The organism is Anaerostipes sp. (assembly GCF_018381315.1).
Taxonomy (GTDB): domain Bacteria; phylum Bacillota; class Clostridia; order Lachnospirales; family Lachnospiraceae; genus Anaerostipes.
In genome coordinates, this window is sequence record NZ_JAGZSD010000011.1 from 1 (window position 1) to 101,761 (window position 101,761).

At 43.5% G+C, this 101,761-nt stretch carries 93 protein-coding genes and 1 pseudogene; 79 read left to right on the forward strand and 15 right to left on the reverse strand.

What is annotated here, in order from left to right; translation table 11 throughout:
• Positions 1–183: 183 nt before the first annotated feature.
• Complete coding sequence (locus tag KH180_RS09730) at positions 184–552, reverse strand: VOC family protein (protein ID WP_290759745.1); 369 nt, start codon at positions 550–552, stop codon at positions 184–186.
• Positions 553–674: 122 nt separating this feature from the next.
• On the opposite strand from KH180_RS09730, the gene KH180_RS09735 reads away from it, so the two are divergent.
• The 10 genes from KH180_RS09735 to KH180_RS09780 all read left to right on the forward strand — a co-directional run bounded on the left by KH180_RS09735 (position 675) and on the right by KH180_RS09780 (position 10,691).
• Positions 675–2,180: a L,D-transpeptidase family protein gene (locus KH180_RS09735; RefSeq protein ID WP_290759747.1), complete on the forward strand. Its 1,506-nt coding sequence runs from the start codon at positions 675–677 to the stop codon at positions 2,178–2,180.
• 187 nt (positions 2,181–2,367) lie between these two features.
• Entirely contained in the window at positions 2,368–4,779 is a 2,412-nt protein-coding gene (gene leuS, locus KH180_RS09740; RefSeq protein WP_290759749.1) for a leucine--tRNA ligase, read from the forward strand.
• 88 nt (positions 4,780–4,867) lie between these two features.
• Positions 4,868–5,638, forward strand: a complete 771-nt coding sequence (locus tag KH180_RS09745; protein ID WP_290759751.1) for a Cof-type HAD-IIB family hydrolase — start codon at positions 4,868–4,870, stop codon at positions 5,636–5,638.
• 189 nt (positions 5,639–5,827) lie between these two features.
• A complete protein-coding gene (locus KH180_RS09750) occupies positions 5,828–6,301 on the forward strand; it encodes a helix-turn-helix domain-containing protein (protein ID WP_290759754.1) in 474 nt (157 codons plus the stop codon).
• A gap of 76 nt (positions 6,302–6,377) precedes the next feature.
• The gene (locus KH180_RS09755; protein WP_290759756.1) at positions 6,378–6,935 is read left to right on the forward strand and encodes a TetR/AcrR family transcriptional regulator; all 558 of its coding nucleotides are present in this window, start codon (positions 6,378–6,380) and stop codon (positions 6,933–6,935) included.
• 99 nt (positions 6,936–7,034) lie between these two features.
• Positions 7,035–7,505 (forward strand): hypothetical protein, encoded by a 471-nt coding sequence (locus KH180_RS09760; protein ID WP_290759758.1) that lies wholly within the window; start codon positions 7,035–7,037, stop codon positions 7,503–7,505.
• Entirely contained in the window at positions 7,493–8,149 is a 657-nt protein-coding gene (locus KH180_RS09765; RefSeq protein ID WP_290759760.1) for a hypothetical protein, read from the forward strand. Before KH180_RS09760 ends, KH180_RS09765 begins: the two co-directional genes overlap by 13 nt.
• Before the next feature lie 61 nt (positions 8,150–8,210).
• Positions 8,211–8,921, forward strand: coding sequence for an acyl-[acyl-carrier-protein] thioesterase (locus KH180_RS09770; RefSeq protein ID WP_290759762.1), 711 nt, complete (start codon positions 8,211–8,213; stop codon positions 8,919–8,921).
• A 22-nt stretch (positions 8,922–8,943) separates the two neighbouring features.
• A complete protein-coding gene (locus KH180_RS09775) occupies positions 8,944–10,245 on the forward strand; it encodes an HD-GYP domain-containing protein (protein WP_290759765.1) in 1,302 nt (433 codons plus the stop codon).
• On the forward strand, positions 10,242–10,691 hold the full coding sequence (locus KH180_RS09780; RefSeq protein ID WP_290759767.1) for a YaiI/YqxD family protein: 450 nt from the start codon (positions 10,242–10,244) through the stop codon (positions 10,689–10,691). The genes KH180_RS09775 and KH180_RS09780 overlap by 4 nt, the downstream gene beginning before the upstream one ends.
• Positions 10,692–10,814: 123 nt before the next feature.
• Here KH180_RS09780 and KH180_RS09785 read toward each other — a convergent pair whose 3' ends face one another.
• A complete protein-coding gene (locus tag KH180_RS09785; protein WP_290759769.1) occupies positions 10,815–13,301 on the reverse strand; it encodes a hypothetical protein in 2,487 nt (828 codons plus the stop codon).
• A gap of 138 nt (positions 13,302–13,439) precedes the next feature.
• On the opposite strand from KH180_RS09785, the gene KH180_RS09790 reads away from it, so the two are divergent.
• The gene (locus KH180_RS09790) at positions 13,440–13,727 is read left to right on the forward strand and encodes an ArsR/SmtB family transcription factor (protein ID WP_290759771.1); all 288 of its coding nucleotides are present in this window, start codon (positions 13,440–13,442) and stop codon (positions 13,725–13,727) included.
• Positions 13,728–13,827: 100 nt separating this feature from the next.
• Positions 13,828–14,835 carry a permease gene (locus KH180_RS09795; protein WP_442859915.1) on the forward strand — a complete coding sequence of 336 codons (1,008 nt, stop codon included), beginning with the start codon at positions 13,828–13,830 and terminating at the stop codon, positions 14,833–14,835.
• 20 nt (positions 14,836–14,855) lie between these two features.
• On the opposite strand, the gene KH180_RS09800 is transcribed toward KH180_RS09795, so the two are convergent.
• Entirely contained in the window at positions 14,856–15,719 is an 864-nt protein-coding gene (locus KH180_RS09800; protein WP_290759775.1) for an AraC family transcriptional regulator, read from the reverse strand.
• 186 nt (positions 15,720–15,905) lie between these two features.
• Between KH180_RS09800 and KH180_RS09805 the strand changes: the two genes are divergently transcribed.
• From KH180_RS09805 to KH180_RS09825, 5 genes are all read left to right on the forward strand, one after another.
• Positions 15,906–18,149, forward strand: a complete 2,244-nt coding sequence (locus KH180_RS09805) for an excinuclease ABC subunit UvrA (protein ID WP_290759777.1) — start codon at positions 15,906–15,908, stop codon at positions 18,147–18,149.
• Between the two features lie 49 nt (positions 18,150–18,198).
• Complete coding sequence (locus tag KH180_RS09810; protein ID WP_290759779.1) at positions 18,199–18,450, forward strand: DUF3781 domain-containing protein; 252 nt, start codon at positions 18,199–18,201, stop codon at positions 18,448–18,450.
• 124 nt (positions 18,451–18,574) lie between these two features.
• Positions 18,575–19,441 carry an AraC family transcriptional regulator gene (locus tag KH180_RS09815; RefSeq protein WP_290759781.1) on the forward strand — a complete coding sequence of 289 codons (867 nt, stop codon included), beginning with the start codon at positions 18,575–18,577 and terminating at the stop codon, positions 19,439–19,441.
• Between the two features lie 19 nt (positions 19,442–19,460).
• Positions 19,461–19,967, forward strand: a complete 507-nt coding sequence (locus KH180_RS09820; RefSeq protein ID WP_290759783.1) for a GyrI-like domain-containing protein — start codon at positions 19,461–19,463, stop codon at positions 19,965–19,967.
• A gap of 18 nt (positions 19,968–19,985) precedes the next feature.
• A complete protein-coding gene (locus KH180_RS09825; RefSeq protein ID WP_290759785.1) occupies positions 19,986–20,471 on the forward strand; it encodes a hypothetical protein in 486 nt (161 codons plus the stop codon).
• A 22-nt stretch (positions 20,472–20,493) separates the two neighbouring features.
• Here the strand turns inward: KH180_RS09825 and KH180_RS09830 are convergent, their stop codons facing one another.
• Entirely contained in the window at positions 20,494–21,384 is an 891-nt protein-coding gene (locus KH180_RS09830; protein WP_290759786.1) for a LysR family transcriptional regulator, read from the reverse strand.
• A gap of 109 nt (positions 21,385–21,493) precedes the next feature.
• Between KH180_RS09830 and KH180_RS09835 the strand changes: the two genes are divergently transcribed.
• The 4 genes from KH180_RS09835 (at position 21,494) to KH180_RS09850 (ending at position 24,512) form a co-directional block, all read left to right on the forward strand.
• On the forward strand, positions 21,494–21,994 hold the full coding sequence (locus KH180_RS09835) for a flavodoxin (protein WP_290759788.1): 501 nt from the start codon (positions 21,494–21,496) through the stop codon (positions 21,992–21,994).
• Between the two features lie 18 nt (positions 21,995–22,012).
• On the forward strand, positions 22,013–22,765 hold the full coding sequence (locus KH180_RS09840) for a carboxymuconolactone decarboxylase family protein (RefSeq protein ID WP_290759790.1): 753 nt from the start codon (positions 22,013–22,015) through the stop codon (positions 22,763–22,765).
• A 16-nt stretch (positions 22,766–22,781) separates the two neighbouring features.
• Entirely contained in the window at positions 22,782–23,228 is a 447-nt protein-coding gene (locus KH180_RS09845; RefSeq protein WP_330624510.1) for a cupin domain-containing protein, read from the forward strand.
• A gap of 144 nt (positions 23,229–23,372) precedes the next feature.
• On the forward strand, positions 23,373–24,512 hold the full coding sequence (locus tag KH180_RS09850; RefSeq protein ID WP_290759792.1) for an aldo/keto reductase: 1,140 nt from the start codon (positions 23,373–23,375) through the stop codon (positions 24,510–24,512).
• A gap of 34 nt (positions 24,513–24,546) precedes the next feature.
• On the opposite strand, the gene KH180_RS09855 is transcribed toward KH180_RS09850, so the two are convergent.
• Positions 24,547–24,879 (reverse strand): DUF3784 domain-containing protein, encoded by a 333-nt coding sequence (locus KH180_RS09855; protein WP_290759794.1) that lies wholly within the window; start codon positions 24,877–24,879, stop codon positions 24,547–24,549.
• 220 nt (positions 24,880–25,099) lie between these two features.
• Between KH180_RS09855 and KH180_RS09860 the strand changes: the two genes are divergently transcribed.
• Together KH180_RS09860 and KH180_RS09865 are read left to right on the forward strand one after the other, a co-directional pair.
• Positions 25,100–25,642, forward strand: a complete 543-nt coding sequence (locus KH180_RS09860) for a flavodoxin family protein (RefSeq protein WP_290759796.1) — start codon at positions 25,100–25,102, stop codon at positions 25,640–25,642.
• Position 25,643: 1 nt separating this feature from the next.
• Positions 25,644–26,414, forward strand: coding sequence for an SDR family NAD(P)-dependent oxidoreductase (locus KH180_RS09865; protein ID WP_290759798.1), 771 nt, complete (start codon positions 25,644–25,646; stop codon positions 26,412–26,414).
• 7 nt (positions 26,415–26,421) lie between these two features.
• Here KH180_RS09865 and KH180_RS09870 read toward each other — a convergent pair whose 3' ends face one another.
• Positions 26,422–27,318 (reverse strand): LysR family transcriptional regulator, encoded by an 897-nt coding sequence (locus KH180_RS09870; RefSeq protein WP_290759800.1) that lies wholly within the window; start codon positions 27,316–27,318, stop codon positions 26,422–26,424.
• Positions 27,319–27,522: 204 nt separating this feature from the next.
• Here KH180_RS09870 and KH180_RS09875 point away from each other — a divergent pair, with 204 nt between their 5' ends.
• The 14 genes from KH180_RS09875 (at position 27,523) to KH180_RS09940 (ending at position 42,664) form a co-directional block, all read left to right on the forward strand.
• Positions 27,523–28,821, forward strand: coding sequence for a sensor histidine kinase (locus KH180_RS09875; protein WP_290759802.1), 1,299 nt, complete (start codon positions 27,523–27,525; stop codon positions 28,819–28,821).
• Between the two features lie 121 nt (positions 28,822–28,942).
• Positions 28,943–29,566, forward strand: coding sequence for a TetR/AcrR family transcriptional regulator (locus tag KH180_RS09880; protein WP_290759804.1), 624 nt, complete (start codon positions 28,943–28,945; stop codon positions 29,564–29,566).
• Positions 29,567–29,646: 80 nt separating this feature from the next.
• Positions 29,647–31,335 (forward strand): ABC transporter ATP-binding protein, encoded by a 1,689-nt coding sequence (locus tag KH180_RS09885; protein WP_290759806.1) that lies wholly within the window; start codon positions 29,647–29,649, stop codon positions 31,333–31,335.
• Positions 31,336–31,707: 372 nt separating this feature from the next.
• Positions 31,708–32,580: a DUF3737 family protein gene (locus tag KH180_RS09890; protein WP_290759808.1), complete on the forward strand. Its 873-nt coding sequence runs from the start codon at positions 31,708–31,710 to the stop codon at positions 32,578–32,580.
• A gap of 19 nt (positions 32,581–32,599) precedes the next feature.
• A complete protein-coding gene (locus KH180_RS09895) occupies positions 32,600–33,106 on the forward strand; it encodes a cyclophilin-like fold protein (protein ID WP_290759810.1) in 507 nt (168 codons plus the stop codon).
• 15 nt (positions 33,107–33,121) lie between these two features.
• Entirely contained in the window at positions 33,122–34,300 is a 1,179-nt protein-coding gene (locus tag KH180_RS09900) for a MalY/PatB family protein (protein WP_290759812.1), read from the forward strand.
• 364 nt (positions 34,301–34,664) lie between these two features.
• Positions 34,665–34,931, forward strand: a complete 267-nt coding sequence (locus tag KH180_RS09905; protein ID WP_290759814.1) for a DUF1294 domain-containing protein — start codon at positions 34,665–34,667, stop codon at positions 34,929–34,931.
• 129 nt (positions 34,932–35,060) lie between these two features.
• The gene (gene pnuC, locus KH180_RS09910; protein WP_290759816.1) at positions 35,061–35,795 is read left to right on the forward strand and encodes a nicotinamide riboside transporter PnuC; all 735 of its coding nucleotides are present in this window, start codon (positions 35,061–35,063) and stop codon (positions 35,793–35,795) included.
• Between the two features lie 329 nt (positions 35,796–36,124).
• A complete protein-coding gene (locus tag KH180_RS09915) occupies positions 36,125–36,844 on the forward strand; it encodes a phage baseplate protein (protein WP_290759924.1) in 720 nt (239 codons plus the stop codon).
• A 179-nt stretch (positions 36,845–37,023) separates the two neighbouring features.
• Positions 37,024–37,515 (forward strand): GNAT family N-acetyltransferase, encoded by a 492-nt coding sequence (locus KH180_RS09920; protein ID WP_290759818.1) that lies wholly within the window; start codon positions 37,024–37,026, stop codon positions 37,513–37,515.
• A gap of 28 nt (positions 37,516–37,543) precedes the next feature.
• Complete coding sequence (locus KH180_RS09925; protein ID WP_290759820.1) at positions 37,544–38,233, forward strand: response regulator transcription factor; 690 nt, start codon at positions 37,544–37,546, stop codon at positions 38,231–38,233.
• Positions 38,234–38,238: 5 nt separating this feature from the next.
• Positions 38,239–39,471: a sensor histidine kinase gene (locus KH180_RS09930; protein ID WP_290759926.1), complete on the forward strand. Its 1,233-nt coding sequence runs from the start codon at positions 38,239–38,241 to the stop codon at positions 39,469–39,471.
• Positions 39,472–39,550: 79 nt separating this feature from the next.
• Positions 39,551–40,225, forward strand: coding sequence for an ABC transporter ATP-binding protein (locus KH180_RS09935; RefSeq protein ID WP_290759822.1), 675 nt, complete (start codon positions 39,551–39,553; stop codon positions 40,223–40,225).
• On the forward strand, positions 40,226–42,664 hold the full coding sequence (locus KH180_RS09940; protein ID WP_290759824.1) for an ABC transporter permease: 2,439 nt from the start codon (positions 40,226–40,228) through the stop codon (positions 42,662–42,664). It abuts the gene before it with no gap.
• A gap of 92 nt (positions 42,665–42,756) precedes the next feature.
• Here KH180_RS09940 and KH180_RS09945 read toward each other — a convergent pair whose 3' ends face one another.
• Complete coding sequence (locus KH180_RS09945) at positions 42,757–43,020, reverse strand: hypothetical protein (RefSeq protein ID WP_290759826.1); 264 nt, start codon at positions 43,018–43,020, stop codon at positions 42,757–42,759.
• A 10-nt stretch (positions 43,021–43,030) separates the two neighbouring features.
• A complete protein-coding gene (locus KH180_RS09950; protein WP_290759828.1) occupies positions 43,031–43,525 on the reverse strand; it encodes a hypothetical protein in 495 nt (164 codons plus the stop codon).
• A 59-nt stretch (positions 43,526–43,584) separates the two neighbouring features.
• Between KH180_RS09950 and KH180_RS09955 the strand changes: the two genes are divergently transcribed.
• Positions 43,585–43,761, forward strand: coding sequence for a hypothetical protein (locus KH180_RS09955; RefSeq protein WP_290759830.1), 177 nt, complete (start codon positions 43,585–43,587; stop codon positions 43,759–43,761).
• Positions 43,762–43,875: 114 nt separating this feature from the next.
• Here the strand turns inward: KH180_RS09955 and KH180_RS09960 are convergent, their stop codons facing one another.
• The 3 genes from KH180_RS09960 to KH180_RS09970 form a co-directional block, all read right to left on the reverse strand.
• Entirely contained in the window at positions 43,876–44,283 is a 408-nt protein-coding gene (locus tag KH180_RS09960) for a VOC family protein (protein WP_290759832.1), read from the reverse strand.
• Between the two features lie 48 nt (positions 44,284–44,331).
• Complete coding sequence (locus tag KH180_RS09965) at positions 44,332–45,165, reverse strand: helix-turn-helix domain-containing protein (protein ID WP_290759834.1); 834 nt, start codon at positions 45,163–45,165, stop codon at positions 44,332–44,334.
• Between the two features lie 173 nt (positions 45,166–45,338).
• Entirely contained in the window at positions 45,339–45,572 is a 234-nt protein-coding gene (locus KH180_RS09970) for a chorion class high-cysteine HCB protein 13 (RefSeq protein ID WP_290759836.1), read from the reverse strand.
• A 245-nt stretch (positions 45,573–45,817) separates the two neighbouring features.
• Between KH180_RS09970 and KH180_RS09975 the strand changes: the two genes are divergently transcribed.
• The 10 genes and pseudogenes from KH180_RS09975 (at position 45,818) to rhaD (ending at position 58,542) form a co-directional block, all read left to right on the forward strand.
• Entirely contained in the window at positions 45,818–49,486 is a 3,669-nt protein-coding gene (locus KH180_RS09975; RefSeq protein WP_290759838.1) for a S8 family serine peptidase, read from the forward strand.
• Positions 49,487–49,580: 94 nt separating this feature from the next.
• Complete coding sequence (thiM, locus tag KH180_RS09980) at positions 49,581–50,396, forward strand: hydroxyethylthiazole kinase (protein WP_290759840.1); 816 nt, start codon at positions 49,581–49,583, stop codon at positions 50,394–50,396.
• A 4-nt stretch (positions 50,397–50,400) separates the two neighbouring features.
• The gene (gene thiE, locus KH180_RS09985; protein WP_290759928.1) at positions 50,401–51,021 is read left to right on the forward strand and encodes a thiamine phosphate synthase; all 621 of its coding nucleotides are present in this window, start codon (positions 50,401–50,403) and stop codon (positions 51,019–51,021) included.
• On the forward strand, positions 51,018–51,800 hold the full coding sequence (gene thiD / locus KH180_RS09990) for a bifunctional hydroxymethylpyrimidine kinase/phosphomethylpyrimidine kinase (RefSeq protein ID WP_290759842.1): 783 nt from the start codon (positions 51,018–51,020) through the stop codon (positions 51,798–51,800). The genes thiE and thiD overlap by 4 nt, the downstream gene beginning before the upstream one ends.
• A gap of 36 nt (positions 51,801–51,836) precedes the next feature.
• Positions 51,837–52,817: an AraC family transcriptional regulator gene (locus KH180_RS09995; RefSeq protein WP_290759844.1), complete on the forward strand. Its 981-nt coding sequence runs from the start codon at positions 51,837–51,839 to the stop codon at positions 52,815–52,817.
• Between the two features lie 163 nt (positions 52,818–52,980).
• Entirely contained in the window at positions 52,981–54,735 is a 1,755-nt protein-coding gene (locus tag KH180_RS10000) for a purine-cytosine permease family protein (protein ID WP_290759846.1), read from the forward strand.
• On the forward strand, positions 54,698–55,015 hold the full coding sequence (rhaM, locus tag KH180_RS10005; protein WP_290759848.1) for an L-rhamnose mutarotase: 318 nt from the start codon (positions 54,698–54,700) through the stop codon (positions 55,013–55,015). The genes KH180_RS10000 and rhaM overlap by 38 nt, the downstream gene beginning before the upstream one ends.
• Positions 55,016–55,031: 16 nt before the next feature.
• Positions 55,032–56,438: pseudogene (rhaB, locus tag KH180_RS16850) on the forward strand (rhamnulokinase); the annotation flags it as partial.
• 12 nt (positions 56,439–56,450) lie between these two features.
• Positions 56,451–57,698 (forward strand): L-rhamnose isomerase, encoded by a 1,248-nt coding sequence (locus KH180_RS16855; protein ID WP_290759930.1) that lies wholly within the window; start codon positions 56,451–56,453, stop codon positions 57,696–57,698.
• A 13-nt stretch (positions 57,699–57,711) separates the two neighbouring features.
• The gene (gene rhaD / locus KH180_RS10020; protein WP_290759850.1) at positions 57,712–58,542 is read left to right on the forward strand and encodes a rhamnulose-1-phosphate aldolase; all 831 of its coding nucleotides are present in this window, start codon (positions 57,712–57,714) and stop codon (positions 58,540–58,542) included.
• Positions 58,543–58,609: 67 nt separating this feature from the next.
• On the opposite strand, the gene KH180_RS10025 is transcribed toward rhaD, so the two are convergent.
• The gene (locus tag KH180_RS10025; protein WP_290759852.1) at positions 58,610–59,140 is read right to left on the reverse strand and encodes an ECF transporter S component; all 531 of its coding nucleotides are present in this window, start codon (positions 59,138–59,140) and stop codon (positions 58,610–58,612) included.
• Between the two features lie 170 nt (positions 59,141–59,310).
• Here KH180_RS10025 and KH180_RS10030 point away from each other — a divergent pair, with 170 nt between their 5' ends.
• From KH180_RS10030 to KH180_RS10120, 19 genes are all read left to right on the forward strand, one after another.
• Entirely contained in the window at positions 59,311–61,599 is a 2,289-nt protein-coding gene (locus KH180_RS10030) for a hydratase (protein WP_290759854.1), read from the forward strand.
• 12 nt (positions 61,600–61,611) lie between these two features.
• Entirely contained in the window at positions 61,612–63,096 is a 1,485-nt protein-coding gene (locus KH180_RS10035) for a Na+/H+ antiporter NhaC family protein (protein WP_290759856.1), read from the forward strand.
• Between the two features lie 10 nt (positions 63,097–63,106).
• Complete coding sequence (locus KH180_RS10040; protein ID WP_290759858.1) at positions 63,107–64,039, forward strand: AAA family ATPase; 933 nt, start codon at positions 63,107–63,109, stop codon at positions 64,037–64,039.
• 9 nt (positions 64,040–64,048) lie between these two features.
• Entirely contained in the window at positions 64,049–65,041 is a 993-nt protein-coding gene (locus KH180_RS10045; RefSeq protein ID WP_290759860.1) for a DUF58 domain-containing protein, read from the forward strand.
• Positions 65,042–65,095: 54 nt separating this feature from the next.
• Positions 65,096–67,138 (forward strand): transglutaminase-like domain-containing protein, encoded by a 2,043-nt coding sequence (locus KH180_RS10050; RefSeq protein WP_290759862.1) that lies wholly within the window; start codon positions 65,096–65,098, stop codon positions 67,136–67,138.
• A 119-nt stretch (positions 67,139–67,257) separates the two neighbouring features.
• On the forward strand, positions 67,258–67,719 hold the full coding sequence (locus KH180_RS10055) for a C40 family peptidase (protein ID WP_290759864.1): 462 nt from the start codon (positions 67,258–67,260) through the stop codon (positions 67,717–67,719).
• Between the two features lie 297 nt (positions 67,720–68,016).
• Positions 68,017–72,375 (forward strand): PAS domain-containing hybrid sensor histidine kinase/response regulator, encoded by a 4,359-nt coding sequence (locus KH180_RS10060; protein WP_290759866.1) that lies wholly within the window; start codon positions 68,017–68,019, stop codon positions 72,373–72,375.
• A 105-nt stretch (positions 72,376–72,480) separates the two neighbouring features.
• A complete protein-coding gene (gene fabV, locus KH180_RS10065) occupies positions 72,481–73,677 on the forward strand; it encodes an enoyl-ACP reductase FabV (protein ID WP_290759868.1) in 1,197 nt (398 codons plus the stop codon).
• A 5-nt stretch (positions 73,678–73,682) separates the two neighbouring features.
• Positions 73,683–74,816 carry a ribonuclease E/G gene (locus KH180_RS10070; RefSeq protein WP_290759869.1) on the forward strand — a complete coding sequence of 378 codons (1,134 nt, stop codon included), beginning with the start codon at positions 73,683–73,685 and terminating at the stop codon, positions 74,814–74,816.
• Positions 74,817–74,936: 120 nt separating this feature from the next.
• Complete coding sequence (gene rplU / locus KH180_RS10075; RefSeq protein WP_290759871.1) at positions 74,937–75,245, forward strand: 50S ribosomal protein L21; 309 nt, start codon at positions 74,937–74,939, stop codon at positions 75,243–75,245.
• A gap of 15 nt (positions 75,246–75,260) precedes the next feature.
• Positions 75,261–75,587, forward strand: coding sequence for a ribosomal-processing cysteine protease Prp (locus KH180_RS10080; protein WP_290759873.1), 327 nt, complete (start codon positions 75,261–75,263; stop codon positions 75,585–75,587).
• Positions 75,588–75,591: 4 nt separating this feature from the next.
• Positions 75,592–75,873, forward strand: coding sequence for a 50S ribosomal protein L27 (gene rpmA, locus KH180_RS10085; protein ID WP_290759874.1), 282 nt, complete (start codon positions 75,592–75,594; stop codon positions 75,871–75,873).
• A 100-nt stretch (positions 75,874–75,973) separates the two neighbouring features.
• A complete protein-coding gene (obgE, locus tag KH180_RS10090; RefSeq protein ID WP_290759876.1) occupies positions 75,974–77,257 on the forward strand; it encodes a GTPase ObgE in 1,284 nt (427 codons plus the stop codon).
• A 9-nt stretch (positions 77,258–77,266) separates the two neighbouring features.
• Positions 77,267–77,560 carry a ribosome assembly RNA-binding protein YhbY gene (gene yhbY, locus KH180_RS10095; protein ID WP_290759878.1) on the forward strand — a complete coding sequence of 98 codons (294 nt, stop codon included), beginning with the start codon at positions 77,267–77,269 and terminating at the stop codon, positions 77,558–77,560.
• A gap of 29 nt (positions 77,561–77,589) precedes the next feature.
• The gene (nadD, locus tag KH180_RS10100; RefSeq protein WP_290759880.1) at positions 77,590–78,195 is read left to right on the forward strand and encodes a nicotinate-nucleotide adenylyltransferase; all 606 of its coding nucleotides are present in this window, start codon (positions 77,590–77,592) and stop codon (positions 78,193–78,195) included.
• Entirely contained in the window at positions 78,182–78,754 is a 573-nt protein-coding gene (gene yqeK, locus KH180_RS10105; protein ID WP_290759882.1) for a bis(5'-nucleosyl)-tetraphosphatase (symmetrical) YqeK, read from the forward strand. The genes nadD and yqeK overlap by 14 nt, the downstream gene beginning before the upstream one ends.
• Positions 78,751–79,104: a ribosome silencing factor gene (rsfS, locus tag KH180_RS10110; RefSeq protein ID WP_290759884.1), complete on the forward strand. Its 354-nt coding sequence runs from the start codon at positions 78,751–78,753 to the stop codon at positions 79,102–79,104. Before yqeK ends, rsfS begins: the two co-directional genes overlap by 4 nt.
• A 244-nt stretch (positions 79,105–79,348) precedes the next feature.
• Entirely contained in the window at positions 79,349–82,690 is a 3,342-nt protein-coding gene (locus tag KH180_RS10115; RefSeq protein ID WP_290759886.1) for a leucine-rich repeat protein, read from the forward strand.
• 271 nt (positions 82,691–82,961) lie between these two features.
• Positions 82,962–83,714 carry a helix-turn-helix domain-containing protein gene (locus KH180_RS10120; protein WP_290759889.1) on the forward strand — a complete coding sequence of 251 codons (753 nt, stop codon included), beginning with the start codon at positions 82,962–82,964 and terminating at the stop codon, positions 83,712–83,714.
• Positions 83,715–84,021: 307 nt separating this feature from the next.
• Here KH180_RS10120 and lexA read toward each other — a convergent pair whose 3' ends face one another.
• The gene (gene lexA, locus KH180_RS10125; protein WP_290759891.1) at positions 84,022–84,639 is read right to left on the reverse strand and encodes a transcriptional repressor LexA; all 618 of its coding nucleotides are present in this window, start codon (positions 84,637–84,639) and stop codon (positions 84,022–84,024) included.
• 152 nt (positions 84,640–84,791) lie between these two features.
• Here lexA and KH180_RS10130 point away from each other — a divergent pair, with 152 nt between their 5' ends.
• Positions 84,792–85,091 (forward strand): LysM peptidoglycan-binding domain-containing protein, encoded by a 300-nt coding sequence (locus KH180_RS10130; protein ID WP_290759893.1) that lies wholly within the window; start codon positions 84,792–84,794, stop codon positions 85,089–85,091.
• A 227-nt stretch (positions 85,092–85,318) separates the two neighbouring features.
• Here KH180_RS10130 and KH180_RS10135 read toward each other — a convergent pair whose 3' ends face one another.
• Together KH180_RS10135 and KH180_RS10140 are read right to left on the reverse strand one after the other, a co-directional pair.
• Positions 85,319–86,797, reverse strand: coding sequence for an N-acetylmuramoyl-L-alanine amidase (locus KH180_RS10135; RefSeq protein ID WP_290759895.1), 1,479 nt, complete (start codon positions 86,795–86,797; stop codon positions 85,319–85,321).
• Positions 86,798–86,953: 156 nt separating this feature from the next.
• Positions 86,954–88,417 carry an N-acetylmuramoyl-L-alanine amidase gene (locus KH180_RS10140; RefSeq protein ID WP_290759897.1) on the reverse strand — a complete coding sequence of 488 codons (1,464 nt, stop codon included), beginning with the start codon at positions 88,415–88,417 and terminating at the stop codon, positions 86,954–86,956.
• Positions 88,418–88,735: 318 nt separating this feature from the next.
• Between KH180_RS10140 and KH180_RS10145 the strand changes: the two genes are divergently transcribed.
• From KH180_RS10145 to KH180_RS10195, 11 genes are all read left to right on the forward strand, one after another.
• Positions 88,736–89,443 (forward strand): AzlC family ABC transporter permease, encoded by a 708-nt coding sequence (locus KH180_RS10145; protein WP_290759899.1) that lies wholly within the window; start codon positions 88,736–88,738, stop codon positions 89,441–89,443.
• Positions 89,440–89,757 carry an AzlD domain-containing protein gene (locus KH180_RS10150; RefSeq protein WP_290759901.1) on the forward strand — a complete coding sequence of 106 codons (318 nt, stop codon included), beginning with the start codon at positions 89,440–89,442 and terminating at the stop codon, positions 89,755–89,757. The genes KH180_RS10145 and KH180_RS10150 overlap by 4 nt, the downstream gene beginning before the upstream one ends.
• A gap of 16 nt (positions 89,758–89,773) precedes the next feature.
• Positions 89,774–90,856 (forward strand): 3-isopropylmalate dehydrogenase, encoded by a 1,083-nt coding sequence (leuB, locus tag KH180_RS10155; RefSeq protein ID WP_290759903.1) that lies wholly within the window; start codon positions 89,774–89,776, stop codon positions 90,854–90,856.
• Between the two features lie 82 nt (positions 90,857–90,938).
• Positions 90,939–92,609, forward strand: a complete 1,671-nt coding sequence (gene ilvD, locus KH180_RS10160) for a dihydroxy-acid dehydratase (protein ID WP_290759905.1) — start codon at positions 90,939–90,941, stop codon at positions 92,607–92,609.
• Positions 92,610–92,621: 12 nt separating this feature from the next.
• Positions 92,622–94,310, forward strand: a complete 1,689-nt coding sequence (ilvB, locus tag KH180_RS10165; RefSeq protein WP_290759908.1) for a biosynthetic-type acetolactate synthase large subunit — start codon at positions 92,622–92,624, stop codon at positions 94,308–94,310.
• 18 nt (positions 94,311–94,328) lie between these two features.
• Positions 94,329–95,411, forward strand: coding sequence for a 3-phosphoserine/phosphohydroxythreonine transaminase (gene serC / locus KH180_RS10170; RefSeq protein ID WP_290759910.1), 1,083 nt, complete (start codon positions 94,329–94,331; stop codon positions 95,409–95,411).
• A gap of 12 nt (positions 95,412–95,423) precedes the next feature.
• Positions 95,424–96,584 carry a phosphoglycerate dehydrogenase gene (locus KH180_RS10175; RefSeq protein WP_290759912.1) on the forward strand — a complete coding sequence of 387 codons (1,161 nt, stop codon included), beginning with the start codon at positions 95,424–95,426 and terminating at the stop codon, positions 96,582–96,584.
• A gap of 11 nt (positions 96,585–96,595) precedes the next feature.
• Positions 96,596–97,681, forward strand: coding sequence for an aspartate-semialdehyde dehydrogenase (gene asd, locus KH180_RS10180; protein WP_290759914.1), 1,086 nt, complete (start codon positions 96,596–96,598; stop codon positions 97,679–97,681).
• A 225-nt stretch (positions 97,682–97,906) separates the two neighbouring features.
• Positions 97,907–98,962, forward strand: a complete 1,056-nt coding sequence (locus KH180_RS10185; RefSeq protein ID WP_290759916.1) for an Ig-like domain-containing protein — start codon at positions 97,907–97,909, stop codon at positions 98,960–98,962.
• 151 nt (positions 98,963–99,113) lie between these two features.
• The gene (locus KH180_RS10190) at positions 99,114–99,959 is read left to right on the forward strand and encodes a mechanosensitive ion channel family protein (protein ID WP_290759918.1); all 846 of its coding nucleotides are present in this window, start codon (positions 99,114–99,116) and stop codon (positions 99,957–99,959) included.
• A gap of 219 nt (positions 99,960–100,178) precedes the next feature.
• Positions 100,179–101,761: GLUG motif-containing protein (locus KH180_RS10195; RefSeq protein WP_290759920.1), on the forward strand; the 1,583-nt coding region annotated here is incomplete at its 3' end.

Below are 101,761 nucleotides of genomic sequence, written 5' to 3' on the forward strand. Positions count from 1 at the left end.
GTCAGCGAGTTCCGAACGGGCCGCCGGAGAGACTTTGCTGAAAGTTAGAAAATCTTACATTCCTGAGACAGCAAGCCGGAGAACTGGTCAAAATGTCATAGATTAGAAATCATCAAAATAAAGAGAAGCCTTTCCGTAAGACAGGCTTCCCTTTATTTATAAGTATAATTATTGTACCATGCATCAGTTTTTGCTTGGAATGATTTCAATCCAGTAGCCGTCAGGATCACTGATAAAATAAATTCCCATTTCAGGATTTTCAAAGCAGATGCATCCCATCTCTTCGTGGCGTTTGTGGAGGGCTTCCATGTCATCGGTCTCCAGTGCCAGATGGAATTCTACCTCGCCCAGGTCGTAAGGTTCTGTTCGGTCCTTTAACCAGGTAAGCTCCAATGAAAAACCAGTGGTCTTATCTCCCAGGAATACAAGCTTGAAGCTGCCGTCAGATGCGGACTTTTCCCGTACCGGTTCCAGGTCCAGTGCTTTTTTATAGAAGTCAAGGCTTTTGTCCAAGTCTAATACGTTAAAGTTAAAATGATTAAATGCGATCATAATATCCTCCTTGATATTTTACAATTTTCTTAAATTTATCATAACATACTTTTTGCTATTTACAAGTATAAATAAGAGTGGATATAATGGTAGGGTATTGAGAAAAGACGAAAGGGGTAATTATGAAGCAGCAAGTAAACAGGTTAAAGAAGTTCACAGCAGTCCTTTTGATGCTGTCTTTTCTGATCGGGGCAGGAATCGGTCCGGCAGAGACAAAGAGCGTCAGTGCGGCACAGACAAAATATTGGATTAAGGTAAATAAGCAGGCGAATGTAGCCACTGTATATAAGCTTACCAAAGGAAAGTATAAACCGGTGAAGGCATTTTTAGTATCCTGCGGAGGATCAAATACTCCGTCAGGAACCTATTATACTCCGGCCAAATACCGCTGGCAGACTCTGATGGGTCCAAGCTACGGCCAATATTGTACAAGGATCCATGGAGGGATTTTATTCCACTCTGTATGGTACTACAGCCACAGCAAGGCAAGTCAGTCCACAGTCCAGTATAATAAGCTTGGACAGACTGCATCCCATGGCTGTGTCCGTTTAAGTGTGGCAGATGCCAAATGGATCTATGACAACTGTCAGCTTGGGACAAAAGTCACCATCTACAGCAGCAAGAATCCTGGACCGTTGGGCAAACCAAAAGGAATCAAGGTTTCCACATCCAGAAAGATGTACTGGGATCCTACCGATCCGGATAAGAACAATCCTTACCGCAAGGTAAAACCGACCATCAAAGTTTCTTCCAAGAAGAAAAAGTCAGTGGAATACGGCAAATCCTACAGTGTGAAGTCCTATGTGACAGCAAAGGATAATGTGACTAAGAAGAGTCTGACCAGCAAGGTGAAGTATTCTGTCACAAAGTATAATACTAAGAAGAAAAAGTATACCAAAGCAAAATTCAGCACCAAATCTTTAGGTACATATAAGATTAAGTATTCTGTTAAATCTGCACTTGGAAAGAGCACCAGCAAGACCATCACAGTAAAAGTAGTGGATACACTGGCACCGGTAATTTCCAATGCGGCAAATAAAACAGTTTCGATCAATACAAAAAATGCAGTCTTTAAGACTACAGCTAAGATGAGAAGCGGCAAGAGCAGGACCACAGCTATGACAGTTTCCATCACAAAGCCAGGAGAAAAGAAAGCAACATCCATGTCCTACTCTAAGGCAAAAGCTTATGTATTTAACAAAGCCGGAACTTACACTGTGAAGTACACAGTAAAGAACAGCAATAAACCTTACAGGGCAGCATCTAAGACTGTAAAGGTTACGGTAAAAGGATACAAGGATGCCGAGATCAAAATAAATCCGGAGACGTTTACAATGACGGTAACGGACGATAAACTTGATGAAGCAAAGAAAGTACTTCAGCAGGAAATTTTAAAAGCTGTTACGATCAAAGACAATGGTACATCTGTCAAGGCCGATAAAGCGTCAGTTGATATGTCTAAGATTAAAAACGCAGACGGCACATATGATGTGACGATCAGTTACACAGGTAAAAATGGAAAGAAAGTTTCCAAGACAGTAACGGTCGAAGTTGTTACTAAAAAAACACCTGATCCAACTGAAATACCGTCTTCGACAGAAACAATGAAAACAACACAACAAAACTAATGAAACTAGAAAAGGCTGCTCACTTCATATTATTTACTGAGGTGTGCGGCCTTTTTCTTATGGATAGGACCGCAGAAATATTGACATCAAACGGGTATATGATAAAATAAATAAGTTAATAAGTATATATTAGTTTATTTTATATATTGAAAATAGATCAGAGATACAGTTTAGGAGGAAGAAAATTATGGCAGTACCTTATAATCATAAGGCAATCGAACAGAAGTGGAGGAAACACTGGGAAGAACAGCCGGTCAATGTAAATGACGGCAAAAAGCCAAAATATTATTGTCTGGATATGTTCCCGTATCCGTCAGGAAGCGGACTTCATGTAGGACACTGGAGAGGTTATGTAATCAGCGACGTATGGAGCCGTTATAAGATGCTGAACGGTTACTATGTAATCCATCCTATGGGATGGGATGCCTTTGGGCTGCCGGCAGAAAACTATGCGATCAAGATGGGAGTCCATCCAAAAGAGTCAACAGCTAAGAACATTGAGAATATCAAACGCCAGATCGGTGAAATCGCAGCTGTCTATGACTGGGACATGGAGGTCAACACAACGGATCCCGAGTTCTATAAATGGACCCAATGGATCTTTGTACAGATGTTTAAAAAGGGACTGGCCTATGAAAAACAGATGCCGATCAACTGGTGTCCTTCCTGCAAGACCGGACTTGCCAACGAAGAAGTAGTCAATGGAAAATGCGAGCGCTGCGGTGCAGATGTGACAAAGAAGAATTTAAGACAGTGGATGTTAAAGATCACAGAATATGCAGACCGCCTTCTGGGAGATTTGGATAAGCTGGACTGGCCTGAGAAGGTTAAAAAGATGCAGGCAGAGTGGATCGGAAAGAGCCACGGTGCAGAAGTTGACTTTAAATTAGAGGGCAGCGATGAGGCAATCACGGTTTACACTACAAGACCGGATACTCTTCACGGGGCAACCTTTATGGTACTGGCGCCGGAGCATAAGCTGGCAGCCGGGCTTGCCACAGATGAGACAAGGGAAGCGGTGGAAGAATACATTTACCAGGCATCTCTGAAATCTTCGGTAGACCGCCTGCAGGATAAAGAGAAGACCGGTGTGTTTACCGGAAGCTATGCGGTCAATCCGATTAACGGCAAAAAAGTGCCGGTCTGGCTGTCCGATTATGTTCTTGCAGATTACGGTACGGGGGCTATCATGTGTGTTCCTGCCCACGATGACCGTGACTTTGAATTTGCCTCAAAATTTGATATTCCGATCGTACAGGTTATTGCAAAAGACGGAAAAGAAATTGAAAATATGACAGAAGCATACACAGAGGCAGCCGGAACAATGATTAATTCTGGTGACTGGAATGGCATGGAATCTTCTGTATTAAAAGAGGAAGCTCCGGAGATCATCGAAAAGATGGGCGTGGGCAAAAAGACGACCAACTATAAGCTGAGAGACTGGGTATTCAGCCGCCAGCGCTATTGGGGAGAACCGATTCCGATCGTTCACTGCCCTGACTGCGGTGCCGTTCCGGTGCCGGAAGAAGAACTTCCGCTGACACTTCCGGAAGTAGAAAAATATGAGCCTACAGGAACAGGAGAATCTCCGCTTGCAGATATTGATGAGTGGGTCAATACAACCTGTCCGGTATGCGGAAAACCGGCAAAAAGAGAGACAAACACCATGCCGCAGTGGGCAGGGTCCTCCTGGTATTTCCTGCGCTATATTGACAGCAAGAACAGTGAAGAACTGGTGTCAAAAGAAAAAGCAGACAAATATCTTCCGGTTGACATGTATATCGGCGGTGTAGAGCACGCAGTGCTTCACCTTCTGTATTCCAGGTTCTATACCAAGTTCTTATACGATATCGGAGCAGTAGACTTTGATGAGCCGTTCCATAAGCTGTTTAACCAGGGTATGATCACCGGAAAGAACGGAATTAAAATGAGCAAGTCAAAAGGAAATGTAGTTTCTCCGGACGACCTGGTAAGGGATTATGGATGTGATTCCCTCAGAATGTATGAGCTGTTCGTAGGACCGCCTGAGTTAGATGCAGAGTGGGATGAGCGGGGAATTGACGGTGTGCGCCGTTTCTTAAGCCGTTTCTACAATGTTGTCCTGGATCAGAAAGATAAAGACGTGAAAGAGACAAAGGATCTTTTGAAGGTGCGCAACCGCCTTGTATATGATGTGACAAGCCGGCTTGAGAAGTTCAGCCTGAATACAGTAGTCAGCGGGTTCATGGAATACAATAATAAACTCAATGATATGGCTAAAAAGGGCGGAGTTGACAAGAAAACACTGGAAACGTTCATTGTTCTGTTGGCACCGTTTGCGCCTCATATTGCAGAGGAGCTTTGGAGTGAGTTAGGACATACAGACAGTGTATTTGCGCAGGAATGGCCGGCATACGATGAAGCATATTTAAAAGATGATGAAGTTGAGATTGCCGTACAGATCAACGGTAAAGCGAGAACAACGATCACCATCGGAGCAGACGATGCAAAAGAAGCAGTCATTGAAAAAGCAAAAGAAGCTTTAGGAGATAAATTGAACAAAACGGTCGTAAAAGAGATTTATGTTCCGGGAAGAATCGTAAATATTGTACAGAAATAATTGAGAGTAATCTCATAAAATGGCGCAGGTAGTGGAAACATTATCTGCGTTATTTTTACACTTGCATATAAAAGAAAGAGGGAAATCAATGGTAAAAGCAGTTTTTTTTGATCTTGACGGCACGCTGATCTCCAGCACAACCGGGGAGATTCCCCAAAGTGCCAGAAAAGCAATAGATCAGCTGAGAATGAACCAAATCAAGATATTTACAGCCACAGGCAGACACATGTCAGAGATGCAGGAGCTGCCTGTTGAGGAAATACCGTTTGATGGGCATATAACTTTAAATGGACAGCTTTGCCTGGACAGCCGGAGAGAAGTGTTTTACAGTGAACCCATCAGCGAGAGGGATGTAAAACAGATGCTTGGTTTATTTGAAGAGCGGAGCCTGCCTGTGATGCTGGTCGAAAAGGACAGGATGTATATTAATTATATTGACGAAAAGGTTGAAAAAGCACAGGAGGCGATCAAGACACCGATTCCGGAGATTGGATTTTACTCCGGAGAACCTATCTATCAGTTTATTCTGTATTCTGACGAAAGAATGGCAGAGAAAATAACGGCAGGGCTTGATGACTGTAAAATGAGCAGATGGAATCCATATGCTGTTGATATTATTGCAAAAAACGGAGGAAAAGTTGCTGGTATACAGCAGATCCTGAAAGACTGCCGCATTGGCCAAAATGAGATTATGGCATTTGGAGACGGTGAAAATGATATGGATATGCTCCGTTATGCAGAAATCGGGATCGCAATGGGGAATGCAGAAAAAAAGGTAAAGGATTGTGCAGATTTTGTAACAGAGCATGTGGATGCCGACGGAGTAGAAAAAGCGCTGAAATATTATAAAGTCATTTAATTTATATCTTTAAATAAGGGTAAAAAGCCAATAAATTTCTGATTCGCTGTTTGTGAGGAATACAAAATTATTCTCTCCTGTTATTATAATACTACCTTGTTGTACAACACACGCCCATCCGAAGGAGGCTTTTTCAGAGCCGACAGGAGACAGTGGGAAAGAATTGGATGAAAAAGGAGGGGATTGATTTTGGATCAGAAGAAAATAGGAGAGTTCATAGCCCTGCTGCGGAAAGAGCGGGGAATTACACAGGCGGAATTAGGTGAGAAAATCGGAGTGACAAATAAAACAATTTCCCGGTGGGAAAATGGAAATTATATGCCGGATATATCAACAATGATGAGTTTATGCAATGAATTTAAGATCAATATGAATGAGCTGCTCAGCGGGCAGAGGCTTGATAACGATGAGTTTCGGGTGAAGGCAGATGACAATGTGATTGATTCTCTCAAAAGAGAAAAAAACGTATGGAAGAAAAAGAAACTCATGGATTTTTTAGAGGGCGGGGGTACAGGCATTTTAGTATCTATTATCTTTTCTCCGAATACACCCCGCAGGACAGCTGTGTTTATCATTGGGCTGGTGATGCTGTGTGCGGGCAGATATTACAGGTCAAAGTATGAGCAGTATATCCTTCAAAGAACAGAGGATAAAAACAGTTAGGCTGACGGCAGGTATGTTGACATACCTGCCGGTTTCTATTATAATGAACGTTGTTCATTATAGGAAGGAGTATTTCATGAAGAAAGCAGTGACTTCCAGGGAAGCTATCCTGGCAGCCAGCCGGAAGCTTGTGATGGAGAGTGGACTTCAGGCGGTCAACATGCGGACAGTTGCATCTGCCTGTGGTGTGGCAGTAGGTTCTGTATATAACTATTTTTCGTCCAAAACGGAGTTATTGACGGCTACTGTTGAAGAGGTCTGGAAAGAAATATTTCATATGTCCGAACATTCATCGCAGTTTGCGGATTTCGCAGACAGTGCTGCATGGCTGTTTGAAAGGATACAGGATGGTTCCAGAAAGTATCCCGGATTTTTCACTCTGCATTCAATGAGTTTTGCAGCCGGGGAAAAAGAACAGGGGCGCCGGATGATGGAGCAGTATTTTGGACATATAAAGCAGGAACTTCTCCATGTACTGGACAATGACCACAAAATAAAGCCGGATGTTTTTAATGAAAATTTGACCCGGGAGAGTTTTATAGATTTTGTTTTTATGAATGTGACTTCTCTTATGCTGGAAAAGAAACGGGACTGCCGTTCTCTTTTAGAAATCATAAGACGGATTCTTTATTAAGTGCCTGCCGTTTTGGCAGGTAATTTAAGAATATAAAATGAACGTTGTTCATTAAAATAATACCAGGGTCAAGATTACAAAAATTATAAAGGAGGAAATATGAAAGTACAGAAAAAACAATTACTTTTAGCAGCAGGTATTGTATGGGGACTGGCAGGAATCAATATTTTAAGAATCGGCATCATAGCATATAAACAGAATTGGTCTATTTTGAATGGATTTATTTCAGCATTGGTGTTCGCAGTTTTTCAGATTATGGTGTTTGGAAAACTAGTCAGAAAACATACAGCCCGTATTATAAATTATGAAGAAGAAAAACAATTTCTATTTAAATTTTTTGATTTGAAATCTTTTTGTATTATGGGCTTTATGATGACCTTTGGAATCGGGATCAGAATGTCCGGTATCTGGCCTGAATCCTGGATTGCAGTGTTTTATACCGGATTGGGAACAGCCTTGTTTTTGGCAGGAATGGCATTTGCCGCCCAATATATAAAAATACAAAATGGAGCACGGAATTGTGCGCAGGCAAAGAACCGGCAGGAGAGGAGAAAAGAATGCAGGCAGTGATGGAAACAATTTTTGATATTCTATATCTTACAACAGTGATTACCATTGGAATTATTATGATTAGAAAAGGAAGGAACAATAGACAGTACAGAGTTTTTGGAATTATGGCGGTGATTCTCGGAGCCGGAGATTCGTTTCATCTGGTTCCGAGAGCCGTGGCCTTGTGTACTACAGGACTTGAGAATTATACAGCGGCATTGGGAATCGGGAAACTGGTCACTTCCATAACGATGACTCTTTTTTATATTCTGCTTTATCATATTTGGAGAATGCGCTATAAGGTAAAGGATAAAAAGTACCTGACAGTGGCCGTCTATATTTTAGCCATTCTGAGGATCGCTTTATGTCTGTTTCCCCAAAATCAGTGGATGAGTGCCCAGGCACCGCTTGAATGGGGGATTTACCGCAATATTCCGTTTGCGGCAATGGGGCTGCTTATCATCATTTTATTTTTTCAGAAGACCAGAAACGGAAAGGACCGGCCGTTTGGCTGTATGTGGCTTACGATTACGCTGAGCTTTGCTTTTTATATCCCGGTTGTTCTGCTGGCAGACAGATTTCCGGCGGCAGGCATGCTGATGATACCAAAGACATGTGCCTATGTCTGGACGGTTTTGATCGGATTCTTTGATATGAAAAATTGATACATCTCCATACTTATGCTACACTTATCAGGACAGATTTTGTAGAGGTAAAGGAGCAGATATGTATACATTTGAGGGCAGAGTAAGATATAGTGAAGTAGATGCAGAAGGAAAGCTGCCGGTCCCGGGCATTGTTGATTATTTTCAGGACTGCAGCGTATTCCAGTCAGAAGATTTAGGGGTAGGGGTGCGCTATCTGGCATCAAAGAACAGAGCGTGGGTGCTGAATTCATGGCAGATTATCATTGAACGTTTCCCGTTGGAGGGAGATTTGGTAAGAACCAGTACCTGGGCGTCAGGATTTGAGCGGCTGTTCGGCCTGAGAAATTTTACAATGAAAGACGAAAATGATGGGATGCTGGCCTATGCCAACTCTTATTGGGTCTATATGGACTTGGAGTCAGGAAGACCGGTAAAAGCTTCTCCGGAAGAAGTTGCAGTTTATGCTCCGGAACCTAGACTGGCTATGGAATATGAGCCCAGGAAGATAAAACTTCCCCAAGACTGGCAGGAGAAGGATCCGGTGAGAGTACCCAAATCCTGGATTGACAGTAACCATCACGTCAATAACAGCCAATATGTAAGGCAGGCGTGGAATCAGCTGCCTCTCTGCACAAAGATTCGTCAGGTCAGGGTAGAATATAAGAATGCCGCAAAATTGGGCGATTTAATGATACCCCGCATTTCCGGGGGAGAGGAACGGATTGTAGCGGAATTGTGTGACGAAAGCAGAGATCCCTATGCGGTCGTGGAGTTTAAACTGGAGAAATAACGTATTAGAAAACGGAGGATATATGTTACAGTACAATACAAGCTTCATTGATAATAAGGCGGTCATAGGCATTCTCCGCCGTGCATGCAGCCACGTGGATAAGCGGCTGATTGACCACGGAATAAGGGTATCTTATATTGTTTCCTGTTTTTTGCGTGATGTGCCCGGCATTCATTCTGTGAAACTCCGTGATCTGTGTTTTCTTGCTGCGCTTCATGATATCGGTGCATATAAAACAGAAGAAATTGACCGCATGGTACAGTTTGAAACGGAAAATGTATGGGAGCATTCAGTATACGGCTATTTGTTTATCAAATATTTTACGCCTCTTTCATCATTTGCACCGGCTGTTCTTTATCACCATACACCTTGGAGTGAGCTGAAGGAACAGGATGATATCTCCGCTGAATTAAAATATATTGCACAGTTGATCTATATTTCTGACCGTCTGGATATCTGGATGAATTCAGAGCACAGGTCTTTTTCTGATTTTATCCGGATTATTTCCGGTGAGCGCGGGACCCGTTTTGAATCCTCTCTGGTAGATGCTCTGGCAGATATGCAGTTTGCATCTTTTACTGCTGAACAAGCAGAACGTGATCCGGCTTTTATACATATGCAGTCAGAGATTGCTTTCAGCCATGAGGAAATCCTTGCCTATCTTAAGACAATTATCTACTCTATGGATTTCCGAAGCATACATACGGTTACACATACCATTACCACCACGAGTATTTCCAATGAACTTGCAGAACTGATGCGGCTTACGCCTGCTTACCGGAACCAGATCGTCTTCGGAGCTTTGCTGCACGATTTGGGGAAGATCGGAATTCCGGTTGAAATACTGGAGTATCCGGGAAGACTCAGCCCCCAGGCAATGGCAGTTATGCGTACTCATGTGGATATCACAGCAGAAATTTTTGAGGATGATATTCCTGAGACGATCCAGAGGATTGCCCTGCGGCATCATGAAAAGCTGGACGGTTCGGGGTATCCGCGGGGACTGTCGGCAAAAGATCTGACTATCGGTGAACGGATTGTGGCTATGGCAGATATTGTGAGTGCTCTTGCGGGTACCCGCAGTTATAAAAAGGCATATGGCAGGGAACGTATTATTTCTATTATCAGTGAAATGAGCCAGAGCGGCCTGATAGATTCCGGGCTGGTTGACCTTATGACCACCAACTACGACCAGATTATGGGGAAGACAGCGGTTCACTGTAAGCCGGTCATGGATATTTACCGGAAGCTTCGGAGAGAATATACGGAGACCTATGCCCGGTGTTCAGCTGGCCGCAATATAGAAAAGAGGAAAAAACTGTGAGAATACTTGTCGATGCAGATGCCTGCCCGGTGGTAGAAATTGTGGAACGGGAGGCAAAACGAAAGGATGCCGGCGTTATTTTATTTTGCGATACCAGCCATATCCTCCGGACAGAGTACAGCGAAGTGAAGGTCATAGAGGCCGGAAAGGATGCAGTTGATTTTGCATTGGTTAATCAATGTAAAAAAGGGGATATTGTTGTAACACAGGATTACGGCGTGGCAGCTATGATACTTGGAAAGGGAGCTTACGGGATTCATCAGAGCGGCAGATGGTATACCGAGAATAATATGGATCAGCTTTTGCTGGAACGGCATATGGCAAAAAAGGCCCGGACAGGAAAGGGGAAGCGCCATTTAAGAGGTCCGTCAAAGCGGACCAAAGAAGATAATGAGAGATTTGCACAATCCCTAAAGAAACTGCTTGAAGCTGTAATTAATTCTTAAATAGACGAAACCGTCAAATTTATCGTGCAAAGTTGTCAGGATCTCAGAGAGTGGATGCCTGACAACTTTGTTTAGTTATGATGCTGAGCTTAGAAATGAAAAGGTGCCTGAAACTGCATATGTTCAGCAGCGAGTATAGAAAAGCTTCAGAACATTTTCGCCCTCACACAAATTCAGATGATAAGGCTGCGCGCATACGAATTTCCAGCAGGGGATGGAGCAGATATGCCGGCATGCAGATATGACAGAGCATGCATTTACGTCTGTAATGAGTTTGTCGGGGCAGATGCGCTGTCCTGTGCATTTATTCAGGTATTGAACTGTATAGTATGCTGTACCGTCGTGAACCATGACTTCAGCGTTATCATACAGATAACCCTCTTCGAGCTTCAGTATGGCATAGTCCCGTACAGTTCCGTCTCCGCATTTTGTTTTATAATCCAAAGTGAATTCAGCAGTGCCCAGAGCAGGCAGTGTGAAGTTTTCTGCCAGTACCTGTACATTTTGGCTGGATAATGCCTCAGAAATGGATTCGGCCCCTCTGACATCATACAGCAAAGGAAACTGAACAGGAGCATTGGTGTGATTCGTCACAACAAACCGGCAACAGACAGTCTGGCATGCTGTTATATCAATAGATTTATAAACAGCGTTTTCTTTGGAACTGCCCACAAATTTCTCTATCGTATAATCTGAATTGCAGGAAATGACCGGAGTTGGAAAACGCAGAGTGCGGATTGGATTATCATATGTGAGTTTGGAAGTTCCTGCATCAAGATGGTTCGGTTCCAGGAAGGCAGCAAGGGTTTCTTTGTCATAATTTGTATGAAGATGTGTGCCGTGAGCGGATCCTTTATTGGTGATTTGGTATTTCAGCTGTATCCGCAGCTGACTATCCGGAGATGCAGGCAGATATGGCAGAATTCCCAGATCTGCAGTGATAACTCCATTCTGAACAGCCGTATCGTTTAGATCGGGCAGCAGTGCCGGCTTTTTGTAAACTGTAAAGTCAGGATCTGACGGATCTGTGATATCAGGTGCATTAATAGATTTTAGTTTCAGAGAATCTTGGATACCGGTGATACGGAGGGAACCGGCAACATAATCAAACAGTGCCGTGTTGATGGAATCGGTGATGGTAATTTTAAGCCCGCCGGTCAGAATAAGAAGATTTCTTACCAGACGTTCCAGTTCTTCTATGATAGGATGCTCAGGATCGTTCTCTGTGGCTTCATGCAGGTAGGTTCCGGTTGTGGCGATAGTACGCATAATATTAAGAATATCATCGCGGGTATAAGGGCCCGGTGTCTGGGCATCTATTTCAATTCCCAGTACGAAAAGGGAGGCATTGCCGTCAGCTGGTTCCTTAATTTTCTGTGCCGTCTCATATGCACGCTGCAGAGCCAGAATCAGTTCTTCAGAAGTCGCGGAGCGGCTTGCTGTCTCAGCAATCAGGCTTGGCTGGGTCTGCAGAAGATATAAAAAATATTTCCAGGGCCCACCGGGCACATCCGGAAAGAAATCACTGTCGGTACTGCCCGGCCGGGCGTACACATCAGGGTACTGCGGATTGACAGAACGGTTCGCCTGTCCGTCGGTTATGAGTATCACTGCCCGCCGCAGAATATCGTCAGACTGGGCAAATCCAGGTGTTTTAAAAAATGTATAGGCCTGATTCAGGCCTGCCTCCGTATTGGTGTCTTCCCCATAGGGGATGGCCCAGATCATATTGTCAAGGATGGTGTTATTCTCATAGCCGGTATCGTTCATACTGTAGGGAAGCTGGGCGCCGGTTAACGGAGTTCCTGCTGCAACTGCAGTGATAAAGTTGCCGGTGTATGCTGCAGGATCCTGGCTGTATACTGTGCTGAGGTAATTCTCAAGAACCGTATCCGGCTTCGGAGAGCCATCTTCATTATAAATATCCGAGAACTGAATTTTATAGTAGTTATAATAGTTATACAGGCTTCGTTCTGCACTGGCTGCAATAGGGGCAGACTGTGCCATATAGGAAGGAATATCTGTTGCAGATACATAAGATCCATTGCGGTATCCAAGAATCTGGCCGATCAGGTTTCCGCTTGTAGTTGAACGCCGCCAGGTGAAAAGAGTTCCAAGATAGTCGTAGGAAAAGCCTCCGGTGCTCTCCGGGATATAAGCGTCCCGGGCAAAGGGAATAATGGTAACTTTTGTATCTCTGTTCTGCTGCCAGAGCAGCTGAATCGTCTGAATCAGCGCTCTCTTGGCCTGTGCCATTTTACGGCTCATAGATGACATCATACTGGCAGTGACATCCAGTACAAATACTACGTCCAGAGAGTGGGGCGGATAGTAGGAGAAGACAAGAGGGTTTGCTTCGATATCGAGTGTAACGGTTGAAGTACAGCCGTCTGTGGCTCCTTTAGAAATACGGAGACGGTCATTAAAATGAAGAATGCCGCCGGATCCATTGTCATAGGCTGCATCATAAACGGCTGTGGTCTGGGATGTAATCCAGTAGTCCGGATTAAGAGGATCATCTGTAGTGCGAAGGATATCATATCCTCCTATAGAGACAGGGTTCTGTTTGCCGGGACCCTGATAAAGGCATGGGGTTTTATCAATTAACATAAGGTACCTCCGATTAATATGCGTTACATTAATGTATGATCCAATCAGAAACTGTGTGATACAGCAGCTGTTGACAGAAGGAGTGTTATACGTTATGATATTCATATCAAAATAATTTGATGTGATGAGGTGATGATTATGATTGATTTTTCAAAAGACGCTGATATATTTAAGGCTCTTTGTGATGAAAAGAGATTAGCTATTTTAAATCATTTGAAAAGCGGTGAAAAGTGTGCATGTGTTTTAATAGAATATATGGATATAGGACAGTCTGCTTTATCTTATCATATGAAAATACTTTGCAGATCCGGAATTGTGACAAGCAGGCAGGAGGGCAAATGGACTTATTACAGCCTGAATCAAGCAGGAAGCCAGCATGCTTCAAAACGCCTCTTGGAATTGACAACGCCAGATATGAAAGCATAGCCGGATATTATATATAGAAGTCATCTGCGGATGGCTTTTATAAAAACCTTACACATCAAAAAAAGTTGATATGAAAAAGAGCAAAGGAGTTTTTGTGAGAATGGTAAATAAAATATGGTTGTTTTTTCAGGACCAAGTATTAGGAATGGTGTGGTTAAATAGATTGATCGGAAATGTATTATCTATGATTGGGATAGATGTGAACAGCCGGTTAGGCGGAAGTGTTCAGTTTTTTATTTATGATGTAATTAAGATTACCGTTTTATTATGTTTTTTAATTTTCTTTATCTCATATATACAAAGTTACTTTCCGCCGGAGAGAAGCAGGAAGATATTAGGCCGGTTTCATGGGATAGGTGCAAACATGATATCGGCATTGCTGGGAACCGTGACACCTTTTTGTTCATGTTCATCTATTCCGTTATTTATGGGGTTTACACGCAGCGGACTGCCTTTAGGTGTGACATTTTCATTCCTTATATCATCTCCTATGGTTGATTTGGGAAGTCTTGTCCTGCTTATGAGCATCTTTGGAACAAAAATTGCCGTTGCCTATGTTCTTGTCGGTTTAGTGATTGCGGTCATCGGCGGAGCACTGATCGAAAAGATGCATATGGAACAGTATGTGGAAGATTTTACGAATAGTGAAGGCTGCGCAGGTACTTGTTCAGCTGTACTCACCAGAAAAGACAGAATACAGTTTGCGAAAGAACAGGTTTGCCAAACCTTTAAAAAGGTATTTCCTTACATTTTGGCAGGTGTAGGAATTGGAGCAGCAATTCATAATTGGATACCGCACAGCTGGACAGAGACTGTCTTAGGAAGCAATAACCCATTTGGTGTTGTGCTGGCTGTGATGATCGGTGTTCCCATGTATGCAGACATTTTTGGAACAATTCCGGTTGCCGAAGCACTGCTTGCAAAAGGGGCACAGCTGGGCACGATCCTTTCTTTTATGATGGCTGTCACAACGTTAAGTTTACCGTCTCTGATCATGTTAAAGAAAGCAGTGAAGCCCAAACTGTTGGCATTGTTTTTTGCCGTCTGTATAAGCGGAATTATTTTGGTGGGTTATATGTTTAACATTGTCCATGGATTCTTAATTTAATAATCCGATCTTAACAATCCTTATTTTATAGCAATAAATATTTTAACTTCGTTGTCAGGGTCGTCAACTGAACATACCTTCCGTTCGTATAACTCAAAGTCATCACGGCTGTCCAATTCTTCTTTTGCAGAGGGCAGCCATGTCCCATAAATGTACTGATAGGATATTAAGAGCTTTGACAGTGAGCCGCGGTGAGTAAATACAGCATATTTTCCCGGACTTAATATTTTTTGTTCCAGTGTTTGAGGCAGGTTTTTAAAATTGCTGACAGGGCTTCCGACAAGAACTGAAAACTCTGTGTCGCCTTCTTTTGTATAAGTGGTCTGGGAAGTTTCGCAGATGCAGTATCCTGTGCCGGATGCCGCAAAGAGTTCCTGGTGAAGGCATAGATATTGTTCCCATAATCCGGGGAGCCGATTGTCTGAAATAGAGGTTATACCCCGGAGACCGGCAACTTTGGTTTCTTCCAGCATGCATACTTCCGGAGTATGTGAGATGTTGTTGGCAACATGGCATATATCTTTGGGGGACAGTGCTCTTTTGGCCTGTACGACCAGATTAAGTCCTGCTTTCCGGTAATCTAAAGGGCTGCGGCCGAACGCTGACTTAAAAGCTCTGCTGAACGCCTCGGATGATTCAAAACCACAGTCCAGTGCAATATCCATGATCTTCTTTTCTGAATGAAGCAGGCTTTCTGACGCCTTATAGAGCCGACGCCGATTGATATAACGGCCTGCCGGCTCGCCTAATACAGAAGAAAACAGCCGTGTCATATGATAGTATGAGTAGCCGGTTTCCCTTGACACATCACTTAATCCAATGTCTTCATTCAAATGTTCTTCAATATATCTGACTGCTTTTTCTAAGGGAGAAAAATGTTTCAAGCAGGCACCTCCTTTGCTGCAACCATTATACCATACCCGGAGGGCGCACATACTGGAATATGAAGCCAGCAGGTTAATCTGCACCAGAACAGACATATAACTCAGCAAAAAGTATCATGCAGAGGACCCGGTTTACAGATATACTGGACGAAAGAAGTGCATAGAAAAGAAACGAGGTATGAACAGATGACAGATATCATTGTACAGGGACTGACCCAAAACAATTTAAAACATGTTTCATTCAGGATTCCGAAGGAGAAGATTACGGTCTTTACCGGTGTATCCGGATCAGGAAAATCCAGTATCGTATTTGATACGATCGCCGCAGAATCACAGCGGCAGATGAATGCAACCTACCCGGCGTTTGTGAGATCAAGGCTTATGAAGTATCCGAAACCGGCGGCGGAACGGATTGATAATCTGACAGCCTCTGTGGTAGTGGATCAGTCGCCGCTTGGCGGGAATACCCGTTCAACCGTAGGAACCATCAGCGGATTGTACTCCAGTCTGCGGCTGCTGTTTTCAAGAATAGGGAAGCCATATGCAGGCACGGCATCTTACTTTTCTTTTAATGATCCGAACGGGATGTGCAAAACCTGTTCCGGCCTTGGAAAAGTTACAAAGATTGATATAGAAGCTGTGATAGAATTTGACAAATCATGGAACGAAGGATGTATAAAAGATTCTCTTTTCCGCCGGGGCTCCTGGTATTGGAAACAGTATGCCAATTCCGGACTGTTTGATCTTGACAAGCCCATTAAGGATTATTCCAAAGAAGAATACAATCTTCTGCTGTATGGCTTCAGGGATGGAAAGGGCAGTCCGGAGAATCCAAAAGTAACCGGGATATATCATAAATATGCGAAGACTCTTTTAAACCGTGATATCAGCAGCAAAAGCAAACATACAAAGGAAAAGTCACAAAATCTGGTCATGGAGAAGGAATGTACAGACTGTCACGGAAAACGGCTGAATAAAACAGCCTTGAACTGCAAAATAAATGGATATTCTATTGCAGATATGTGTGAGATGGAACTGACTCAGCTCAGGGAGGTTCTGTCCCGGATAACGGATCAGACAGTAGGAGTGCTGGTTCAGACACTTATAGAGGGACTGGACAGGATGATAGAGATCGGTCTTTCTTATCTTCATTTGAACCGTGAAACTCCGTCGCTGTCCGGTGGGGAAGCACAGAGGCTTAAGTTAGTCCGGTACATGGGCAGCAGTCTGACCGGTTTGACTTATATCTTTGATGAGCCAAGTTCCGGAATGCATCCCCGGGATGTCTGCCGTATGAACAGTCTGCTCATGCAGCTTCGGGACAAAGGCAATACAGTCCTGGTGGTAGAACATGATAAGGATGTGATCTCCATTGCTGATTATGTGATTGACGTGGGACCGCAGGCAGGGCAAAACGGCGGAGAAATTGTTTTCGCCGGCAGCTGGCAGGACCTTTTGAAGTCAGACACTTTAACGGGAAAAGCCATGTGCCGGTCTTTGCCGATTAAGGAAGAACTGCGTCTTCCTTCAGGAAGCCTCCCAATCCGGGGAGCCTGTCTGCACAATTTAAAAAATATTGACGTTGACATTCCTCTGGGAATTATGACTGTTGTGACCGGAGTGGCAGGCTCGGGAAAAAGTACACTTATTTCTGAGGTATTTGCCAAACAATATGAGGAAGATATTGTGATGGTTGACCAGGGGCCGATCACGGCAACCAACCGGTCCACTCCGGCATCCTATCTGGGATTTTTTGATGCGGTCCGCAGACTGCTGGCAAAAGAGAGCGGGAAATCGGACAGCCTGTTCAGTTTTAATTCTGCAGGTGCCTGTCCGGTATGCGGCGGAAAGGGAGTGATCGTGACCGAGCTGGCCTTCATGGACCCGATCATTACGGAATGTGAGGCATGCGGCGGTATGAGATATAATGAAGAGGCACTGGCCTGTACTTATAAAGGGAAGAACATCGTGGATCTGCTGAGGCTGACGGCTTCGCAGGCTTTGGAAGTGTTCGAGGATCCGGAGATCACGAAACGGCTGAACGTAATGCAGCAGGTGGGGTTATCCTATCTGACACTGGGACAGCCGCTCAGCACGCTGTCCGGCGGAGAGCGGCAGAGAATCAAGCTGGCCAGGAATCTGGGAAAAAAGGGCAGTATTATCATCATGGATGAACCAACCACAGGGCTTCACATGTCTGATATTAAAAACCTGTTAAAATTATTTGATATGCTTGTGCTGAGAGGAAACACTCTTGTAGTGATCGAACACAGCCTGGACGTGATGAAGCAGGCGGACTGGATCATTGATATCGGACCCGACGGAGGAAAACATGGAGGAGAAGTGGTGTTTGAAGGAACACCGGCAGATATGATAAAAAGTGCAGAAACGCTTACAGCGGACAGCCTTCGGGCATCGTGTTCCCAATAAGGCAGGAACAGAATAAATGGAAAAGAAACGCAGGAGTACAGATATAGTAATGAATGAATTTAATGAATTAACAGCAAATTTGGATCGAATCCATACGACAGATTTAGGCGCTGTCAGGATAAAACGGAACCTTTCTCTGGATACAGATGATGCAGCAGAGTGGTGCAAAGCTAAAATTATCTCACCTGGTGCCGTAATTACGAGAAGAGGAAAAAACTGGTACATAAAAGCAGATGGCTGTATTATTACGGTAAATGCATACAGCTATACAATTATCACCGCACATAAGGAAAAGCAATAAGGCAGATCATTTTCGGGGAGAAAGATTTGGCAGAAAATCTATCCGAATAGTACCTGAAAAGAGAGGAATCATTCTTTTATATGGATTATAATGACGTAGTGAAATAAAGAAAGGAAGGAGAAGCATGGAATGGAATGAAAAACTGCAGATGATCGTCGATTATGTAGAACATCATCTCCAGAGAATACAGGAACCTATTGATCCAGACGAAATATTGAAGATCGCCGGGTGCTCTTTTGGTTTTTTTCAAAAGGTATTTTCTTATATGAACGGCATCAGCTTTTCAGAGTATGTCCGCTCCAGAAAACTGACGTTAGCCGGATATGACTTGAAAAGTACAGGGCGGAAAGTGGTTGATGTGAGTTATCAGTACGGATATGATTCTCCTACTTCCTTCACAAAAGCTTTTCAGCAATTTCATGGCATTTCACCGAAAGAAGCCCGGATCAGGAATGCGAAGCTTCAGATTGTGCCGAAGCTGCAGGTTTCAGCAAAACAGCAATATTCCTGGAGACTGGAGCAAAAACCGGCCTTCCGTCTCATTGGAAAGAGCATCCGGTTTTCCTGTGGGAGTGAGGAACAGTCTTCGAAAATATTAGAATTTTGGAGTGACTGTCAGAGAAACGGTGTTTTTTCTGAGCTGGTCTCTATGGACAAAGGAGAACCCCGCGGCCTGTTTGGACTGTTTCATAATTATGATGAAAGCAGAAACGAAATGGATTATTCGATCATGGCGGCAGCAGACCGGGAAGTGCCGGAAGGATACGCTGAAGCTGTGCTGCCCGGGGCTTCATGGGCGGTGTTTGACTTAAAAGGTGCTGTGCCTCAGTCTATACAAAACGGATGGAAGTATCTCAGGGAGGAGTGGCTGGTGAATTATCCGTTCCGGCATGCAAAATGCCCGGAGCTTGAGTGGTACAGCAGCGGCAATGTATATGATAAGGACTATTTGAGCCAGATATGGATACCGGTCATAGACACGGAACAGTAAAAAACAGGAGGACTAGCATATGGATTTACCTTTTCGTATTGAGAACAGAGACAGCTTTCGTGTTGTCGGAAGTATGATCCGGACAACAAACAAAAAAGGAGAGGGGAGAAAGGCAATCCCCAGGCATTGGTCTGAGATAAAAAAGGACAGCATGGAACAGACTTTAATGGAGTTGTCAGATCAGGAGCCCCAGGGGTTATTTGGAATTAATATTTATAATACCGACAAGACAGACTCCAGAATTTTCAATTATATGATCGCAGTCTCAAGCAGCCGGGATGCTGAGGATGGATTTACCGAATACATTGTTCCGGCTATGACGTGGGCAGTGTTCCCATGTACAGCGGAAACCATAGGGAAAACGGAAGCCCAGGCAATCACGAAATGGCTTCCAAAATCAAAATACAAACCATTAAATAAAGGTTATATTACAGGCAGGATGAAATCTGGAGCACCGGATATTGAATATTACGGACAGGGCGGATATGCAGAAGTCTGGATCGGTGTGAAAGAAAAAACGAACTAGGATAAGGAGGAGATTGATATGAATCAAAAAGCAGAATTTAAAGACTTTCTTGCTGCCGCAGCTGAAGAAAATCAGGAATTCGTAAAAGAGCTGCATGATAAATTGATGGAACTGGGCTGCAAAATTGACATTAAATCTGCCAGGAGCGGCTATGTAGTTTCCTACAGCCTGGACAAGAAAACCGTTTTAAATTATGTGTTCCGGAAAAAAGGAATGCTTGCCCGGATTTATGGTGTTCATGTAAACCAGTATACAGAGGTTTTTGATACATTCCCTGATGAAATGATACAGGCAGTGCTTGCAGCACCGCCCTGTAAGCGTATGATCGATCCGGATGCCTGTAATCCAAAGTGTTCTATGGGATATGATTTTTGGCTGAAGAGTGAACACTGCCAGAAATGCCGCAGCAGTGCATTTATGTTTCTGGTCTGCCCAGAGAATCAGTCACATATCCAGTCACTGATTCTGAGGGAAGTTAAAGCACGTAAAAGTCTTTCTGCTTAAAGACTTTTACGTTCGAGCTATTTCACAGACTCATCTTCTCTAATGTCTGAATCAGCCGCAGTACATGTTCAGCAGGTTTAAGAGAATATAAAAGGCCGTAGGGAATACTGTAATCCCATTCTACAGGAATCGTCACCAGCCCCGGATGGACATCCTGCCAGCATTCCAGAGATAAGAGGATATTCCCTGTCTCCTCACAGCGGTTAAACACAGACATATCATAAAAATGCGGGGTATCTTCGATCTGTATCTGAGGGTGATTCTTTTGAAGATCATTTCTGATACGGTCATTGGTCTCGGAGTCACCCTGCTTTACCATCATAAGCTTTTCTCCGTACAAATCTGTTATTTTCAAACACTTTTTCTCTGCAAGGCGGTGTTCCCTTGAGACCGCACACATCTTTTTATATGTTCCGAGAGGAAGCATATGACATCTGTTAAGCCATATCTTAGAATCGCAGACACCGATCAGGACGTCAAATTTTTCTCCCAGCCGTGATATTTCTGAAAGAATCCCTTTATGATCGTCATCAAAAGGAACAAGATGCAGTTTGTAGCCGGGAAAATCTTTATTTACACGATACCACAAATCCATAAAGGGTTTTGCCGGGTTCAGAAGAGATGTTCCCACACTGAATGTACTGTCCGCAGAAGTCATGGTCTGTCTGGCATTATCTATGGATCTTTTGGAAAAATCAAATAAATATTTAGCATCTTTATAAATAACTTCTCCCGCAGGTGTCAGCCGAATCCCTGTGGGAGTACGATTTGTAAGCTTCAGATCCAGATGGTCTTCCAGAGAGTTCACCTGCTTCATAACGGCAGTGGGTGATATATACAGAACTTCTGCGGCTTTTGTAAAACTTCCGCAGTCGGCAACGGTTACAAAAACAGTTAATTGAGGGTTAAACATGGGGCACCTCCAATCTTGGTATGAACATTTAGTTTATACTATGGTAACGTACTGGAGATTCTTCGTCAAGCAGATGGCAGATATAATAAAACAGAAAGGAGATGATAAGATGGCAGCAATGATTGTGTATTTTTCACGCAGAGGTGAAAATTATGTAAATGGTGTGATCAGGGATCTTTCCACGGGGAATACGGAGGCGGCAGCTCAGATTATTAAAAAGCTGACCGGTGCAGACAGTTTTATGATAGAGCCGGTTCAGCCTTATTCAAAAAATTATAACGAGTGTATTGCTGAAGCCCAGGCAGATCAGAAAAGGAATGCACGCCCCGAACTGAAAAACTGGCCGGATTCCCTGGATGGATATGATACCATTTATCTTGGTTATCCAAATTACTGGGGCACAATGCCTATGGCAGTATTTACATTCCTGGAGCATTTTGATTTTACAGGAAAGACAATAAAACCATTTTGCACCCATGAAGGAAGCGGAATGGGAAGCAGTTTGAATGATATCAGGCGTTTATGTCCGGGTGCCCGGGTGGAGGGCGGTTTGGCCATACACGGCGGCAGCGTGGAGAAAGCGGAGCATTTGATAAAAGGCTGGATATAGGAGAAAGCAGGGGAAGTAATGGCAGTGACAGAGAATGCAAAGGCATATCAGAAAAAAATGTTTCAGGAACACGAACCTGATTTTTTTAAGACAGATCCGGAATTTATGGAGCGGTTTTATAATTTTGCTTTTGATGAGGTGGCGGAACAGATTGAATTAGACGACAGAACCAGATTTATGGCTGTCCTGGCAGCATTATTAGGCTGTCAGGGAACAGACGAATTCAGGGGAATGCTGCCTGCAGCTTTGAATATGGGAGTTACACCTGTGGAAATTAAGGAAATCGTGTATCAGGCAGCAGCGTATCTGGGAATGGGAAGGGTATTTCCATTTTTAAAGATTAGCAATCAAGTATTAGAAGAACAGGGAATTTCACTGCCGCTGGAGGGGCAGGCAGCAACAACGGCGGAAAACCGCAGAGAAGCGGGCACACAGGTGCAGGCAGAGATCTTTGGCGAAGGGATGAGAGACTTTTGGAAGTCCGGTCCCAGGGAAAGTGTTCACATCAATCAATGGCTGGCAGCCAACTGCTTCGGAGATTACTATACAAGAAATGGGCTTGACTGCAGGCAGCGTGAGATGATCACATTTTGTTTTCTGGCCGCCCAGGGAGGGTGTGAGCCTCAGCTTGTCAGCCATGCTGCAGGGAATATGCGGATTGGAAATGATAAGGAATTTCTAATAAAGATCGTCTCTCAGTGCCTGCCGTTTATCGGATATCCAAGAAGTCTGAACGCATTAAACTGCGTAAACAAAGCGGCAGAACAATAGTAAAGGTGAGAAAAGAATGTTTATGAAGACTATGGATAAAGAGAAATTTGATAAGTTAAACGTGTTTGGCCGGGGTGAACCTAATGATGGGTTCGCGCAGTATTTTATCGGTGCCTCTTTTCTGAATATATTAAATAACTCCAATGAAGAGGGAGGCATTTTTACTGCCAATGTAACTTTTGAACCAGGGTGCCGCAATAACTGGCATATTCATCATGCAAAAGAAGGCGGCGGACAGATGCTGATCTGTACTGCCGGTGAGGGATGGTATCAGGAAGAAGGAAAAGAAGCAGTAAGCCTTACTCCCGGAACAGTCATTAATATAAAGCCGGAGATAAAGCATTGGCACGGCGCGAAGAAAGATTCCTGGTTCAGCCATATCGCACTGGAAGTGCCGGGAACTGACTGTGCCAACGAATGGTGTGAACCTGTTACAGAGGAAGAATATAAGAAATTAAAATAGCTGGAATCCTTAAACAAGAATTTAATATTACATTTTACAAACTGTTAGTAAATTTTTCTTGACATGGAGTTAACTTCAAGGAGTATCCTAATGATATGGAACCTGTCAATCCGCAAATCAAACGTAAAATCAGGGAGGATTCATATGATTTATAAAGATTTTAAAAATAAAAAGCTTTCAGGTCTCGGATTAGGGGCAATGCGCCTTCCAATCGTGGAAGGCGGCTCGGATGCCCAGATTGATGAAGAACAGACTGCCAGAATGGTAGAATATGCCATGGATCATGGGATCAATTATTTTGATACTGCATACGGCTATCATGATGGACAGTCAGAGAGTGTTATGGGGAAGGTTCTGAGCAGATATCCCAGAGAAAGCTACTATTTAGCAACGAAATTCCCAGGCTATGATCTGTCCAATATGGATAAGGTTGAGAGCATTTTTGAAGAACAGTTAAAAAAATGCGGGGCAGATTATTTTGACTTTTATCTGTTTCACAACGTGTATGAAAAAAATATTGACCCATACATGGATGAAAAATATGGCATTATGGAATATCTTTTGAAACAGAAAGAAGCCGGAAGGATCAGACATCTGGGATTTTCCTGCCACGGACGCTATGACACATTAAAACGTTTTTTGGATACATACGGAAAAGAGTTGGAGTTCTGCCAGATTCAGCTGAATTATCTGGACTGGAAACTTCAGGATGCAAAAGCCAAGGTAGATCTGCTAAACGAATATAAGATCCCGATTTGGGTCATGGAACCGCTAAGAGGCGGAAAACTGGCGGTGCTTTCAGAAGAAAACACTGAAAAATTAAGAGCCTGCCGTCCGGATGAGAATATTCCGGCCTGGGGGTTCCGGTTCCTGCAGTCTGTGCCCGGAGTGACAATGGTTCTTTCCGGCATGTCAGATCTGGAACAGCTGATGGAAAATACAGCTACATTTGCTGAGGAAAAACCGCTGACGGCAGAAGAAATGGAAGTTCTGACGGAGGTGGCTGACAGCATGCTGGATATTCTTCCGTGTACTGCCTGCCGCTACTGTACATCCCATTGTCCGAAGAAACTGGATATCCCGACACTGCTGTCCTTATACAATGAAAGCCGTTTTAACACAACCATCATTACGCAGATGGCCGTGGAGGCGATGCCGGAGGACAAACGTCCGAGTGCATGCGTAGGATGCAGAAGCTGTGAGGCAGTCTGTCCTCAGATGCTTAAGATTTCAGAAGCTATGAAAGATTTTGCAGAAAAGCTGGAACAGCCGGCAGGACTGTAAAAAAGAGAAGAAAATGAGAAACAGAGCCGCTTTGCTATGCGGCTCTGTTTTTGCGTTCAATTAATATGGAGGATACGACTGCATATATGATGGTAAGAATCAGCAATGCCAGGACAATATAAAACAGCCATCCACTGTCAAAAAACACTTCTGCAGCATTCAATAAAAAGATAAATCCAAGGAGAAAAAATATGATTGCCGACTGCCGGTAATGAGGCTTTTTATCCATGTCTCTGCGTTCCTGTTTTGAGGCCCAAAGAAAAGCATTATTAAACAGAAATCCTTTTTCTTTAAAAGAAAAATAACTTATTATAAACGCACTGGCAGATATAAAAACAAGAACAACAGTAATAATGATTTCTGTCATATTTATACCTCCATATTTCAAAAATGACTTTGCATCAATCTCCTAAGGCCGGTTTCTCTCCACTTATCAGACTGCTGGTTCAATGATTTCTGCTTCCATGTTACCACAGTTTTGAAGACATGGAAACCATACTTTATAACTATATAAAACTATAATATATAGGTATTGGATATAAAATAGAGACTGCATTATAATGATGGCAAGTAAAGGAGGAAAGTATATGAGCAAAAGAGTATTGGCAATAGAAACAAGTCCAAGGAAACATGGAAACACGGAAATGATGGCAGAGAAGTTTTTAAAAGGGGCAGAAGAAGCCGGCCATAAAACAGAAAAGATCAGCCTCTATGACCGCAAGATCCAATTCTGCAGGGGATGTCTTGCCTGTCAGACAACAAAAGAGTGTGTGATCAAAGATGATATGAGTACAATTCTTGGGAAAATACAGGAGGCCGATGTACTGGTATTTTCCACACCGATTTATTTTTATGAGATGACCGGACAGATGAAGACCCTGCTGGACCGGACAAATCCTCTGTTTCCGGCAGAGTATGAGTTTCGTGACGTTTATCTTCTGGCAGCATGTGCAGACACTGAGGAAACGTCAGCAGACGGTGCGGTCAAAGGACTGAAAGGATGGATTGACTGCTTTGGGCAGGCAAGGCTTGCCGGAGTTCTCTGCGGATATGGCGCAGAGGAAAAAGGAGATATTGAGAAAATGCCGGAGATTTTAAGCAGGGCATACGGGATGGGAAAGGAGATATAGCATGGAAAAGCAGATGTTAAAAGGAAAGGTTGCATTGATTACCGGAGCAAGTTATGGTATGGGCCAGTCTATGGCTGAATTATTCGCCGAGGAAGGGGCTGCAGTTGTTCTGACAGCCAGGGGAAGAGAAAAACTGGATGCAGTCGTAGAAGGCATACGGTCAAAAGGCGGGAAAGCCATTGGAGTGACAGCGGATGTATGTTCCACAGAAGATACAAAAAAAGTTTTTGCTGAGACACTGAAGGAGTTTGGAGATTTAGATATTCTCATCAATAATGCTGGTATTGGGGAGCAGAAGCTGATCGATGAAACAGAGGATGACTGGATGCTGTACGTGATGAATACCAACCTAGGCGGACCAATGAGGTATATCAGAGAAGCGTTGAAAGTATTTCTTCCAAAAAATGAAGGTGTTATCATCAATGTGTCATCTGTCAACGGAACACGTCCATTCTGCGGGGCTGCTTATACTTCTACAAAGGGAGCGCTGAATACATTGACAAAGAATGTTGCCATGCGTCTGATTGAGACAGAGATCCGATGCAATGCTGTGGCGCCGGGGGCTACGGTGACACCGGCACATCTTGCCAATAAAGACGGGAAACAGCCCGGCGGAGATAAGATGTTACAGTATAGCGGTCATTATGTAAACTTTCCGGGACCGGAATGTGATCCTATGGATCAGGCATATGCCTGCCTGTACCTGGCTAGCAAGATGGGAAAACACGTAAAAGGCCAGGTGCTTCAGGTGTGCAACGGTGCATTCCTTTAAAGATGGATTATCTGCCGTTGTTTAAAAGTTCCTGTAATACGGTTAAAAACTTTTCAGAGGATTTGGAAAATATCTGGGATTTTTTCCAGACGATGCTTATTTCTCCCTCCAACTTTGGCGCCAGGGGGCGGAAACAAAGATTGCTGTTTCCGGAGGTATTGATGATCTTATCAAGGCCCACAGCATAACCTAAACCTTCATCTGCCAGCAGGGAGGCGTTATAGATAAGGTTATACGTAGCAATGATATTTAAATCCGTTACCTGGCGCTGAAACCATTGTGTTAAGCTGCCGCCGCGGTCTTCCTGCTGGGACAGAATCAATGGCTTATCCCACAAGTCTTCGGGGGTAATTTCCTTTTTTGATGCCAGAGGAGAATCCCTGCGCATCAGGACGCCCCAGACATCTTTATCAGGAAGTTTCAGGGCGTTGTATTTTGTCAGGTCAACGCTTCCCAAAATGATTCCAAAATCAAGCAGCCCCTTATCCAGATGTTCCATTACAAAAGAAGCATTTCCGCTGGAAATGTGAAAGTGGATTCCGGGATAAGGGGTTTGCAGTTTTTTTGCAGTCTGTGCTATGAGACGGACTGCATCTGTCTCGCCTGTCCCTATATAGATGTCTCCCATGATAATGTCATCGGCGGAGGTGATCTCCTTTTCCGTTTTTTTCACCAGATCAAGGATTTCTTCTGCACGTTTCCGTAAAATCATTCCCTCTTCCGTAAGTGTTATTTTCCGTGATCCTTTTGTACCCCGGATCAGCAGCTGTTTTCCCAGCTCATTCTCCAGATTTTTTATCTGAGTAGAAAGAGTGGGCTGTGAAAGATGAAGGGACTGGGCGGCACGAACGATGTTTTGTTCCCGCGCAATCGCAAGAAAATACTGTAATACACGCAATTCCATGTATGACCTCCTTAAAGTAATCTGTCACCAGCTTTTACTGAATGTCATTGTCCTGCAGATATGGCTAGATTAACATGAAATGTTATAGTTATCAACTTCTGATGTAAAATAGCTGATTCACTTTAAATTAATCAGGCCGATATAAGAAAAAAGGTGTATTATAAAACTATAATAATCTTTAAAAAGAGTTAGTGAAAGGAGGAGGTGCTTACGAGTGTTATAGGATATGTAAATGTTTCTCTTGAAATATGGGGAGCCGTTCTTTCTTTGATCTTTATGTTCAGTCTTTACATAGGAGGAAGTGTTAAAAACAGGACAGACAGGGCGTTTGTGAGAATTCTTTTGTGCAATGGCCTGCTGTTAAGCAGTGATGCGGCGGCATGGCTGTTTAAAGGGCATATTTCACTTATAAGTTATTGGGGAGTGAGATCCGCTAATTTTTTGGTCTATACGCTTGGGTATATCTTAATGGCGCTTTTTACAGAGTATCTGACGGAATATCTTTCCATGAGGGGAAAGATCCCGCGCAGTGCCACCAGATTTGTATGGGGACTCTGTATCGTGGGAGTGGGTTTAACAGTATTGTCTCAATGGAACCATATGTATTACGGATTTATAGGAAATAATGTTTACTGCCGCGGAGACTTGTTCTGGCTGTCCCAGTTTTGGGGATTTGTAGGAATAGCAGTTGACATCGGACTGCTGTTTGTTTACAGGAGGGAACTTAAAAAGAATGAGATGTGGGTTCTTCTTTCCTATATTTTTCTGCCGGTTCTGGCTATGATTGTTCAGATGTACATTTATGGAATCGCGTGGTTTTATCTGGCCACTACTATTTCCATCATATTTATCTATGTGACCATACAGGCCAATCAGGCACAGAAGCGTAAACTGAAGGAAATGGAAGTAGAAAGGGCCAGAACAGCAATTATGCTGAGTCAGGTACAGCCTCACTTTCTCTACAATACCCTGCAGGGCATTAAACATCTTTGTGATACCAATCCCCCGAAAGCATCCGAGGCATTGGAGCATTTTTCTTTTTATCTCAGGGGGAATCTGGATTCGCTTACAAAGAAAGGACTGATTCCTTTTGAGCGTGAGATGCGCCATGTAAAGGACTACCTGTATCTGGAGAAGATGAGGTTTGACGAAAAACTTACAATTAAGCTGGACTTGCAGTACACGGATTTCTGGCTGCCGGCGATGACGGTTCAGCCTATAGCGGAGAATGCAGTGCGCTGGGGAATTATAAAAAAGAGAGGAGGCGGCACGCTTACGATCAGGAGCGAATCAGACGGCGGAAATATTATTGTTTCTGTCATAGATGACGGTGTGGGATTTGATCCGCTGGAAAAGAAAAAGGACGGCAGGACCCATGTCGGAATTGAAAATGTACGTCAGCGCCTTATGATCCAGTGCGGCGGAACCATCGACATAAAAAGCCAAAAAGGCAGCGGCACAACCGTAAGAATTATTTTGCCGGAGAAAAATGACAGTTATTAAACATACATTGCAGAGGATGAATGATAATAATGATTCATAGAAGTTTATTGTTTATTGACATACATGCAGTCTGCATGATAATATAAATACATGTAAAGTGTATGTATAAGGGGGTGCAAAGTTGCCGCGTAATAAATATCCGGAAGAAACAGTACAAAAAATTTTAGATGCTTCATTGAAACTTTTCTTAGAAAAAGGTTATGAAGAAACGACTGTGCTGGACATTATAGGTGAAATGGGCGGTCTGACAAGAGGTGCTTTTTACCATCATTTTAAATCAAAAGAAGAAGTGTTTGACACTCTATGTGAAAAGCTTTTTTATGAAACCAATCCTTTTGATAAAGCAAAAAAACAGAAGCAGCTGAATGGTTTGGAAAAATTAAAATTTGTCTTAAAAACATCTTTTGATGAAACAGAACATCAACAGCTGAGCCAAGCATCTATGTCCCTTATGGACAGCCCCGCATTTCTAAAGAAGTTAATAGAAAGCAATAAAGAGTTAACCCTAATGTATCAGGAATTAATAGAAGAAGGAATACAGGATGGTTCTATAAAAACGGAACATGCAAAATTAGTATCTGAGTTATTCGTTCTTCTGACAAATTTTTGGTCAGTACCAACGATTTATCCGATGGATTCTGAAGAAGCATGGGAAAAGTTTTTATTGATTAAAGATATTATGGATAGCTTAGGGCTTTCTGTAATTGACGATGAAATTATCAGACTATGTAAAGAAAACCAATAAAGTAAAAATAAGATTGTCAGAAGGCAATTTTATTTTTTACCATTAAACATACATGTTGCATGTATAAAAGGAGGGCTTATATGAAACGTTATATAAAACAAAATAAATTTTTATTTTTTTTAACCATTGTTACCAGTATCATCAGTTCTTTAGGATATGTTTTTATCGCTGTCCTTCTGCAGCAGCTGTTAGATATAGCTATGGCAGAAGATATGCAGCAATTTCTTAAAATCGTTATATTTTCATTGATTTATTTTGCAGTCTTAGGAATTTTTCTATTTCTGCAGTCTTTGTTTGGGAAAAAGGTTATTTGCAAAATTATGTATGTTATCCGCAGAGACATATTTGAAGGAATTATAAATCAAAGCATTCAAGGCTTTGAAAAAAAGAAATCGGCGGATTATATATCTGCAATAATGAATGACGTAAAAATCATTGAAGATAATTTCTTGCTTCCGCTTTTTGAAGTTATTCAATATACGGTTATTTTTACAGCTTCTTTTATTGTAATGATTTATTTTGATCTTATTGTTACCATTTGCGTCATAGCGGCAATTATTATGATGTTTATAGTTCCCAGCCTGCTTGGCGGCATATTGGAAAAACAACAAAATGAAGTTTCTCAAAAATTATCGGCATTTACTGCAAGTTTAAAAGATATATTGTCTGGCTTTGAAATTATCAAATCATATTCTATGAGAAAGCATATCGTATGCCGGTTTGATAAAAGTAATAAAAATACAATAAACGCAAAATATGCTGTTGATAAGCTAATGGCATTAAATGAGGGGCTGTCAGCTTTTCTTGCCCTGATGGTTCAGATAGTAGTCCTATTCTTATCAGCCTATTTTATTATGACGGGACGGATAACAGCAGGATCATTGCTGGGAATGGTACAGGTAAGCAGTAATCTGGCTAATCCGCTGTTAATGATATTTTCAAACATACCTAAAATAAAAAGTGTACAGCCGGTGGTTAAAAAACTAAATGATCTATTAGTCTATAAAGATGATGAAGTTCAAAAGAAAGGTGTATCTGGATTCAGGCAGGATATCACCATAAAAAATTTATCTTATTCTTATGATGAACAGAAAGAAGTTTTGCATGATATTAATTGTGTTTTTGAAAAGGGGAAAAAATACGTAATTACGGGAAAGAGCGGATGCGGGAAAACTACCCTGATTAAATTATTATCGGGATATTACTCTGGATATGGCGGCCATATATTTTACGATCATACAGAACTTGATTTACTTAACAAAAATGAAGCTGCTCAATTATCGTCCATCATCCATCAAAACGTTTATATGTTTGATGAAACAATCTACGATAATATTTGTCTGCATGAAGAGTATTCAAAAGAGGATTTAAGCAGAGCTGTTAAAGAAAGCGGATTAGACGAATACATATCCGGACTTCCAGATGGATTATCATATAAGGTTGGTGAAAATGGTTCAAATCTGTCAGGCGGGCAAAAACAGCGAATTGCTGTGGCACGGGCCTTAATAAGAAATAAACCGATTCTGATCTTAGATGAGGGAACCTCTGCGATTGATATGCAGACGGCATATGATATTGAAAACAGCTTATTAAAAATGAAAGATTTAACTGTAATAACAATAACTCATAGTCTGAAAAAAGAACTATTAAAATTATATGATCATATTATTTATATGGAAAATGGGGAGATTGCTGAGAGCGGAACTTTTGATAACCTTATCAATACTTCGTCCAAATTTGCAGAGTATCTTGAACTCAAAAATTGGTAAGGACTTCGAACTTTGTAAATAAAAACACACTTACTATCACGATAAAGCGTCTGAGGGAAAAACTTTATCAGCCTCGGGACAATACTTCAAATTAAATGAAACACCGACAGGTGCAATTACAGCTTAGCCGGTATATAAAGTCATGAGGTACAGTTATTACTTCATGGCTTTTTAATATTTTGTATTAACCCTTTCGAGATTCTTTAACTATATCTATATCTTTTATCTATACATTTCTATAATTTATAGGTATTGGATATAGATAAAAAACTGAACTATAATCATCTGTAAAGGAAACATATTGATAAAGCATGCGGCATAATCCCAAAGTGACTGGGGTTGATATTTATAAGATAGAAGGAGAAATAAAAAGTGAAAGAGCTTAAACAACAGTATTTAACAGGTGAACGCCCTCTTTTTCAGGAGGAAAATCTGAAAATATACGATACCATATTCGGTGAGGGAGAATCACCGCTGAAGGAAAGCCGGAATATCGAGTTATACGGCAGTATGTTCAAATGGAAATATCCGCTCTGGTACTGTAAGGATATATTAGCCAAAAACTGTACATGGTTTGAAATGGCCCGGGCAGGCGTGTGGTATACCGACAATATCAAGGTTGAAGATGCAGTAATTGAAGCACCAAAGAATTTCAGACGGTGCCGGGATGTCTCCCTTTTAAATGTGAATTTTCCAAATGCTTCTGAAACTTTGTGGAACTGCACAGGAGTAGCTATGGAACAGGTAACTGCAAAAGGCGACTATTTTGCTATGAACAGCCGGGATATGATAATTAAGGATTTTCAGCTGGCCGGCAATTATTCTTTTGACGGGGCAAAAAATGTGGAGATACGCAGGGCAAAGATGCTCTCAAAGGACGCTTTCTGGAACAGCGAAAATGTAACAGTCTATGATTCATTTATCTCAGGGGAGTATCTGGGATGGAATGCAAAGAATCTCACCCTGATCAACTGTACAGTGGAAAGTCTCCAGGGCATGTGCTATGTAGAGAATCTGGTTATGAAAAACTGCAGGCTGCTGAATACCACACTTGCATTTGAGTATTCCACTGTGGATGCAGAAATTCATGGAAAGATAGACAGTGTTTTAAATCCTTCCGCCGGAGCAATCTGTGCAGACGATATCGGCGAACTGATCATGGAAAAAGATAAAGTTGACATAGATAAAACGGTCATTACCTGCAGAGCAGACCAGAACACGGAAAAAATGAAGTCTGCAGTATAAAAAAGAGAGGGGTCAGCCAATGAAAAAATTATTCTTTCTTCTGCTTGCAGGAGTTCTGCTTTTTTCATGTTCAGGATGCAGCAGTCAGAACAGCCGGAAAACAAAGGACACTGATTCGGCTCAGGCGGATACTTCAAAAAAAGAGGACGCTATGAATAGGAAACAGCAGATCCGAATATCCAGTAAGGATGGGCAGAATGTTGTTTTTGAACTGAATGACAGCCCGGCGGCAAGGTCACTTTATGGCCAGCTTCCGCTGTCCGTCAAAATTGATGATTACAGTGATAACGAAAAAATTTTTTATCCGCCTGAAAAGCTTAATATCAGCAGCACACCTCCGGCCAAGGGCGGGGCTGGTACACTTGCTTACTACGAACCATGGGGAGATGTAGTCGTTTTTTACGGGGAATTTGATGAGTCCGGCAGCCTTTATGAAATCGGCGATGCAGTGTCGGGTAAAAATCAGATGAAAGACTTGTCCGGTGAGATAAAGATAGAAGCGGTAACAGAGGGTTCAGGGAATTAAGAATAGGAGAAAAAAATGAATTACAATTTCGATGAAAGAATTGACCGGAGGAATACCGGATCCATGAAATGGGATGTGGCGGAAGACGAACTGCCTATGTGGGTTGCTGACATGGATTTTCAGACAGCGCCTGAGATCACCGGGATGATCTGCGAGAGAGCAGCACAGGGCATCTTCGGATATACGATAGTAACGGATGAGTGGTACCGGGCTTATCAGGACTGGTGGAAAAACCGCCACCAATTTGAAATCAGCAAGGAATGGCTGGTTTTCTGCACCGGAGTGGTTCCTGCTATATCCAGCATTGTCAGGAAAATGACATCTGTGGGTGAGAATATACTGGTGATGACCCCTGTGTACCAAATATTTTTTAATTCAATCCAGAATAACGGGAGAAATGTTTTAGAAAGCCCATTAGTATACGATGGATGCGGGTATCAGATTGATTTTACAGATCTGGAAGAAAAGCTTTCCAATCCACAGACTTCCATGCTGATCCTCTGCAATCCCCATAATCCAGTGGGGAAAATCTGGGATAGAGAAACTCTTCGAAAAATCGGGGATCTGTGCAGCAAATATCATGTTCTTGTGCTTTCAGATGAAATACACTGTGATATTACAAAACCCGGGCAGAATTATACTCCTTTTGCCTCAGTATCTGAAAATTGCCGGCAAAACAGTATTACATGCGCAGCACCTACGAAAGCATTTAATCTGGCGGGAATACAGACAGCGGCTGTGATTGTTCCGAACGATAACTTAAGACATAAAGTCAGCAGGGGACTGAATACGGATGAAGCGGCGGAGCCAAATGTATTTGCAGCGATTGCTCCTTCAGCAGCGTTTCAACTGGGCGGGGAATGGCTTGATGAATTAAGGGATTATCTCTGGGATAACAGAAAATATGCGGAAGAATATATAAGAAAAGAAATAAAAGATTTATATGCGGTTCCTGCCAAAGCCACCTACCTGCTCTGGATTGACTGTAAAAATATCATTGGAAACTCAACATCCCTGTGCCGTTTTATCCGCAGCCACAGCGGTCTTTATCTTTCTGACGGCAGTGAATACCGAAATGGAGACGGATTTCTCCGAATGAATATTGCCTGTCCGAGGGAAATGCTTAAGGACAGCCTGAACCGTTTAAGGGAGAGTGTAAAAGCATATGAGGAATGGATGTGCGGACAGTGCTGAGAAAATACAGGAGTACCCTGACGTACCTGCTGAATTTATTCATGATGATAAGTGTAACACTAAAATCGTCAATCACGAATTTAATATTACATTGAAATAAAAGGAGAAATAGAACAGATTTATGGATTTTACAGCCGCCACTCCCTAAAGATCAGCCGCCAGGATGATAAGAATGTCGCAGAAATGTATGGATATTTGAAGGGTTATGCTGAAGGGGAAGATCAAAATCCCAGCAAAGGAACAATGTCCTAGAGGGAACCTTCTCAAGACAAACAGAATTCAGATGAAAAATACCAGGACTATGCTATAATAGAGAAATAAAATTTTACTTTTTTGCTGAGGTGAAGAAGAGAAAGGAAATTCCATGAAATTATTCATAGTCTATCTGATTTTTATGAATGTTATAACTTTTTTAATATATGGGAGTGATAAGCAAAGGGCGAAAAAGAACAGATGGAGGATCCCGGAAAAGACATTGTTATTTCTGGCGCTGGCAGGCGGATCTTTAGGGGCGCTTCTCGCCATGCAGACCTTCCGGCATAAGACGAGAAAGCCTTTGTTTCGATACGGAATACCGGTTATGATCCTGTGCCAGGCAGCAGTATGCAAGCAATTATTGACCTTGTTATGAAAATACGCTAAAATATCAAAGAATAGTTACTCTGCCACCGGGTAGAAATGCGAAAGCATTCGTTACACATCGTTAGGTCTTGGAAGATGTGTATACGGGTGCTTATTTTGTTTATATGGAGGTAATTAAATGTTATTTGAAAAAGCGAAAGAACTGCTGAATTATTTTACAAAAGAGGAACTTTTGTTGTGGAGCATATCAGTTGTGCTGATTGTAGTGTCTTTTTTTATTTTTGACAGAGAAAATTTTTTGACACTTGCGGCATCTTTGATAGGTGTAACTTCTCTGATTTTCAATGCAAAAGGCAATCCACTCGGACAATTTCTTATGGTTATCTTCAGCGCATTATATGGTATTATTTCTTTTACTTTTGCCTATTATGGGGAAATGATAACCTATTTGGGAATGACTGGGCCGATGGCTGTTTTTGCACTGATTTCGTGGTTAAAGAACCCGTATAACGGAAACAAGTCGGAGGTAAAAGTGAACCGGCTAAAGAAAAAAGAAATAGTTTTTATGATTTTGCTGACCGCTCTTATTACCTGTATTTTTTATTTTATACTGGCAGGTTTTCATACAGCCAATTTATTACCAAGTACCTTATCCGTTACAACAAGTTTTCTAGCTGTCTATTTGACATTTAGAAGGAGTGCTTTTTATGCTGTTGCTTATGCCGCAAATGATATAGTTCTGATAATTTTATGGGTGCTGGCAGCGCTTTCAAATATAACCTATTTATCAGTGGTTATTTGCTTTGTAATGTTTTTGGCAAATGATATTTATGGTTTTATGAATTGGTCAAGAATGCAGAAGCGGCAGGAAGCAAATCATATGATTCCAACGAATGGTAATCTTGAATTTTAGAAAGCTTTTGGATGAACATATGATGCCCTATATATAACTTGCCCACAATGCCCGCGGTCATCATGTTATATTTTTTCCTGTAAAAATAATACGTTTGAATACAGAAGGAGAAAAACATGAACATTTGGGAAAACACAGTATTGACAGATCAGGGGAAAGCACTGCAGGCAAAGCTTATAAAGGGAGAGACTTTAAAGATCAAGAGAGTCACCACGGGGACAAAAAAAGTACCTGTAGTTGATCTGCGGCAGCAGACCAGTGTCACAGAGGGAGGATATGAAATCACACTTCAGCCGGCCCGGACAGAAGGGGATACTACGATTTTGTCAGTGCTATTAGAAAATAAAGGTTTGGATGAAAGTTATGAGCTGTGGCAGGTGGGTTTTTATGCAGAAGATCCGGAAGAAGGAGAGATTTTATTTTGTCTTGCACAGGCATCCCAGTCTAAACACATTCCTTCTGAAGTAGAAAGCCCGGGATATTCTATTACATGGGATTTTTATTTTAATACATCCAATACAGTACCATTTGAAGTGAGTTTAAACCCTGCAGGGTTAGTGAATATAGAGGCTTATCAGGTTCATACGGAAGAAATACAGAAGGTAAATGGCAGAGTTGACAGTATAAATTCGGCATTATATCCTATTGGCATAGTTCTTGCATTTGCAAATGGATTTGATCCAAACGAATCATTACAGGGAACATGGGAGAGAATTGCTAAAGGACAGACCCTTGTAGGCGTTAATGAAAATGATCCCGATTTTAATGTCGTTGGAAAACCTGGCGGTCATAAAGAACTTCAAAGTCATAATCATGGATCAACCAATATATCTGGTTTTTTTACGGCAATAACTGGAAAAAATGACTCGGTAAACGGAATCGTTTCAAAGGGTAGAGATTATGCAACTTGCAGCGGGCCAGCTGGAAGTAATCTGGCACAGCGGGAATTTAATATAAAGGCAACTATTGGAACAAATAATGCTGGCTCAGGAAATACGGGCAATTTACAGCCATACGTAACTGTATTTTATTGGGTTCGCACTTTGTAAATATCTTGTTCTATAAATCAGAATTTAAGAAAGTATCATTCAGAATAAGAAAAAGTCTGTTAAGTAACAGAGGAACATGTTTTACCGATAGATTTTTGCGGCCCGCAGCCAGATTTGATGCCTGTAGGCCTCTGGTGTATAATAGACATATTAAAAAACAGAAGAAAGGACTAATGCCGATGAAACACCAAAAACGTTTGGATGAACTTTCCTCAAAGAAATTATCTTACCGTAAAATGACCGCAAATGATATACCAGACGTTGTACAGATGAGAATGAATCAGCTTCAGGATGAAGGGGCACAGGAAGACTTTGATCTTATTCCCTGTCTGACAGAGTTTTACGAGAAAAATCTGAAAAACGGCAGATATGTATCATGGCTTGCTGTATACGGAAAGGAAATCGTGGCCACCAGCGGAATGTCATTTACAGAGAAACCGCCCTACTATTCAAATCCATCGGGTAAGATCGGCATTCTCTCCAGCATGTACACGGTGAAAGAGTTCAGGAGAAAAGGCATCGCGAGAATTCTTCTGCAGAAGGTTATGAATGAGGCAGAAAGCTATGGATGCGGAGCTGTGCATGTGACTGCATCGGATATGGGGGTATTATTATATTCAGATTATGGATTTCAGAAAAATAAAAATTTTCTGCAGTATATTTTTACATAAATCTAAGTACATAAGAAGGGAGGACAGGATGAACGGCAGAATTTTATTGCTGGAAGATGATGAGAGCCTGAGACGGGGGATTTGTTTTAAATTAGAGAAAGAAGGTTATCAGACAGAGGCCTGTGCCGGGATACAGGAGGGCATGAGGCACTGGAATGACAGCCGGTTTGATTTGATTATCTGCGATATTACCCTGGAGGATGGCAGCGGACTGGATTTCTGCAGGGAGATACGAAAAAACAGCAATGTACGTTTCATGTTCCTGACTGCTTTGGATCAGGAAATTGATATTGTTATGGGATACGAAGCGGGGGCTGACGACTATGTGGTAAAACCGTTCAGCCTGGCGGTGCTCATATCGAAAGTTCATGCGGTATTTGCCCGTATGGAAGCAAGGGATGAAAAGATTGAATCTGGAAAAGTCTGTGTTTACAAAACAGGGATGAAGGTTCTGGTTTCGGGAGAAGAAAAAAGTCTTACCAAAAATGAGTGGAAGCTGCTGCTTTTATTAATCTCCCATCCAAGGCAGGTATTTTCTAAAGGGCAGATTCTGGAGCAGATCTTTGATATGGATGGGGAATTCGCCGATGAAAATACAGTTGCAGTCAATATAAGAAGGCTTCGGGAAAAGATTGAACAGGATCCTTCCAAGCCTGAGTATATTAAAAATATCAGAGGGATCGGGTACCTCTGGGACAAGGAGTGTGCCGCAGATTGAGACAGATGACAGAAAAAAAACGATGGGCTTTCTTCAGCCTATTTACAGCGGTGATCTTTCTTTTTCTTTTTGGCAGCGGCTGTTTTTGGCAAAACAAAAGGTTGCTTGAAAAGGAAAATCAGATCTTAAAGACCGCCGGAGTTCTGGAGACTGAGAATACACAGGGTGCACTGTATGACCTTTTTCAGGGAAAGGGAGAGGAGCCGTTGATATCGAGGGGAAAGGAAGCCCTTGAACGATATGGATATAAAACTATAGTCAGAGAGAACCTTGACGCCGAGATGCGGCAGTATATGTATGAGACGGTATTTCTTCTTTCTGCGGCATATGCAGCAGTTACAGCAGCGGCATTTCTATGGATGAAGAAAACGGCAAAGCACAGAGAGCAGGAATTTGATGAGATCCGGGGGATGGCGGAACAGTTTTATGCCGGTAATTATGAAATTTCCTACGAGGAATCAGAAGGAACGAAAAGCCAGCTTCTAAGCAGGCTGGATTCCCTTGGAAGAAAACTTCAAGTCAACGAAAACAAGCTTATAGAAGAAAAGGAGGGGACCAAATCTTTGGTTACCGACATTTCTCATCAGCTGAAGACCCCGGTGGCGAGCCTTGAAATGTGTCTGGAGCTGATGGAAGGAGAGGACTTGACAAAAGAGGAACAAAAAGAATTTCTCCAGCAGGCGATTGGGCAGACAAAAAGGCTGGACAGCCTGACAAAGGCATTGATTAACATTTCCAGAATGGAGACTGGTATGATCTCCATTAAAAAGGAAGAGGCACCGATCATGGATACCATTGCCCAAGCAGTCAGCACGGTTTATGTGAAGGCCCAGGAAAAACAGATCCGGATAGAGGTCATAAAGGAAAGCAGTTCAATAGAGAGGCTGAAAATTTCTCACGATCCTAAGTGGACCAGAGAGGCTATTGCTAACATATTGGAGAACGCTGTGAAGTATAGTGACGAAGGTACTGTGGTCCGGATCCGGATGATGATGAGGACGAGTTTTCTCAGAATTGAGATTGAAGATCAGGGGATTGGAATTCACAGGGAAAACCAATCAAAGATTTTTCAAAGGTTTTACAGAGGAAACGAAGAACGGGTAAAAGAAGCGGAAGGTTCCGGAGTAGGGCTGTATCTCACAAGAAAAATACTGGAGGCCCAGGGCGGAACCGTTTCCGTTTCAGACGGAAAACAGGGCAGTATCTTTATCTTACATTTAAGTCTTACAGATTTGTAAGGCTTTTTCTTTTTGGCTGAAAGGTAAATGAAAGAGTGGAGGTTTATCATAATCAGTATAAACAAGGAGGTATGGGTTCATGAATGAAAATATTATATTAGAGACAAGAGATTTATGTAAATATTATGGGGAAGGCGAAAATGAGGTCAGGGCCATTGACCACACATCACTTAAGATCCTGCAGGGAGAATTTGCTGCTGTTGTGGGGAAAAGCGGTTCCGGAAAAAGTACGCTGCTTCATATGCTGGGAGGACTGGACAGTCCGACAAGCGGAAAGGTCCTGATTGGGGGCAAGGATATCAGCTGCATGAAGGAAGAGGAACTGGCAATCTTCCGCCGAAGAAAAATTGGATTCATCTTTCAGTCCTTTAATCTGATATCTTCTCTGAATGTATGGGAAAATGTTGTCCTTCCTATAGGACTGGACGGAAGAAAGCTCAACGAAGAATTTGTGGAAGAAATACTGAAAACGCTGGAGATGACCGAAAAGCTGCAGAGTCTTCCGAATACACTTTCCGGAGGGCAGCAGCAGAGAGTAGCTATTGCAAGGGCAATCGCATCTAAGCCGGATATCATTCTTGCAGATGAACCTACAGGCAACCTGGATTCTAAGACAGGGGATGAAGTGATCTCCCTTCTTAAAATGACAGCAAGAAAATATGGACAGACGCTGGTGATGATCACCCACGATGAAGAGATCGCACAGATGGCGGACCGGATTATTCTGATTGAAGACGGTAAGGTGGTGAGGTAGATGAAAGCAGTCACAAAGTTATCACAGAAAAATCTGAAGCAGAACAGAGGCCGCAGCATACTGACCGGGATTTCCATTTTTCTTACAACAGCACTGCTGACGATCATTGGATTGAGCTGCAATGGCTTAGTAAAGGCCAACAAGGCAAACAATGCTGAGCTTTACGGTGATTTTCATGGGGCATTTATGGGTGTCAGCCAGGAAAAAATGCAGGAGATTGCCGTTCGCGGAGAAATTGAAAAAGCAGGGGTTACAGCTAATGCAGCTACGGTAAGCCTTGGGAAGGCCAGCGGGATTTTATCTTATTATGACCAGAAGGCAAGATCCATGACAAATCTTAAAATGGTCGGATATGGAAGAGTTCCTGTAGAAGAAAATGAGATCATAGCGCAGAAGACGTTTTTTCAAAAACTGGGCCTTAAAGAGCCGAAGATAGGTGACAGCGTATCTGTTCCGTACAGAGTCGGAGGGGAAGGAAGAGTTTTAAAAAAGACATTTAAGATCACCGGGTTCCTTCCGCAGGATGAGATGAATGACCTGCGGCAGACCTATGGGGCAGTTATTTCCAAAAAGTTCTATGAGAGTGCTGTTCCTGAAAAAAAGAGAGCATATACAGTCTGTTTTAAAATGAGGAATGACCAGAAACTTACGCAGAATGAACTGGAAAAAAGTATTCAGGATTTAAGGAAGAAACTTTCTATTCCGGAGAAAAATGTTTCGCTGAATAAAATATTTATTATGTGGGATACCGATCCGGGGACAGAGACGATTGCCGTGGGAGCCTTTATGGCAGCTGTCATTATCCTGTTCAGCATCGTGGTGATCTATAATATATTTTACGTAGGTATGATACAGAAAGTGCAGGAATACGGAAAGCTGCGTGCCATCGGTATGACCAGAAAGCAGATGAAGCAGATGATCTTTCGGGAAGGTATGATTTTATCAGGCATCAGTATTCCTCTAGGGCTGGTTATCGGATTTATCGGAACGAAGCTGTTTTTCGTAAATATTGCAGGAATCGGAGGCGTCAACAAAGCAGTTGGAGAAGTGATATCAGATACTCCGCTGTTCAGTCTGCCGGTCATGGTCGGGGCTGGTGTTCTGGCTCTGCTCACGGTATATCTGTCTATGAAACGTCCCATGCAGACTGCAGCCAAAATCTCTCCTGTGGAGGCAGTGCGGTATCAGGAGAGCACAGGGAAAAAGAGACAGAAGCGGAAAGGATACCGCCAGGTAAATCTCATCAGAATCACTAAGTCAAATCTGGCGAGAAATAGAAAGCGGACTGTGACCACGATCCTTACCATGGGGCTCAGCTGTGTTATGTTCATTGTTATTGCAAATCTGGGAGGAAATATGAATCCGGCATATGAAGCCGGAAAGAATGTGAAAAAAGGACAGTTTTATATTACACTGGATACGAAATTGGACGATAAAACTTATCCGGAAAAGAATTTGAACCGGGTGCAGCAGCAACATCTGATGGACAAAAAAATGACAGAACAGATCCGTCAGATCGATGGAGTTACAAAAGTGGAGACTGGAAAATGGGCAGCGGTACATGCAGAGAAAAAAGGAGAAGAAGGGACCTCTGTTGTGCAGATCCTTTCGAAGAAAGACTTTGATGCTTTTGTCAAAGAGGAGCTGAAGCGGGGAAATGCAGATTATGACGATTTAAAAAAGGAAAATGGTGTGGTATATCTCTGGGATCATTTTTTCGAGGAATATGGCTACCGGATTGGTGAAAAGATCAAAATGAATGTATTGGACGGGACAAAAAAGATCCCTGTCACTGTAACTTTATCCGGATCTGCCAATGCACATATGGATGCCTCATGGGCAATGACAGAGGAAACATTCAAAAAACTTGGTGTGAAATCCGATTTAACCAGTGAGATTTATGTAAGCTGCAGGCCTGAGAAAAAGGCTGCGGTGGAAAAGAAACTGAAAGAGCTGACGGACATGAGTGAGTTTTACAACATACAATCCTATGATGATGCATATAAGGAGGCGCAGTTTGGCATTGGGCTGCTTCGGGATTCTCTTTATGCCCTGCTGTTTGTTATAGGGCTCATCGGATTTATGAATATGGCAAACACTTTGATCACAAGTATTGTCACAAGGAAAAAGGAACTGGGTATTTTTCAGGCAATCGGAATGACGGCAAAACAGGTGAGAAGAATGCTTCAGATGGAAGGTCTTATCTTTACGGTGGGGACCCTGGTTATTGCGCTTACTCTTGGAAATATAGCAGGATATGTTTTGTTCCTTAAGTGTAAGGAGACAGGAATGATCGGATTAAATGACTATCATCTTCCGCTGCCGGAGATTCTTGTTATGGCAGGCATCTTATTGTTTCTGCAGATGGTCCTTTCTGCAGTGATGAGCAGAAAATTCCAGAGAGAATCTGTGGTAGAGCGGATACGCCATGATGAATAGCCGCAGACTGAATATGCAGAATTAAAAAGAAGACAGAAAAAATCCTTCCGGAAAGCACTGCCTGAAACAGGCCCGGAAGGATTTTTTGCCGTCTATAAGATCAGATTTCTCAGCATTTCCAGCCGCTGCCGATCCTGGCCGGTCATAGTTTCTGACAGGGCGTCAATGATAATGCCGGTCTCTTCGTTTGAAAATGCGATTCCCTGCTCTGCAAGCCGGCTGGAAGCAGCCATAAGATCCGGAAGAATATCTTCCATATTTTTGCCGCGGCTTTGATTTACCAGAAGTTCCATGATCTCTATTTTTTTGGGATCAATGTTTTGGACAGCGGGGTTCATTTTCCATTGTTCATTCATGCGGGGTACCTCACTTTTTTAAAATTTGATTGATTTGGTTCATCAGGTCGCTGTTGGGTGTACTGGCCGATTCCTGTTTTTCCGGTTGGGACTGGGACATAAACAGTGGCATAAGTTTCGCCATCATGTCAGAGTCAGCCGAGGAATTCCCGGCGGAAGCATTTGCATTAGGATTTGATTTCAGAAAATCCTGATAGGACTGGTACATTTTTGCCATTTTCATCATCTGGAGAAGCTGGTCAATCTGAGCAGCGGTTTCCTTCGGAGCCCGCATTCTCATGGCAGTCAGCATCATTTCCATAGAGGCATCATTCTGATCCAAGCCGCAGGCAGAGAGAGTATCCTCATCGTCAAATTCCTCCATAATATTCTGGAGTTCATGAAATTTGATGTAAAGAGCGGCAGATTTCTTTAGAGTGGGAGGGAGATAGGGAAGAGCATCTTCCAGCATATTGGACGAATCATCGCGGAAAAAATGCTCCCAATGGGTTTGTTTTTGATCCATTTTGTCACAACCTTAGGTTTCATTCTCATATCCTATATTATTAGGAGGTGAAAGAAAATATGAGTGAAATCTTTGTGGAAGAAGAAAATACTGTTTATGAATTGGATGAGGAATGTCTCAGGAAGAAAGGGAAATTGAATATTTCTGAGCATGGACATGGAATGATGAAAAAACAAAGTCTGGAAGGCGGAAATATTGTGATCGTGCTTCTGGCACTTTTATGCTGTTTCAGATAAATATAGATTTTGCCCGGAAGTGAACTCCCGGGCAGTTTTTTATTTCATAGGAATGTGTGTCCCATAAAATAAAAAACGCACCGCGAGGATCGCACTGCGGCTCTCCCGGTTTATTTAAACAGAACTGGCATCGTTAAGCTCAAACAAATTTCCTTCAGGGTCTCTAAAGTAAGTGCAGCGCATACCCCAGTCTTCAATATACTGGGGTTCACCAAGAAATGTTACGCCTGCTTCTTTCAGGCGCAGATAGTCCCCGTCCAGGTCATGGGTAGGAATAACTGCCGCAATGGTATCCGGCTGTGTTTCGGCGTTCGGCTGTTCATACCCCTGAAACATGGACATATTCTCTCCTGCAAAAATTGCAAAACAAGGCGGCATACCTCTGCTTACAGCAAAGGATGTGTAGGGTCCGTTTCGGTCACCCCAAACTGCAGTTAAACCAATTTTCTCTGTGTAGAAATCAAAGCATTCTCCATAATTTTTCCGTACAAGGATTCGTATTGTTGTTTCATTAAATTTCATCGCAGTACTTCCTTTCTTTCTGTTTTATTTTACAGGAATATTATAGAACTAGAATTTTGCTATTTCACTGTAATAATCGGACATATGAATTTTATATTCCTGGGGTGTTACACCACATATAATTTTAAAGTCTTTTACAAAATGAGAGACATCATAATATCCAAGTTTTTCACTGATCGAATCCAAAGTGCCTGTCCCTTTATTCAGCAGCTGAATGGATTTGTTGATTCTCACTAATCTGGAGAAGGATTTTATACTCATACCCAGATAGAGATTAAACAGCCGGTTAAGATGCCTTGAACAATAAAAAGAGCTTTTTGAGATCTCAGCAGTTGTTATAATGCCTGCTGTTTTGATAATGGATTTTACTGCAAGTGCAAGCTCTTTAGGGTATGGGAATTCAATATTTAACATCAGTTCTTTTTCCATTTCAAACAATAACTCATCAATCGACAAAGAAGACACAATGATATTCCGTACTGCGGCGTCCAATGAAGGATGAGTAAATGAAAACGGCACGATCTTATCAGTCAGATCCTTTTGATTTATTTTGGAAAACGGAGAGAAACCTGCGGGCTGAAATTCAATAATAACAATCATATCACATTTGTTTGCGATATCACCGACTTTGACTGGTTTTGTAGCTGGTCCAAACAAAAAACTATGCAATTCCCTGCGGTAATGAAACAATACAAGCGTAACGCTGCCGTGAGGCATAATTGTATAATCATCTGAAATTGTTGATTTATCAGGAAAAGTGACTGTGAAATTGGAGATGACCTCTCTGAGCTGTTCACAGGGCAGCAAATAAACATAGCTTTCAGCCTGCAGCAGAATCTTTCTGTTTTCAGATATGTACTTTAAACTGCTTTTATTTATCATGATCTTTTCATCCATTTTTAGTTCAGGTGATGTGGTTTATATATACATGATACCTGTAATTTAAGAACTTTGAAAGAAGTTTTGCTGATTGCTGCTTTTATTTGATCATGGATGAAAGAAAGAGGACAGCAGGTAATTTACCTGCTGCCCTCCGTTTATCAGAACATATCAGATTAGCATCCGCAACCGCAGCCGCTTCCGCTTCCGCCGCCGAAGCCGCCTCCGCAGCAGCACAGTAAGATGATGATCCAAAGGATAGAGTCACAGCCACATCCGCAGCCGTCCCCTCCTCCAAATCCACCGTCTCCTCCGCAGCAGCATAATAAGAGAATAAGAAGAAGACAGTTGTTTCCTCCGAATCCTGAATTGCATGATGTTCCGCAACCTGTAGCAGCTAAATCACTCATGTTATTTCCTCCTTGATTATATTTACAGTTTATATTATTCGGTCTGACCCAATGTGTGATGAAAAATGAAAAACTTTTTTCTAAAGCAATTTTCATAAAGTTTTCCTGAATTTAAAAAACACTTTGCCGGACGGAACTTTTGGGGAAAAGCGGGATTTATTGAATTGTAAACCATTTGTAACAAATAGGAGAATGGGGTGTGATATACTAAAAAAATGAGAGATCAACAGACGAAAGGAGAGAGCATGAGATATTTTAAAAGATGGGCTGTATGGTTTATGTCCCTGGCACTTTTATCTTCAGCAGCCCCGGTTACGGCAAAGGCGGATTCCGATAAAGATCAGGTGACAGAGATCAAGAAGCAGCTTTCCAAAAGGAAGAAAACAGGATATGCGGAGGGGGAAGCGCTGGTTTTGTACCGGACAACCGTGTCAGGACAGAAGAACAGATCTGTCCCGTTTTCTTCCGGGATCAAAGTGAAGAAGGTATGGAATTTTCCTGCTGATATAAAAGGGAAGACGAGAACCAGGTCACAGGATTCTGTAGTTTCCATCGCCAGGGTAAGTTCCGGCAAGAGTACGGATGAACTGGTCAGGCAGTTAAAAAAGGATCCGCAGGTGATAGCAGCACAGCCCAATTATAAGATCAGGCTGTTGGGCGGCAGCGATCCCTATTTTGACTTCCAGTGGGCAAATAAAAACCAGGGACAGAACGGCGGCAGTGCCGGGAAGGATGCCGGATATGAGCAGTTTTATGAAAAGACGTCCGGAACTAAAGGCAAAGAGACAGTTGTCGCAGTGGTCGATACAGGGATTGATCTTGAACATGAAGATTTGAAGAACCGGCTGTGGACAAACAAATCTGATGTGATAGCCGGCAAGCACGGATATGATTTTGCCAATAGCGATGCAGACCCTTCCGATGATTACGGACACGGGACTCACTGTGCAGGCATCATTGCAGCTCAGGCCGGAAACGGCAAAGGTGTTGCCGGGATCAGCCAAAGCAGTGATATTAAGCTGATGGCGCTGAAAGTGTTTGATGAAGACGGCGGCGGTGAAGTTTCTAATATTGTCGATGCTTACTATTATATTTATAAACAGCAGTTGGAAGGCGTCAATGTGGCGGCGGTCAACAACTCATGGGGAGCGGATGAGGCCGAGGAACAGGAACTGATGAAATACCTGGTCGACCTGGTTGGAAAAAAAGGAGCGGTGACTGTCTGCGCCGCAGGGAATGAGGGCGAAGATAATGAAAGAACGACAGTTATTCCGGCCGGCATTGACAGTGATTATGTGATTTCGGTTGCAGCAACGAACGAAAACGACGGCTTGGCTTTCTATTCTAATTATGGAAAAGAGTCTGTACATATGGCGGCGCCGGGAAATCAAATTCTTTCCACAGTTTCTGATGACTGTTTTAATCCGACTATTTACAACAGTAAAGAGAAAAACGCAAATTGTCAGTTTATGAAAGACTTTAATGACGGAGATGTTTCAGATATAAAAACAGAAGAGGCAGGAAGCACCGGAAAGGGGACTGTAACGGTTTCGGCGGACAGTACTTATTTCGGAAAGGAATCCTCCGGAAAGTCAGCAAAGATCTCTGTGAAGGGTGCAAAAGCCGGAGAGATTTATACGGTATTTATACCATATGACAGTACCAAGGGAAGTACGGATTCTCACCTGAGTACTATGCTGAAGGCTGTCAGCAGTTCTGCCGTGGAAGACGGGGCAGGACTTGTCATGGCAAAGGATTACAAATTGGACGAAGACGGGCAGATTGTTGATCCGCTGACTTTGGAAGAGGCTGCTGCGAATATGATACTAGGAAATATCCCTGTGATGGGAGTCAACGGAGAGATGGATGCATGGGAGCATCTTACTTATCCGTCCCGGAGTATAACCAAAAATGAAAAACGTGCAGTGGGGATTTCATTGGTTGCTTTAGACGATCAGGATTTTACCCTCTATCTGGATGACACTGCAGTCAGCAAGGCGGGAGTATCCAGCCAGAGTTTCGAAAAATATGATTTTTACAGCGGGACATCTATGGCGGCGCCTCTGGTGAGCGGTGCGGTGGCCAATACCTCTTGGTATTATGGAAAGAAGGATGCCCTTGCAAACAGGGAAGCAGTCCTTGGAATGACAAGAACAGTCAAGAATCTGCCTGTGATTACCAAGGGTGTTTTGGACGGAAGAAAGCTTGCTGACCAGAATCCGATCCTCATCAGGGCAGTGGTCTCCGGAGGAAAAGTTGTTCTTTCAGGGAAAGGATTCGGAGCCGGCAGCGGAACTGTAAAAGTAAATGGAAAGACAGAAAAGACAGCCTCCTGGAGTGATTCAAAGATTGTGCTGGAAAACAGACAGCTTGTAAACCGGGTTGGTGAAGTTGAGATACGGACAAAGAGCGGAAAGACAGTCACCGGATCCTTCTATTTTGTAAAAGGGAAAAGCGGGCCGAAGAAGGTTTTTTCAACAGAGGACATTACAAATGGCGGAGATGTAGTCTCTGACGGCAGAAAGCTGTATTATCTGGACCGGGATCTGAATCTTTATGTAATGGATGAAGAAGAACAGGAGTTTTCAAGGGTATCTGCTATGTCCAGGGAAAAAGCGTTTGCCGGCATAAAAAAGGGAGAACTTGACCGGGCTGATTTAGACCTGGATTCTGTGCCGGTTTACTGTGACAAGGCTGTCTACGCCATTGCCGAGGCAGATCTGGGTTATGAGATAAAACGGTCCCTTGTGTGCTATTCCTTCCAGACAAAGTCATGGTCGAGAATAGACTCTTATCTGTCAAAGACAGGCGGAGCTAAACTCCAGGGATCAGCTCTGGCAGCTTACAACGGAAAGATTTATGTGATCGGAGGCAGGAATAAAAAGACCGGTTCTTTAGAAAAGAATGTCTTCTGCTATGACACAGGGAAAAAACAATGGTCCAAAGCCGCAGCACTTCCGGAGGGGAGATATCAGAGTGCGGCTGTGCAGTCAGGAAACCAGATGATTCTTACGCTGGGCAGCAGCGGAAAGAAAGGGGAGATCCCCAAGAATCTGGTTTACAGTGACAAAAATAAGCGCTGGGTGAAGAAATCGGCATCTCTTACGCCGAGAAATAAGGACAGAGAACTGTATACAGCCAGTGTAGGCGTGTGCAGAGACGGCATTGCCTATGTGGGTCTGGACACTGACAGCTTCGGGAATGTATTCTGGTATTCAGTTTCCAAAGACCGGTATGAGGCTATGAATTATCAGGCATCTTTTGACGAAGAGATGACAGGCACCACGGTTGGTTCACGGTTCCTTCTCATGCCTGTCTCAGTTCAGGATGATTTTGATTATAAGAACTTAAGAAAAAAGAAAACGACGGTCCGGTCAAAAGCACAGAGTGATGAAGATGATGAGGATTACGATGACAGCAGTACAGTGTATTCTTATCCTGTAACGTCCGGGCTTGTGACCGTTAAAGCGAAAACAAAGCATGGAACGATTTCAGGAAAAGGAAACTATCTGCCGGGCCAGAAGGTGACTGTAAAGCCGAAAGCTGCAAAGTATTATTGTTTTAAACCTTCTACCTTGAAAGCCGGCGGGAAAAAGGTGAAAGGAACCAGCTATTCTTTCCGTATCACGGGAAATGTATCAGTATCCGCAGTGTTTAAGAAGACTGTGGTCAAACTTAATAAGAAGAAATTGACGCTTTCGGCCGGAAGGAAGTACCGTCTCAAAGCAAAAGTAAAGACGGCAGGAAAGAAAAAGTCTGTTACATGGAAATCAAGCAGGAGTAAATATGCAACGGTTTCTAAAAAGGGCGTTGTCAGGGCAAAGAAGGCAGGAAGAGGAAAGACGGTTACGATCTATGCCAGGGCGAAAGACGGTTCGAAGTCTTATGCCAAGGTTAAAATAAGAATCCGGTAGCCGGACAGGAAAAAATGATCCCTGCGTTTCTGAATTATGGTATAATCAGAAACGCAGGGATTTTGTTGTAAATCATCACGTAGGAGGAATTTTTATGTATGAGAACATATTACATAATGTAAAAAAGCATCCGTCGCTTGTCCACTGCATCACCAATTATGTGACTGTCAATGATGTGGCCAACATGGTACTGGCATCCGGCGGTTCACCTATCATGGCAGATGACAAAAGTGAGGTGGAAGAGATTACAAGTATCTGTACCTCACTTGTGATCAACATCGGAACACTCAACGCCAGGACGGTTGAGGCTATGGTATTGGCCGGGAAAAGGGCCAATGTACTGGGACATCCGGTTATTTTGGATCCGGTGGGAGCCGGGGCATCCAGTATGAGAACAGAGACGGTAAAACGACTTTTAAAAGAGGTTCAGTTTGATGTCATCCGGGGAAATATTTCCGAGATCAAGACGGTATTTGCAGGCAGCGGGGCAATGTCCGGTGTGGATGCAAGCGAAGCGGATGCTGTGACGGAAGAGAACCTTGGGGAAGTAATAGATATGACAAAGCGTTTATCTGCACAGACCGGAGCAGTCATTGTAGTTACAGGGGCTGTTGATATCGTGTCCGACGAGCGCAGTTCTTTTATTATAAGAAATGGCGATCCCATGATGTCAAGGATCACCGGAACCGGATGTATGCTTGACGGAGTTATTGCCGGTTTTGTGGGATCCAATCAGGACAGGGTTTTAGAGGCAGCGGCAGCTGCGGTGTGTGCTGTGGGATACTGCGGGGAGAAAGCCAGGGCAAAATGCGGCGGCACATCTTCCATGAGGATGCACCTTATAGACGCAATGAGCAGGTTAACAGCAGAGGAACTGGAAAGAGGTGCAAAAGTTGAAAACAGAAGCTGAGGCAATGACCCTTTATGCAGTGACAGATTCTGCATGGACAGGGGAAAAAACATTGATGGAGCAGGTAAAAGATGCATTGGACGGGGGAATTACGTTTCTTCAGCTGCGGGAGAAGGAGCTGGATCATGATGCGTTTCTGAAGGAGGCCAAAGAGATGGCTGAACTGTCCAGACAGTACGGAGTGCCTTTTGTCATTAACGATGAAGTGGAGATTGCATTAGAGTGCGGCGCGGACGGCGTACATGTAGGACAGGAGGATATGGCTTGCCAAAATGCCAGAAAGCTTCTGGGACCGGATAAGATCATCGGCGTATCTGTACATAATGTGGAGGAGGCTTTGAAAGCCCAGGCTGACGGGGCAGATTATCTGGGGCTTGGAGCGGTAAAAGCTACACCTACAAAAACAGATGCCAAGGTAGTAGAATTCGGGGAAATTAAAAGAGTGTGCGATGCAGTGTCCATACCGGTGGTTGCTATCGGAGGGATTAAGAAAGATAATCTTATGGAACTTCAGGGCAGCCATGTGGACGGAATTGCAGTTGTTTCTGCTGTTTTTGGGGCTGAGGACATCACACAGGAGACAAAAGAGCTGAGAAAACAGGCAGAGGAGATGAAGAGAAGATGAAAACAGTTTTAACCATTGCCGGATCTGACTGCAGCGGCGGTGCAGGAATTCAGGCTGATTTAAAGACCATGGATGCCCATGGAGTTTACGGCATGTCAGCGATAGCGGCGCTGACCGCACAAAACACGATAGGAGTAGCAGATATTTATCATGTTTCAAAAGATTTTTTAGAACAGCAGCTGGATTGTATATTTACAGATATATTTCCCGATGCGGTCAAGATCGGAATGATACCGGAAAAAGAACTGATCCAGGCGGCGGCTGAAAAACTTAAGGAATATGATGCAAAGAACATTGTACTGGATCCTGTCATGGTGTCTACCAGCGGCAGCCGGCTGTTAAGTGAGGATGCCATCGGCTTTTTAAAAGAAACCCTGTTTCCGGCGGCTGATATTATTACGCCGAATGTGCCGGAAGCAGAAGTGCTGTCAGGAGTCCGAATCAGATCAAAGGAAGATATGCAGGAAGCAGCCGAAAAAATAGGAGAGTACTTTGACGGATACATTCTGGTAAAGGGAGGACACTCTGTGGAAGATGCCAACGACTGCCTTTTTTATCGCGGAAAGAAAAAGATCTTCCGGGGCACGAGAGTGGAAAACGAAAATACACATGGGACCGGATGTACTCTTTCGTCTGCTATTGCATGCAATCTTGCCATGGGATGTGATATGGAGACAAGTATTCAGAATTCAAAGGAATATATTACCGGTGCACTGCTTGACGGTCTGGATCTGGGAAAAGGTAACGGTCCTTTAAATCATATGTATCGTCTGAAATAGAAGCAGTGCATGGTTTGCGGGAAAGGAGCTGAATTTATGAGGAAAAGCCTGATCAGCCAGTTGGAAGTCATAACAGAGGAAGAACAGAGGATTCTGGATGGGAGAGATGTAAGCAAAACCTTATACACCACAAAAAAGACATTTGAGGTTGAGGCGGAAAAACTGCTGAGAGACGGGCGGCTGATCCAGGTGAGGACCCATACAAGGTTTACCGACTTTCCGGAGCATAATCACAATTATATAGAAATGATGTATGTCTGTCAGGGGAAGATTACTCATTTTATCGGCGGCAAGGAAGTCATCATGGAGGAAGGAGATTTTCTTATCCTGAATCAGCATGTCCGCCACAGCATCTGCTGTGCATCGAAAAAGGATCTGGGGATCAATTTTATCGCCCTTCCGGAATTTTTTGATATTCCGCTCCAGATGCTGCAGCGGAATAATGTTCTTGCTGATTTTCTTGTGGATACTCTGAGACAGAATTCTTTTTCCGAAAAATATCTGCTGTTTAAGCTTTCCGGTATCCTGGAGATCGAAAATCTGATGGAGAATATCGTTTACTCTTTAAAAAACCTGGGGAAAAATGAAGAAAAGATGAATCAACTGTCCATGGGACTTATGTTTCTGCACATCCTGAATCATATTGATAAGCTGGACTTCACATCTCCCCAAAACTATAAAGAAATTGTGCTTCAGACAACGCTTAGTTATATCGACCAGCATTACAGGGAAGCCAATCTTTCTAAGCTGGCAGAGGATATGAACCAGTCCCTTTCTGTGCTGAGCCGGCTGATCAAACAAAATTTTGGGCATACATTTCAGGAACTGGTGCAGAGAAAAAAGTTTCAAAAAGCCATGACACTGCTGTCTGAGACAGACTTGGCTATCGCAGATATTGTGACTGCAGTGGGGTATGAGAACAGCAGTTATTTTTACAGAAAGTTTAAAGAAAAATACCATATGTCCCCGAAAGAATACCGTTTAACCCACAGAAATGGGGAACAGATCAGACTATAGAGAGCAAAAAGAAGCTTCCGGGCTTCTTTTTTTGTTGCATAGGAACTTTGTCAAGTCAAAAAAAGACACTTCTTTCGTCAAACCACGTCCTAACTTTTGGGCGTGGTTTTTCTTATACTTAATTCAGCAAAGGAAAGAACGAAATCAAAAGGAGGAAAAACATATGAATGCAGAGTATCGAAGGAAGGCATCGGCAGTACCGCCGGAAGACCGGCCGATTTCTAAAAAGAACATTTCCGGGCTGGGAAATTTCTTTGGGATTTACGGCGGCGAGCACATTGCAGCTACAGAGTTTGTTATTGGGGCTACGCTGGTAACCTGGGGAGTCAAGGCGACGGATATTTTCATCGGACTTTTTATCGGAAATATCCTGGCAACCCTGACATATGCACTGATCTGTGCCCCGATCGGAGTCGACACGAGAGTTACTTTATATTCCTACTTAAAAAAGGTCATGGGGCCATACATGCAGAAAGTTTACAATTTTGTCTGGGGCCTGGCATCCATAGCCATGGCAGCATCCATGCTGACTGTATCGGCATCGGCGGTCCGGGAGATTTTTGGAATCAGACTTCAGACCCAGTGGTATCCGACAGATATCAAATTTATCCTGGTGGTTATTGTACTTGGCATTATTGTCACTCTGGTAGCCGCAAACGGATTTGAAGCAGTGGCAAAATTCTCATCAGTCTGTGTGCCGTGGATGATCATTATCTTTGCAGCAGGAGTATTTGTAGTAGTTCCTGAACTGATTGAGGTGACGAACGGAGCAGCGGTACACAGCTTTGGGGATTTTATGAACCTGCTGAATACCAGTGTGTGGAACGGAGCAGTCATACCGGGCGGACAGAAGCTGGGAATCATTCATGTCATTGGATTTGCCTGGATGTGTAATCTGGCCTATCATGGCGGACTGAACGATATGGCATTGTTCCGCTATGCAAAGACTCCCAAATACGGATTTATTACCTCATACGGTATGTTCATAGGACATTTCTTTGCATGGGGAAGTGCGGGAATTATGGGAGCTACAGCTGCTGTCATTCTGAATAAGTCACTGCTTATTCTGGATTCAGGAGCCATCACGGGTGCTGTTTTAGGGGCAACCGGTCTGCTGGCGGTTATCGTGGCAGGGTGGACAACTGCAAATCCAAACATTTATCGTGCCAGTCTTGCATTTGAGACGATTTTTAACAAGATTCCTCTGAAAAAACTGACTTACATTATCGGAGCAGTCATGACTCTGGCAGCATGTTTCCCGATTACCATGAACATTATGGCCATTGTAAATATTATCGTGCTTGTTATTCCGGCGATTGGGGCCATCATATTTACAGAGCACTGGATTATTCCGAAACTTGGGGGCAGCAGATACTGGGCTTCTTATAAAGGATGGAAGATTAATTATGCAGGGCTTCTGGCCTGGGCGGCGGCACTGGCTTTTGTGGCAGTTATGACGCTGACCGGGGCAATACATTCTTATCTTTTGTTCCTGCCGACTTATATACTTGCGATGGTAAGTTATATTATTTTGGCGTGTGTTATGGGAGCCAGAGATGACTACACGGCACAACAAGAAGAAGACCGGAAAGTACAGGAAGCTTTGGCGGAACTGATTGAGGAAGAGGATGAAAAGATCATTGAGTATGTTCCGAAACAGCCGGCTGCACAGAAAGCTGCGGCATATATCTCTTATGCGGTTCTGGCAGCGCTTGGCGTGATGACACTGATGGTATTTGCCGGACATATAAGTGTTGAGACATGGAAGAGTCTATCCTTCCCGGTCACAATCTGTTATTTCATACTGGGAGGCACTGCGACTTATCTGAAATATGGGCTCACGGAAGTAAAAAAAGAAAACGGAGAACAGGAGGCAGAAAATGAAAATATACAAAGGATTCAAAATGAAGCTTTATAAAGGCATGGAAGAGGAATATGAAAGACGCCACAATCAGCTGTGGCCGGAAATGAAAAATATGATCCATGAATACGGCGGAAGCAATTATTCGATTTATCTGGACAGAGAAACCAACATTTTGTTTGGGTCTATAGAGATTGAGGATGAAGAAAGATGGAGCCAGGGGGCGGAGACAAAGATCAACCGGAAATGGTGGGACTTTATGGCAGACATTATGGAAACCAATCCGGATAACAGCCCTGTGAGCGCGGATTTGAGTCTGGTATTCCATTTGGATTGAGCGGGAGGAAAAAGGAATGGAAAAGTACTTTTTGGCAATTGATATCGGAGCTTCCAGCGGAAGGCATATTCTTGGATATCTGGAAAACGGAAAGATGAGGCTGGAAGAAGTCTACCGCTTTCCTAACGGGATGGAAACTGCAGACGGTTCTCTGTGCTGGAATACAGACGCTCTGTTTTATGAGATCAGGCAGGGACTCAAGAAGTGCAGGGAAATTGGGAAGATCCCTTGCTGTATGGGCATTGACACATGGGCAGTGGACTATGTGCTGCTGGATGACCGGGACCGTCCGATCGGAAAATCCTACGGATACCGTGACAGCAGGACCCAGGGCATGGACACGAAAGTATATGAGGAGATTTCATTAAAGCATTTGTATCAGAGGAACGGAATACAAAAACAAATTTTCAATACCATATATCAGCTTGTGGCAGACCGGGAACGGGAACCGGAACGCCTCAGGAGAGCTAAAAGCATGCTGATGATTCCCGACTATTTTAATTTTCTCCTGACCGGAGTTAAGAAAACGGAGTATACCAACGCAACGACAACACAGCTGGTGGATCCAAAGACCAAAGATTGGGATTTTGAATTGATCCGGCGCCTGGGATTCCCGGAAGATATCTTCCAGTCTATCGCAGTGCCGGGAACACTGGTGGGCAGCTTTACTGAGGAAATCAGAGAAGAAATCGGCTTTGACTGTCAGGTTGTGCTGCCGGCCACCCACGATACAGGGTCTGCTGTAGCAGCCATACCTACGGAGAAGGATGATGCCCTATATATTAGTTCCGGGACATGGTCACTGATGGGTACAGAACTTATGAAAGCAGACTTTTCTCCTGACAGCATGGAGGCAAACTTTACAAACGAAGGTGGCGTAGATTACCGGTTCCGCTATCTGAAAAATATTATGGGGCTTTGGATGATCCAATCTGTAAAAAAAGAATTTGAGACAGAATATTCTTTTTCCTACATCTGCGAGATGGCCTCCAAAGAGACAATCCCTTCCATTGTTAACTGCAACGATGACAGGTTCCTGGCACCGGACAGTATGATTCAGGCAGTCAAGGATTACTGCAGGGAGACGTTCCAGCAGGTGCCCGAGACAGAATGGGAGATTGCGGCAGTTATTTACAACAGTCTGGCAAAGTGTTACGAGAGAACTGTCAGACAGATGGAGGATCTGACCGGAAAAAAATACGAAAGGATCTACGTGGTCGGCGGAGGGGCCAACGCCCAATATTTAAACCAGCTGACGGCACAGTACACCGGTTGTGAGGTATATGCAGGGCCTTCGGAGGCCACAGCCATTGGAAATCTGCTGGTGCAGATGCAGTATGACGGAAGTTTTCATAATTTAAAGGAAGCAAGGCGGTGCGTGGCACAGTCGTTTGAGATTGAAGCGTATAAACCAGAAAATAAAGGAGGTAAAGCAATGACAGTGAAAGAAAGATATGAGGCAGCAAAAGAAAGTTATGCAAACATCGGGGTAGATACAGATAAAGTGCTTGAGCAGCTGAAACATATTCCAATCTCTATACACTGCTGGCAGGGAGACGATGTAAATGGCTTTGAAGGTGACGGAGAACTTTCCGGAGGGATTCAGACAACAGGGAATTATCCTGGAAAAGCAAGGACACCGGAAGAATTAATGGAAGACATTGATAAAGCACTGAGTCTGATTCCGGGTAAACACCGGCTGAACCTGCACGCAAGTTATGCCATTTTTGAGGATGGATTTGCAGACAGAGATGTCCTTGAACCAAAACATTTTAAAAAATGGGCAGAGTTTGCAAAAGAAAGAGGACTTGGACTGGACTTTAATCCGACTTATTTTTCACATCCAAAAGCAGAGGCAGCAACACTCTCCAGTGAAGATGAAGAAATCAGGAAGTTCTGGATCCGTCATGGCCAGGCATGTTTAAGGATCTCCGAATATTTTGCAGAAGAACTTGGCACACCTTGTACAATGAATATCTGGATCCCGGACGGTTTTAAGGATGTGCCCGCAGACAGGAAAGCACCGAGGGCAAGACTCAAAGATTCTCTGGACCAGATTTTATCCATTGGGTATGACAGAGAAAAGGTCAATGTAGCTGTGGAATCCAAAGTATTCGGTATCGGAATGGAGAGTTATACAGTAGGATCCCACGAATTTTATATGAATTATGCGGCAAAAAATAACCTGCTCTGCCTGCTGGACAATGGACATTACCATCCGACGGAAGTGGTTTCCGATAAAATATCTTCCATGCTCCTGTTCTCTGACAAGGTTGCGCTCCATGTGACCAGACCGGTGCGCTGGGACAGTGACCATGTGGTGCTCCTGGATGATGAGACCAAAGAAATTGCAAAAGAGATTGTTATGAACGGACCGGAGCATGTGCTCCTCGCCTTAGATTTCTTTGACGCCAGCATCAATCGTATTTCGGCCTGGGTGGTAGGCATGAGAAATATGCAGAAAGCTCTGCTTATGGCAATGCTGAGACCAAACGGGACACTGGCACAGTTACAGGACAGGAGAGAATTTACTGAACTTATGGTAATGCAGGAAGAATTAAAGATGTATCCGGCCGGAGATGTGTGGAATTATTTCTGCGAGCTAAACGGAGTTCCCGGAAGAGAAGACTGGTTCAGAGAAGTGAAATCATACGAGACAGAAACGCTTTTAAAGCGCGGTTAAGAGGAGGAAGAGCATGAAAGTATTGGATGCGGAGTTTGTCAAAGGGTTTATCAGGATGTGTGACGACGGATTTTTACAGGGATGGCATGAGAGAAACGGCGGAAATGCTACTTACCGTATGAAACCGGAGGAAACACAAGAAGTCAAAGAAGAGTTTTGTTATGAGAAAGAATTCACACCGATCGGAACTAAAGTTCCGGGACTTGCCGGAGAGTATTTCCTTGTAACGGGGTCGGGAAAATATTTCAGGAATGTGTCTTTAGAGCCTGAAAATAATATTGCGGTTATCGAAGTGGATGACAAAGGAGAAAATTACAGGATTGTATGGGGGCTGAAAAAAGGAGGGGTGCCTACAAGTGAGCTTCCTTCTCACCTCATGAACCATGAAGTAAAGAAAGAAGCTTCCGGCGGTGCTCACAGAGTAATTTATCATTCTCATACACCAAATGTCATTGCACTGACCTTTCTTCTTCCTATCGATGACAAGATATTTACGAGAGAATTGTGGGAAATGATGACTGAGTGCCCGGTCATTTTCCCGGACGGCATCGGGACGGTTGGATGGATGGTTCCGGGCGGGAAAGAAATTGCAGTGGAATCCAGCAGACTGATGAAACAATATAATGCTATTATCTGGGCTCACCATGGAATTTTCTGTTCCGGCCAAGATTTTGATAATACCTTTGGTCTGATGCATACAGTTGAAAAAGCTGCAGAAATTCTGATTAAGGTGCTGTCTGTACGGCCGGATAAGCTCCAGACGATTACACAGCAGAACTTCAGAGATCTGGCAAAAGAATTTAAAGTAAATCTCCCGGAGCAATTCCTTTACGAAAAAGAATAGAAAGATGTATCAACGCACAAAGCCTGAAAGTTCCTCAAAGAGTGAGGAGCCTTCAGGCTTTGTTTATTTACTCATGGTTCATACATAATTTTGCGCGCTTGATATCAGGAACTGCAGTTAAGATAGGAAGCAGGATCGCTGCCACTACCAATCCGGAGCATCCCTGAATCGCATTGGAAGGAACACTCAACAGTGCCGGGCCCACGCCCTCTGTGATATAAGAGTGGATAAAATAGCCGGCAACCACGAAGAAAATGTCCGCCAGTCCGCAGGGAATCATAGCGATCAGATCCTTCACTCCATGATTTGTAAGGGCTTTGTAGAGAACGGCTGCAGTCAGCGCCACCAGGAACTTGACAATAAAGGTAGTTGGCGCATAGTAGGCATAGCCGGAAAAAATATCAGCAAAGGCAGAGCCGATTCCGGCAGCAAGAGAACCGTATTTTTTGCCAAGTATCACTCCGCTTAAAATAACGAAGGCGTCACCCAGATGGATATATCCGTGGGTGGCAGGTGTGGGAATCTGGATGACCATGGTGCCTACACAGCACAGTGCTGTAAAAAGAGCAGTATATACAAGTTTTTTTGTTTGATTCATAATATCATTCCTCCTCGATTAAAATCATATCATTCATTTTCATTTATCTTAATAAAAAAGTGGTATTGATAAAAATGCCAGATATAAAGTTTTTAATGGTGCCAGCTTATTTTTCTTTCCTAAAACAGCATCTTATGATATAATCTCCTAAAAAGATTCAGGAGGAAAGTATGATTAATTTGTATGAAAAAGGTGCATTTTTAGTAGACGGCACCGAACTTGTAGATGAAAATAACACAGAACGATTAAACCAGCTTACAGGGACTGCCCCATCAAAAGAAGAAGCAAAACAGAATACGATCGCATATGGAATTTTAAAGAACCATAATACATCTGACAGCATGGACAAGCTGAAGATCAAATTTGATACATTGACATCCCATGATATAACATTTGTTGGGATCATTCAGACTGCAAGGGCATCAGGGATCGAAAAGTTCCCGGTTCCTTATGTACTTACCAACTGCCACAACAGCCTTTGTGCCGTAGGCGGAACGATCAACGAAGATGACCATATGTTCGGCCTGACTGCTGCTAAGCGTTACGGCGGTATGTATGTACCTCCTCATCAGGCGGTAATTCATCAGTTTGCAAGGGAAATGCTCGCTGGTGGCGGAAAGATGATCCTTGGATCTGACAGCCATACAAGATACGGAGCGCTGGGAACCATGGCCATGGGAGAAGGCGGACCGGAGCTTGTAAAACAGCTGCTCAGCCGTACTTATGATATCAATATGCCTTCTGTTGTAGGTGTTTATCTTACCGGTAAGCCTGAAAAAGGGGTGGGGCCTCAGGATGTGGCTCTGGCTATTATTGGTGCCGTATTTGACTGCGGATATGTAAACAACAAGGTGATGGAGTTTGTAGGACCGGGAGTTGCAAATCTTTCAGCAGATTTCAGAATCGGCATTGACGTAATGACGACAGAGACAACCTGTCTTTCTTCTATATGGAAGACAGATGATACCATCAGGGAATTTTATGAGATCCACGGCAGGGAAAAGGACTACAAAGAATTAAATCCTGGTGCCGTAGCATACTATGACGGAATGGTAGAAGTGGATTTATCTAAAATTAAACCGATGATCGCCATGCCGTTCCATCCAAGCAACACCTATACAATAGAAGAAGTCAATGCGAATCTGAATGACGTATTGGCAGAGGTGGAAAAACGTGCCCTGGTAAGTCTTGACGGAGCTGTAGATTATTCTCTTCAGGACAAGATCAAGGACGGCAGACTGTATGTAGATCAGGGAATTATTGCAGGATGTGCCGGAGGCGGATATGAAAATATCTGTGAAGCAGCCAATATCTTAAAGGGATCCAGCATTGGTTCTGATGAGTTTACTCTGAGTGTTTACCCTGCAAGTACACCGATCTTTATGGAACTTGTAAAGAACGGTGCGGTAGCAGATCTCATGGCTACAGGAGCCGTTGTGAAAACAGCATTCTGCGGACCGTGCTTCGGAGCAGGTGATACTCCTGCCAATAATGCATTCAGCATCCGCCACTCTACAAGGAACTTCCCGAACAGAGAAGGCTCTAAGCTTCAGAGCGGACAGATTGCATCTGTGGCACTGATGGATGCCAGATCCATCGCAGCTACCGCAGCAAACAAAGGATACCTGACGCCTGCAACCGACGTAGATGCTGACTTTAACGTTCCGAAATACTTCTTTGACAAGACAATTTATGAAAACCGTGTATTTGACAGCAAGGGTGCGGCAGATTCTTCTGTGGAAGTTCAGTTTGGACCGAATATCAAGGACTGGCCTCAGATGTCCGCGCTTCCTGAGAATCTTGTCTTAAAGGTAGTGTCTGAGATCCACGATCCGGTGACTACAACGGATGAGCTGATCCCGTCCGGGGAGACTTCCTCATACCGCTCTAATCCTCTTGGGCTTGCAGAGTTTACACTGTCCAGAAAAGATCCTGCATATGTAGGGCTTGCAAAAGAGATCCAGAAGGGACAGAAGGCTATTGAGGCTGGAACCTGTCCGCTGGATGCAGTGGAGGAATTAAAGCCTGTTATGGAGGCTGTCAATAAAAAGTTCCCGGAAGCCGGAGAAGGCAATCTGGGAATCGGAAGCACAATTTTTGCAGTGAAGCCCGGAGACGGTTCCGCCAGGGAACAGGCGGCTTCCTGCCAGAAGGTACTGGGCGGATGGGCTAATATTGCAAACGGATACGCCACAAAACGCTACCGCTCTAACCTGATCAACTGGGGAATGCTTCCGCTGACGATTGAAGAAGGAGAGCTTCCTTTTAAGAATAAAGATTACTTATTCCTTCCGGGCATCAGAGAGGCAGTGGAGAACAAGGACAGCAAGATCCGGGCTTTTGTGGTGAGAGACGGAGATTTGAACGAATTTGAGCTGACCTTGGGAGAACTTACAGATGACGAGAGAGAGATCATCCTGAAGGGATGCCTGATTAATTACTATAAAGAGGAGAACTAAGGAGCAGCATAAATGATCGGAACTATTTGGGCGCTGGTGCCGCCCATCATTGCCATTGGACTGGCATTGATCACAAAAGAGGTTTATCTTTCCCTGATGGTGGGGATTGCTTCCGGGGCTTTAATGTTTGAACATTTTCAGCCTGTGGAAGCAATGAATACCATATTTGAAATTATGACCGGAAAAATCGGGAGCAACTGCGACATCCTGATTTTTCTTGTGATGCTGGGTATCTTAGTTGCCCTGATCACCAAATCCGGAGCTTCCCGGGCCTATGGAAAATGGGCGTTAAAGGCGATTAAGTCAAAGAGACAGGCTATGTTTGCAACGTCTCTGCTGGGAACCGTTATTTTTGTGGATGATTATTTCAACTGTCTGACTGTTGGAACCGTCATGAAGCCCATAACAGACAAATATAAGGTCACAAGGGCCAAGCTTGCGTATGTGATTGACGCCACTGCAGCGCCGATCTGTATTATAGCCCCGATTTCCAGCTGGGCAGCAGCTGTGGGATCATCTCTGCCGGAGGGAAGCAGCATTGATGGATTCTCACTGTTTGTGAGAGCCATCCCGTTTAATTATTATGCGCTTCTGACGCTGGTGTTCCTCATCTTTTTGATTATCCTTAATGTGGATTTTTCCAAGATGAAGCAGTATGAGGAGGAGAAGGGAAATGAGACCCACGACCAGAAGCATGAAGCAGATGTCCCGGTTGTGGGAAGGGGCCAGGTAAAGGATCTGATCCTGCCCATTCTGTTTCTGATTGCATCCTGTATCGGTTTTATGCTTTACACAGGCGGATTTTTCCAGGGCAAAGATATTATATCTGCCCTGTCCGGCTGCAACAGCGGCAGAAGTCTGGTGCTTGGATCTTTTTCAACACTTATTTTTACTTTCCTTTTATATATTCCGAGAAAGGTAGTAGCGTTTGTGGATTTTTGCGGAAGCTTCAGCCAGGGATTTAAGTCTATGACTTCAGCCATTATGATTTTGTGTCTGGCATGGACGCTTTCCGGTATCTGCGGAGATGAGTATTTGAGGATCGGACAGTTTGTCAGCGGAGTCATCAGCGGCAATACATCTGCCACTGCAGTTCTGCCGGCTCTGTTTTTCCTGGCCGCGCTGGGGCTTTCTTTTGCCACCGGAACTTCATGGGGTACCTTCGGAATTCTGATTCCGATCTCAGTAGCGGTTGTGGGCAGTGATATTTCAATGCTGCCTTTGCTTGTGGGATCCATTTTGTCTGGAGCTGTATGCGGGGATCATATCTCCCCGATTTCGGATACGACCATTTTGGCTTCTGCGGGGGCCGGATGCCGACATATCGATCATGTATCCACCCAGATGCCTTATGCATTTATTGTTGCAGGGTGTGCGGTGATCGGCTATCTGACGGCAGGAGCCTTAGGAAACGGATTTTTAGGGCTGGCTGTTGCGGCCGGAGCACTTGCAGTGGCTATGGCTTCCATTGTTTGGAACGTAAAGAAAAAGGCTTAGAGGTGATGTGATGAGCAATTTGGCCGGAAGGGCGATTGAGGAAATAGGAAAAGTAATCATCGGAAAAGAGCATATCACGAGACAGGTGATGACGGCCATTTTAGCCAATGGCCATATTCTCATCGAGGATATACCTGGAGTGGGAAAAACTACGCTTGCTATTGCATTTTCCAAGGTGCTGGGGCTTGATTATCAGCGGATACAGTTTACCCCGGATGTGATGCCTGCGGATATTGCCGGCTTTTCAGTCTATAAGCAGGGCAGCGAATCCTTTGAATATCAAAGAGGAGCGGCAATCACCAATCTTCTTCTGGCAGATGAGATCAACCGTACCTCCCCCAAAACTCAGTCAGCTCTTCTGGAGGCTATGGAGGAAGGAAAGATCACTGTGGACGGGGTGACGAGAGAACTGCCGGATCCATATGTGGTCATTGCCACACAGAACCCGCTTGGAGCTGTGGGAACCCATTCCCTCCCTGAGGCCCAGCTGGACCGGTTTATGATCCGTATTTCTATGGGCTACCCTGACAGGGAGAGCGAGATTGCCATGCTGAAGCAGGAAAGAGTGAATGTGGCGATTGACTCACTGACAGAGATCATTAAAATCACAGACCTGATTTTAATGAAGCAGCAGGCAGAGAGGGTATATGTCCATGAAGATTTATACCGGTATATTGTCGATATTGCCGGTGCCACAAGAAATCATCCCGACCTGGATATGGGAATCAGCCCAAGGGGGACGATCTCTCTGCTGCAGATGGCCAAAGCAAATGCCTACCTGGATGAAAGGGACTACATGGTTCCGGGTGACATCAAAGATATTTTTTATGCCACGTCGGCGCACAGAGTTGTAAAGAGTAAAGAGGCAAGGATCAAGCGCAAGACTGTAAGGGAGATTCTGGAATCCATAGCAGAAGGAATTCCTGTCCCTGAAAGCAGATAAGGAGCGGCCATGATTATCGGAATCATCTTCCTGAGCATGATTTATGTTATTCTATATCAAGATATCATCGGAGGATGCCTGCTGGCATCCTTATTTGTTTTTGTTTTTATTTCCTGGCTGGCTGTCCGCAGGAAGGCATCAAAGCTCAGGGTAAAAGTATCTTTGGAGCCAAAAGCGGCGTCCAGAAACGAGGAGATTCTTTTAAAAGGGGATTTTACCGGGATCCGGTGTCTGGATGCAGTGGAGTGTGAAGTTACCTATCAGGTGCGCTACTGGCTTATGGGGCAGAAAAAGGTGAAAAAAGAGAGGTTTGAGTATGCCGGCAGAGGCGGGAGTGGATTTCAGATTCCTCTGAAGATTGATCATTGTGATGAGGTGCATGTCACAGTGGCAAAAATCCGTATGAGAGATATGACGGGGCTGTTTTGGGCGGAAAAGTTTGTGAAAGCCAGGGCCGGAGCGCTTATCATGCCGGATGCATATCCATTGGGATTGATGTTTGACAGGGCAGTAGAAGCAAAAACAAAAAATCAATATGAGTATGACGGGCTGAAGGAGTATCATCCTGGAGATAAGAGTTCCAGGATCCATTGGAAACTGCTTGCGGGGAAAAATCTGCTGATGGTCAAAGATATGGAAGATGAAAAGGAAGAAAAGCTTATTCTCAGGCTGAGTCTGCCGGAGCTGGAAGATGCTTTTGACGATTTTTTTACCGTATTTTATTCTGTATCAAAGTTTTTTCTGGAGCAGGAAATGCCTCAGACGGTCCGCTGGGGAACAAGAGAATTTTATTTGGAGCGCTATCAGCAATATGAGGAATTATTCGGAGAGATGTTTGCCTCAGATTTTGATGAGTATTCCGGAAATGGGGAACATGAAGGAATCCATATTTTCATGAGACCCGGAGAGCCGGATTTAATCTATGTGGAAACGGGGACAGAGACAAATACAGTTGGCCGAAACGGGCTGGAACAGGGAATCTATGATTTGGAATTATTCTGAAATCAGGCTGCAGAAATATGCAGGCATACATAAATTTTATAGGGGTATTTTTATATGAAGGAAAAATTAGAACCATATATTAAATACATATTTCTCAGCATCATATTTTTGGGCCTGACGGACAGCGTTTTTGTAGGCTTTTTTACGAGAGCCTTTCAGTATTATCTGCTTTGTTCCGGTGTGGCGATCCTGACAGCTTTGTGTGTCTTTTTGGAGAGATATCCGAAGGCGGTCTGGGGGGTTCTGGCTTTTGCGGCAGCTGCCGCTTTCTTCCTGCGGGGTGCACTGGCGAACGGCTTTCAGGTAATCAGCAACAGGATGGCTGATGCCGTTAACAAAGTGTATGACATGGGATTTTATTATTACGTGGATATACAGGCAGAATATACAAGAAGGGACAGTATCCTGCTGATCCTTCTGCTGTTTCTTCTGGGCAGTGTATTGTTTCATCTGCTGGCCAGAAAAACAAAGGTGCTTGTAGCCGCAGTATCAGCTGTTGAAGCATGTCTGCTGATTCTGACACCTTATTCCATTACAGGGCCCTTTCTGCTGTTTTTATGCGGGATTGCCGGGTATGGATTCTGGATGCGCCGAAAAAGGTACAGCGCAGCAGTGATCTCAGGATGTCTGCTCCTGGGTGCGGTAGCTGCATCTGGAATTGTGGGGGAGCCTGTCAGCAGCAATCCGCTCAAGGAGACTGCTTTAGAGTTTGTAAGGCTCGTATCCCAGGGCAGGGATTATCAGGTGGCCGGAGGCATTGGAAGCGGCGATATCGGAAAAATCGGGTCCGTGTCGCCGCGGGGGACGAATCTGTTTAAGGTCCGGCTTTCACAGTCCAGGACACTGTATCTGAAGGGATTTACAAGCGGCATCTATGAGAACGGCATGTGGAAGAAAGAGAAGAAGGATGCAAAAGTAATTCTTGGAGAGAACAGTCTGGATCTTCCATTTCAGTTTTTTGACCTGAAGATTCCGGAACTTTCTCTGGAACTGTTGGACACAGGACTTCAGGGGAAGGCAGAAAGAGCAGAGATCACCTATCAGAAATTTACTGATGATTACTACCTGTGGCCTTATTTCAGCAATATTTCACCTGAAAAAGGCAGGTATTACGGTGACCTGAACATCGCCAGGACAAGCCGCAGGGAGAAAGAAACACTGATGTATTATCCTGTGCCGCTGGAAAGTATGCTGAAAGCGGATGGAAGGATTACAGACGCCCTGCTGGACGGTCAGACCGGCGATGTCACACTGGAGAGGGAGTATTTTCAGGCCATGGATTCTTATAATCAGTATGCAGCCAGTCAGTACACCAAAGTTCCAAAAGATCTAAAGAAAAAGCTGCAAAAGAAGTTTCCGGAACTCAATTCAGTGGTCTCAACTCGGAAAAAGGCCGGGATCATACAGGAGCTTTTAAAGAAAAATTATCGTTATACAAGTGATTCCGGTGTTACACCGGATGGAGAGGATCCTATCTGGTATTTTTTGAATGAGAATAAGAAGGGGTATTGTACCCAGTATGCTTCCGCTGCAGTTATGATGTTCAGGACAGCGGGTATTCCGTGCCGTTATGTAGAAGGGTACCGGATTGACAAGCAAAAATTCCAAAAGAATAATACTGCCCAGGTTACGGACTTTTATGCTCATGCGTGGCCGGAAATTTACATAGAGAATGCAGGATGGGTCCCTGTGGAAGTGACAAACACCAGAAGCCTTCTGGCAGAACAGGAGCAGGCAAAGGAGGAGCCGTCCGGAACTTTGGACCGCAGAGTGGGCTTTATGGAAAAAAATATGGTCCTCCAGAGCCTGATCGTATTGTTTATATCTCTTTGCGTAATTGTTACAATTGTTAAAATTATAAAGGAAATTTTACGGTATCGGAAATGGAGAATGAGCTCCAATAAGGAGAAAGTCATAGTTTATCAAAATTTAATAAATTCTCTGACAGAGGGAAAGAACTTAGACGAAAAACATTATTTAATCTTTGAAAAAGCTCGAAATATCACGGAAAAAGCCAGGTTCAGCCAGCATGAGATCACAGATGAGGAGCTAAGGTTTGTGAAGAGATTTGTCGATATTTTAAAGAAAAAAATATAAATGTTACACAAATGTTAAAAAACTCTTGACAATTTCATTACACATAAGCTACAATAGCAACAGTGAAAGAAATACATGAAATATTATTGTAGCATTTGAAATGATGAGTAGGAGAGCACATGAAACGTTTAGTAGTAAAAGCACTGGTAGTCGTAATGCTCACTGTCGTGGGATGTTCCACAATCGGGGGAACAAGAGAGGCAGAAGCTGCTTCTAATAAAGGACAAAAAGTAGTAAACTATGCAAAACGCTTTGTAGGTAATAAATATAAATATGGCGGAACCAGCCTGACAAGAGGGGCTGACTGCTCCGGATACGTAATGTCTGTATACAGAAAGTTCGGCAAAAGACTTCCGCATTCTTCTTATGGAATGAGAAAAGTCGGAAAGAAAGTCAAAGGCGGCATCAAAAAAGCCAAGCCGGGAGATATCATCTGCTACAGCGGACACGTAGCTATCTACATGGGAAAGAATAAAATTGTTCATGCCAGCAATTCAGCACCTTATCCAAGAGGAGGAATCAAAATTTCTCCCAATGCAAAATACAGAAAGATTGTAGCAGTAAGAAGAGTTGTAAAGTAGAATACATACATATTATAAAGTAATAAAGTTGCCGTATCGGTCAGAATTCATGCCGATACGGCTTTTTTATTTCATGGGAAAGTGCGTCCCATGAAATAAAAAGCACTCCGTGCAGGATGCGCACAAATGCATAGAGAATTTATTTGTCTGGAAAGCTGAATTGCAGTGTAATCTTCATTGCACTTTTTCGGTGCCTATGGTAAAATTAATTAATATATATATGGACAGAGTTAGTGCGGAATGAGCGGGGTTATTCCTGTCTAATGTTAAGGATCAGTCGCAAAGGTGGTGCTGTCAATGGAGAAAAAAGAATTTATGGAGAAGCAGGGGACGGCAGGGAGGACACTGCAAGTGCTGAGAGAGAAAGCAGAGCAGGCTCTGAGCGGTATTCCGGGCGGATTGTGTGTATACTATCTGGAAGACGGTCAAGTTTATTCAGTATTTTGCAGCCCTGCATTTTACGAAGTGCTGGGGTACTCTGACGGGCATATTTCTGAGGTCATGCAGACAGAACAGGGCCTGACATTTTCGGGAGTTCACAAAGAGGATGTCCCTGAACTGCAGGAAAAAGTAAATCAATTATTACATGAGGGTACAGCTTTATCTCATACCTGCCGTATATTTCATGACAAAAAGGGGATATACAGATGGATCCATATGGATGGGGCCATGGGGCGCAGAGAAGACAGAGGGGTGCTCTTTTATATTGTCTTCAGTGACGTGAGCAGCCGGATCCAGACGGAAGAAGAACTGATGCATGCCAATGCAAAAATGCAGGATATCATAAATGCAATCCCGGGAGGCGTTGCCGTCTACAAAGTCTCAGATATCTTTGAGACTGTTTATTTTTCAGACGGAGTACCTGAGCTGTCCGGTTATACGGTGGAAGAGTACAGGAAGCTTATCAAGAAAGATGCCGCTGATATGACCTACTGGGAAGACAAGGACATGGTTGTATCCAAGGCGGCGGAAGTTATCCAAAGCCGGGGTGTATCTGAGTTTGAATTTCGTAAGCAGCACCGGGACGGGCATATTGTATGGGTACATATCCATATTAAATGGATCGGGGAGGAAGATGGATGTCCTCTGCTTCACTGTGTGTTCCACAACATCACCGGCCTGAAACAGATACAGTTGGAAAAAGATCATCTGATCAATTCGATCCCCGGAGGTATTGCCAGTTACCGTGTGGAAGGGGAACGCTTTATTGCTGAGTTTTTTTCAGAGGGTGTCATGGCACTTTCGGGCCATACGAGGAAAGAATATGAGGATATAGTGAAATATGACGCACTGGACGTCATCTATGCCCCTGACAGAAAAAGAGTGCTGGAGGCAACAAAGACGGCTTTGGTCAGCGGGGAAGTGCTGGATGTCTCATATAGGATTTACCACAAAGACGGGCATTTGATCTGGATTCATTTAAATGGAAGGCGCATGGGTCCGCTGTCAAAAACAACAAGATTTTATGCTGTTTTTACGGGCATGTCGGCTGAGACACGGCTGTTTCAGAGTATCGCCAATGAGACGGCTGACGGAATCTATGTCATAGAAAAGGAAAACTATGATCTTCTCTATGCCAATGAATCTACCCATCTTTTTATGAATGGGAAAGACTGTGTCGGCCAGAAGTGTTATAAAGCCCTGCATGGAAATGACAGGCCCTGCAGTTTCTGCCAGATAAAAAGATATGCAGCAGAGAGCGGCGAGCACGAGATGAAGATACCTGGTTCCGACAGAGTATACACTGCGCATTTCAGGGAGACAGACTGGAATGGGATTCCTGCATATATTCAGTACGTACATGATGTAACAGAGGAAGTTACTACACGAAGGGAGAAAGAACGTCTGGAAATGTATTTTCAGACGATCATAAAAAATCTGCCGGGAGGCATTTCCGTTATTCGGTGTGAACCGGATGGAACCCTGGTCTCAGAATTTATTTCTGAGGGCTATGCCGCTATGACTCATATGACAGTAGAAGAAGCTGAGAAAATGTATGAAAAGGATATCCTGGCAGGGATTTGTCCGGATGATGTCAAAGGCATCCGGGAGAAGCTTCAGCGCTATATTAATGAGGGGGAAGGAAACTGTGAACTGACAGCGCGTGTCATGCTGGGAGACGGAGGATATATCTGGGTCAAATGCATGCTGTCCCTGCTGCGGGCAGACGATGGGGTTGTCAGGCTGTATGCAGTCTATACGGATATCACTCAGTCAGTGGAAGAACAGGAGAAAATCCGCAGTCAGTATAAGGATTTAATCCTTCAGCATTACCGGACTCCGGGACCGAATGCACTGGTTGTGGGGCACTGCAACATTACTCGGAGTAAAATTCTGGATATCATTGATTATACAGACTCAGATCTGCTGAAAACATTCGGCGATGACAGGCAGCGTTTCTTTACTGGTTTGTCAGGCCTGATTGTGGATGGGAAGGAACAAAGGGAATTTCTCGAAACTTATCTGAATGAACCGGCGTTAAAAGCTTTTGAGGAAGGAAAACTGGAACGCCAGATGGAGTGTTTTGTCCGGTTTCCGAAGGATTCTAGAGGCAGGTATGTACAGGTTAAGATGCATATGGTGGCAACACCTGACAGCGGCGATGTCACGGGGATTCTTACTGTCACAGATATTACAGAACAGGCAATTTCAGACCGTATCCTTCATCAGCTGTCTGTAACAGGCTGTGACCTGGTAGTGGATGTAGATCTGACAAATGACACCTATTCCATCCTTTCATCCAGAGAAGCTTCATGCTGTGTGCCTCCTGTCAAAGGCTGCCACTCTGAATGGACGGAACTTATGCTTCAGACAAGGGTTGTGCCGAGGGACAAAGAACAGTATAAAAGAGGGCTGGATCCGGCAGAGATGTATAAGAAGCTTGAGAGGCAGGGATCCTATACCTTTGCTTTTTCTGTCATGGATGACAATGGGGATATCAGGACAAAAAATATGACAGTTTCAGCAGTGGACCTTAGACTGGGAAGGGTATGTCTGTCAAGAAGTGATATTACAGATTCTATCCGGGAACAGCAGGGCCTGCTTCATATGATTGCTTATACATTTGAACTGGCTGCGTTTATTGATATTGGGAGCAGAAATCTGACTCTGTATACAAGAGAAATCGTTCTTGAGAATCTTCCTGCATTTTTCATTGATCATTATGATGAGGCGATTCTAAGATTTGTTAATCAGCATGGATCAGAGGAAAATCTTTCAGAGGACTGTCGGCAGTTCCAGATTCCAACCATGATAGAGCGGCTGGAAGAACAGCCTAACGGGTATGATTTTTTGTTTTCATATCAGGATGAGGCCGGGGAACGGTATAAGCAGATTAATGTCCTGTGGGGGGATGTAAATCATCGGACTCTGTGTCTGGTAAGGGCTGATGTGACCGATATGCTGGCGGCGGAGAGAAGGACGAAAAAGGACCTGGAAGACGCATTGTCGTTTGCAGAAGAGGCGAACAAAGCAAAGAGTGATTTTCTTTCTGCCATGAGCCATGATATCCGTACACCGATGAACGCTATTATGGGTATGACAACGCTGGCATCTGCCTTTCTGGATGACAAAGAGCGGGTGAAAGACTGTCTTCATAAAATAGCCATTTCTTCAAATCATCTTCTCAGCCTGATTAATGACATTCTGGATATGAGTAAAATTGAGCGCTCTCAGATCAATCTGAACAGTGATAAGGTTTTTCTGCCTGAGCTGATGGAGCAGATTTCTGCTATCATCAAGTCTCAGACGGAAGATAAGGGGATTGAGTTTCGGATGCGTACAAAGAATATTTCCAAGAAGTCTTTTTACGGGGATGCTCTGCGCATTAACCAGATTTTAATCAATATTTTAAGCAACGCCATTAAGTTCACGGAAAAAGGCGGAAGTGTTGAATTTACAACTGAAGAGATCAATATTCCGGAGAAGAAAGGCCGCGTCCGGTACCTGTTTACAGTCAGAGATACAGGGATCGGAATGCCAAAAGAATTTCTTGAGCATGTCTTTGAACCATTTACCCGCAGCAGCAATGCCGCGCGTATTGAGGGCACAGGCCTTGGACTCAGCATCACAAAGGGCCTGGTTGATCTGATGGAAGGGAATATAACGGTTGAGAGCCGGATTGGCGCCGGATCTGTTTTTGAAGCAGAATTAGAGTTTGATGCAGCACAGGCCGCCGGTGAGCCGCCAGCAGGAATGGATTCGGAATTCTCATCCGTATCAGACGAGAAAATGTTTGCAGGACGCTGTTTTCTTGTGGCTGAGGACAATGCTATCAACGCAGAGATTCTGTGTGAACTGCTCCGGATGTGCGGTGCGGAATCTGTTCTTAAAACTGACGGGGCACAGGCGGTCCGGGCATTTCAGGAAGCAGAGGCGGGCACCTATGATGCAGTCTTAATGGATATCCAGATGCCTGAGATGAACGGGTATGAAGCTGCCCGCAGAATCAGAGAAATGGAACGGGCAGATGCAGTCCGGATACCGATTATTGCCATGACTGCCAATGCATTTGATGAAGATGTGCAGAATGCATATAAGGCAGGAATGAACGCCCATGTAGCAAAACCGATTGACCTGAACGTACTGAAAACTGCACTGCAGAGGAGCTTTCAAAAGGTGCCGGGAGGCCGGAGGGACATGGATGGAGAAAAATAAAATAATATGGAATGCCTGCTCAGAGCTTGGGGAAACTTGACAGTGTAAAAAGGAACGATTATAATTTTCAGTAATCGTTGAACTTGAAAAGTAAAGGAGATATACATGAAAATAAGTCCGAAAGTCCGGGAATTCCTGTGCCTTACCGCACATCCCCAGGGCTGTAGAAAAAATGTTGAAAATCAGATTACATATGTAAAGAATCACGTCAGCGGAAAGAACAGGCCGAAAAAGGTTCTGGTTATCGGTTCATCTACCGGATATGGACTGGCATCAAGAATTACCGCTGCATTCGGATGCGGGGCGGATACCCTGGGTGTCATGTTTGAGAGACCGGCAGCCGGAAAGCGTACAGCTACTGCCGGATGGTATAATACTGCTGCATTTGAACAGGCTGCAGCCAAAGAAGGATTATATGCAAAGACCGTAAATGGGGATGCATTTTCCAGAGAAGTAAAAGACCAGGTGATTGAGCTGATCAAGAAGGATTTCGGCAAGGTTGATGCCGTTATTTACAGCCTGGCTGCGCCGAGAAGAACTGCAGAGGACGGCACGGTTTACCAGTCAGTCCTGAAAACTACAGGGGATGACTTTACAAATAAGAATCTGAACCTTAAGGATAATACCATCAGTGAGAAAACCATTGAGGCTGCCACAAAAGAAGAGGTGGAAGCTACAGTGAAGGTCATGGGAGGAGAGGATTGGAAAGCTTGGATCCAGGCTCTCACCGATGCAGATGCCATTGAACAGGATGCAGTTACCTTTGCGTATTCTTATATTGGGCCGGAGCTTACCTATCCTATCTATTTTGAAGGAACAATCGGTGCTGCGAAGAAACACCTTCACAAGACAGCAGTTGAGATCAATGAGGAGTTTTCAAAAGAAGGGATCAAGGCCTATATATCTGTCAACAAAGGTCTGGTAACCCAGGCCAGCTCTGCGATTCCAATCGTTCCTCTTTACATGGCAGTGCTTTACCGTGTCATGAAAGAAAAAGGGCTGCATGAAGGCTGTATTGAACAGATCGTAAGACTCTTTCAGGAAAAGGATGTCTTTGGACAGGCACAGACAGATAAACAGGGACTGATCCGCCTGGATGACTGGGAACTTCGGCCGGAGGTTCAGGAAGAAGTGGAACGGCGCTGGGAAAAGGTGAATACTGAAAATGTTCAGGAGTATTCCGATATTGAAGGATATTGGGAAGATTTTTATCAGATGTTCGGTTTTGATATGGACGGAGTAGACTATGAAGAAGATCTTGACCCTTCAGTGGATATCCCCAGTATTTCCGGTGCAGAATAGTACATATGAATGAAGTAATCATCACGAGACGGCAGCAGCATATTGTCAGCGGCTGGCTTTTGGACGGGGAGTTTGTGGAATTTTCCTCGGAGCCTCTGGAAGAAGGAAGCCTTGTCGGAAATATTTATAAAGGCAAAATAAAAAATATTGTACCGAACATTAACGGGGCTTTTGTGGAGATTGACAGGGGCAGGCTTTGTTTTTATCCTTTGGATGAGCGCAGAAAGCCGGGCAAACTGAAAAACGAACAGGAAATCCTTATCCAGGTGAAGAAAGACGGGACTGACAAGAAAGAGCCGCTGGCCACGGAAAATATAGAGTTAACCGGAGAGTTCTTAGTACTGTCTTCAGACAGGCCCTTTGTGGGGATCTCCGGCAAGATCAGGGACAAAGCAAGAAGAGAAGAGTTAAAGAGTCTTGCCTCCGGCCTTGTGGCGGAGGATTACGGTTTTATTGTCCGCACAGAGGCTGCATGTGCTTCAGAGGAAGAGATTATTAGTGAAGCAGGAGCTTTGGCTGAGAGTTTTTTAAAAATCAGAGAAAAGCAGCAGTATTTAAAACCCTGTCAGCTGGCAGCCACGAATCAAAGCTTTTCGTCCCGTTATGTATTTGGCCTCATGCCGGGGCAGACAGACAGGATTATTTCTGACGACAGTGAGATCTGCAGGGAAGCACAGGATAATGGATACCAGGTCCGCTTTATGGAAAAGCAGGACCAGTCCATTGAGCGGGCATATCGGTTTTCCCACAGCCTGGAGGCTGCATTTCATACGAGAGTATGGCTGAAGTCGGGAGGATTTCTGATCATCGAGCGCACAGAAGCTATGACTGTAGTGGATGTAAATACAGGGAAGTCTATCGGCCGGGGCAAAAAAGAATCCCACATTATAAAAATCAACAGGGAGGCCGCACAAGAGACGGCAAGACAGATACGGCTCAGAAACTTATCCGGCATTGTCCTTGTGGATTTTATTGATATGAAGGAAAAAGAGGACGAGGACAGGCTTCTTTCTTATATGCAGTCCTGCCTGAACCGGGATTCAAAAAAGGCAGCGGCTGTGGATATGACGAAACTGGGGCTTATGGAGATCACGAGAAAAAAAGTAAGGAAACCCATTGAAAAAGAAGATTTCCTGTAAGAAAATTGCTTGACACAGAAAATATAAATTGTTATACTATACCAGTATGCCGCACAGCGAGGTATAAGAATCCTTATGGATCACCAAAGCTGGCGAGTTTGATTATAGGAGGTGCCATAGATGTACGCCATTATTGCAACAGGAGGAAAACAGTACAAAGTAAGCGAAGGTGATGTGATCAAAGTTGAAAAACTTGACGCAGAAGTCGGAGCAAAGATTACTTTTGATAATGTTTTATTAGTTGGTGGAGATACTGTAAAAGTAGGAACACCTAACGTAGACGGTGCAAAGGTTGAAGCTTCAGTTGTAAGCGAAGGCAAAGATAAAAAAGTCGTTGTTTACAAGTATAAGAGAAAAACCGGATACCATAAGAAAAATGGTCACAGACAGTTATTCACACAAGTCAAGATTGACAATATTGTTGGATAATCAAGGGCCGAGAGAATGACAGAGATTACATTCTACCGGGACCATAAAGGAAAGCCGGCCGGCTTTTCGGCAAAGAACCATACCGGATATGCCGAGGAAGGACAGGATATAGTCTGTGCTGCGGTTTCTGCATTGGTCATTAATTTCCTGAATTCTTTTGAACAGCTGACAGATGATGAAAGTACGCATCATGTATCTGAAGAGGATGCAGTGATCAGTTTTAAAGTTTCAGGGACATGTTCTGAAAAAGGACAGATATTATTAGATTCTCTGGTTCTTGGTATTACCAATATCGAGTCAGAGTATCATCGATATATTCACGTAGTATTTGAGGAGGTGTAAGACAATGATGAAAATGAACCTTCAATTTTTCGCTCATAAAAAGGGAATGGGTTCCACAAAGAACGGAAGAGATTCCGAGTCTAAGAGATTAGGTGCGAAGAGAGCTGACGGACAATTTGTAAAAGCTGGAAATATTCTTTACCGCCAGAGAGGAACAAGGATCCATCCGGGTGTCAACGTAGGACGCGGTGGTGATGATACATTATTTGCATTAGTAGATGGTATCGTTCGTTTCGAGAGAAAAGGCAGAGATAAGAAACAGTGTTCTGTACACCCAGTTGCATAAATTGTTGACATAAGTTTGTACAGGCAGACAGTTGAATGTTTAACGGCTTCAAATTTCACAATTTGGAGCCGTTTTTTTAAAGATAAGAAAGGAAAAGCCGATGTTTGCAGACAGAGCAAATATATATATCAGATCAGGAAAAGGCGGCAACGGACATGTGAGTTTCCGAAGAGAGCTTTATGTGCCCAACGGCGGTCCGGACGGCGGTGACGGCGGCCGCGGAGGCGATGTAATTTTCGCTGTTGACGAAGGAATGAATACTCTGGCAGATTACCGCCATAAACGAAAGTATAAGGCCGGAGACGGAGAAGAGGGCGGCAAGAGACGCTGCCACGGTGCTGACGGACAGGATATCGTGCTGAAAGTTCCGCCGGGCACGATTATAAAAGAGAAAGAAACAGGGAAAGTGATCCTTGATATGTCAAATAAAACCGAGCCGGTTGCGCTCTTAAAGGGCGGCCGCGGAGGAAAAGGAAACCAGCACTATGCCACTGCGGTGATGCAGGCACCTAAATATGCCCAGCCGGGCGGCAAATGCCAGGAACTTGAAGTGACTTTGGAACTGAAGGTGATCGCTGATGTGGGACTGGTAGGATTCCCGAATGTTGGAAAATCCACATTCCTGTCCAGAGTGACCAATGCAAGGCCGAAGATTGCGAACTATCATTTCACTACATTGAACCCAAATTTGGGAGTGGTTGATCTGGCAGGAGGCAAAGGATTTGTTATCGCGGATATACCGGGAATCATCGAAGGAGCATCAGAAGGAGTAGGGCTTGGTTTTGAGTTCCTCCGTCATATTGAACGGACCAAAGTGATGATTCACCTGGTGGATGCAGCTTCTGTGGAAGGAAGGGACCCTATTGCAGATATCAAAGCGATCAGCCGTGAACTGGAAAAATACAATTCAGAGATCCTTGAGAGACCCCAGGTTATTGCAGCGAATAAGATCGATGCTATGACAGAAGAGGACAGGGAAACCGTGATGGATCTGCTGTCAGAAGAGTTTGAAAAAGACGGCATCAAAGTATTTCCGATCTCCGCGGTTACCGGAGAAGGTGTCAAGGAACTTTTATGGCATGTGAGCAGGCTTTTGGACGAACTGCCGGAAGGTGCGACAGAGTTTGAGCAGGAGTATGACCTTTCATTTGAAGAAGAAGAGGGCGGCATCACCGTGGCAAATCCGGAAGAAGGAGTCTTTACAGTGGAAGGGCCGAAGGTAGAACGGATGCTTGGCTACACGAATTTGGAGTCTGAGCGCGGATTTGATTTCTTCCAGAAGTTCCTGAAACAAAACGGAGTTGTAAAAGAACTGGAGGCCCTTGGAATTGAAGAAGGGGACACCGTAAAGTTATATGATTTAGAGTTTGATTATTATAAGTAAGGAGAAGCAATGACAAGTAAACAGAGAGCTTATTTAAAGAGCCTGGCAATGAAGATCGATCCGGTATTCCGGGTTGGAAAAGACAGCATCTCACCGGAACTGATCGAAGGAATCCGGGAGGCAGTTGATGCCAGAGAGCTGATAAAAATCGCAGTTCTTCAGAATTGTATGGATGATCCGAAAGAATTGGCACAGGTTCTTGCCGAGAGAACCAGGTCTGAGGTTGTGCAGGTGATCGGGAAAAAAATTGTGTTATATAAAGAGTCCAAGGACCATAAGAAGATCCAGCTGCCTAAAGCATAGGGCTGCGCAGCAGACTCGTCGGAGGAATTATGAAGAAGATTGGAATTCTGGGAGGGACCTTCAACCCCATTCACCATGGTCATCTGATCCTTGGACAGACAGCCCTTGAGGATTTTGGGCTGGACAAGGTGTTGATCATCCCTACCAAAAATCCGGCGTACAAAACAATATCAAAGAATGTGGAGATCAAAGATCGTGTAAATATGGTCAGGATGGCGATAGCAAACCATCCGGGCTTTGAATTTTCCGACATTGAACTTTGCAGGGAGGGGTACACTTATACAGTAGATACCCTGAGAAAGCTTACCTGCATGCACCCGGACGCAGAGTATTATTTTATTATGGGAGCAGATTCTTTGTATCAGATCGAATCATGGAAGGATACGGAGGAGATTTTGTCTATGGCATCCATTCTGGTAGCATCCAGAAATGATTCAAGGAGTGCTTTGGATGCTCAGATTGAGTATCTGCAGGATAAGTACCAGTGCAGTATCTGTCATCTGGACAGCCCGGATTTAGAGATTTCATCCAATGAGATCAGGAAAAGGGCAGCCAGAGGCCAGAGCATCCGTTATTTTGTGCCGGAGGAAGTCAGACTTTATATAGAAAGAAATGATTTGTATGGAACTGAATGAGATTAAGAAAAAGCTTTCAGAGAATCTAAGAGAAAGCCGTTACAGCCATACTCTCGGGGTGGCCTACACGAGTGCTTCAATGGCTATGGCATTTGGCGAAGATATTCAGAAAGCATTTATGGCAGGTCTGCTGCACGACTGTGCCAAAGGATATTCGTTGGAGCAGCAGGTAAAGCTCTGCAGGAAATATGGGATTACGCTGACAAAAGAGCGGCAGGAAAGTCCGCAGCTTTTACACTCCGCTCTGGCACCGTATATTGCCAGAGACTGTTATGGAAATGAAGATCCCGAGATTGCATCTGCAGTGGAGTGTCATACGACCGGGAAGCCGGCAATGACAGTCTTGGATAAGATTGTATTTATCGCTGACTATATTGAGCCGGGAAGAAAAGAGATCCCGGGGCTTTCAAATGTACGGCAGCTGGCCTTTTCGGATATGGATCAGTGCCTTTTAAAGATACTGGAGCATACCATACAGTATCTTCAGGGCAGGGAACAGACCATTGATCCGAAAACAATGGAGACCTATCAATATTACAAGGAGGAAGACCGCATATGAACCAGTCTTTGGAGATGGCGAAAATCGCATATCATGCGTTAGAAGAAAAACTGGCAGAGGAAATCAAAGTGATTGATATCCAGAAGATTTCTGTTGTGGCCGACTATTTTATTATTGCAAACGGCAAGAATAAAAACCAGGTACAGGCGATTGTGGATAATGTACAGGATGCTTTGTTTAAAGCAGGATATGAAATGAAACAGATGGAAGGATATCAGAACGGAACCTGGGTCTTGATTGACTTTGGTGATATTGTGATTCATATCTTCGATCAGGAAAATCGTTTGTTTTATGATCTGGAAAGAATCTGGAAGGATGGAGTGGAAGTCTCCATGGAAGCCGGAGCGTAAGGCAGACTGCTTTCGGTTATAAAACCAAAAAGGCTGCTTCATGTACCGTATATACGGTCATGAAGCAGTTTTTTTAGTGCATGGGAAATTCCTTCAGAGTTCCCTGTGCAGTAAAAAATCAATTTTATACTTCCCGTTAAATCCAAGGCAGGAGACTTCTTTTTTTAGATGAATAGTGTATAATAGAGATAGAATTTAAGGGGATTCTAAAAGAACAGTAAGTGGGTTATGTGGAGGGGATAGGATGAAGGGGATGAAAAGGACCCTGGCTTTTTTGCTTACCTTAGTATTGTCAATTCATACGACGGGAGTTATCATGGCCGGGAAGAGTGACACTGACTTGAATGAGGCTGAGACTGCACAGCAGGATGGGGAAAAGATGGCAGAGGAGAGTACGGATGAAATAAGTCCCAAACAGCAGACATCAGAGGAAAATACGGAAACAGACAATAAAGAATCAAATGTGCCGGCAACAGAACAGAACAAAATGGTTGACAGCCGGGCTAAACCGGAGATCAGACAATCCTACGCCGGGAAGACTGAGTCGGATGAGGCAGTGCCGGAGGAAGGAGATTTTATTTTCAGCGGCGGAGCCATTTCAGGATTGACTGCCGGTTTTTTGAACGGACTGACAGAAGATCAAAAACAGAATATTCACCTGGTGATTCCGGAGAAAATCAATGGACAGACCGTTACATCGATTGCAAAGGATGCATTTAAGCTGTTCTACAATACTAAATACTCAGGCTGCCGTTTTGTAAGTCTGGATTTTACCAATGCATCAGGGCTTACCAGCATTGGAGAAAATGCCTTTTATGGAGCTTCCGGTATAAGCGGATCTTTATCAATACCTTCTAATGTGACGGCTATCGGCAATCATGCCTTCCGGGACTGTACAGGTTTTACAGGTACACTGAAGCTGCCCAGTGAACTGAGGACGATTGGGGATTACGCATTTTTTAATATCGGCCTTGGAGGCACTTTACAAATACCAGATAAGGTAACCTCGATCGGGGCGAATGCGTTTAAGATCAGCGACAGCAGTCTTGCAGGATTTTCTGGTAAACTGACGATACCAGCAAGTGTTGCAGCTATAGGAACTGTTGCATTCTCAGGAAATAAGAATATAACCTCAGTTGTGTTTGAAGGAAATAATCTGACGCAGATACCAGATTCCGTTTTTCGCTACTGCGGTTTAAACGGTGCGGTTGTCATACCGTCTTCCGTTCAGAAAATAGGAAAGAATGTATTTGATTCTACCAATTTAAAAACGATTTATCTGCCCAAGAGAGCGGATGCAGGGAATACAGAATTTATCAGTTCCGGTACTTTCGGTACGTATTCTTCCAGTAAACTGACGGCGATTGTATGTGATAAGGAAGATTTTGCTGCTGTATGCAGCATCATGGGAAGTCAGTTCAGTAAAAAGATTGGATATGAGATTTCTGTCAGCTTTGAGGATGGAGGAAGTACTGCGCCGATGAACCGGCTGTTTAATCTTCCATATAATTATGTAAAAGATGGCCAGGGTGTGTGGAGTGCGGACAGTGCCTACAAATTTCCTGCGAGCGAAGGAAAAAAATGGGGATTAACCGAAAATGCAGTAAGCCCGGTATCTGAAACGGATGTCATAAAGCAGGATAAGCTGTATCCAATCAGTGCATTGGAAGATCCGGTGATTACCTTTGGGGATGGAATTGACAAGGTTTACGATGGGAAACCTGAGACTTTAAAAGTGACTGCATCTCATCCGATGGCAAAGCCGATAGAAAAGGCAGAATCAGGGGATGTGGTATTTTATTATACATGGTCATGGGGAACGATAACATCTTCTCCGGCAGTGTTGAAGGGATTTGATGCAAATGCATACGATGTGACAGATGTCAGGGAACCCCGGTTTACCATAGCATGCCGTGTACGGGTTCAGGCATGCCGTGTGGAAGGTACGAAAGCGGTTCCGTTTTATACAGTAGATCATGACTTTCCGGTTTCTCTCCGTCAGGCTGAATCAAAAGTAAATCCGGTATATCCGAAGGGGCTGCTGAATACGGCAGACGGGATGCCGGAGATTGCGCTTTCAGAGGGAGATACGAAAGGGACGATCAGCTGGGATAAAGGTCAGTCTCTTGAGAGTGGAGAGAAGGAGTACAAGTGGAATTTTGTGCCGGAAGAGAATGCAGAAGGTAATTATAATTATACAGTTAAAAACGGGACAGCAGTGCTGCACGGAGCAGACGGCAAGGTATTTAAAATAACAGCGTATCAGGGAGAGCATGGACGGATTACTCCCGAAGGTGAGTCAGAAATTGTCCAGGGAAGCCAGGCTGTTTTAAGGTTTAAGCCGGAAGCGGGTTATCGCCTGGAAAGTGCCAGTGTAAATGGACTGGATGTAACCAGTCAGATTGTGAATGATTCTTATACAATTAAAAATGTTCAGTCCGATTATAAGGTTTGTGCAGTGTTTGTTCCTTTGCTGGCCGATGATATAGAGAGTATCACCGAACAGCTGCCGCAGATTCCGGATGGAAGACCTGCGACAGAGGAAGAAAAAAGTTCAATTCTGGATGCGAAACAGCATTTTGAAGCCCTGCCGGAAGCGGAACAGGATACAGTTTCCGAGACTGCAAAGAAAAAGCTGAGGAATGCCATTGCAAGTCTGCCTCAGGTGGAGATGAAGGTAAGCGGAAGTCTGCAGGTGGAAGATAAATCTCTGCTCTTAGATAATATGACTTCCGAGGATGCTAAAAAACTTCAGCAAAATGACAGCAGCTTTAAGATTGAAGTAGTGGCATCAGATACCCAGCCGGACCAGGAGGAAGAGGAGGCAGTCAGGGGACAGCTTCAGGGAGCCAGTGTGTATAAAAATCTGGATATCCGTGTGGTAAAAACAGTCTTGGGAAAAAATAATCAGTCGGTGGAAAACCTGTCAGTTTTGAATTCCCCTATCCGCATGATATTCAATATACCGGATGAAGCAAGAACTGCTGAGGACGGATCTTCCAGGGAGTTTTTTGTCATAAGAGCTCATAGGACGGACGGGAATGTGGAAGCAGAGGTGCTGCCGGATCTGGATGACAGCGATGCCACAGTTACCGTGGACAGTGACAAATATTCTGTCTATGTGATTGCATATAAAGATCATGATTCTTCGGACGATAATCTGCCGGGACAAACGCCGGCAGAAAAGCGTTATGAGGTGAGATTTGACAGTCAGGGCGGCAGCAAGGTGCCTGGTATTAAGAATATAAAGTATGGGGAGCACATCCAGGAACCTCCGGCGCCAAACAGAGACGGATATGTTTTTGACGGATGGTATTTACAGAAGGAATGTAAAAATCAATGGGATTTTGAGAAGAATATCATTACAGGAAACAGAGTTTTGTATGCGGGATGGAAGAAAGCAAATAAAGTAAAACCTTCGTTAAATTCTGATAAGACAGCCAAGACAAAGACCACCAGGACCAGGAAAGCGGCAGCTGCACCAGATACAGGAGATGACGCAGATTCAGTCAGTGTATGGCTGGCAGGAGCAAGTGTATGTTTCATACTGGTGCTGATGATGATGCGAAGGAAAAAGTGTATATAGCAGAAAATATACAGGGATAGGAATGTGAAAAAGGAAGAAAAGCAAATACAGCTTTTCTTCCTTTTATTTTTCTTACGGTCAAAGATAAACAACTTCTGATTTTAGTTGCTAGTGATAGTGAATAAAGGTATAATACCTCTATAAATCGGCAGTTTCTGAAGTATATGACAGGATTGCAACTTGAAGTTGACAATGTGCATTTCAAGTGTGATAGATTAAAACGTGACTATTTGATAATATTTTGTTATCAAATAGATAGGAGGCAACAGAAATGAATTTTGGTGAGAAACTATTTAAACTGCGAAAAGAGAAAGGGCTTTCTCAAGAAGCATTAGCCCAGAAATTAAACACCACTAGACAGGCGGTTAGCAAATGGGAAAATAATCAAGGTTATCCCGAAACAGAAAAATTACTTATACTTAGTAATATCTTTGGAGTGTCTGTTGATAAACTACTTAAAGAGAATCCAGAGCAGATAAATTCAAATGAAAATGGATATTATGTAAGTAAAGAATGTGCTGAGGGATTTTTGGGTTTTCATAAAAAAACAACTAAGTGTACAGCTATTGGTGTAGCTCTTATGGTTCTTGGCGGTGTTCCATATTTTCTATTCCAAGATAACCGTGTAGTATCAATTACCCTTGCTTGTGGATTTATTGTAGCAGGACTTGCTTTTATTTTAAGCATGGCTTTTATGGGAAATCCCTATAAAAAGCTAAAGAGTGAACGTTTACTTTTTGACCCATCCTATTTTTCGTGTTTAGCAGAAGCACATGAAGCACAAAAGAAAAAGTATATTGCTCTTATTCTTCTGGGGGTAAGTATGATTTTACTGGCAGGTATATTAGGATTTATAAATATACCTGTGTTTCCTATAAATGAAATACAATGTCTTTTGACAGCATGTTCCATATACTTATTTATATACGTGATAGGAATTATAGACATTTATGACATTTTGCTTAGAAGTGAAGAACGCATGGAATCAACTTATTGGAGAGTGATAAAAAGGATTAGAAAATAAATTCAACGAAGAGAAAGCGTAGGTTATGTATCACGATTAAGTGAGTTACATATAACCTACGCTTTTTTATCCAACATATGCTTTTAATTATAGTGTCATATCAAAGTTCTTTCGTAAGTAGTAAATTAGTGGTAAACGATACTCTCAAAACCTGCGTTATTACTTGTAAACCTAGTTTTTAAGCGATAATCAGCATTTTGATTTTAAGTTTATCAAAAATAAAACAGACTCTGAACTGTAAAGCAGCCAGAGCCAAGTGATATGATACTGCAGTAATTATGAATATATGTACTGTCTTATTTTTCTATTATGACATGCTGCGGTATAGACCGATTACCTTGCCGAGGATCGAAACTTCGTCTACGATAATCGGATCCATGAAATCATTCTCAGGCTGAAGGCGGTAGTGGCCGTCTTCTTTGAAGAACCGTTTTACTGTGGCGGAGTCTTCTATAAGAGCAACAACAATATCATTATTTTCGGCTGAGGGAGTTTCCTCTACGATTACCATATCTCCGTCATAGATGCCGGTGTTGATCATACTGTCACCTTTTACATGGAGCATAAAAGTATTTTTGGAACCAATGAACTCAGGGAGCATGGGAAAGTAGTCCTCGATATTTTCTGTTGCTATAATCGGTTCTCCGGCTGTGACGGTTCCGACAATAGGGATATTGACAACCTCACGGCGTGTAAGCTGAAAGTCATCATCAATGATCTCGATGGCACGCGGTTTGGTAGGGTCCCTGCGGATATAGCCCTTGCGCTCTAAAGACTCCAAATGAGAGTGAACAGAAGAGGTGGACTTCAGACTGACAGCGGCACAGATTTCACGGACTGCAGGCGGGTATCCCTTTTCCAGTATCTGAGATTTTATATATTCTAAGATTTGTTCTTGTTTTGGGCTCAGCTTTTGTTTGCTCATAATGTGCCTCCTTTGTTTTCTTGCTACTATCTTACCATATATTGCAGATTGAAACAAGTGTTCCCGAACAAATTTTCGGTGGATCTATTGACAAACAAACGCTTGTTCTATATAATAAAAATATAAACAAATGTTCGATAGGAGGAAGCGATATGAAAACACTGAAGATAAGAGTTCTGATTACTGTACTGTTTATTGTTACGATTTTGGGCATTGCTGCAGCTGTTATAACGGAGAGCCGGCAGGTGGCCGGCGCTGCCGACGGCAGAGAGAAGTATTTTACCAGCATTCAGATAAAAAGAGGCGACAGCCTGTGGTCTATCGCCAAGAAAAATATTTCCGATGAATACAGTTCAGTACATGAGTACGTAGAGGAAGTATGTGAGGCTAATCATATTTATGACGGAGAGATTAAAGAGGGGATGTACCTGGTAGTCCCATATTATAAGTAAACCTATCCAGCGCCGGACAAGAATCTGCATCTAACGATAGAACAAAGTGGGCATGCCTACCTTAGTCCTTCCAACCCCTCATGCTTTGAGAAACTTGTCCACTTTGTGCGCATTCTGCACGGAGTGCTTTATGTTGCATAGGGGATTCTGAAGGAATTTCCTGTGCAATAAAGAAGCCCGGAACAGTTTGGACAGCACTGTTCCGGACTTCTTATTTTAAAATGATGTTATCGTTTGCTTGGATAAGTAGAAAAAGAATTGACAATGGCATTATAAACAGCTTTTCCATAAGTGCCTGTGTTGCTTTTCATTTTCTTTGCCTCAGTTTTATTGGAGATGAATCCAATCTCAGTCAGGCTGGAGGCAGTTTTTGTATTTCGAAGTACAGCCAGTCCTGTCCGGTTTTTAAGCCCCCTGTTTGTAAATCCTGTAGCAGGTCTTACATAACCGTGGATCTTATTGGACCAGTTATAGCTGGTAAGTCCCGAAGAGGACTTATAGCCTTTGGAGTTGTATAAGGTCTCTGTTCCATGTGCAGAAGCGGAGGCAGAGTTAATATGTACGCTGATAAAGCGGTCGGCTTCTACATTATTAGCCAGATCGGAACGGTATGTTAAAGACGGGTACCAGTCAGATAAACGGGTATAATATACTTTATATCCTGAGTTCTTATCAAAGTAAGATTTTGCAGACTGAACGATCTTCAGAGTCAGATCTTTTTCTCTGAGTCCGTTTCCAGTGGCCCCGGAGTCAGAACCGCCATGTCCTGCATCCAATACTACGATACGGTTATAGATCTTCTTCGGCGAATCATATTTTACATAAATATAGCTGGATGTCTGTGAAACAGCATAAGCTTTTATAACGTCTTTACGTGGCCGAATATAGATGTTTGTATATCCTCCGCTGTAGGTAACTGTATAAGAGCGAAAGTACTTGTCCGGTTTTATGTAGCGGTTGGAACTGGAACTAAAATGAGTTTTATAATTGCCCTTTACCTTTATGAGCAGCCTGCGGTTCCCGTAATCATCCGATGTGGAGATGGAAGATGATGAAAGTCCGCTGGGTTTTTTAATTCTTACACTATAGTTAGATTCAGAAGCCGTAATTCTTGTACCCGGATTTACTTGTGAAGTACTTGATGAGGAACTGCTTCCGGAACTTGAAGAAGACTGAGACTGATTTTTAACTGTAATCAATCCACTGTTCTGGGAGGCACTCCATTTATAACTGTGTCCAAGCTTTTTCGTGCAGAAAGCTCCCGGCACATAGATATAATTCTTCTTTTGGGCATAAGAATAGACTTTTCTGGCCGGTGTGGGCATTTTTGTTTTCTTGCCGTTCACATACGCATACATGCTGTCAAGAGTCATGACTACAGATGTACTTCCCCGCTTAAGAGTGATTTTTTTTGTTTTAGATGAATAGCTGTAAGATACCCCCAGGTTTTTTTGCTTTTTATACAGCCAATATGCTGAGTACATAGAAGTATTAGCCCTCACAAAACCCGGAGCATATGTCTTTACAGTTTTGCCGTTGACTTTGACGTTGCGGCATTTCTTTTTTTGTTTTTTTCCTGCAATTTTTAAGGTATAGTACTTGCCTGACTTTGGCACAGAAGCAGCTTTTACACTGGATGCAGGGATCGCAGTGACTGTTAACATCATGATTGATAAATAAGCGATAGATTTTTTTAATTTATGCATACTTTCCCGTCCTTTCGGGTAGATTGTAACATATTCGTAATAAAAACGCAATAAATATATAAAAAAACCCATAATTGTTTTATTTTCTGGTTTTTCTTCCAAATAAAACATTATGGGTTTTTCAAATTATTTAGTTATGAAGCTGATTTCGTTTTCTTAAAAAGAGGCCAGGATACCGTCATAAAAAGCTTTTCCAATCTTGGTATAATTGTTTTTCATAGAAGAAGCTTCATCAGGATTGGAGATAAAGCCCACCTCTCCAAGAGTTGCTGCAGTCTTAGAATAGGTAAGGACAGCGACACCGTTGACTCCGGGGACTCTTTCTTTCAGACCCCGGTCAGAAAATCCGGTTGCACTTTTCAGCTTTTTATGTACATCACCTGCCAGGGCTTTTCCAGTGAGGCTGCTGTATGGAGAAGGTGCTTTTCCTCCCTTAGGGTTATAGAGGGTCTCGGTGCCTTTGGCTGAATAACTGATCTTTCCTACGTCATTGATATGAACGCTGACAAAGCGGTCAGCCCCTACACTGTTTGCCATCTGATACCGATAAGACAGGGACGGATACCAGTCAGAAAGTCTTGTATAATAGACTTTATAGTTTGCATTCCGGTCAAAGTAATACTTCGTCTTCTGTACAATGGACAGGGTCATATTCTTCTCGTATAATCCATTTCCCACAGCCCCGCTGTCACTTCCGCCGTGCCCGGCATCTACGACAATCACCCTGGAAAACATGGATTTAGGAGCAGCATATTTTACATAGATATAATTGGAATCTTGTGTAATGCTGAAACCTTTGATCGAGCTGGTGGTCAGATAGATTTTGGTCTTTCCTCCGGTATAGGATACAGAATAAGACAAGCTGTCTTTAATGTTCCGGTTGGAAGCGGAGGAAAAGTGGGTTTTATAATTCCCATTAATATTTAAGACCAGACGTTTGTTCCAATAGTCGTCTTCTGATGTAACAGAAGCGGATGACAGTCCGGCCGGTTTCTTGATGCGGACAGAATAATTACTGCTTCCGGCAGTAATTTTGGTCTTTGGTGCGGTAACTTGTCCGGCAGACGGTGCCGGAGAGGCCGTGGTGCCGGAAGTAGAGGATGAGGAAGAGGAAACCTTCATCACTCCGGACAGCAGCCGGTTATTCCATGTATATGAGATTCCCAGCTTTCCTGCAACGGTTTGTCCGGGTACCATGATGTAATTTTTCTTTTTTGCCACATAACGGACTTTTCTCGGAGCAGCCGGAAGAGTAAAGGATTTGCCGTTTAAGGTGGCTTTTTTACTGTTCAACGTCATGATAACTGTTTTGCTGCCCTTTTTTATAGTAATTTTTTTTGTTTTACTTGTATACTTATAAGAAGTACCTAATGATTTGCATCTGCCGAAAATCCAGTAGGCAGAATACATGGAAGTGGAACCGTCCAAAAAGCCAGGCATGTTTGTTTTGATGACAGTATTATTATATCTGGCGTTCAGTGCTTTTTTTGTATAGGTTTTCTTGTTATGAGTGTATTGTACTTTGAATTTGGTCCCGGCGCTGATGGCAGAAGCAGGATGAATGCTTGAGGCAAGCATCATAGCTGAGAGACCGAAGCAAAGAAGTGTTTTACGATTCATAAGTATTCCCCTTTTCCCTTTTTTATTCTGTTATCGTCATTATAATATATTTTTCTCTCCGAAACAACAGTGATATCTATGATGGAAGATTATGGACAGCACTTTTGCCGGTTCCTTGTATGCAAAAGCTGTGCCGCTGTACTATAATTCTCTTTGATTCACCAAAAAGGCCCGGAGAATCACATATTCAATGAAAAAACTATTTTCAATCTATAATGAAATATGGTATCCTATTATATAAGTTCGCTTCAGGGGGATTTTTTCTTCCTCTATATTATAGAAGCAGAACAATCAATGAAATAGTAACAGGAGAAGAAAATGAAAGTAGAGAACAGCTTTCGGCGGGGAGTTTTGGACTCGATTCCGATTGCACTGGCCTATCTGGCGGTTTCCTTTGCTTTTGGAATTGCAGGAAGTGCGAAGGGGGTGCCTGTCTGGGCAGTAACCCTGATATCCGCAACATGCCTTACATCAGCAGGGCAGTTTGCAGGGCTGATTTCTATCACTGCGGGGGGATCTCTGATCGAATTGATCCTGTCCCAGGTTATTATTAATTTAAGATATTCTATCATGTCCATTGCCATAGGGCAGAAATTAGTATCAAAGACAAAGCTTTGGAACCGTTTTTTGATGGCATTCGGCGTGACGGATGAGATCTTTGCTATGGCCTGCGGCAGAAAAGGTGAGATTGGACCTAAATATTTCTATGGGCTCATGAGTATTTCATGGTGTGCATGGACTTTAGGCACCTTCTTAGGGGCCACAGCCAGCGGCCTTCTTCCGCAGATAGTTATGAATGCACTTGGAATTGCCATTTATGGAATGCTGATTGCCATCATCATTCCGCCTGCAAAGCACAATAATAAAATAGTGGCAGTTATATTAATTTCAGTATGTTTTAGCTTAGTATTCAGCTATGTAAAACTGTTTTCTTTCATTTCCAGCGGTTTTTCCATTATCCTGTGTACGCTGATTGCGGCAGGAGCAGGAGCTGTCATGTTCCCTGTAAAGGAGGAAGATGAATGAGTCTTGAGAGATTGCTTTTGTATATTATTGCTATGGCAGTGACTACATATCTTGTGAGAATGATTCCGCTGGCTGCCATACAAAAAAAGATAACAAACCAGTTTTTCCGATCGTTTCTTTTCTATGTGCCATATGCTGTATTGGCGGCAATGGTCATACCGGCGGTGTTTTCAGCTACAAATCGTTTAGGTTCCTCAGCTGTTGGTTTTGCAGTTGCTGTGATCCTTGCTTACAGGGAGATGAACATTGTTACGGTGGCCTGTTTAAGCTGTGCGGCAGCTTTGGCTGTGGAGATGATATCGGTGATATTATAAGGAAGAGGAGAAGTCTATGAATTTTAATGTAGCAGTTATCAAAGGTGACGGAATTGGCCCTGAGATCGTAGACCAGGCTGTGAGAGTGCTGGATGCGGTGGCAGAGAAGTCGGGGCATAAGTTTACATACGAACAGATATTAATGGGGGGAGCATCCATTGATGCCTATGGAAAACCTCTTACAGAGGAAACTCTTGAGACTGCAGGGAACAGTGATGCAGTCCTGATGGGATCCATCGGGGGTGATACATCCACCTCTCCATGGTATCAGCTGCCGGCAGAACTCAGACCGGAAGCGGGACTCCTCGCTCTGAGGAAGGGTCTTGGATTATTCGCAAATATCCGTCCGGCCTATTTATATGAAGAGTTAAAAAAGGCCTGTCCGCTGAGAGATGAAATCATCGGAGACGGCTTTGATATGGTGATTATGAGAGAACTGACAGGGGGACTGTACTTTGGTGAGAGAAGCACCGAGGTTGTAGACGGGCTTCGTGTGGCAAAAGATTCCCTGACCTACAATGAAAACGAGATCAGAAGAATTGCCGTGAAGGCATTTGATATCGCAAGAAAGAGAAAGAAACATGTGATCAGTGTAGACAAGGCAAACGTATTGGATTCTTCAAGGCTCTGGAGACAGGTCGTGGAAGAGGTTGCAAAGGATTATGATGATGTGACATATGAACATATGCTGGTTGACAACTGTGCCATGCAGCTGGTGAATAATCCAAAACAGTTTGATGTAATTTTAACAGAAAATATGTTTGGAGACATTTTATCGGATGAAGCAAGCATGATCACAGGGTCTATCGGGATGCTGTCATCTGCAAGCCTTGCAGAAGGCAAATTCGGGCTGTATGAGCCCAGCCACGGATCGGCGCCTGACATTGCAGGAAAAGATATTGCCAATCCAATCGCCACAGTTCTGTCAGCGGCAATGATGCTCAGATACTCGTTTGATCTGGATGAGGAAGCTGACCTTATTGAGAACGCTGTAAAAAAGGTTTTGGAAGACGGATACCGCACTGTGGATATTATGTCTGAAGGAATGGTCCAGGTGGGAACCAAAGCGATGGGTGATTTGATCATCGAGAGAATATAGGACAATATGACATATAGTGCCTAAGGCACATAACCGCCTCCGGTATTCCGGAGGCATAGATGAATTTAGGAGGAAGAGCGATATGAGTAATACTTATACCAATGGAGAGAATTTTGCTCCGCAGAGATCGTTATTTAATGCATTAGGTTATACCAAAGAAGAGATGGAGAAACCTTTAGTGGGGATCGTCAGCTCGTATAATGAAATTGTGCCGGGGCATATGAACCTGGATAAGATTGTGGAAGCAGTAAAAATGGGAGTTGCCATGGCAGGCGGAACCCCGGTTGTCTTTCCGGCTATCGCTGTCTGTGACGGAATTGCCATGGGACATATCGGAATGAAATATTCCCTTGTGACCCGTGACCTTATTGCAGACTCAACAGAAGCAATGGCGCTGGCACATCAATTTGATGCATTGGTTATGGTGCCCAACTGTGATAAAAACGTTCCTGGACTTTTGATGGCTGCAGCGCGTGTTAATGTACCCACAGTGTTCGTCAGTGGCGGACCAATGCTCGCAGGACGTGTAAAAGGCCAGAAAACCAGTCTGTCCAGCATGTTTGAGGCGGTGGGCTCTTATGCTGCCGGTTCTATCACAAAAGATGAACTGGATGAATTTGAAAATAAGGCATGCCCGACCTGCGGTTCCTGTTCCGGAATGTATACTGCAAACTCTATGAACTGTCTGACGGAAGTACTCGGTATGGGCCTGAAAGGAAACGGAACAATTCCTGCTGTATATTCAGAAAGGATCAAGCTTGCTAAACATGCCGGAATGAAGGTCATGGAACTGTACCATAAAAATATCCGTCCAAGAGACATTATGACAGAGAAAGCATTTTTAAATGCTTTGACAGTGGATATGGCGCTGGGATGCAGTACAAACAGTATGCTCCACCTGCCGGCAATCGCACATGAGGCTGGCGTAGAACTGAATTTAGAGCTGGCAAATGAAATCAGTGCCAAGACTCCGAACCTGTGCCACCTGGCACCGGCAGGCCATACATATATAGAAGACTTAAATGAAGCCGGCGGTGTATATGCGGTTATGAATGAATTAAATAAGAAAGAACTGTTATATACAGATTTGATTACAGCAACCGGAAAAACGGTGGCAGAAAATATTGAGGGATGTGTCAACAGGGATCCGGAGGTCATTCGTCCGGTAGAGAATCCATACAGCGAGACCGGGGGAATTGCAGTGCTGAAAGGAAACTTAGCACCGGATTCCGGAGTCGTTAAGCGTTCTGCAGTAGCTCCTGAGATGTTAAAGATGGAAGGGCCGGCCAGAGTTTTTGACTGTGAAGAGGATGCCATTGACGCCATCAAAGGCGGCGCCATCAAGGCCGGAGATGTGGTAGTCATCCGCTATGAAGGACCGAAGGGCGGACCGGGAATGAGAGAAATGCTGAATCCGACTTCTGCCATCATGGGCATGGGTCTTGGCTCCAGTGTGGCTTTGATCACAGACGGCCGTTTCTCCGGAGCTTCCAGAGGAGCCTGCATCGGACACGTATCGCCGGAGGCAGCTGTGGGCGGACCGATTGCTTTGGTGGAAGAGGGAGACCTTATTTCCATTGATATTAATGCCAATACACTGAATGTAAAAGTGTCTGAAGAAGAGATGCAGAAACGAAGAGAAAACTGGGAGCCGAGAAAACCAAAAATCACAACAGGTTATCTTGCCAGATATGCTTCTTTGGTTACTTCAGGAAACCGCGGTGCTATCTTAGAAATCAACCAGGATAAATAGAGAGGTAAGCTTATGAAACAATTGACGGGATCACAGATTGTTTTAGAATGTTTGAAAGAGCAGGGGGTAGACACTGTCTTCGGTTACCCGGGCGGTGCCATCTTAAACATCTATGACGAATTATATAAACAGCAGGACTGTTTTACCCATATTTTGACCGGGCATGAGCAGGGTGCTTCCCACGCAGCAGACGGATACGCAAGATCCACAGGAAAAGTCGGCGTGTGTTTTGCCACATCGGGTCCGGGGGCAACAAATATCGTTACCGGTATTGCAACTGCATATATGGATTCTATTCCGATGGTTGCAATCACATGTAATGTAGGGGTCAGCCTTCTTGGAAAAGACAGTTTCCAGGAGGTGGATATCACTGGAATCACACTTCCAATTACAAAACATAATTTCATTGTTAAGGATGTGGAAGATCTTGCGGATACGATCCGGAGAGCTTTCCGTATTGCCCAGAGCGGGCGGAAAGGGCCGGTTCTCATTGATATTCCGAAGGATGTGACGGCGGCAGTTGCCAATTATAAAGAACAAAAGCCGAAAGAGATCAAAAGGAAAATCGACAATATCCGGGAAATGGATATCAGGCGTGCCATCGAATTGATCGAGTCGGCAAAAAAACCGTTTATCCTTGTAGGAGGCGGAGCCGTCCTGTCAGATGCCTCGGAAGAGCTCAGAGAGTTTGTGGAGAAGGTCCATGCACCGGTTGCAGATACTTTGATGGGTAAAGGAGCGTTTGACGGAACAGATGCTTTATATACCGGCATGCTTGGTATGCATGGAACAAAAACTTCCAACCTTGGAGTTTCAGCCTGTGACCTTCTGATTGCAATAGGAACCAGATTCAGTGACAGGGTGCTTGGAAATGCGGATGCTTTTGCACAGCATGCAAAGATCCTGCAGATTGATATTGATCCTGCAGAGATCAATAAAAATATTATGGCGCATACTCATATCATCGGTGACATTAAAGCGGTGCTTACTATGGTGAACCGGAGACTGGGCCAGCAGAATCATAATACATGGGTTAAAAATGTCATGGTGGATAAAGTGAATTATCCTCTGACTTATGATAAATCAAAGCTTTCCGGTCCTCAGATTGTGGAAGCCATTTATGAGAGAACAAAAGGGGATGCCATCATCGTAACTGAAGTAGGACAGCATCAGATGTGGGCAGCTCAGTTCTATAAATATAAAAAACCAAGGACTTTCCTGACATCGGGAGGCCTTGGGACTATGGGGTATGGTCTGGGCGCCAGCATTGGAGCCAAAGTGGGCAATCCTGACAAGACTGTTATTAACATTGCAGGAGACGGATGTTTCCGGATGAATTTAAATGAACTTGCAACAGCGACCAGATACAATATTCCGGTTATTGAAGTCATTATTAACAACAGTGTGCTGGGGATGGTACGCCAGTGGCAGAACCTGTTTTACTCTGAGCATTATTCCTACACAACCTTTGAGGATCCGGTGGATTTTGTAAAGGTAGCAGAAGGGATGGGAGCCCTGGCTAAGAAAGTCACAACCCTGGAGGAATTTGAATTTGCGTTCGAGGAAGCCCTGGAAGCCGGAAGACCGGTAGTCTTGGACTGCCATGTGGACCTGGATGACAAGGTTTGGCCGATGGTGAATCCCGGAGCCGCAATTCAGGAGGCGTACACAAAAGAAGACTTGGAAAAAACAACAAAGTAAATTTGGAGGATTATGAAAATGGCAAGAGTTTATAACTTTTCAGCAGGTCCGGCAGTGCTGCCGGAAGAGGTATTAAAGGAAGCAGCAGAGGAGATGCTGGACTATAAAGGCTGCGGCATGTCTGTTATGGAGATGAGCCACAGATCAAAGATGTTTTCTGAGATTATTGAGACTGCCGAGGCAGATCTCAGGGAATTGATGAATATTCCGGACAACTACAAAGTATTATTTTTACAGGGAGGGGCATCTTCCCAGTTTTCTGCAATTCCGATGAACCTGATGAAGAACAGAGAAGCAGACTTTATCATTACCGGACAGTGGGCAAAGAAAGCTTATCAGGAAGCCAGCCGTTATGGAAAAGCAAACATTATTGCATCATCTGAAGATAAGACTTATACATATATTCCGGATTGTTCTGACCTGAATATTTCTGAAAATGCAGATTATGTTTATATCTGCTATAATAACACGATTTACGGAACCAAATATCAGCAGGTACCGGACACAAAAGGAAAGATCTTAGTGGCTGATATGTCCTCCTGTATTTTGTCTGAGCCAGTCAACGTAGAAGATTTCGGCGTGATTTACTTTGGTGTTCAAAAGAACGTAGGACCGGCAGGGGTTGTAGTTGCTGTGATCCGCGAGGATCTGATTACAGATGATGTAATGCCGGAAACTCCGACCATGTTAAAATGGAAGACTCAGGCAGATGCCAAGTCTTTATATAATACACCTCCATGCTATGGAATTTATATCTGCGGAAAAGTATTCCAGTGGCTGAAAAAACAGGGCGGACTTGAGGCAATGAAAAAGCATAACGAAGAAAAGGCCAAAATTCTGTACGATTTCCTGGATCAGAGTGAAATGTTTAAGGGAACTGTTGTAAAAGAAGACCGGTCTCTTATGAATGTACCGTTTGTCACAGGCGATGATGAGATGGATGCCAAGTTTGTCAAAGAGGCAAAGGAAGCCGGCTTTGAGAACTTAAAGGGACACCGTACAGTCGGCGGAATGAGAGCAAGTATTTACAATGCAATGCCGACAGAGGGCGTAGAGAAGTTAGTTGAGTTCATGAAAAAATTTGAAGAAGAAAACAAATAAGGAGTGTAGAGAATGTATACAGTAAAATGTTTAAATCCTATTTCAAACCAAGGTTTGGATTTATTTACAAGTGAATTTGAAGTGATCGACGATTTAAATGCTGCAGATGCAGTTTTAGTGCGGAGCGCATCTATGCATGATTTGGAAGTGCCGGATTCTATGATCGCCGTAGCGCGTGCAGGTGCAGGTGTCAACAATATCCCTCTGAATGACTATGCGGAGAAAGGGATCACTGTATTCAATACACCAGGAGCCAATGCCAACGGTGTAAAGGAATTAGTTGTTGCAGGACTTCTCCTGGCATCCAGAGATATTATCAGCGGAGTAAACTGGGTTAAAGAAAATGCAAAAGAACCTGATCTGGCAAAGCTTATTGAAAAGAAGAAAAAAGAGTTTGCCGGTAATGAATTAAAAGGAAAAAGCATCGGCGTAATCGGACTTGGAGCTATCGGTGTTCTGGTGGCAAACATCTGCAACCGTCTTGGAATGAACGTTTATGGTTATGATCCGTATGTTTCTGTGCGTTCTGCATGGAGTTTGTCCAGAATGGTAAATCACAGCAGCTCCCTGGATGAGATCTATGAAAAATGTGATTTCCTGACCATTCATGTTCCATATATGGAAAGCACAAAAGGAATGATCGGAAAAGAAGCTGTCCAGAAGATGAAAGACGGAGCTACCATCTTAAACTTTGCCAGAGGTGAGCTGGTTGACGATCAGGCAGTGCTGGACGGACTTGCATCAAAGAAGCTGAAACATTATGTGACAGACTTCCCGAATCCTGCTGTGGCAGCGGCAGACGGCGTGATCACAATTCCTCACCTTGGAGCATCTACAGAGGAGTCAGAGGAAAACTGTGCAGAGATGGCTGTTGATCAGCTGATGAATTACTTGGAAAAAGGAAACATTGTTAATTCTGTAAACTACCCGAACTGTGATTTGGGAGATCTTGAGGCAGAGTGCAGGATTACAGTACATCACAAGAATCTTCCGAATATGATCGGACAGCTTACTTCCGCTTTGGCAGAAGAAGGATACAATATTGAAAATATGCTGAATAAATCAAAAGGAGACTATGCTTATTCTATCTTTGATGTGGCTAAGCGTCCTTCTGAAGCAGTCTTTTCAAAAATGAAGCAGATCGATGGAGTTATCCGTTTAAGAGTATTATAGAGGTGATAGATATGAGTGAAAAATTAAGAGTCGGAATTCTTGGTGCTACCGGAATGGTAGGACAGAGATTTATTTCTCTGTTGGAGAACCATCCCTGGTTTGAAGTGACAACATTGGCTGCCAGCCCAAGATCAGCAGGAAAGTCATATGAGGAGGCAGTAGGGGGACGCTGGAAGATGGACACTCCTATGCCGGAAGCAGTGAAAAATATTACAGTGAAAAATGTAAACGAAGTAGAAGAAGTAGCCGGGGAAGTGGACTTTGTTTTCAGCGCTGTGGATATGTCAAAAGAAGAGATCAAAAAGATTGAAGAAGACTATGCCAAAACAGAAACTCCGGTAGTTTCCAACAACAGTGCACACCGCTGGACTCCGGATGTACCGATGGTTGTGCCGGAGATCAATCCGGAACATTTTGACGTGATTGAAAGCCAGAAAAAACGTCTTGGAACTTCAAAAGGGTTTGTTGCTGTAAAGCCGAACTGTTCCATTCAAAGCTATGCTCCAGTGCTGACTGCATGGAAGGAATTCGAGCCTTATGAAGTTGTTGCAACGACATATCAGGCGATTTCAGGGGCAGGAAAGACATTTAAAGACTGGCCTGAGATGGCAGGAAATATCATACCGTTTATCGGCGGAGAGGAAGAAAAAAGTGAGCAGGAACCGCTTCGTCTGTGGGGACATATTGAAAACGGAGAGATTGTAAAAGCTGACTCTCCTGTTATCACAACCCAGTGTATCCGTGTGCCGGTCTTGAACGGCCATACGGCAGCTGTATTTGTAAAGTTTAAAAAGAATCCAACCAAGGAACAGCTCATCGAAAAGCTTGTGAATTTCAGCGGCCTTCCTCAGGAATTGGATCTGCCAAGCGCACCAAAACAGATGATCCAGTACCTGGAGGATGACAACCGCCCTCAGGTAAGCATGGATGTGGACTATGAGAACGGCATGGGCGTATCCATCGGACGTCTCAGAGAAGATACAGTCTATGACTATAAGTTTGTTGGACTGTCTCACAATACTGTCCGGGGGGCAGCCGGAGGAGCTGTGCTTTGTGCAGAGACATTGAAAGCGCAGGGATTTATTACAAAAAAATAAAATCAAAATATTTGAGGTACCAGCCAATAGCTTGTCTAATGGCTGGTATTTGTTTTTGCACAGAGAAATTATTTGCCTGCAGATGTTTAATGCTTTGTTTTTTCTATATTTTACCTGTACGAAAATGTTACAAATGTTACAAAAACAATTGTATTTGTTCATAAGTTATATTATAATGAAATTGTTTAAATGTAAAAACATTTTGCGGGGACAAGGGAGAGACAGATGAATAAGAAAAGGATAAGATTGGGGATTCTTGGCCTGGTACTTGGCTTGGCAGTTATTTTTCCGGCTGGAGGAAAGATAAAAGCAGCGATGAAAGTCGTAGAAGTAAAAAAGGCAGGACAGGTGGTTGACAGTTTTCAGGGAGTAGATGCCGTGTATCGTCCGGGAGGTTGGGACGGAAATGACAAAACTTATTCCTGTGCAGCTTTAGTTAAAAAGTTTTATCAAGCAAGGTATGGGTTTACACCATATAATCTTTTCGCTGGTGCCACCCCTCAGGAGTACGATAAAGGCGGTACATTTAAAAAGGTATCTTCACCTAAAGTAGGAGATATTGCATCAAAAAGTACCCACTGGGCAATCGTTCAAAATGTTTCGGGAAATAATATTACGCTGTTGGAACAGAACTGGAAATGGCAGGAAGGCGGTAAAACTTATGCCAAAGCAGACAGGGTTGTATCAAAGAGTGAAATGACATATTTCCGTTATTATGACAAGAACGGCAGGGAAATTTCTATAAACGGCAGCAGTTCAGGCAGTTCAGCAGTATCTTCGGCTGCTAAGCCAAGAACATTGACAATCAATAAGACAAGCCTTAATGTAAAAACCAGAGCAACTGCAAGACTTACAGCATTGATCGGCAACAAAAGAAGCGGTGATACCGTAACATTTTCTTCATCTAATAAAAAAATCGCCACTGTTTCATCCCAAGGGGTGGTCACCGGAGTTAAAACGGGGACTTGCTATGTGACAGCCTCAGTTAAGGGGACGAATCTTTCCAAAAAGTGCAAAGTTACAGTATCTCTGGGTGCCAGGAGCATTAAGCTTAATGCCAGCAGGCTGACGCTGATAAAGATAAAAAAATATTCTTTAAAAGGAGTTATCTATAATAAGAGATCTAACGACAAGTTAAAATACAAAACAAGCAACAAAAAGATAGCAACCGTTTCTTCCAAGGGAGTTGTAAAGAAAAAGAAGAAAAAAGGGACGGCAACAATTACAGCATGGATTCCGGGTACATCTGCGAAGAAAACATGCAGGGTTACCGTAAAATAGAGTACATAGGGAAACACGCAGTGCGTGTTTCTTCTGTTATTACACAGAAACTATTTTTGAATCACCTAAGTAATAAAAAAGCCCCGGCAGGGTGTGACCAGATACATAAGAACAGAAAAAACACTTATAAATTGCAGGAGAAAAACATAAGATGATAGCATCAAACGTGAATTGGAATGTGATATTGAATCATTATACAGATCAAATTTTAGATTTTGCACTGAATATTTTGGTGGCCCTGATTATTATCGGCATTGGGTTTAAACTGAGTAAATGGCTGGTATCTCTGTTTCGGAAAGGGATGGAGAAAAGGGGTGTTGACTTTGGAGTCATTACATTCAGTTGTTCCTTCTTAAAGATTGCACTGCGCTGTATCGTAATTTTTATGGCCGTGGAACGCCTGGGAGTAAAGGGAACCTCTATTGTAGCACTCTTTGGATCAGCCGGTGTTGCCGTAGGTCTGGCACTGCAGGGAAGCCTTTCGAATATTGCGGGAGGAGTTCTTCTGCTGATTTTAAAGCCGTTTCAGGTGGGAGACTATATTGTTGTAGACGGAACCGGCTGCGAGGGAGAAGTGGCAGCCATGGACATTTTTTATACGAAGCTGAAAACCGTGGACAACAGGGTGATCGTCATTCCCAACGGAACGCTGAGCAACAGTAATCTGATCAATAATACAAAACAGGACAGCCGTCTGATTGATTTAAAAATCGGTATCGCTTATGACAGTGATATCCAGAAAGTAAAACAGACCATGCTGGATGTGGCAAAGAAAGAACATATGACTCAGGATGAAAATATCCAGGTGTTTGTCAGTGATCTGGCTGACAGTTCCGTTATAATGGGACTCAGGGCCTGGGTATCAACAGAGGTATATGTATCAACCAAATGGTCTTTGCTGGAACATATCAAGGATGCATTTGACCGTGAGGGTATAGAAATACCATACAATAAGCTGGATGTCAACGTTACGGAAGTGAAAGGATCAGAGCAGTAAATATACAAAAGTGTAGCATTTGGCAAAGTAGGACGGGTTTTGTTGAAAAAAGAAGGTTGCAAATTGGCAACCTTTGAGCTTTTATATACAAAGTTATAGTATAATAAAGACAGGGGATGAGAGACCCCGAAAACAGGAAGCTGATATGGCTTTCTGTTTTTTCGTTTCATACAGCAGTCCCATACAATGACATCAGTTCAGCAAAAAGGAGGAAGCGTTATGAGAAAAATACAAAAGTTTCAGTCAATATTGGCCGTCTGTATATCTCTGTGTCTGGGCATCGCCGCGGTGATGTCAGGAACCACTGAGAAAGTCCGGGCCGCACAGAAGGAAGCCACGTATCTGTCAGAAATAGAAGTGAATGCAGAGGTAAAAGATTCATACCCAGACTCCGGAAAATATGATCAGAACTTCTTCAATAAAATAAATTCAGAGTATGGAACAAACTATAATTCATCGGCGCAGCCTTTGACTATCTCCAATGAAGGTGAACTCGCAGCTTTTGCAAAAGCAGTGAATGACGGAAAAAGTTTTGAAGGAAAGTATGTAAAATTAATGAATGACATTGACCTCAAAGGAGACAGTCCATTTATAAAAAAAATTGTATCTGGAGATAAATTTAAACTCGTGGTTGGAAATGCATCCGGTCAGGCAGCACAAAAAATTTCCAATGTATGGAAGCCGATTGGGCAGGATATGGCTCATTCTTTTAAAGGGGAATTCGACGGAAACAATAAAAAAATAAAAGGAATGGTCGTTATAAGCGGGAGCAGGGATGAAAAGTACTCTGGATTTTTTGGAGGTATTTCAAAAGGGGTTATTAAGAATCTAAATATAGAAGAAGCATATGTAATTTCTAAAACTGCTAAAAGAAATTCATGGGTTGGCGGACTGACAGCAAATAATTCTGAGGGAACGGTAAATGACGTCCATATGACAGGGACTGTGTTGAATGCAGGTTCTGGTCAGTCATTTGCGGGAGGTTTGGTAGGATACAACGTAGGAACAATAGAAAACAGCAGTTCGGAAGCAGATGTATTTTGTTATAATGATTATAATGATGACTATACTAATACTCGGGCAGGAGGCCTGGCAGCATATAGTCATACCGGGGGAACGATAAAAAACTGCAGTGCTGCAGGAGATGTGGCTGTCTGGTCTAATAATTTTTCCATGGCCGGAGGTTTGACAGGTTATAATTATGAAAATGCGGTAATAGAAAAAAGTTATGCGGCGGGAAAGGTATCTTCCTTTGTGAGTGACAGTACGAGGTCATCCGCGGGAGGACTGGTATCCTATAATTATGGCGGGGTGATACGGAGCTGTCTTGCCACAGGAGATGTAGCTTCAGGAGTCGATTATGCCGGCACGAATCAGACTCTTTCCTATGCCGGAGGATTGATGGGAGAAAATATTCGTGCAACAGGAAAGATTGAGGAAAGCTGTGCCACGGGAAATGTTTCGTTCCTGAATTCTGATACAACGACTGCATACGGAGGAGGCCTTGTCGGATCAAATAACCAAAAGGCACAGATCAAAAACAGCTGTGCTGCGGGAAGCGTATCAGGCGCTTCTTACGGCGGAGGGCTGGCAGGAGAGAACAAAGATGATTCTTCTGTGATAGAGAATAGTTATGCAGCGGGAGACGTATCAGCTCTGAACGCAGGAGGACTGGTATCCCGCCATGAAGGGGGAACAATAAATGGCTGCTACAGGAACTCCAAAGCCAGGGTTGCAGTATCCGGGGATCTGAATCAGGAGGGGAATGCCGTGACGCCGGAACAGATGACCGGCACCGGAAT

Excerpts from the sequence above, each read along its gene's own strand:
- KH180_RS09730 (WP_290759745.1), bottom strand. The coding sequence starts at position 552 with ATGATCGCATTTAATCATTTTAACTTTAACGTATTAGACTTGGACAAA.
- KH180_RS09735 (WP_290759747.1), top strand. The coding sequence starts at position 675 with ATGAAGCAGCAAGTAAACAGGTTAAAGAAGTTCACAGCAGTCCTTTTG.
- leuS (WP_290759749.1), top strand. The coding sequence starts at position 2,368 with ATGGCAGTACCTTATAATCATAAGGCAATCGAACAGAAGTGGAGGAAA.
- KH180_RS09745 (WP_290759751.1), top strand. The coding sequence starts at position 4,868 with ATGGTAAAAGCAGTTTTTTTTGATCTTGACGGCACGCTGATCTCCAGC.
- KH180_RS09755 (WP_290759756.1), top strand. The coding sequence starts at position 6,378 with ATGAAGAAAGCAGTGACTTCCAGGGAAGCTATCCTGGCAGCCAGCCGG.
- KH180_RS09760 (WP_290759758.1), top strand. The coding sequence starts at position 7,035 with ATGAAAGTACAGAAAAAACAATTACTTTTAGCAGCAGGTATTGTATGG.
- KH180_RS09765 (WP_290759760.1), top strand. The coding sequence starts at position 7,493 with ATGCAGGCAGTGATGGAAACAATTTTTGATATTCTATATCTTACAACA.
- KH180_RS09770 (WP_290759762.1), top strand. The coding sequence starts at position 8,211 with ATGTATACATTTGAGGGCAGAGTAAGATATAGTGAAGTAGATGCAGAA.
- KH180_RS09775 (WP_290759765.1), top strand. The coding sequence starts at position 8,944 with ATGTTACAGTACAATACAAGCTTCATTGATAATAAGGCGGTCATAGGC.
- KH180_RS09785 (WP_290759769.1), bottom strand. The coding sequence starts at position 13,301 with ATGTTAATTGATAAAACCCCATGCCTTTATCAGGGTCCCGGCAAACAG.
- KH180_RS09790 (WP_290759771.1), top strand. The coding sequence starts at position 13,440 with ATGATTGATTTTTCAAAAGACGCTGATATATTTAAGGCTCTTTGTGAT.
- KH180_RS09795 (WP_442859915.1), top strand. The coding sequence starts at position 13,828 with ATGGTAAATAAAATATGGTTGTTTTTTCAGGACCAAGTATTAGGAATG.
- KH180_RS09805 (WP_290759777.1), top strand. The coding sequence starts at position 15,906 with ATGACAGATATCATTGTACAGGGACTGACCCAAAACAATTTAAAACAT.
- KH180_RS09810 (WP_290759779.1), top strand. The coding sequence starts at position 18,199 with ATGAATGAATTTAATGAATTAACAGCAAATTTGGATCGAATCCATACG.
- KH180_RS09815 (WP_290759781.1), top strand. The coding sequence starts at position 18,575 with ATGGAATGGAATGAAAAACTGCAGATGATCGTCGATTATGTAGAACAT.
- KH180_RS09820 (WP_290759783.1), top strand. The coding sequence starts at position 19,461 with ATGGATTTACCTTTTCGTATTGAGAACAGAGACAGCTTTCGTGTTGTC.
- KH180_RS09825 (WP_290759785.1), top strand. The coding sequence starts at position 19,986 with ATGAATCAAAAAGCAGAATTTAAAGACTTTCTTGCTGCCGCAGCTGAA.
- KH180_RS09830 (WP_290759786.1), bottom strand. The coding sequence starts at position 21,384 with ATGTTTAACCCTCAATTAACTGTTTTTGTAACCGTTGCCGACTGCGGA.
- KH180_RS09835 (WP_290759788.1), top strand. The coding sequence starts at position 21,494 with ATGGCAGCAATGATTGTGTATTTTTCACGCAGAGGTGAAAATTATGTA.
- KH180_RS09840 (WP_290759790.1), top strand. The coding sequence starts at position 22,013 with ATGGCAGTGACAGAGAATGCAAAGGCATATCAGAAAAAAATGTTTCAG.
- KH180_RS09845 (WP_330624510.1), top strand. The coding sequence starts at position 22,782 with ATGTTTATGAAGACTATGGATAAAGAGAAATTTGATAAGTTAAACGTG.
- KH180_RS09850 (WP_290759792.1), top strand. The coding sequence starts at position 23,373 with ATGATTTATAAAGATTTTAAAAATAAAAAGCTTTCAGGTCTCGGATTA.
- KH180_RS09855 (WP_290759794.1), bottom strand. The coding sequence starts at position 24,879 with ATGACAGAAATCATTATTACTGTTGTTCTTGTTTTTATATCTGCCAGT.
- KH180_RS09860 (WP_290759796.1), top strand. The coding sequence starts at position 25,100 with ATGAGCAAAAGAGTATTGGCAATAGAAACAAGTCCAAGGAAACATGGA.
- KH180_RS09865 (WP_290759798.1), top strand. The coding sequence starts at position 25,644 with ATGGAAAAGCAGATGTTAAAAGGAAAGGTTGCATTGATTACCGGAGCA.
- KH180_RS09870 (WP_290759800.1), bottom strand. The coding sequence starts at position 27,318 with ATGGAATTGCGTGTATTACAGTATTTTCTTGCGATTGCGCGGGAACAA.
- KH180_RS09885 (WP_290759806.1), top strand. The coding sequence starts at position 29,647 with ATGAAACGTTATATAAAACAAAATAAATTTTTATTTTTTTTAACCATT.
- KH180_RS09895 (WP_290759810.1), top strand. The coding sequence starts at position 32,600 with ATGAAAAAATTATTCTTTCTTCTGCTTGCAGGAGTTCTGCTTTTTTCA.
- KH180_RS09900 (WP_290759812.1), top strand. The coding sequence starts at position 33,122 with ATGAATTACAATTTCGATGAAAGAATTGACCGGAGGAATACCGGATCC.
- KH180_RS09905 (WP_290759814.1), top strand. The coding sequence starts at position 34,665 with ATGAAATTATTCATAGTCTATCTGATTTTTATGAATGTTATAACTTTT.
- pnuC (WP_290759816.1), top strand. The coding sequence starts at position 35,061 with ATGTTATTTGAAAAAGCGAAAGAACTGCTGAATTATTTTACAAAAGAG.
- KH180_RS09920 (WP_290759818.1), top strand. The coding sequence starts at position 37,024 with ATGAAACACCAAAAACGTTTGGATGAACTTTCCTCAAAGAAATTATCT.
- KH180_RS09925 (WP_290759820.1), top strand. The coding sequence starts at position 37,544 with ATGAACGGCAGAATTTTATTGCTGGAAGATGATGAGAGCCTGAGACGG.
- KH180_RS09930 (WP_290759926.1), top strand. The coding sequence starts at position 38,239 with ATGACAGAAAAAAAACGATGGGCTTTCTTCAGCCTATTTACAGCGGTG.
- KH180_RS09935 (WP_290759822.1), top strand. The coding sequence starts at position 39,551 with ATGAATGAAAATATTATATTAGAGACAAGAGATTTATGTAAATATTAT.
- KH180_RS09940 (WP_290759824.1), top strand. The coding sequence starts at position 40,226 with ATGAAAGCAGTCACAAAGTTATCACAGAAAAATCTGAAGCAGAACAGA.
- KH180_RS09945 (WP_290759826.1), bottom strand. The coding sequence starts at position 43,020 with ATGAATGAACAATGGAAAATGAACCCCGCTGTCCAAAACATTGATCCC.
- KH180_RS09950 (WP_290759828.1), bottom strand. The coding sequence starts at position 43,525 with ATGGATCAAAAACAAACCCATTGGGAGCATTTTTTCCGCGATGATTCG.
- KH180_RS09955 (WP_290759830.1), top strand. The coding sequence starts at position 43,585 with ATGAGTGAAATCTTTGTGGAAGAAGAAAATACTGTTTATGAATTGGAT.
- KH180_RS09960 (WP_290759832.1), bottom strand. The coding sequence starts at position 44,283 with ATGAAATTTAATGAAACAACAATACGAATCCTTGTACGGAAAAATTAT.
- KH180_RS09965 (WP_290759834.1), bottom strand. The coding sequence starts at position 45,165 with ATGATAAATAAAAGCAGTTTAAAGTACATATCTGAAAACAGAAAGATT.
- KH180_RS09970 (WP_290759836.1), bottom strand. The coding sequence starts at position 45,572 with ATGAGTGATTTAGCTGCTACAGGTTGCGGAACATCATGCAATTCAGGA.
- KH180_RS09975 (WP_290759838.1), top strand. The coding sequence starts at position 45,818 with ATGAGATATTTTAAAAGATGGGCTGTATGGTTTATGTCCCTGGCACTT.
- thiM (WP_290759840.1), top strand. The coding sequence starts at position 49,581 with ATGTATGAGAACATATTACATAATGTAAAAAAGCATCCGTCGCTTGTC.
- thiE (WP_290759928.1), top strand. The coding sequence starts at position 50,401 with ATGACCCTTTATGCAGTGACAGATTCTGCATGGACAGGGGAAAAAACA.
- thiD (WP_290759842.1), top strand. The coding sequence starts at position 51,018 with ATGAAAACAGTTTTAACCATTGCCGGATCTGACTGCAGCGGCGGTGCA.
- KH180_RS09995 (WP_290759844.1), top strand. The coding sequence starts at position 51,837 with ATGAGGAAAAGCCTGATCAGCCAGTTGGAAGTCATAACAGAGGAAGAA.
- KH180_RS10000 (WP_290759846.1), top strand. The coding sequence starts at position 52,981 with ATGAATGCAGAGTATCGAAGGAAGGCATCGGCAGTACCGCCGGAAGAC.
- rhaM (WP_290759848.1), top strand. The coding sequence starts at position 54,698 with ATGAAAATATACAAAGGATTCAAAATGAAGCTTTATAAAGGCATGGAA.
- KH180_RS16855 (WP_290759930.1), top strand. The coding sequence starts at position 56,451 with ATGACAGTGAAAGAAAGATATGAGGCAGCAAAAGAAAGTTATGCAAAC.
- rhaD (WP_290759850.1), top strand. The coding sequence starts at position 57,712 with ATGAAAGTATTGGATGCGGAGTTTGTCAAAGGGTTTATCAGGATGTGT.
- KH180_RS10025 (WP_290759852.1), bottom strand. The coding sequence starts at position 59,140 with ATGAATCAAACAAAAAAACTTGTATATACTGCTCTTTTTACAGCACTG.
- KH180_RS10030 (WP_290759854.1), top strand. The coding sequence starts at position 59,311 with ATGATTAATTTGTATGAAAAAGGTGCATTTTTAGTAGACGGCACCGAA.
- KH180_RS10035 (WP_290759856.1), top strand. The coding sequence starts at position 61,612 with ATGATCGGAACTATTTGGGCGCTGGTGCCGCCCATCATTGCCATTGGA.
- KH180_RS10040 (WP_290759858.1), top strand. The coding sequence starts at position 63,107 with ATGAGCAATTTGGCCGGAAGGGCGATTGAGGAAATAGGAAAAGTAATC.
- KH180_RS10045 (WP_290759860.1), top strand. The coding sequence starts at position 64,049 with ATGATTATCGGAATCATCTTCCTGAGCATGATTTATGTTATTCTATAT.
- KH180_RS10050 (WP_290759862.1), top strand. The coding sequence starts at position 65,096 with ATGAAGGAAAAATTAGAACCATATATTAAATACATATTTCTCAGCATC.
- KH180_RS10055 (WP_290759864.1), top strand. The coding sequence starts at position 67,258 with ATGAAACGTTTAGTAGTAAAAGCACTGGTAGTCGTAATGCTCACTGTC.
- KH180_RS10060 (WP_290759866.1), top strand. The coding sequence starts at position 68,017 with ATGGAGAAAAAAGAATTTATGGAGAAGCAGGGGACGGCAGGGAGGACA.
- fabV (WP_290759868.1), top strand. The coding sequence starts at position 72,481 with ATGAAAATAAGTCCGAAAGTCCGGGAATTCCTGTGCCTTACCGCACAT.
- KH180_RS10070 (WP_290759869.1), top strand. The coding sequence starts at position 73,683 with ATGAATGAAGTAATCATCACGAGACGGCAGCAGCATATTGTCAGCGGC.
- rplU (WP_290759871.1), top strand. The coding sequence starts at position 74,937 with ATGTACGCCATTATTGCAACAGGAGGAAAACAGTACAAAGTAAGCGAA.
- KH180_RS10080 (WP_290759873.1), top strand. The coding sequence starts at position 75,261 with ATGACAGAGATTACATTCTACCGGGACCATAAAGGAAAGCCGGCCGGC.
- rpmA (WP_290759874.1), top strand. The coding sequence starts at position 75,592 with ATGATGAAAATGAACCTTCAATTTTTCGCTCATAAAAAGGGAATGGGT.
- obgE (WP_290759876.1), top strand. The coding sequence starts at position 75,974 with ATGTTTGCAGACAGAGCAAATATATATATCAGATCAGGAAAAGGCGGC.
- yhbY (WP_290759878.1), top strand. The coding sequence starts at position 77,267 with ATGACAAGTAAACAGAGAGCTTATTTAAAGAGCCTGGCAATGAAGATC.
- nadD (WP_290759880.1), top strand. The coding sequence starts at position 77,590 with ATGAAGAAGATTGGAATTCTGGGAGGGACCTTCAACCCCATTCACCAT.
- yqeK (WP_290759882.1), top strand. The coding sequence starts at position 78,182 with ATGGAACTGAATGAGATTAAGAAAAAGCTTTCAGAGAATCTAAGAGAA.
- rsfS (WP_290759884.1), top strand. The coding sequence starts at position 78,751 with ATGAACCAGTCTTTGGAGATGGCGAAAATCGCATATCATGCGTTAGAA.
- KH180_RS10115 (WP_290759886.1), top strand. The coding sequence starts at position 79,349 with ATGAAGGGGATGAAAAGGACCCTGGCTTTTTTGCTTACCTTAGTATTG.
- KH180_RS10120 (WP_290759889.1), top strand. The coding sequence starts at position 82,962 with ATGAATTTTGGTGAGAAACTATTTAAACTGCGAAAAGAGAAAGGGCTT.
- lexA (WP_290759891.1), bottom strand. The coding sequence starts at position 84,639 with ATGAGCAAACAAAAGCTGAGCCCAAAACAAGAACAAATCTTAGAATAT.
- KH180_RS10130 (WP_290759893.1), top strand. The coding sequence starts at position 84,792 with ATGAAAACACTGAAGATAAGAGTTCTGATTACTGTACTGTTTATTGTT.
- KH180_RS10135 (WP_290759895.1), bottom strand. The coding sequence starts at position 86,797 with ATGCATAAATTAAAAAAATCTATCGCTTATTTATCAATCATGATGTTA.
- KH180_RS10140 (WP_290759897.1), bottom strand. The coding sequence starts at position 88,417 with ATGAATCGTAAAACACTTCTTTGCTTCGGTCTCTCAGCTATGATGCTT.
- KH180_RS10145 (WP_290759899.1), top strand. The coding sequence starts at position 88,736 with ATGAAAGTAGAGAACAGCTTTCGGCGGGGAGTTTTGGACTCGATTCCG.
- KH180_RS10150 (WP_290759901.1), top strand. The coding sequence starts at position 89,440 with ATGAGTCTTGAGAGATTGCTTTTGTATATTATTGCTATGGCAGTGACT.
- leuB (WP_290759903.1), top strand. The coding sequence starts at position 89,774 with ATGAATTTTAATGTAGCAGTTATCAAAGGTGACGGAATTGGCCCTGAG.
- ilvD (WP_290759905.1), top strand. The coding sequence starts at position 90,939 with ATGAGTAATACTTATACCAATGGAGAGAATTTTGCTCCGCAGAGATCG.
- ilvB (WP_290759908.1), top strand. The coding sequence starts at position 92,622 with ATGAAACAATTGACGGGATCACAGATTGTTTTAGAATGTTTGAAAGAG.
- serC (WP_290759910.1), top strand. The coding sequence starts at position 94,329 with ATGGCAAGAGTTTATAACTTTTCAGCAGGTCCGGCAGTGCTGCCGGAA.
- KH180_RS10175 (WP_290759912.1), top strand. The coding sequence starts at position 95,424 with ATGTATACAGTAAAATGTTTAAATCCTATTTCAAACCAAGGTTTGGAT.
- asd (WP_290759914.1), top strand. The coding sequence starts at position 96,596 with ATGAGTGAAAAATTAAGAGTCGGAATTCTTGGTGCTACCGGAATGGTA.
- KH180_RS10185 (WP_290759916.1), top strand. The coding sequence starts at position 97,907 with ATGAATAAGAAAAGGATAAGATTGGGGATTCTTGGCCTGGTACTTGGC.
- KH180_RS10190 (WP_290759918.1), top strand. The coding sequence starts at position 99,114 with ATGATAGCATCAAACGTGAATTGGAATGTGATATTGAATCATTATACA.